Annotated in this window: 99 protein-coding genes, 1 tRNA gene and 1 pseudogene; 61 read left to right on the top strand and 40 right to left on the bottom strand. The window is 64.7% G+C overall.

Annotation, left to right across the window (positions count from 1 at the left end; translation table 11 throughout):
- Positions 1-61: 61 nt before the first annotated feature.
- The 3 genes from U5A58_RS18620 to U5A58_RS18610 all read right to left on the bottom strand — a co-directional run bounded on the left by U5A58_RS18620 (position 62) and on the right by U5A58_RS18610 (position 1,933).
- Positions 62-469 (bottom strand): TerB family tellurite resistance protein, encoded by a 408-nt coding sequence (locus U5A58_RS18620; protein WP_321909813.1) that lies wholly within the window; start codon positions 467-469, stop codon positions 62-64.
- A gap of 55 nt (positions 470-524) precedes the next feature.
- Positions 525-818: a zf-TFIIB domain-containing protein gene (locus U5A58_RS18615; protein WP_321962544.1), complete on the bottom strand. Its 294-nt coding sequence runs from the start codon at positions 816-818 to the stop codon at positions 525-527.
- A 128-nt stretch (positions 819-946) separates the two neighbouring features.
- On the bottom strand, positions 947-1,933 hold the full coding sequence (locus U5A58_RS18610; RefSeq protein ID WP_321962543.1) for a TerC family protein: 987 nt from the start codon (positions 1,931-1,933) through the stop codon (positions 947-949).
- Between the two features lie 200 nt (positions 1,934-2,133).
- On the opposite strand from U5A58_RS18610, the gene U5A58_RS18605 reads away from it, so the two are divergent.
- The gene (locus tag U5A58_RS18605; protein WP_321962542.1) at positions 2,134-2,493 is read left to right on the top strand and encodes a hypothetical protein; all 360 of its coding nucleotides are present in this window, start codon (positions 2,134-2,136) and stop codon (positions 2,491-2,493) included.
- 12 nt (positions 2,494-2,505) lie between these two features.
- On the opposite strand, the gene U5A58_RS18600 is transcribed toward U5A58_RS18605, so the two are convergent.
- The gene (locus tag U5A58_RS18600; RefSeq protein WP_415774248.1) at positions 2,506-3,336 is read right to left on the bottom strand and encodes a MipA/OmpV family protein; all 831 of its coding nucleotides are present in this window, start codon (positions 3,334-3,336) and stop codon (positions 2,506-2,508) included.
- A 719-nt stretch (positions 3,337-4,055) separates the two neighbouring features.
- Between U5A58_RS18600 and leuC the strand changes: the two genes are divergently transcribed.
- From leuC to U5A58_RS18515, 17 genes are all read left to right on the top strand, one after another.
- Positions 4,056-5,465, top strand: coding sequence for a 3-isopropylmalate dehydratase large subunit (gene leuC / locus U5A58_RS18595; RefSeq protein WP_321962540.1), 1,410 nt, complete (start codon positions 4,056-4,058; stop codon positions 5,463-5,465).
- Between the two features lie 12 nt (positions 5,466-5,477).
- Complete coding sequence (gene leuD, locus U5A58_RS18590) at positions 5,478-6,128, top strand: 3-isopropylmalate dehydratase small subunit (RefSeq protein WP_158760568.1); 651 nt, start codon at positions 5,478-5,480, stop codon at positions 6,126-6,128.
- A 57-nt stretch (positions 6,129-6,185) separates the two neighbouring features.
- Positions 6,186-7,253, top strand: a complete 1,068-nt coding sequence (gene leuB / locus U5A58_RS18585; RefSeq protein WP_069261384.1) for a 3-isopropylmalate dehydrogenase — start codon at positions 6,186-6,188, stop codon at positions 7,251-7,253.
- A gap of 324 nt (positions 7,254-7,577) precedes the next feature.
- Positions 7,578-8,699 (top strand): aspartate-semialdehyde dehydrogenase, encoded by a 1,122-nt coding sequence (asd, locus tag U5A58_RS18580; RefSeq protein WP_321962539.1) that lies wholly within the window; start codon positions 7,578-7,580, stop codon positions 8,697-8,699.
- Between the two features lie 166 nt (positions 8,700-8,865).
- The gene (locus U5A58_RS18575) at positions 8,866-11,130 is read left to right on the top strand and encodes a FimV/HubP family polar landmark protein (RefSeq protein WP_321962538.1); all 2,265 of its coding nucleotides are present in this window, start codon (positions 8,866-8,868) and stop codon (positions 11,128-11,130) included.
- Between the two features lie 16 nt (positions 11,131-11,146).
- Complete coding sequence (gene truA / locus U5A58_RS18570; protein ID WP_321962537.1) at positions 11,147-11,962, top strand: tRNA pseudouridine(38-40) synthase TruA; 816 nt, start codon at positions 11,147-11,149, stop codon at positions 11,960-11,962.
- Positions 11,963-12,008: 46 nt separating this feature from the next.
- Positions 12,009-12,689, top strand: a complete 681-nt coding sequence (locus U5A58_RS18565; RefSeq protein ID WP_321962536.1) for a phosphoribosylanthranilate isomerase — start codon at positions 12,009-12,011, stop codon at positions 12,687-12,689.
- Between the two features lie 77 nt (positions 12,690-12,766).
- A complete protein-coding gene (gene trpB, locus U5A58_RS18560; RefSeq protein ID WP_321962535.1) occupies positions 12,767-13,960 on the top strand; it encodes a tryptophan synthase subunit beta in 1,194 nt (397 codons plus the stop codon).
- Between the two features lie 21 nt (positions 13,961-13,981).
- Entirely contained in the window at positions 13,982-14,893 is a 912-nt protein-coding gene (locus U5A58_RS18555) for a site-specific DNA-methyltransferase (RefSeq protein WP_321909792.1), read from the top strand.
- A gap of 53 nt (positions 14,894-14,946) precedes the next feature.
- On the top strand, positions 14,947-15,756 hold the full coding sequence (gene trpA, locus U5A58_RS18550) for a tryptophan synthase subunit alpha (protein ID WP_321933861.1): 810 nt from the start codon (positions 14,947-14,949) through the stop codon (positions 15,754-15,756).
- 130 nt (positions 15,757-15,886) lie between these two features.
- Positions 15,887-16,759, top strand: a complete 873-nt coding sequence (accD, locus tag U5A58_RS18545; protein ID WP_321909788.1) for an acetyl-CoA carboxylase, carboxyltransferase subunit beta — start codon at positions 15,887-15,889, stop codon at positions 16,757-16,759.
- Between the two features lie 189 nt (positions 16,760-16,948).
- Complete coding sequence (folC, locus tag U5A58_RS18540) at positions 16,949-18,259, top strand: bifunctional tetrahydrofolate synthase/dihydrofolate synthase (protein WP_321962533.1); 1,311 nt, start codon at positions 16,949-16,951, stop codon at positions 18,257-18,259.
- A gap of 62 nt (positions 18,260-18,321) precedes the next feature.
- Positions 18,322-19,248, top strand: a complete 927-nt coding sequence (locus U5A58_RS18535; RefSeq protein WP_321933857.1) for an SPOR domain-containing protein — start codon at positions 18,322-18,324, stop codon at positions 19,246-19,248.
- A gap of 7 nt (positions 19,249-19,255) precedes the next feature.
- Positions 19,256-19,750 (top strand): CvpA family protein, encoded by a 495-nt coding sequence (locus U5A58_RS18530; protein ID WP_321962532.1) that lies wholly within the window; start codon positions 19,256-19,258, stop codon positions 19,748-19,750.
- A 123-nt stretch (positions 19,751-19,873) separates the two neighbouring features.
- Entirely contained in the window at positions 19,874-21,418 is a 1,545-nt protein-coding gene (gene purF / locus U5A58_RS18525) for an amidophosphoribosyltransferase (RefSeq protein WP_321962531.1), read from the top strand.
- A 139-nt stretch (positions 21,419-21,557) separates the two neighbouring features.
- Positions 21,558-22,754 (top strand): O-succinylhomoserine sulfhydrylase, encoded by a 1,197-nt coding sequence (locus U5A58_RS18520; protein WP_321962560.1) that lies wholly within the window; start codon positions 21,558-21,560, stop codon positions 22,752-22,754.
- An 80-nt stretch (positions 22,755-22,834) separates the two neighbouring features.
- Positions 22,835-23,710 (top strand): MOSC domain-containing protein, encoded by an 876-nt coding sequence (locus tag U5A58_RS18515; RefSeq protein ID WP_321962530.1) that lies wholly within the window; start codon positions 22,835-22,837, stop codon positions 23,708-23,710.
- Between the two features lie 15 nt (positions 23,711-23,725).
- Here U5A58_RS18515 and U5A58_RS18510 read toward each other — a convergent pair whose 3' ends face one another.
- Both U5A58_RS18510 and U5A58_RS18505 read right to left on the bottom strand, forming a co-directional pair.
- Positions 23,726-24,529, bottom strand: coding sequence for an AraC family transcriptional regulator (locus U5A58_RS18510; RefSeq protein ID WP_321962529.1), 804 nt, complete (start codon positions 24,527-24,529; stop codon positions 23,726-23,728).
- Between the two features lie 54 nt (positions 24,530-24,583).
- Positions 24,584-24,925: an FKBP-type peptidyl-prolyl cis-trans isomerase gene (locus U5A58_RS18505; protein ID WP_321909774.1), complete on the bottom strand. Its 342-nt coding sequence runs from the start codon at positions 24,923-24,925 to the stop codon at positions 24,584-24,586.
- 154 nt (positions 24,926-25,079) lie between these two features.
- Between U5A58_RS18505 and U5A58_RS18500 the strand changes: the two genes are divergently transcribed.
- On the top strand, positions 25,080-25,844 hold the full coding sequence (locus tag U5A58_RS18500) for a HAMP domain-containing sensor histidine kinase (RefSeq protein ID WP_321962528.1): 765 nt from the start codon (positions 25,080-25,082) through the stop codon (positions 25,842-25,844).
- An 85-nt stretch (positions 25,845-25,929) separates the two neighbouring features.
- On the top strand, positions 25,930-27,336 hold the full coding sequence (locus U5A58_RS18495; protein WP_321962527.1) for a hemolysin family protein: 1,407 nt from the start codon (positions 25,930-25,932) through the stop codon (positions 27,334-27,336).
- A 20-nt stretch (positions 27,337-27,356) separates the two neighbouring features.
- Here the strand turns inward: U5A58_RS18495 and treY are convergent, their stop codons facing one another.
- From treY to U5A58_RS18455, 8 genes are all read right to left on the bottom strand, one after another.
- Positions 27,357-30,245, bottom strand: coding sequence for a malto-oligosyltrehalose synthase (gene treY / locus U5A58_RS18490; RefSeq protein ID WP_321962526.1), 2,889 nt, complete (start codon positions 30,243-30,245; stop codon positions 27,357-27,359).
- On the bottom strand, positions 30,242-32,485 hold the full coding sequence (malQ, locus tag U5A58_RS18485) for a 4-alpha-glucanotransferase (protein WP_321962525.1): 2,244 nt from the start codon (positions 32,483-32,485) through the stop codon (positions 30,242-30,244). Before malQ ends, treY begins: the two co-directional genes overlap by 4 nt.
- On the bottom strand, positions 32,482-34,383 hold the full coding sequence (gene treZ / locus U5A58_RS18480) for a malto-oligosyltrehalose trehalohydrolase (protein ID WP_321962524.1): 1,902 nt from the start codon (positions 34,381-34,383) through the stop codon (positions 32,482-32,484). Before treZ ends, malQ begins: the two co-directional genes overlap by 4 nt.
- 49 nt (positions 34,384-34,432) lie before the next feature.
- Positions 34,433-36,652, bottom strand: a complete 2,220-nt coding sequence (gene glgX / locus U5A58_RS18475; RefSeq protein ID WP_321962523.1) for a glycogen debranching protein GlgX — start codon at positions 36,650-36,652, stop codon at positions 34,433-34,435.
- 65 nt (positions 36,653-36,717) lie between these two features.
- Positions 36,718-38,934: a 1,4-alpha-glucan branching protein GlgB gene (gene glgB / locus U5A58_RS18470; RefSeq protein WP_321962522.1), complete on the bottom strand. Its 2,217-nt coding sequence runs from the start codon at positions 38,932-38,934 to the stop codon at positions 36,718-36,720.
- Positions 38,927-42,397: a maltose alpha-D-glucosyltransferase gene (gene treS / locus U5A58_RS18465; RefSeq protein ID WP_415774247.1), complete on the bottom strand. Its 3,471-nt coding sequence runs from the start codon at positions 42,395-42,397 to the stop codon at positions 38,927-38,929. Before treS ends, glgB begins: the two co-directional genes overlap by 8 nt.
- Positions 42,394-45,897 carry a maltotransferase domain-containing protein gene (locus tag U5A58_RS18460; protein ID WP_321962521.1) on the bottom strand — a complete coding sequence of 1,168 codons (3,504 nt, stop codon included), beginning with the start codon at positions 45,895-45,897 and terminating at the stop codon, positions 42,394-42,396. The genes treS and U5A58_RS18460 overlap by 4 nt, the downstream gene beginning before the upstream one ends.
- A 340-nt stretch (positions 45,898-46,237) precedes the next feature.
- A complete protein-coding gene (locus U5A58_RS18455) occupies positions 46,238-46,894 on the bottom strand; it encodes a DUF1345 domain-containing protein (RefSeq protein ID WP_321909759.1) in 657 nt (218 codons plus the stop codon).
- A 279-nt stretch (positions 46,895-47,173) separates the two neighbouring features.
- Between U5A58_RS18455 and U5A58_RS18450 the strand changes: the two genes are divergently transcribed.
- The 3 genes from U5A58_RS18450 (at position 47,174) to U5A58_RS18440 (ending at position 49,955) form a co-directional block, all read left to right on the top strand.
- Entirely contained in the window at positions 47,174-47,407 is a 234-nt protein-coding gene (locus tag U5A58_RS18450; protein WP_415774246.1) for a sugar dehydrogenase complex small subunit, read from the top strand.
- Positions 47,408-47,619: 212 nt separating this feature from the next.
- Positions 47,620-49,023 (top strand): c-type cytochrome, encoded by a 1,404-nt coding sequence (locus tag U5A58_RS18445; protein ID WP_415774251.1) that lies wholly within the window; start codon positions 47,620-47,622, stop codon positions 49,021-49,023.
- A 191-nt stretch (positions 49,024-49,214) separates the two neighbouring features.
- Complete coding sequence (locus tag U5A58_RS18440) at positions 49,215-49,955, top strand: metallophosphoesterase (protein ID WP_321962519.1); 741 nt, start codon at positions 49,215-49,217, stop codon at positions 49,953-49,955.
- A gap of 14 nt (positions 49,956-49,969) precedes the next feature.
- Here U5A58_RS18440 and U5A58_RS18435 read toward each other — a convergent pair whose 3' ends face one another.
- Together U5A58_RS18435 and U5A58_RS18430 are read right to left on the bottom strand one after the other, a co-directional pair.
- The gene (locus tag U5A58_RS18435; RefSeq protein ID WP_321962518.1) at positions 49,970-50,671 is read right to left on the bottom strand and encodes an RES family NAD+ phosphorylase; all 702 of its coding nucleotides are present in this window, start codon (positions 50,669-50,671) and stop codon (positions 49,970-49,972) included.
- Entirely contained in the window at positions 50,668-51,096 is a 429-nt protein-coding gene (locus U5A58_RS18430) for an MbcA/ParS/Xre antitoxin family protein (protein WP_321962517.1), read from the bottom strand. The genes U5A58_RS18435 and U5A58_RS18430 overlap by 4 nt, the downstream gene beginning before the upstream one ends.
- Before the next feature lie 146 nt (positions 51,097-51,242).
- Here U5A58_RS18430 and U5A58_RS18425 point away from each other — a divergent pair, with 146 nt between their 5' ends.
- A complete protein-coding gene (locus U5A58_RS18425; RefSeq protein ID WP_321962516.1) occupies positions 51,243-51,680 on the top strand; it encodes a hypothetical protein in 438 nt (145 codons plus the stop codon).
- Between the two features lie 7 nt (positions 51,681-51,687).
- Here U5A58_RS18425 and U5A58_RS18420 read toward each other — a convergent pair whose 3' ends face one another.
- On the bottom strand, positions 51,688-52,539 hold the full coding sequence (locus tag U5A58_RS18420; RefSeq protein ID WP_321962515.1) for a LysR family transcriptional regulator: 852 nt from the start codon (positions 52,537-52,539) through the stop codon (positions 51,688-51,690).
- Between the two features lie 100 nt (positions 52,540-52,639).
- On the opposite strand from U5A58_RS18420, the gene U5A58_RS18415 reads away from it, so the two are divergent.
- Positions 52,640-53,023, top strand: coding sequence for a tautomerase family protein (locus U5A58_RS18415; RefSeq protein WP_321909743.1), 384 nt, complete (start codon positions 52,640-52,642; stop codon positions 53,021-53,023).
- 62 nt (positions 53,024-53,085) lie between these two features.
- Here U5A58_RS18415 and U5A58_RS18410 read toward each other — a convergent pair whose 3' ends face one another.
- Positions 53,086-53,637 carry a TetR/AcrR family transcriptional regulator gene (locus U5A58_RS18410; protein WP_321962514.1) on the bottom strand — a complete coding sequence of 184 codons (552 nt, stop codon included), beginning with the start codon at positions 53,635-53,637 and terminating at the stop codon, positions 53,086-53,088.
- Between the two features lie 166 nt (positions 53,638-53,803).
- On the opposite strand from U5A58_RS18410, the gene U5A58_RS18405 reads away from it, so the two are divergent.
- Complete coding sequence (locus tag U5A58_RS18405) at positions 53,804-54,442, top strand: DUF3313 domain-containing protein (RefSeq protein WP_321962558.1); 639 nt, start codon at positions 53,804-53,806, stop codon at positions 54,440-54,442.
- A 96-nt stretch (positions 54,443-54,538) separates the two neighbouring features.
- Positions 54,539-56,041, top strand: coding sequence for an intermembrane transport protein PqiB (locus tag U5A58_RS18400; RefSeq protein ID WP_321962513.1), 1,503 nt, complete (start codon positions 54,539-54,541; stop codon positions 56,039-56,041).
- A 36-nt stretch (positions 56,042-56,077) separates the two neighbouring features.
- On the opposite strand, the gene ppk2 is transcribed toward U5A58_RS18400, so the two are convergent.
- Both ppk2 and U5A58_RS18390 read right to left on the bottom strand, forming a co-directional pair.
- Positions 56,078-57,169 carry a polyphosphate kinase 2 gene (gene ppk2 / locus U5A58_RS18395; protein ID WP_415774245.1) on the bottom strand — a complete coding sequence of 364 codons (1,092 nt, stop codon included), beginning with the start codon at positions 57,167-57,169 and terminating at the stop codon, positions 56,078-56,080.
- A gap of 203 nt (positions 57,170-57,372) precedes the next feature.
- The gene (locus tag U5A58_RS18390) at positions 57,373-57,591 is read right to left on the bottom strand and encodes a YdcH family protein (RefSeq protein ID WP_158760529.1); all 219 of its coding nucleotides are present in this window, start codon (positions 57,589-57,591) and stop codon (positions 57,373-57,375) included.
- 236 nt (positions 57,592-57,827) lie between these two features.
- Here U5A58_RS18390 and U5A58_RS18385 point away from each other — a divergent pair, with 236 nt between their 5' ends.
- Positions 57,828-59,483, top strand: coding sequence for a CHAD domain-containing protein (locus tag U5A58_RS18385; protein ID WP_321962512.1), 1,656 nt, complete (start codon positions 57,828-57,830; stop codon positions 59,481-59,483).
- Positions 59,484-59,569: 86 nt separating this feature from the next.
- Positions 59,570-60,493 carry a TOBE domain-containing protein gene (locus U5A58_RS18380; protein ID WP_415774250.1) on the top strand — a complete coding sequence of 308 codons (924 nt, stop codon included), beginning with the start codon at positions 59,570-59,572 and terminating at the stop codon, positions 60,491-60,493.
- Between the two features lie 50 nt (positions 60,494-60,543).
- Here U5A58_RS18380 and U5A58_RS18375 read toward each other — a convergent pair whose 3' ends face one another.
- Positions 60,544-61,245, bottom strand: a complete 702-nt coding sequence (locus tag U5A58_RS18375; RefSeq protein ID WP_321962510.1) for a phosphatase PAP2 family protein — start codon at positions 61,243-61,245, stop codon at positions 60,544-60,546.
- 287 nt (positions 61,246-61,532) lie between these two features.
- Here U5A58_RS18375 and U5A58_RS18370 point away from each other — a divergent pair, with 287 nt between their 5' ends.
- Positions 61,533-62,714, top strand: coding sequence for a PHB depolymerase family esterase (locus U5A58_RS18370; RefSeq protein WP_321962509.1), 1,182 nt, complete (start codon positions 61,533-61,535; stop codon positions 62,712-62,714).
- 101 nt (positions 62,715-62,815) lie between these two features.
- A complete protein-coding gene (locus U5A58_RS18365; RefSeq protein ID WP_321909732.1) occupies positions 62,816-62,995 on the top strand; it encodes a DUF3563 family protein in 180 nt (59 codons plus the stop codon).
- A gap of 109 nt (positions 62,996-63,104) precedes the next feature.
- Here U5A58_RS18365 and U5A58_RS18360 read toward each other — a convergent pair whose 3' ends face one another.
- From U5A58_RS18360 to U5A58_RS18350, 3 genes are all read right to left on the bottom strand, one after another.
- A complete protein-coding gene (locus U5A58_RS18360) occupies positions 63,105-63,908 on the bottom strand; it encodes a BPSS1780 family membrane protein (protein ID WP_321909730.1) in 804 nt (267 codons plus the stop codon).
- Positions 63,899-64,906 (bottom strand): homoserine kinase, encoded by a 1,008-nt coding sequence (locus U5A58_RS18355; protein ID WP_321962508.1) that lies wholly within the window; start codon positions 64,904-64,906, stop codon positions 63,899-63,901. Before U5A58_RS18355 ends, U5A58_RS18360 begins: the two co-directional genes overlap by 10 nt.
- A gap of 173 nt (positions 64,907-65,079) precedes the next feature.
- Positions 65,080-65,487: a hypothetical protein gene (locus U5A58_RS18350; RefSeq protein WP_321962507.1), complete on the bottom strand. Its 408-nt coding sequence runs from the start codon at positions 65,485-65,487 to the stop codon at positions 65,080-65,082.
- A 215-nt stretch (positions 65,488-65,702) separates the two neighbouring features.
- On the opposite strand from U5A58_RS18350, the gene U5A58_RS18345 reads away from it, so the two are divergent.
- A complete protein-coding gene (locus tag U5A58_RS18345) occupies positions 65,703-67,226 on the top strand; it encodes an AMP nucleosidase (RefSeq protein ID WP_321909727.1) in 1,524 nt (507 codons plus the stop codon).
- 83 nt (positions 67,227-67,309) lie between these two features.
- Positions 67,310-68,524 carry an MFS transporter gene (locus tag U5A58_RS18340; protein ID WP_321962506.1) on the top strand — a complete coding sequence of 405 codons (1,215 nt, stop codon included), beginning with the start codon at positions 67,310-67,312 and terminating at the stop codon, positions 68,522-68,524.
- 30 nt (positions 68,525-68,554) lie between these two features.
- Here U5A58_RS18340 and U5A58_RS18335 read toward each other — a convergent pair whose 3' ends face one another.
- Complete coding sequence (locus U5A58_RS18335; RefSeq protein ID WP_321909723.1) at positions 68,555-69,082, bottom strand: chromate transporter; 528 nt, start codon at positions 69,080-69,082, stop codon at positions 68,555-68,557.
- The gene (locus U5A58_RS18330) at positions 69,079-69,690 is read right to left on the bottom strand and encodes a chromate transporter (RefSeq protein WP_321962505.1); all 612 of its coding nucleotides are present in this window, start codon (positions 69,688-69,690) and stop codon (positions 69,079-69,081) included. Before U5A58_RS18330 ends, U5A58_RS18335 begins: the two co-directional genes overlap by 4 nt.
- Positions 69,691-69,790: 100 nt before the next feature.
- On the opposite strand from U5A58_RS18330, the gene U5A58_RS18325 reads away from it, so the two are divergent.
- Positions 69,791-70,717, top strand: coding sequence for a transcriptional regulator GcvA (locus U5A58_RS18325; RefSeq protein WP_321962504.1), 927 nt, complete (start codon positions 69,791-69,793; stop codon positions 70,715-70,717).
- A gap of 89 nt (positions 70,718-70,806) precedes the next feature.
- Here U5A58_RS18325 and U5A58_RS18320 read toward each other — a convergent pair whose 3' ends face one another.
- Complete coding sequence (locus U5A58_RS18320) at positions 70,807-71,580, bottom strand: TIGR00730 family Rossman fold protein (protein WP_321909716.1); 774 nt, start codon at positions 71,578-71,580, stop codon at positions 70,807-70,809.
- Between the two features lies 1 nt (position 71,581).
- Between U5A58_RS18320 and polA the strand changes: the two genes are divergently transcribed.
- The 3 genes from polA (at position 71,582) to U5A58_RS18305 (ending at position 76,960) form a co-directional block, all read left to right on the top strand.
- Positions 71,582-74,383: a DNA polymerase I gene (polA, locus tag U5A58_RS18315; protein WP_321962556.1), complete on the top strand. Its 2,802-nt coding sequence runs from the start codon at positions 71,582-71,584 to the stop codon at positions 74,381-74,383.
- Positions 74,384-74,641: 258 nt separating this feature from the next.
- Positions 74,642-76,018, top strand: coding sequence for an NAD(P)/FAD-dependent oxidoreductase (locus U5A58_RS18310; RefSeq protein ID WP_321962503.1), 1,377 nt, complete (start codon positions 74,642-74,644; stop codon positions 76,016-76,018).
- A 69-nt stretch (positions 76,019-76,087) separates the two neighbouring features.
- Positions 76,088-76,960, top strand: coding sequence for a dienelactone hydrolase family protein (locus U5A58_RS18305; RefSeq protein ID WP_321909712.1), 873 nt, complete (start codon positions 76,088-76,090; stop codon positions 76,958-76,960).
- Between the two features lie 27 nt (positions 76,961-76,987).
- Here U5A58_RS18305 and U5A58_RS18300 read toward each other — a convergent pair whose 3' ends face one another.
- The gene (locus U5A58_RS18300) at positions 76,988-77,857 is read right to left on the bottom strand and encodes a sulfurtransferase (protein ID WP_321962502.1); all 870 of its coding nucleotides are present in this window, start codon (positions 77,855-77,857) and stop codon (positions 76,988-76,990) included.
- Between the two features lie 149 nt (positions 77,858-78,006).
- Positions 78,007-79,113 carry an aromatic ring-hydroxylating dioxygenase subunit alpha gene (locus U5A58_RS18295; RefSeq protein ID WP_321909707.1) on the bottom strand — a complete coding sequence of 369 codons (1,107 nt, stop codon included), beginning with the start codon at positions 79,111-79,113 and terminating at the stop codon, positions 78,007-78,009.
- A 307-nt stretch (positions 79,114-79,420) separates the two neighbouring features.
- Between U5A58_RS18295 and U5A58_RS18290 the strand changes: the two genes are divergently transcribed.
- The 5 genes from U5A58_RS18290 to U5A58_RS18270 all read left to right on the top strand — a co-directional run bounded on the left by U5A58_RS18290 (position 79,421) and on the right by U5A58_RS18270 (position 85,066).
- Positions 79,421-79,735 carry an exodeoxyribonuclease VII small subunit gene (locus U5A58_RS18290; protein ID WP_321962501.1) on the top strand — a complete coding sequence of 105 codons (315 nt, stop codon included), beginning with the start codon at positions 79,421-79,423 and terminating at the stop codon, positions 79,733-79,735.
- Entirely contained in the window at positions 79,732-80,613 is an 882-nt protein-coding gene (locus U5A58_RS18285; protein WP_321909704.1) for a farnesyl diphosphate synthase, read from the top strand. Before U5A58_RS18290 ends, U5A58_RS18285 begins: the two co-directional genes overlap by 4 nt.
- 86 nt (positions 80,614-80,699) lie before the next feature.
- A complete protein-coding gene (gene dxs / locus U5A58_RS18280; protein ID WP_321962500.1) occupies positions 80,700-82,607 on the top strand; it encodes a 1-deoxy-D-xylulose-5-phosphate synthase in 1,908 nt (635 codons plus the stop codon).
- Positions 82,608-82,768: 161 nt separating this feature from the next.
- The gene (folE2, locus tag U5A58_RS18275; protein WP_321962499.1) at positions 82,769-83,575 is read left to right on the top strand and encodes a GTP cyclohydrolase FolE2; all 807 of its coding nucleotides are present in this window, start codon (positions 82,769-82,771) and stop codon (positions 83,573-83,575) included.
- A gap of 375 nt (positions 83,576-83,950) precedes the next feature.
- On the top strand, positions 83,951-85,066 hold the full coding sequence (locus U5A58_RS18270) for a porin (RefSeq protein ID WP_321962498.1): 1,116 nt from the start codon (positions 83,951-83,953) through the stop codon (positions 85,064-85,066).
- Positions 85,067-85,107: 41 nt separating this feature from the next.
- Here the strand turns inward: U5A58_RS18270 and tsaD are convergent, their stop codons facing one another.
- A complete protein-coding gene (gene tsaD / locus U5A58_RS18265) occupies positions 85,108-86,133 on the bottom strand; it encodes a tRNA (adenosine(37)-N6)-threonylcarbamoyltransferase complex transferase subunit TsaD (protein ID WP_321909694.1) in 1,026 nt (341 codons plus the stop codon).
- A 169-nt stretch (positions 86,134-86,302) separates the two neighbouring features.
- Between tsaD and U5A58_RS18260 the strand changes: the two genes are divergently transcribed.
- The 5 genes from U5A58_RS18260 to dnaG all read left to right on the top strand — a co-directional run bounded on the left by U5A58_RS18260 (position 86,303) and on the right by dnaG (position 91,626).
- Positions 86,303-87,523, top strand: coding sequence for an NAD(P)/FAD-dependent oxidoreductase (locus tag U5A58_RS18260; protein WP_321962497.1), 1,221 nt, complete (start codon positions 86,303-86,305; stop codon positions 87,521-87,523).
- 111 nt (positions 87,524-87,634) lie between these two features.
- Entirely contained in the window at positions 87,635-88,612 is a 978-nt protein-coding gene (locus U5A58_RS18255) for a universal stress protein (protein ID WP_321962496.1), read from the top strand.
- A gap of 143 nt (positions 88,613-88,755) precedes the next feature.
- Positions 88,756-88,968 (top strand): 30S ribosomal protein S21, encoded by a 213-nt coding sequence (gene rpsU / locus U5A58_RS18250; protein ID WP_013434742.1) that lies wholly within the window; start codon positions 88,756-88,758, stop codon positions 88,966-88,968.
- A gap of 225 nt (positions 88,969-89,193) precedes the next feature.
- Entirely contained in the window at positions 89,194-89,640 is a 447-nt protein-coding gene (locus tag U5A58_RS18245; RefSeq protein ID WP_321909686.1) for a GatB/YqeY domain-containing protein, read from the top strand.
- A gap of 111 nt (positions 89,641-89,751) precedes the next feature.
- Positions 89,752-91,626, top strand: coding sequence for a DNA primase (gene dnaG, locus U5A58_RS18240; RefSeq protein WP_321909684.1), 1,875 nt, complete (start codon positions 89,752-89,754; stop codon positions 91,624-91,626).
- Positions 91,627-91,647: 21 nt separating this feature from the next.
- Here the strand turns inward: dnaG and U5A58_RS18235 are convergent, their stop codons facing one another.
- Entirely contained in the window at positions 91,648-91,887 is a 240-nt protein-coding gene (locus U5A58_RS18235) for a hypothetical protein (protein WP_321909865.1), read from the bottom strand.
- Between U5A58_RS18235 and rpoD the strand changes: the two genes are divergently transcribed.
- From rpoD to U5A58_RS18220, 3 genes are all read left to right on the top strand, one after another.
- Entirely contained in the window at positions 91,769-94,177 is a 2,409-nt protein-coding gene (gene rpoD, locus U5A58_RS18230) for an RNA polymerase sigma factor RpoD (protein ID WP_321909683.1), read from the top strand. The genes U5A58_RS18235 and rpoD overlap by 119 nt on opposite strands.
- A gap of 166 nt (positions 94,178-94,343) precedes the next feature.
- Positions 94,344-94,431, top strand: a tRNA-Ile gene (locus tag U5A58_RS18225).
- Positions 94,432-95,030: 599 nt separating this feature from the next.
- A complete protein-coding gene (locus U5A58_RS18220; RefSeq protein ID WP_415774244.1) occupies positions 95,031-95,321 on the top strand; it encodes a hypothetical protein in 291 nt (96 codons plus the stop codon).
- Between the two features lie 46 nt (positions 95,322-95,367).
- Here the strand turns inward: U5A58_RS18220 and U5A58_RS18215 are convergent, their stop codons facing one another.
- Complete coding sequence (locus U5A58_RS18215; RefSeq protein WP_321962495.1) at positions 95,368-95,982, bottom strand: helix-turn-helix domain-containing protein; 615 nt, start codon at positions 95,980-95,982, stop codon at positions 95,368-95,370.
- A 118-nt stretch (positions 95,983-96,100) separates the two neighbouring features.
- Between U5A58_RS18215 and U5A58_RS18210 the strand changes: the two genes are divergently transcribed.
- A complete protein-coding gene (locus U5A58_RS18210) occupies positions 96,101-96,565 on the top strand; it encodes a nuclear transport factor 2 family protein (RefSeq protein ID WP_321962494.1) in 465 nt (154 codons plus the stop codon).
- A 52-nt stretch (positions 96,566-96,617) separates the two neighbouring features.
- Here the strand turns inward: U5A58_RS18210 and U5A58_RS18205 are convergent, their stop codons facing one another.
- Positions 96,618-97,268 (bottom strand): ureidoglycolate lyase, encoded by a 651-nt coding sequence (locus U5A58_RS18205; protein WP_321962493.1) that lies wholly within the window; start codon positions 97,266-97,268, stop codon positions 96,618-96,620.
- A gap of 393 nt (positions 97,269-97,661) precedes the next feature.
- Here U5A58_RS18205 and U5A58_RS18200 point away from each other — a divergent pair, with 393 nt between their 5' ends.
- The 5 genes from U5A58_RS18200 to U5A58_RS18180 all read left to right on the top strand — a co-directional run bounded on the left by U5A58_RS18200 (position 97,662) and on the right by U5A58_RS18180 (position 103,110).
- Positions 97,662-98,819: a CoA transferase gene (locus U5A58_RS18200; RefSeq protein WP_321962492.1), complete on the top strand. Its 1,158-nt coding sequence runs from the start codon at positions 97,662-97,664 to the stop codon at positions 98,817-98,819.
- A gap of 119 nt (positions 98,820-98,938) precedes the next feature.
- Entirely contained in the window at positions 98,939-100,240 is a 1,302-nt protein-coding gene (locus U5A58_RS18195) for a citrate:proton symporter (RefSeq protein ID WP_321962491.1), read from the top strand.
- A gap of 35 nt (positions 100,241-100,275) precedes the next feature.
- On the top strand, positions 100,276-101,442 hold the full coding sequence (locus tag U5A58_RS18190) for an acyl-CoA dehydrogenase family protein (protein ID WP_321962490.1): 1,167 nt from the start codon (positions 100,276-100,278) through the stop codon (positions 101,440-101,442).
- Positions 101,443-101,489: 47 nt separating this feature from the next.
- On the top strand, positions 101,490-102,242 hold the full coding sequence (locus tag U5A58_RS18185; protein WP_321962489.1) for an IclR family transcriptional regulator: 753 nt from the start codon (positions 101,490-101,492) through the stop codon (positions 102,240-102,242).
- A gap of 127 nt (positions 102,243-102,369) precedes the next feature.
- Positions 102,370-103,110, top strand: a complete 741-nt coding sequence (locus U5A58_RS18180; RefSeq protein WP_321962488.1) for an SDR family oxidoreductase — start codon at positions 102,370-102,372, stop codon at positions 103,108-103,110.
- Positions 103,111-103,146: 36 nt separating this feature from the next.
- Here U5A58_RS18180 and U5A58_RS18175 read toward each other — a convergent pair whose 3' ends face one another.
- The gene (locus U5A58_RS18175; protein WP_321909670.1) at positions 103,147-103,716 is read right to left on the bottom strand and encodes a TetR/AcrR family transcriptional regulator; all 570 of its coding nucleotides are present in this window, start codon (positions 103,714-103,716) and stop codon (positions 103,147-103,149) included.
- 132 nt (positions 103,717-103,848) lie between these two features.
- Between U5A58_RS18175 and U5A58_RS18170 the strand changes: the two genes are divergently transcribed.
- Positions 103,849-104,439, top strand: coding sequence for a 2-hydroxychromene-2-carboxylate isomerase (locus U5A58_RS18170; RefSeq protein WP_321962487.1), 591 nt, complete (start codon positions 103,849-103,851; stop codon positions 104,437-104,439).
- Between the two features lie 50 nt (positions 104,440-104,489).
- Positions 104,490-106,121 carry an AMP-binding protein gene (locus U5A58_RS18165; RefSeq protein ID WP_321962486.1) on the top strand — a complete coding sequence of 544 codons (1,632 nt, stop codon included), beginning with the start codon at positions 104,490-104,492 and terminating at the stop codon, positions 106,119-106,121.
- Between the two features lie 68 nt (positions 106,122-106,189).
- On the opposite strand, the gene U5A58_RS18160 is transcribed toward U5A58_RS18165, so the two are convergent.
- Both U5A58_RS18160 and U5A58_RS18155 read right to left on the bottom strand, forming a co-directional pair.
- Entirely contained in the window at positions 106,190-107,488 is a 1,299-nt protein-coding gene (locus U5A58_RS18160) for a TAXI family TRAP transporter solute-binding subunit (protein WP_321962485.1), read from the bottom strand.
- Positions 107,489-107,618: 130 nt separating this feature from the next.
- Positions 107,619-108,542 carry a LysR family transcriptional regulator gene (locus tag U5A58_RS18155; RefSeq protein WP_321962484.1) on the bottom strand — a complete coding sequence of 308 codons (924 nt, stop codon included), beginning with the start codon at positions 108,540-108,542 and terminating at the stop codon, positions 107,619-107,621.
- Between the two features lie 130 nt (positions 108,543-108,672).
- On the opposite strand from U5A58_RS18155, the gene U5A58_RS18150 reads away from it, so the two are divergent.
- The 3 genes and pseudogenes from U5A58_RS18150 (at position 108,673) to U5A58_RS18140 (ending at position 111,479) form a co-directional block, all read left to right on the top strand.
- Positions 108,673-109,278, top strand: a complete 606-nt coding sequence (locus U5A58_RS18150) for an FMN-dependent NADH-azoreductase (RefSeq protein ID WP_321962483.1) — start codon at positions 108,673-108,675, stop codon at positions 109,276-109,278.
- Positions 109,279-109,352: 74 nt separating this feature from the next.
- Positions 109,353-110,483: pseudogene (locus tag U5A58_RS18145) on the top strand (MFS transporter); the annotation flags it as partial.
- A gap of 72 nt (positions 110,484-110,555) precedes the next feature.
- Positions 110,556-111,479 (top strand): LysR family transcriptional regulator, encoded by a 924-nt coding sequence (locus U5A58_RS18140; RefSeq protein ID WP_321962482.1) that lies wholly within the window; start codon positions 110,556-110,558, stop codon positions 111,477-111,479.
- A 45-nt stretch (positions 111,480-111,524) separates the two neighbouring features.
- Here U5A58_RS18140 and U5A58_RS18135 read toward each other — a convergent pair whose 3' ends face one another.
- The 4 genes from U5A58_RS18135 to U5A58_RS18120 all read right to left on the bottom strand — a co-directional run bounded on the left by U5A58_RS18135 (position 111,525) and on the right by U5A58_RS18120 (position 114,625).
- Positions 111,525-112,202 (bottom strand): NAD-dependent epimerase/dehydratase family protein, encoded by a 678-nt coding sequence (locus U5A58_RS18135; protein ID WP_321962481.1) that lies wholly within the window; start codon positions 112,200-112,202, stop codon positions 111,525-111,527.
- Positions 112,203-112,206: 4 nt separating this feature from the next.
- Positions 112,207-113,064 (bottom strand): SDR family NAD(P)-dependent oxidoreductase, encoded by an 858-nt coding sequence (locus U5A58_RS18130; RefSeq protein WP_321962480.1) that lies wholly within the window; start codon positions 113,062-113,064, stop codon positions 112,207-112,209.
- Between the two features lie 88 nt (positions 113,065-113,152).
- Complete coding sequence (locus U5A58_RS18125) at positions 113,153-113,998, bottom strand: SDR family NAD(P)-dependent oxidoreductase (protein ID WP_321962479.1); 846 nt, start codon at positions 113,996-113,998, stop codon at positions 113,153-113,155.
- A gap of 57 nt (positions 113,999-114,055) precedes the next feature.
- On the bottom strand, positions 114,056-114,625 hold the full coding sequence (locus U5A58_RS18120) for a TetR/AcrR family transcriptional regulator (RefSeq protein WP_321962478.1): 570 nt from the start codon (positions 114,623-114,625) through the stop codon (positions 114,056-114,058).
- Between the last annotated feature and the right edge of the window lie 18 nt (positions 114,626-114,643).

The raw sequence follows: 114,643 nt of genomic DNA, 5'->3' as shown, positions 1-114,643 counted from the left end.
GCGAGCGCGGGGCTCGCCGCATAGCGCAATGCATGGGGGAAGGCACGCATTGCGCGCGAACTTATGCCAGCAGGCGCTGCCAGGGTTCCTTCTGCCAGGCGCGGCTAAGCGAAGCGAGCAGCGCGACTTCGTTTTCGGCAACGTGCCGGTCCGAATACACCGCGACATGGCACAGATTCAGCACTTCGGCGCGCAGCGCGGGGTCGTCGAGTTCGCGCATGATTTGCTGCATCACGTCGGAGTCGAGTTTGCATGCGTCGCTCCAGTTCAGGTGCGAGGTGGTCTGCAAGTCCTCGCACAGGCCCTTGAGGATTTCGCCGAATTCGCCCGGCGCGAGGCCGAGCCGGTCGGCAAGGCGCGCGCGATGGACGGCTGCCAGCTCCTCGCTGCTCAGGTGGCCGTCGGCGAGCATCGCGACGGCGACGATGCGGCCAGCGGCTTGCGGACTGTTGCAGGTATAGGTACGCATGTTCAGGAATCCTCTTAAAACGTGATGGCGATGGAACGGTTGGCGCAGCCGTGGCTCAGTCGAAGATGTCCTGCAGCCACGACTTGCGGCGATGACCGTTGCCGCCGTAGCTGTCGTGCGCGCGGCGCGGGGCGTAGTCGCCATGTTGCGAGCCGTGCTTCGAACCATGCTGGCGCGATGCGTGTGCATCGTCTTCGATGCGATACTGCCGGTTGCCGCTGCGTTCGATCAGCCTGTCGAGTTCGCCGCGATCGAGCCAGACGCCGCGACACTGCGGGCAGTAGTCGAGTTCGACGCCCTGACGCTCTGTGAGCGAGAGGGTGACGTCAGGGCAGTTGGGGCATTTCATGATGCGCTCCGTGATGAGTGACAGGTCATCGAGGCCCGTGCCGTCTTGCTTGAAGGGCAGCGCGGCCTCGATGGAAACCATCCTCGCAGAGCAAAATGAGCGAAGAATGAGGAACGCGCAGTTTGTGTTCATGAAGCGCCGAGCGTGCCTTCCGGCTTGTGTGTCTTGACGAGCGACACCACGACGCCGCCCGCGAGCAGCGCAGCCGTCACGCCAAGGCTGAACAGGGCGGGAATCTTGCCGATGATGCCCACCAGAAAGATCTTCGCGCCGATGAATACCAGTACGAGCGCGAGCGCATGCTTGAGGTAATAGAAGCGGTGCGCCATCGCCGCGAGCGCGAAGTAGAGCGCGCGCAGACCCAGTACCGCGAAGATGTTGCTCGTATAGACGATGAACGGATCGGTCGTGATCGAAAAAATCGCGGGGATCGAATCGACAGCAAAGATCAGGTCGGCGAACTCGATCATCACGAGCGCGAGCAGTAGCGGCGTGGCGAGCAGCGTGAGCTTGCCGGTGCGCGGATGCGCCTGCCGCACGAGAAACGCGCGCCCCTCGAGCTGCGGCGTGACCGGCAGCTTGCGGCGCAGCCAGCGCAGCAGGGCGCTGTCGTCCACGCTGGCCTCTTCCTTCGGGCCCAGCAGCATCTTCACGCCCGTCACGGCAAGAAACAGGCCGAACACGTACAGCATCCATTCGAACTGCGTGACGAGCGCCGCGCCGAGTCCGACCATCAACGCGCGTAGCACCAGCACGCCGACAATGCCCCAGAACAGCACGCGATGCTGAAGCTGCCGCGGCACCGCGAGCGCACCGAAGATCGACGCGATGACGAACACGTTGTCGAGCGAGAGCGATTTTTCGATGAGGTAGCCGGTAATGTATTCGGTGGCCGGTTGCGCGCCGAGCTGCCACCAGACGAAGCCGCCGAACAGCACACCCACGACGATATAGCCGAGCGAGAGCCACAGGCTTTCGCGGATGCCGATTTCGTGGTCGTCACGGTGCAGCACGCCGAGATCGAGCGCGAGCAGCACGATCACCACTGCCAGGAAGGCGATCCAGAGCCACGCGGGCTGACCGAGGAAGGAGGCCGTGACGATCGGCGCAAGCATGGTTGTTCCTTTGAACGTAGGGAGGAATGTGACCTTCGTGCGCGGTTTTTGCGGGCACAGCCGGCCTCATGGGCCTTTGGCCCATTGGGTCAGCATAGTGGCGAAGAATGAGCAGGGAATGAGCGCCGTGGCTTGACACAGGTCACGCGTGAGTTGGTGCGACGCGGATACGATTCCGCCTTTTTTCCGGACCGACGACCATGATCGCCCGCTGCCTCTTCGTATTGCTTTGTCTTTTCACGCTGGCGAGCCGCGCTCCGGCACAGACGGTCGAAAAACCGGCTGCACCGGACTCGAACTCGCGGCAATATCTGAGCCCTCTGCAGCAGAACTTCGGCGTGGCAACCGCGCCTTCCAGGAGCGATCGGGCGAACGACCTGACGAGGCGCTGCAAGGAGGTGGCCGCCGAGTATGACCACGCGTTCAGGCCGGCAGGGACCGATCAGGCGAACGCCGTCGTGCCGAATTACGGGCACTACGGGGAACAGGAAAACACGATGCAGCGCTACAACCAGCGCCGCGACGCGGAGAAGGAGTTCGACGATCTTGGCTGCCGGTAGCGCCCCGCAGCGCTAGAACTGGTAATTGATCGAAACGTCGCAAACGCCCCCCGTCTTCGTCTGGATGATCGGACTGTGCGCGGCGCTGCCGAGCAGGCGCTTGATCGCGCCGTCGGCGCTCACGAACCAATGTTTGTTGACGAAGTAGACCATCGTGATGCCGAAGCCGGCCGACTTGAGGCCCGCGCTCGCGTCGTACTGACGGTAACCGGATGCCGCCGCCTGCTGTGGCGTCACGCCAAACCAGCTCTGCATGTAGCTGGAGTCGGCGAACGTGACCGAGGGGCCGGCGAACCAATAGAAGTTCTCGTTGCTGCCCGGCAGCGGCATATAGGCGCCGAGGTCCGCAGTCCAGCCATTCGAGCCGCCGAAGCTGCGCGTGAAGGCGGTGCGCAGCACGAGCGGGAAGTCCTTCGAGATCACATACTCGCCAGCGATCTTCAATTCCGGCGCCGGGTTGATGTTGCCCATCCCGTACAGCCGCGTCGGGTCGTCCTGGCCGCGCCGTCCGAGGTCGTAGGCCGCGGCGACGCTCACGCGCCAGTTCGGGCCCTGCAGTACGTTGGCGCCGAAGCCTTCGCCCGTCGAGCCGAACAGGATGTCCTTGTAGCGCAGGTCGATGCTCGGGCCGACCAGGGTGTGATAGCGGTCCGAGCCGTCGTAGCGCGGTTCGAAGGTCGCGCCCACGCCAAGCCGCGCTTCGAAGTCAGGACGGTTTGGCTCAAACATCTTTTCGAGCGGAATGCCTGCGGAGTACTGCCATTCGCCAAGCGGCGAGGGGGTTTGCGCCTCGGCGCGCGGGGCCAGCGCTGCGAGGGCGCATGCCATGGCGGCAAGTGACATACGCTGCGTGGCCCGCGAGCGGCGCGGCGCCGTTGGTTTTATTCTGCTTGTTCTGTGCTGCGCAATGCAGATTGCGAGTGGCATGAAGCCTCCGAGTTTGGCTGGCCGGCCGCGGCGTTGTTTATTGAGTACGATGAAATCACAAGGTGGAATTCCATGCGGCCGGGTTCGTCTCGCAAACCTCGTGCCTGATCGGGCAGTGTCCGTTCCGGCGACTCGTACGCTCTCCGGTGGAAATGGCCGTCGGATATGGATGAAGTACCATGAAAATCAGGATGACTAATTAAATTGCCATGGCGCTTGCGCACCGTTTTGGAGCGCGGCATTGGCCCCGATTAAACCCTGGCGCCAAATTGCCGTTAGACAGGTATGGACGTCGGTGACGCGGCTCCCCCTGTGTCGCGAATTCCGAAGCCCATGTTTCACCGTTCTCACAGCGGTAACCAACTTGCGCCGGTCGTGGTCGGGCCGGCGCATCTCTTTTTGCATCCCGAATCCCTGCAGCGAGCCCCCGACGTGCGCACGCTTTGGCGCGACACGGTTGCGCCACGACACCCGCGCTCGCCGGGTAACGTTGATACAGGTATCGCGACTACCACCCAACTCACTGTTTTTTATCGCTTTTTTTCAGGAAAGGCCCTGTAGTGGGCGGGTTTCGCGTGGCATAATCGATTCACACAACCGTATTGCCCCGCAGTCAAACAATTCCCCCGCACATCATGGCAAAGACGCTCTACGACAAATTGTGGGACACCCATGTGGTCCACACGGAAGACGATGGCACGACGATTCTCTACATCGACCGTCATCTGTTGCACGAAGTCACCAGCCCGCAGGCTTTCGAAGGCCTGAAGATGCATGAGCGCCCCGTGTGGCGCATCAGCGCGAACCTGGCGGTGTCCGACCACAACGTGCCCACCACCGACCGCAGCCACGGCATTGCCGACCCGGTCTCGAAACTGCAGGTGGACACGCTCGATTCGAACTGCGACGCCTTCGGCATCACGCAGTTCAAGATGGCCGACCAGCGCCAGGGCATCGTGCACATCGTGGGTCCGGAGCAGGGCGCGACGCTGCCCGGCATGACGATTGTCTGCGGCGACTCGCACACGTCCACGCACGGCGCGTTCGGCGCGCTTGCGCACGGCATCGGCACCTCGGAAGTCGAGCACGTGCTGGCCACGCAAACGCTGCTGCAAAAGAAGAGCAAGAACATGCTCGTGAAGGTCGAGGGCCAACTGCCGCGCGGCTGCACCGCGAAGGACATCGTGCTCGCCATCATCGGCAAGATCGGCACGGCGGGCGGCACGGGCTACGCCATGGAGTTCGGCGGCTCGATGATCCGCGGCCTCACGATGGAAGGCCGCATGACCGTGTGCAACATGGCGATCGAAGGCGGCGCGCGCGCGGGCATGGTCGCCGTGGACGACACCACGATCGAATACCTGAAGGGCCGTCCGTTCTCGCCGCAAGGCGCGGAATGGGACCAGGCCGTCGAATACTGGAAGAGCTTCCGCACCGACGAAGGCGCGCACTTCGACCGCGTGGTCGAACTGACTGCAGCCGACATCGTGCCGCAGGTCACGTGGGGCACGTCGCCGGAAATGGTCACGTCGGTCGACAGCCGCGTGCCGGACCCCGAGCGCGAGAAGGACCCGGTCAAGCGCGACGCGATGGAACGCGCGCTGCAATACATGGCGCTCGAACCGAACACGCCGATCGAGTCGATCAAGCCGGACAAGATCTTCATCGGTTCGTGCACGAACGCGCGTATCGAAGACCTGCGCTCCGCCGCTTATGTCGTGAAGAAACTCGGCCGCCGCGTGGCGCCGAACATCCGCCTCGCGATGGTCGTGCCGGGCTCGGGTCTCGTGAAGGCGCAAGCCGAGCGCGAAGGCCTCGACAAGGTGTTCACGGAAGCGGGCTTCGAATGGCGCGAGCCGGGTTGCTCGATGTGCCTCGCAATGAACGCCGACCGGCTGGAGCCGGGCGAGCGTTGCGCATCGACTTCGAACCGCAACTTCGAAGGCCGCCAGGGCGCGGGCGGTCGCACGCACCTCGTGAGCCCGGCCATGGCAGCCGCCGCGGCAATCGAAGGCCATTTCGTCGACATTCGCAAGCTCGGGTAAGGCAACACGATCATGGAAAAATTCATCGTACACACCGGCGTCGTGGCGCCGCTCGATCGCGAGAATGTCGATACCGACGCGATCATTCCGAAGCAGTTCCTCAAGTCGATCAAGCGCACCGGCTTCGGCCCGAATGCCTTCGACGAATGGCGTTATCTCGATCACGGCGAGCCAGGCCAGGACAACTCGAAGCGCCCGCTGAACCCGGACTTCGTGCTGAACCAGCCGCGTTATCAAGGCGCTTCGGTGCTGCTCACGCGCAAGAACTTCGGCTGCGGCAGCTCACGCGAGCACGCGCCGTGGGCGCTCGACCAGTACGGTTTCCGCGCGATCATCGCGCCGAGCTTCGCGGACATCTTCTATAACAACTGCTTCAAGAACGGCCTGCTGCCGATCGTGCTTTCCGAATCGGACGTCGATCACCTGTTCAACGAAACGTACGCGTTCAACGGCTTCCAGCTCACGGTCGATCTGGACAAGCAGGTCGTGCGCACGACCGACGGCTCGAAGGAATATCCGTTCGAAGTGGCCGCGTTCCGCCGCTACTGTCTCTTGAACGGCTTCGACGACATCGGCCTCACGCTGCGTCACGCCGACAAGATCCGCCAGTACGAAGCCGAGCGCCTCGCGCGCCAGCCGTGGCTGAACAACCGCGTGCTTTGATACGCGCAGAAAAACGCAGACAAGCGCACACCGAACAACTGAGCGAGGAATGACACGATGAAGATTGCAGTGCTGCCGGGCGACGGCATCGGCCCCGAGATCGTCAAGGAAGCCGTGAAGGTGCTCAACGCACTTGGCGAAAAGTTCGAGCTGGAAGAGGCGCCCGTTGGCGGCGCGGGCTACGAGGCAAGCGGCCACCCGCTGCCCGAGGCCACGCTCGCGCTGGCGAAGTCCGCCGACGCGATCCTGTTCGGCGCCGTGGGTGACTGGAAGTACGACAAGCTCGAGCGCGCGCTGCGTCCGGAGCAGGCCATTCTCGGCCTGCGCAAGCATCTGGAACTGTTCGCGAACTTCCGCCCGGCGATCTGCTATCCGCAGCTCACGGGGGCGTCGTCGCTGAAGCCGGAAATCGTTTCGGGCCTCGACATCCTGATCGTGCGTGAACTGAACGGCGACATCTACTTCGGTCAGCCGCGCGGCACGCGCGAAGCGCCGGATGGCAACTTCAAGGGCGCACGCGAAGGGTTCGACACGATGCGCTATGCGGAGCCCGAAGTGCGCCGTATCGCTCACGTGGCGTTCCAGGCCGCGCAAAAGCGCCAGAAGAAGCTGACGTCGGTCGACAAGGCCAACGTGCTGGAAACGTCGCAGTTCTGGAAGGACATCATGATCGATGTCTCGAAGGAATATCCGGACGTCGAGCTGTCGCACATGTACGTGGACAACGCGGCCATGCAGCTCGTGAAGGCGCCCAAGGCCTTCGACGTGGTCGTGACCGGTAACATGTTCGGCGACATTCTCTCGGACGAAGCCGCGATGCTCACGGGCTCGATCGGCATGCTGCCCTCGGCCTCGCTCGACAAGAACAACAAGGGTCTGTACGAGCCGTCGCACGGTTCGGCGCCGGATATCGCGGGCAAGGGCATTGCCAACCCGCTCGCCACGATCCTTTCGGCGGCCATGATGCTGCGTTATTCGCTGGGCCGCCCGGAGCAGGCGGACCGTATCGAGAGCGCGGTGAAGAAGGTGCTCGAACAAGGCTATCGCACCGCCGACATCGTCACGCCGGACTGCAAGCAGGTCGGCACGGTGGCAATGGGCGACGCGGTGATCGCAGCGCTGTAACGCCACACGAAGGGCACGCCGTTTCAGGCGTGCCCTTTTTTATTTCGCGCGCCTGAAGAATGGCGTTGCAAATAGCGGAAAGTATGGTTTTTTCCGCGCAAATTAACTGTTTCGTGTATATTACTTCGATGGCGAAGATCTCCCCGATCACGACTGTTACGAACATCCGCGGCACGGCCCGCGCGATTTCGCTCGCCATTAGCACGAAAACCACGATTACGAAAACGATCACCATTCGTTGATCGCTCGTCGTGCCCGCTCATCTTCCCCGCGCGGCCACGCCGGGCGAGCGAAGCGGGGAAGTGTCCATCTCAAGGGTTAGTCATGAACGTAGGTCTCGTAGGTTGGCGCGGCATGGTCGGCAGCGTGCTGATGCAGCGCATGCAGGAAGAACGTGATTTCGACCTGATCGAACCGGTGTTTTTCAGCACCAGCAACGCAGGCGGCGCGGCTCCGTCGTTCGCCAAAAACGAGACGAAGCTCAAGGACGCGAACAGCGTCGACGAGCTCAAGAAGTGCGACATCATCATCACCTGCCAGGGCGGCGATTACACCAACGAGGTGTATCCGAAGCTGCGCGCGGCAGGCTGGACCGGTTACTGGATCGACGCGGCCTCGGCGCTGCGCATGAAGGACGACGCGGTCATCATCCTCGACCCGGTCAACCTCGACGTCATCAAGGACGCGCTGGTCAAGGGTCAGAAGGACTTCATCGGCGGCAACTGCACGGTCAGCCTCATGCTGATGGCGCTGGGCGGCCTGTTCCGCGAGAACCTCGTCGACTGGATCACGGCCATGACGTATCAGGCCGCTTCGGGCGCGGGCGCGCAAAACATGCGCGAGCTGCTCTCACAGATGGGCGCGCTCAACGCTTCGGTTGCGAGCGACCTCGCTAACCCGTCGTCGGCGATCCTCGATATCGACCGCAAGGTGCTCGCCACGATGAACAGCGACGCCATGCCGACCGAGCACTTCGGCGTGCCGCTCGCGGGCTCGCTGATTCCCTGGATCGACAAGGACCTCGGCAACGGCATGTCGAAGGAAGAGTGGAAGGGCGGCGCGGAAACCAACAAGATTCTCGGCAAGCCCGCCATGGGCCAGCCGGGCTCGATTCCGGTGGACGGCCTGTGCGTGCGTATCGGCGCGATGCGCTGCCACTCGCAGGCGCTCACGATCAAGCTGAAGAAGGACGTGCCGCTCGACGAGATCGACGGCATCCTCGCCTCGGCCAACGACTGGGTCAAGGTCGTGCCGAACCAGCGCGAGGCTTCGATGCGCGATTTGTCGCCGGCCGTGGTCACGGGCACGCTTTCGGTGCCGGTGGGCCGCTTGCGCAAGCTGGCCATGGGCGGCGAGTATCTGTCGGCCTTCACGGTGGGCGATCAGCTGCTGTGGGGTGCGGCGGAACCGCTGCGCCGCATGTTGCGCATTCTGCTCGACAAGTGAATGAATTAAACTACGCGGCTAATGACGCGTAGACAGGGTGAAAAGCGCCGCGCCAGTCGCGGCGCTTTTTTTATTGCATGCTTTTTACCGCATGCATCGATGCAATCGCCCCGAAGCACACTCCTATTTGATCGACAGCCGCAAGAGCGGTATGCCAGGGCAACTGATGATCGTTCGATTTGATTCTGTTTCCGCCGCGCCTCGCGCGAAGCGCGCCCAAGGGCGGCGCGCGATCCGCGCCACTGTGGCGGCGGCGAGTTTCCTGTTCTGCGGCCTGGCCGCCGCGCAGGGCGGCGCGAGTGCGGCGCCGGGCGCTGCGAGCGCCGCCGCTGCCGCAGCTGCGGTGAGCGTTGCGGGGCAATACACCGTTCGTCCCGGCCAGTCGCTGCATGACGTGGCCGTCGACCTCACGCAGTCGCACGACAAGGCCACGCTCGCGCGCATGAGCCAGGCGCTGTTCGAGGCGAACCCCAATGCGTTCATCAAGCAGGATCCCAGCCGCATGCGCGTGGGCGCGACGCTGAACGTGCCGGCTACACCGGACGTTTCCAGCGCGGCGGCGGGCATGACGGCGGCCCTGGGTGGGGCGGCTGCGGCATCGGCTGCCGCCAGCGCGCCCGCTGCGGCGGCGAGCGCGCCTGCAGCGTCCGCTAGCACGCCCGCCGCGGCTTCAAATGCCGCCGCCGAGGCGGCAGCGGCTGCATCGTCGGCGGCGGCTGCCGCGGCGGCTGGCGCGAGTGCGGCCAGCACGGCCGTGGCAACGGCGGCACCTGCTTCGGCGGCAGTTGCGACGAGCGGCCCCGAAGCGGCCGCGCAAGGCGCCTCCGGAGCGGCGACGAGCGCGAGTGCCGCTGCGCCGGTGTCAGCGGCCAGCGACGCGCACGTGTGGAGTGGATCGGTCCAGCCGGCCCCGGCCAGCAGCGCGGCAGGCGCGTCGGCGCAAGGCGCGAAGGTCTCCAGCCTCCAGCAACTCCTCGCATTGAAGAACCGCGTGCTGATGGCGTTGCAGCAGCACGGCATCGGCAAGCCGGCGCAGACCGCGGGCGGCGCGTCCGCGGGTGTGCCTGCCGCGCAAGGCGGCGCACCTGTGCCGAACGGCGCAGCGAATGCCGGCGCGGCTGGCGGTCAACCGGAAGTCTCGCCGATCGCCATGGGTGGCGTGGCGGCGGTCGTCGTGGCGCTGCTGGCGTTGTTTGTGCGGCTGCTCATGCGCAAGCGCAAGAAACCCGTCGATCAGGCGCCCGACGTTTCGCCCGAAGCGCACGAGCCGACGCCGTCGACGTCCTCCGCAGCCGCTGTAGCCGGCGCACCTGTGGTCGAAGAGCCGCCAGTGTTGCGCGAGCCGATTGCGCACGCAGCGGAGGAACCGGATGCGGGCGCGAATGCACCTGCGCCCAAGGCGAACGAAGTTGTGATCACGCCGGTGCCTACGCCCGCCGTCTCGGTCGTGCCGCTGGAGCACGACGAAGCGCTGCCGCCTACGCTAACCGAGAAGCTGCATCCCGCCACGCCGCAAGAGCCGACTATCGAGCAGGACGCTCACGCAGCACAGGAGCAGCCGCACGGCGCCGAAGCGGGCGAATCGCAGACGCTGGCCGACGCAACCGAAGCCGCAAGCCTCGCCGCCGCGGCGGACCTGGGTGCGGATGCGTTGCCGCCCGAAAGCATCAGTGCGCCGCGCACAGCCGAAGACGCCGAGGCGCTGGCGCGCACGCTGGAAGAGCCGGCGCGCGCCCAGAAGCCCGCTACACCCGATATCGCGCTGGATTTCGGCGATGGCGCTCCGCAAGCCGCGCAAACGTTGCACGCGCCAGAGGCCGAGCCGCCCGCCATGCAAACGCCGCCTGTTGCCGGAGCCTTCGAGCGCCCGCCGACGCCGCATGCCGCACCTGAAATTCCGTCAGTACCCGCAGTTACCGCAGAAGACATGAGTTACGCCGAAGTTCCGATCGCTTTCCCGCACGATGCAATCGAAGCGCTGGGGGGCCTCGACCTGCCCCTGCCGCCGCGTATCGGAGAGCCGGTCATCCCCACGGCGCCGCTCTCGACCGAGCCGGCCGCCACGCCCGAGGCATCGGCGCGGCTCTCGTCGCCGTTCTTCGAGCCGCCGACGCGGATGGCGGGCGAGGCCATCGAGGCGGGGACGGCGGGCGCAGGCGCGCTCGCAGGCCTCGGCGCGCCGCGTTTTGGCGCGCTCACGCTCGACTTCGACCTGAACCTGCCGCCCGATTCGGCGGAGCCGCTGCCGGTCTTCACGCCCGAGCAGCTCGCGCGCATCGCACGCAACAAGCTCGATCTCGCGCACGAATACATCGCGCTTGGCGACGTGTCCGGCGCCCGCTCGCTCATCAACGAAGTGATCGAGTCGAACGACCCCGCCACGCGCAGCGACGCGCAGGCGCTGCTGTCGACACTCGCTCCGCTTTCGTGACGCTGCCGCAAGCCGTATGCGTATCGCGCTAGGAATCCAGTACGACGGCGCCGCGTTCTGCGGCTGGCAGTCGCAGCCGCACGGCAAGACGGTGCAGGACGCGCTCGAGCGCGCGCTGCGCGAGTTCGCCACCGTGCCGCTGTCCACCATCGTCGCGGGGCGCACCGACACGGGCGTGCACGGGCTCGGCCAGGTGGTGCATTTCGACACCGATCTCGACCGCACGCCTTTCTCGTGGGTGCGCGGCACCAACGCGTTCCTGCCCTCCACGGTGGCCGTGCAGTGGGCCAAGCCGATGCCCGACGCGTTCCACGCGCGCTTCGCGGCGTTCGAGCGCACGTACTACTACGTGCTCTACGTGAACCCCGTGCGCTCGCCGATGCTGGCGGCCCGCGCGGGCTGGATCCACACGCCGCTCGACGTCGATGCCATGCGCGAGGCAGCGGCGCATCTCATCGGCGAGCACGATTTTTCGTCGTTTCGCTCGTCCGAGTGCCAGGCGAAAACGCCGGTGAAGCATCTGTATCAGATCGATATCCGGCCGCAGGGCGACTTCATCCACTTCCGCTTTCGCGCCAATGCGTTCCTGCACCACATGGTCCGCAACCTGATGGGTTGCCTCGTGGCCGTGGGGCGAGGGCGCTATCCGGCCTCGTGGATGGCTGAAGTGCTGGCGGGTCGCGACCGCACCGTGGCCGCGCCGACCTTCATGCCCGACGGCCTCTATCTCGCCCAGGTAGGCTATCCTGACGAGTTCGCGGTCCCTGGGCCGCATACGGCCAGCGTGCCGTGGAGCGCGATCTGGAGCGACGCGCCCGAAGGCCGCACCTGAAGCGCCGCCTGCTTGAATCATCGAGACCGACACCGCACTTACGATCATGACGTCAGCCGAGCCATCCGCCCCCGCGCACCGCACCCGCATCAAGTTGTGCGGACTTTCGACGCCCGAGGCGCTTGCGCACGCCATCGACCTCGGCGCGGACGCCGTCGGCCTCGTGTTCTACCCGCCCAGCCCGCGCTCGGTGAGCGTGGCGCAGGCGGTCGAGCTTACGCACGACATTCCGCCGTTCGTCTCGGTCGTGGGTCTCTTCGTGAACGCCACGCCGCAGTGGATGAGCGAAGTGGCGAGCAATGTCTCGCTCACCATGCTTCAGTTCCACGGCGACGAAACACCCGAGCAGTGCGAGTCGCTGGCGTCCGTTGCCGGTTTGCCCTGGTTGCGCGCGCTGCGGGTGGCGGCCGATACTCAGCAAGCCGATTTGATAGAATCGGCTAATCGTTATTCATCAGCCAGCGGCCTCTTGTTCGACACCCATGTCGAAGGTTACGGCGGCGGCGGAAAGGTCTTCGATTGGTCACTTATTCCCGCAGGGCTCGCGCGTCGGGCCGTTTTGAGTGGTGGCTTGAACGCGCAAAACGTCGGTGATGCGATTCGCCAGGTGCGTCCGTTCGCTGTCGATGTCTCCAGTGGCATCGAGGTTCCGGGCGCAAAGGGCGTGAAGGATCACGCCCGCATGGCGGCGTTCGTGCGCGCGGTGCGCGAAGCGGACGCGGGATGAATCCGGGGCGGATGCCCCTTTGGCCGGCACGGTCCACGCAACGTGGGCCTTCCCAAGTCCGGCCGAGCGAGTGACTTATGTACAATTTGCCAGATGAACGCGGCCATTTCGGCCCCTATGGCGGCGTATTCGCTGCCGAAACCCTCATGCAGGCGATCGACGAGCTGCGCGACGCCTACGCGAAATTCAAGGACGATCCCGACTTCCGCGCCGAATATGAGCGCGAGTTGAAGCATTTTGTCGGCCGTCCGTCGCCGATTTATCACGCGCAGCGTTGGAGCGAGCTGCTGGGCGGCGCGCAGATCTATCTCAAGCGCGAAGACCTGAACCACACCGGCGCGCACAAGGTGAACAACGTGATCGGCCAGGCCCTGCTCGCCAAGCGTATGGGCAAGCCGCGCGTGATCGCCGAAACCGGCGCGGGTCAGCACGGCGTGGCCACCGCGACCATCGCGGCGCGCTTCGGCATGGAATGCGTGGTCTACATGGGCGCCGAAGACGTACGCCGCCAGGCCGCCAACGTCTACCGCATGAAACTGCTGGGCGCGACCGTGGTTCCGGTCGAGTCGGGCTCGCGCACGCTCAAGGACGCGCTCAACGAAGCCATGCGCGACTGGGTTACCAACGTCGAAAACACGTTCTACATCATCGGCACGGTGGCGGGCCCGCACCCGTACCCGATGATGGTGCGCGACTTCCAGCGCGTGATCGGCGACGAATGCCGCGTGCAGATGCCCGAAATGACGGGCCGCCAGCCCGACTCCGTGATCGCCTGCGTGGGCGGCGGTTCGAACGCGATGGGTATCTTTTACCCGTATATCGAGGACACTTCGGTGCAGTTGATCGGCGTCGAGCCTGCCGGCGACGGCATGGAAACGGGCCGTCACGCCGCCTCGCTCGCGGCGGGCACCGTGGGCGTGCTGCACGGCAATCGCACCTATCTGCTGCAGGACGAGAACGGCCAGATCATCGAGACGCATTCGGTTTCGGCGGGCCTCGACTATCCGGGCGTGGGTCCCGAGCACGCATGGCTCAAGGACAGCGGCCGCGCGCAATACGTCACGATCGACGACGAAGAAGCGCTCAAGGGCTTCCACGACTGCTGCCGCATCGAAGGCATCATTCCCGCGCTCGAATCGAGCCATGCGCTCGCGTACGCGGCGAAGCTCGCCCCGACGTTGCCGAAGGAGAAAATCCTGCTGGTGAACCTGTCGGGCCGCGGCGACAAGGACATGCACACGGTCGCCGAGCGATCGGGCATCCAGTTCTGAGCGCCCGGAGCGACGTAAGCGATGCGTGACGAGTTCGACGAGCCGGAAGTGCCGGCGCCCGTGGGCGAGGTGAATGCCGAGGTGAACGCAGAAGCGGCTGCTCTGGAAGCCGCCGAAGCGGTCGCCAACGCGGCCGTGCTGCCCACGGTGCCGGTCGTGCCGGAAACCATCCGGCTCCTGAACCGCGATTTTCTGACCGATGCAGCCAACTTGCCCGACGCCTCGATCGATCTGATCGTCGCCGACCCGCCCTACGGGCTCGGCAAGGACTACGGCAACGACTCCGACATGCGTTCGGGCGAGAACTTTCTCGCCTGGACGTATGAATGGCTCGACCTGGCGATTCCGAAGCTCAAGCCCACGGGCTCGCTCTACGTGTTCTGTACGTGGCAGTACGCGCCCGAGATCTTCGTCTATCTCAAGTCGAAACTCACGATGATCAACGAGATCGTCTGGGATCGTCGCGTGCCCAGCATGGGCGGCACGACGCGCCGTTTCACCTCGGTGCACGACAACATCGGTTTCTTCGCGGTTTCGAAGGACTACTACTTCGATCTCGATCCCGTCCGCATCCCGTATGATGCCGTCACGAAGAAGGCGCGTTCGCGCAAGTTGTTCGAAGGCAGCAAGTGGCTGGAGCTCGGCTACAACCCCAAGGACGTCTGGTCAGTTTCGCGGCTGCATCGCCAGCACGCGGAGCGCGTGGATCATCCCACCCAGAAGCCTTTGGAGATCGTCGAGCGCATGGTGCTCGCGAGCTGCCCGCCGGGCGGCCGCGTGCTGGACCCGTTCATGGGCAGCGGCACCACGGCAGTGGCTTGCGCGCGTCAGCAGCGCGAATTCGTCGGCTATGAAATTAACGAAAGTTACTGCGCGATCGCGCGCGAACGCGTCAGCGCGGCCGCCGCAAGCGCCGTTGCGGCCGGCGCCTGATGCGCCGCCGCCGGACTCACGCGCAGTAACGCCTAAAAGCTGAGGACCCTGAAATGTCCCGTATCAAGACCACGTTCGAGGCGCTCGCCGCCCAGGGCCGCAAAGGCCTGATCCCGTTCATGACGGCGGGCGACCCCGATCCCGCGCGCACGGTCGAGTTCATGCACGCGCTGGCCGCCGGCGGCGCCGATGTCATCGAACTCGGTGTGCCGTTCTCGGACCCGATGGCCGACGGCCCCGTGATCCAGCAGTCGTCCGAGCGCGCGCTCGAGAAGGGCGTGACGCTCAAGAGCGTGCTCGCCGACGTGAAGCGCTTTCGCGAAACCGACAACAAGACGCCCGTCGTGTTGATGGGCTACGCGAACCCCATCGAGCGCATGGGCGCCGACGCGTTCGCGCAGGCCGCAAAGGAAGCGGGCGTGGACGGCGTGCTCGTGGTGGACTATCCGCCCGAGGAGTCGGTCGAGTTCGCGGCGAAGATGAAGGCCGCCGACATCGATCCGATCTTCCTGCTCGCGCCGACTTCGACCGATGAGCGCATCGCCGAAGTGGGCGCCGCGGCGAGCGGCTATGTTTACTACGTCTCGCTCAAGGGCGTGACGGGGGCAGCCAATCTCGACGTTTCGAGCATCGCGGGTAAAATTCCGGCGATCAAGAAGCATGTCTCGCTGCCCGTGGGTGTGGGCTTCGGCATTCGCGATGCGCAAACGGCCGCTGCCGTCGCGCAGGTGTCGGACGCCGTGGTGATCGGCAGCCGCATTGTCCAGTTGCTCGAACAGGCCGCGCCGGAAACGGCCGCCGACGCGCTCACGCAATTCATCACGGGCATTCGAACGGCGTTGGACGAAGTCTCTGTCGGCTAGTTCCGAGACTGCTGTAAAATCCACTTTTCGCCATGCGCGGTCGGGGTCGGAACCCGGTCGGTTTTACCGATCGGTTGACGGGACCGATCCACCGCGCCCGCGCATCACGAAGGTCAAGGAAGGAACATCAATGAGCTGGCTCGACAAACTGCTGCCGCCCAAGATCAAGCAAACCGATCCGAAAAGCCGCAAGAGCATTCCGGAAGGGTTGTGGATCAAGTGCCCGTCGTGCGAAGCGGTCCTGTACCGCAACGACGTCGAGGCGAATCTCCACGTTTGCCCGAAGTGCGATCACCACATGCGCATTGGCGCGCGCGAGCGTCTGGACGGCCTGCTCGATCCGGAAGGCCGCTATGAAATCGGCCAGGAAATCGTTCCGGTCGACGCGCTCAAGTTCAAGGACAGCCGCAAGTACCCGGACCGCCTGAAAGAGGCGATGGACGATACCGGCGAAACCGACGCCATGGTGGTGATGGGCGGCGCGATCCGCACGCTGCCCGTGGTGGTGGCCTGCTTCGAGTTCTCGTTCATGGGCGGCTCGATGGGCTCGGTGGTCGGCGAGCGCTTCGCACGCGGCGCGCAAAACGCGCTCGAGCAGCAAGTGCCGTTCATCTGCTTCACGGCTTCGGGCGGCGCGCGCATGCAGGAAAGCCTGCTTTCGCTCATGCAGATGGCCAAGACCACGGCCATGCTGACCAAGCTGGCCGAAGCCAAGCTGCCGTTCATTTCCGTGCTGACCGACCCGACGATGGGCGGTGTTTCGGCGAGTTTCGCGTTCCTGGGCGACGTGGTGATCGCCGAGCCGAAGGCGCTGATCGGCTTTGCCGGCCCGCGCGTGATCGAGCAGACCGTGCGCGAAAAGCTGCCGGAAGGCTTCCAGCGCGCCGAGTTCCTGCTGCAGAAGGGCGCGATCGACATGATCCTGGATCGCCGCAAGCTGCGCGACGAAATCGCGCAAATGCTGGCGCTGCTGCAGCGCCAGCCCGCCGACGCGGTGGCCTGAGCCTCGCATTGAGCGATCTGCGGCGTTGTACGTGCCGCAGCCGCAACGCTTTATCCAACGCGCCGCGAGCGAAAGCAAGCGGCGCGTTGTCATTTCCGCGATAATGCCGTTCTTTCGAAGCGGATCATTCGTGTGAACCCTCCGCCTTAGGCGGCGTCTCACGCGCAGCACCAGGTCATTTTTATCTCGATGAGTACCTTTCCCACCCTCGACGCGTGGCTCACGCACCTTGAAACCGCGCATCCGGTCGGCATCGACATGGGGCTCGACCGCATCCGTCAGGTGAAGGACGCGCTGGACCTCAAGTTCGCATGCCCGATCTTCACGGTGGGCGGCACGAACGGGAAGGGCTCGACCTGCGCGATTCTCGAAACGATCCTGCTGAAGGCGGGCTACCACGTGGGCTGCCACACCTCGCCGCATCTGCTCGAATTCAACGAGCGCGCGCGCGTGGACGGCCAGCAGGCCAGCGACGCCGAACTGCTGCCGCACTTCGAAGCCGTGGAGGTCGCGCGCAATTCGCTCGCGAAGCCCGTGACGCTCACGTACTTCGAATTCACGACGCTCGCGATCATGCATCTGTTCGCTTCGCGCGGCCTCGACGCCGTGATCTTCGAGGTGGGTCTGGGCGGGCGTCTCGACGCCGTCAATGTGCTCGACACCGACTGCGCGATCATCACGAGCATCGACCTCGACCACACGGAATACCTCGGCGACACGCGCGAGAAGATCGCGTTCGAGAAGGCCGGCATCTTCCGCGCGGGCAAGCCCGCGATCTGCGCCGACCCGATGGCGCCGCAGTCGCTCATCGACCATGCTGAGGCGATCGGCGCCGAACTGTGGCTCTTCGGCCGCGATTTCCGCTACGAAGGGCAGCCGGGCAGCGAGCGCCAGCAATGGAGCTACGTGGGCCCGACGATGCGCCGCTCGGCGCTCGCCTATCCTGCGCTGCGTGGGGCGAACCAGTTGATCAACACGTCGGCCGCGCTCGCGGGCCTCGAGGCGCTGCGCGACCGGCTGCCGGTTTCCGCGCAGGACATTCGCCTCGGCCTCGCCAACGTCGAACTGCCGGGCCGCTTCCAGGTGCTGCCGGGCAAGCCTTCGATCATTCTCGATGTCGGCCACAACCCGCACGCGGCGGCGGTGCTGGGGCAGAACCTCGGCAGCATGGGCTATTTCCCGTACACCTACGCCGTGTTCGGCGCGATGCGCGACAAGGACATTGCGGGCGTGATCGAGCACCTGAAGGGCGAGATCGACCACTGGTGCGTGACCGATCTGCCGCTGCCGCGCGCGGCAACGGCCGAACAGCTCGAAGAAGTGCTGCGCGAAGCGGGCGTGACTGACGGCCCCGACAGCAGCGTGACGCGCTATGAAAGCCCCGCTGCCGCGTTTCAAGATGCGCTAAAACGCGCTACCGAAAATGATAGAATTCTTGTTTTCGGAAGTTTCCTGACGGTTGCCGGGGTGATGGCCTGGCGAAAGTCGCAGCAGCACTGACCGCCCGGCACCCGCACGCCGCCCACGTAAGACAGGCCAGGTAGGCCAACAGCAAGCCATACATGGGAATTTTCTCGTTCGGCAAGAAAGATGACGCTGACGCGCCCCGCCGGCGCGGCACCGAGTCCGGCTCCAGCCGGCGCAGCAATCAGAGCGCGCGCGTGGAGCGGCGCAGCCGCCGGCCGGACCGGTCTGGCGACGCCGAGGCAATGCTGCTCGACCCCACGCTCCCTGAAAAGCAACGCGCGCGCCGCCGTCTCGTCGGCGCGATCGCGCTGGTGCTCGCGGCCATCGTGATCCTGCCGATGGTGCTCGATTCGCACCCGAAGCCCGTCACCGACGACATCGCCATCGACATTCCGAGCCGCCCGGCCGACAAGGCCGCCGCGCGCCAACACGACGCCGAAGACACGCAAGCCGGCGTCGCCCCCGACAATCCCGCAGCCGCCGAAGCGACGCCTGGCGCGTCGGGTCTCGCGGCCGCTTCGGGCGCCGCGGCCACGCAAAACGCCCAGAACACGGATCAAACGCCGGCAACGCCAGCGAAAAAGCCCGCCCAGGCGGCAACCGCTCCGGCTCAGTCGACACAAACCGCGCAGGCGCAAAAGCCCGCTGCCAAGCCTGCGGCTTCGGCCAGCACGGCCGTCGCCGCAACCAGCAAACCGACGACGACCGCCGCCAACGACAGCGACGACACCAGCGAAGGCAACGGCGCGAAAGCCGGAACCAGCACGCCGGCGGCGCCCCCGGGCGCGCGTTTCGCGGTGCAGCTCGGGGCGTTCTCGAACAGCACGACGGCGAACAATTGGGTCACGAAGTTGAAAGCGGCGGGCGTACCCGCATATACCGAGCAACGTAAGGAAGCGGACGGCACGACGCGCACGCTGCTGCGCGCGGGTCCGTTCCCGGACCGCGCCTCGGCTACGGCGGCGATCGCCAAGGTGCGCGGCGCCGGCCTGATGGCGGGCTCGAACGCCAACGCGGAATAAGCCGTCGATGTTCACCGCATTCGACTACGCTGTAATGGCGGTGATCGGCCTGTCGGCGCTGCGCGGTGCGTGGCGCGGCTTGATCGGCGAGATTTTTGGATTGATTGGCTGGATCGCGGCGTTGCTCGTGGCCTGCCGCTACGTGGACCACGTGGTGCCCTGGATTCCGGCGAACTGGCCGGGCGGGGCGCTCACTCAATGGCTGATCGCCTTTGCGCTGATCGTCATTGCCGTGGTGCTCGTGGCCGGCGTGGGCAACGCATTGATCGGCCGTCTGGTGCAGGTGAGCGGATTGTCCGGCGTGGACCGTTCGCTCGGGACGATGTTCGGCCTCGTGCGAGGCGTCGTGCTGGTGTTGATCCTCGTCGTCCTTGGTGGGCTGACCGAGCTGCCCCAGCAGGACTTCTGGCGCCACGCGCTGCTGCGGCCTTATGCCGTGCAGGGCGTGCTCGAACTGAAACCGTTGTTGCCCGAGGCGCTCGCGGCCTACGTTCACGTCTGATCAGAAGCTGATCGGACGCGATGCGAGGCGAAGCTTCCCGGCAACACTGCCCATTTGCGGCGCCCGACCGGTGATGCAAGCCGGGCGGCCCGCTACCGATTTCGCTTTTTTGAAGGACCTGCCATGTGCGGCATCGTAGGCGTAGTTTCCCGCTCTCCCGTCAACCAGCTCCTCTATGACGCGCTGCTGCTCCTGCAGCACCGCGGTCAGGACGCGGCCGGCATTGCCACCGCGAACGGCAGCACGTTCCATATGCACAAGGCCAACGGCATGGTGCGCGACGTGTTCCGCACGCGCAACATGCGTAGCCTCCCAGGCACCAGCGGCATCGGCCAGGTGCGCTACCCGACGGCCGGCTCGGCGTCGAGCGAAGAAGAAGCCCAGCCGTTCTACGTGAACGCGCCGTTCGGCATCGTCCTCGCCCACAACGGCAATCTCACGAACTGGCAACAGTTGAAGGAAGAGATGTTCCGTGTGGACCGCCGCCACATCAACACCCATTCCGACACCGAAGTGCTGCTCAACGTGCTCGCGCACGAAGTGCAGCTCGCTACCACCGGCCTCGAACTCGATCCGGCGGCGCTCTTCAAGGCGGTTTCGGGCGTGCACCGCCGCCTGCGCGGCTCCTACGCGATCGTCTCGCTGATCGCCGGCTACGGCCTGCTCGCGTTCCGCGACCCGTTCGGCATTCGCCCGCTGTGCATCGGCAAGATGGAAACGCCGGAAGGCACCGAGTGGATGCTCGCATCGGAATCGGTGGCGCTCGAAGGCATCGGCTTCGAATTCGTGCGCGACGTTCGCCCGGGCGAAGCGGTGTTCATCGACTTCGACGGCAACTTCCACTCGCAGCAATGCGCCACGGCGCCGACGCTGAACCCCTGCATCTTCGAACTCGTGTACCTCGCGCGTCCGGACTCGGTGCTCGACGGCGTGCCCGTGTACAACGCACGCCTGCGCATGGGCGACTATCTCGCCGAGAAGATCAAGCGCGAGTTGCCCGACGTGAAGATCGACGTGGTCATGCCGATTCCCGATTCGTCGCGCCCGGCTGCCATGCAGGTCGCGAACAAGCTCGGCGTGGAATACCGCGAAGGCTTCTTCAAGAACCGCTACGTGGGCCGCACCTTCATCATGCCGGGCCAGGCCATGCGCAAGAAGTCGGTGCGCCAGAAGCTCAATGCCATGGGCATCGAGTTCAAGGGCAAGAACGTGCTGATCATCGACGACTCGATCGTGCGCGGCACCACCTCGCAGGAAATCGTGCAGATGGCGCGCGACGCCGGTGCGACCAAGGTGATCTTCGCTTCGGCGGCGCCGCCCGTGAAGTACCCGAACGTCTACGGCATCGACATGCCCACGCGCGGCGAACTCGTGGCGCATGGCCGCACCGATGACGAAGTGGCGCGCATCATCGGCGCGGATTACCTCGTGTATCAGGACGTGGATTCGCTCAAGCAGGCAGTGCGCGACATCAATCCGGAGTTGAAGGAGTTCGAGGCTTCGTGCTTCGACGGCGACTACATCACCGGCGACATCACGAGCGCTTACCTCGACAACATCGAGACGGCGCGCCTCGCGCCCCAGGCGCAGTCGGACCGCGACGCCGCAAGCGACGCGATGGACGGCGGCTCCCGCTCGCAGCTGCACCTGCAACTCTCGGTGGAGTGATCCCCCCGGCAACGCGAGCATGAGGCTCGCGTTTTCGCCGAATCCGAAAGCCCGCTTTCTGCCGATGCAAAAGCGGGCTTTTTTGCGCGCGTGCGTGCAGGATTGAAGCAGGATGGTTCAGGACAAGGAGAACACGAACATGGACGACACCTTCAACTTCGACACGCTGGCCGTTCGCTCGGGTACGCTGCGCAGCGAGTTCAACGAACATTCGGAAGCGCTTTATCTCACGTCGAGCTTCTGTTTCGGCAGCGCCGCAGAGGCCGCCGAGCGCTTCAAAAACTCCGAAACCGCCTATACGTACGCGCGTTTTTCGAATCCGACCGTCACCATGTTCCAGGAGCGCCTCGCCACGCTCGAAGGCGGCGAAGCGTGCATGGCCACGGCTTCGGGCATGGCCGCGATCATGTCGGTGGTAATGGCCGCGCTGCAGGCGGGCGACCATATCGTCAGCTCGCAGAGCATTTTCGGCTCGACGCTCGCCATGTTCTCGCAGATCTTCAGCCGGTTCGGCATCGCGACCACCTTCGTCGATCCGACCGATCTCGACGCGTGGAAGAACGCAGTGCGGCCGGAAACGAAGATGTTCTTCCTCGAAACGCCGTCGAATCCGCTTACCGAAGTGGCCGACATCGAGGCGGTCAGCAAGATCGCCAAGGCGGCGGGCGCGCTCTTCGTGGTCGACAACTGCTTCTGCAGTCCCGCGCTGCAGCAGCCGCTCAAGTTCGGCGCGGATGTGGTGATGCATTCGGCCACCAAGTTCCTCGACGGCCAGGGCCGCGTGCTGGGCGGCGCGCTGGTGGGGTCGAAGGCGTTCATCATGGAGAAAGTGTTCCCGTTCGTGCGCACGGCCGGCCCGACGCTTTCCGCGTTCAACGCGTGGGTGCTGCTCAAGGGCATGGAAACGCTGTCGCTGCGCGTAGAGAAGCAATCGGACAACGCGCTCCAGATCGCACGCTGGCTGGAGACGCATCCGGCCATTAAGCGCGTGTTCTATCCCGGTCTCGAATCACATCCGCAACATGCGCTCGCCATGCGGCAGCAGAAGCTGGGCGGCGCGATCGTCTCGTTCGAAGTGAAGGGCGATACGCCGGAGCAGCAGCGCGCAAACGCGTGGCATGTAATCGACGGCACGAAGATCTGCTCGATCACCGGCAATCTCGGCGATACGCGCACGACCATCACGCACCCGGCCACGACGACGCACGGCCGCATTACGCCTGAAGCGCGCGCGGCGGCGGGCATTACCGAAGGGTTGATTCGCCTCGCCGTTGGCCTCGAAAACGTTCAGGACGTGCGCAACGACCTTGCACGCGGGCTCGATGCGGCGCAGTAAGCGCTTCAAAGCAACGGTTGTATGATCGTGGGTCGAACGCCGTTCGGCCCATTTCCTTATTGTTTTTCCGCGAGTTCGCCATGCCCACAGTTCGTGCGTTGTTCGTCTACCCCGTGAAGTCGTGTGGCGCGATCGCGCTCGACGATGCGCAGCTCGGCCTGAAGGGCATCGAGTGGGACCGTCACTGGATGGTCGCCGACGCAAATGGCCGGCTCGTCACGCAGCGCCAGTACGCGGCGATGGCGCGCATCGTGCCCACGTTCGTCGAAGACGGCGTGCGCCTCACCATGGAAGGCATGAGCGAAGCGCTCCATCTGCCGTTTGCGCCGCGCGGCGGCGAGGCGCGCGTGCCGGCCTCGGTCTGGGACGACGACTTCGAGGCGCTCGACGAGGGCGATCACGCGGCGCAATGGTTCACGCGGGCGATTGGCGCGCCGGTGCGCCTGCTGCGCTTCGCGCATGACGTGACGCGTCTTGCGAGCCGGAAGTGGACGAACGGCGAAGACGCGCCCACGCAATTCGCCGACGGCTTTCCGATTCTCGTGACGAGCGAGGCGTCGCTCGCGGACCTCAACGCGCGCCTCGCGGCGAAGGGCGCACCGCCCGTGCCGATGGCGCGCTTTCGTCCGAACATCGTGGTCGGCGATGTCGGCGATGCGTTCGAGGAAGACTTCATCGACACGCTCGCCATCGAATCCGCATCGGGCGGCGAGGAAATCGTGCTGCGCTTCGTGAAGCCGTGCGCGCGCTGCCCGATCACGACGATCGATCAGGAGACGGGCGAGCGCGACGCGCAATGGCCCACGGAACCGCTCGACACGCTGCAGGTATTTCGCGCCGATCCGCGCGTGGACGGCGGCCTCACGTTCGGCCAGAACGCGATGGTGGTGACGGGCGCGGGCAAGCACGTGGCGGTGGGCGCACGCGCGCAGTGGGAATACCGCTTCGACGAATGAGCGGCGCTTGCGCGCTCAGTGCGACGGCAGCGCGCGCCACTGGCCGGGCGCGAGCCCGAAGCGGCGCGTGAACGCGTGCGTGAAGGCGCTCTGGTCGCCGAAACCCACTTCGAGCGCGATGTCGGTGAGCGAGGCGCGCGGGTCGGCGAGCAGGGTGAGCGCGGTATCGAGCCGCAGCCGCTGCAAGTAGCGATGCGGCGTTTCGCCGAACGCTTCGATAAAAAGCTGATGAAAGCGCCGCATGCCGAAGCCGCAGTGCGCGGCGAGATCGGCAATGCGCAGCGGCTGGGCGAGATGCGCACGCAGCCACCGGTCGATACGGGCAAAGTCCAACCCGGCCGCCGCGCTGAATTGCGCGCCAGCGGCCACGCCGGTTTGCGCGATGAATGCCGCGCACAAGCGCGCCGAGGCGTCCCAGTGAAAGCGCCGCGCGCGCAGGTCGGCGCTGTCGCGAGGCGGCGCGGCCATCGCGGCGCGCTGCGCGATCTGGCTCACGAGCTGCGTGAGCGCGGGGTCGAGGCGCACGGCGCGCGCCTTGTCGAACAGCCGTTCGGGCACCGCGAGCGTTGCCGCGGGCAGGTCGAGCACGAGCTGGCGGTTATCGCCAATGCCCACGTAATCGTGCCGCGCGCCCGCCGGAATGAGCCAGGCGGAACAACTGTCGATGCGCTCGCCCTGGCCGTTCACGGTCATCTCCATCTCGCCGTCGAGGCCGAGCACGATCTGATGAAAATCGTGCAGATCGGTTTCCTCGATCGCGCCGTAGCGGCGCAATTCGACGCCGGGCGCGGTGACGGGAGCGTGGTAATGCGGATTCATGATGACCGGTTGCGGTTGCAAAAAAGGCGAGCGCTGTAAAGCATCAAGCGGGCGTCAAACTTCGAGCAGCTCGACTTCGAACACGAGCGTGGCGTTCGGCGGAATCACGCCGCCCGCGCCGCGCACGCCGTAGCCCAGATGCGGCGGAATCGTCAGCTTGCGCACGCCGCCCACCTTCATGCCCTGCACGCCTTCGTCCCAGCCCTTGATGACCATGCCGCCGCCCAGCACGAAGGCGAACGGGTCGTTGCGGTCCTTGCTCGAATCGAACTTCTGGCCGTCCGTCAGCCAGCCGGTGTAGTGCACGCTGACGGTCTGGCCGGCCTTGGCTTCGGCGCCGGTGCCTTCGGTCAGGTCTTCGTACTTGAGGCCGGATTCGGTGGTCACGGTAGACATGGAAAAACTCCTGATTCGAATAGTTGAACCCGTTATTGTAGGCGCTTTGCAGGGCGGGGCGGGCGGCAGCCTGCCGGGCACGCCGGTTGCTCGCTAGCCGCTGCCTATAATGGGGGACCGCTCGCCCGGCTTGAGGCGCAATAAAGGGAATCAGATGGAGTCGACTTCGCAAAACCGTACCGAGCGCACGGCGCGCCTGTGCGCCGAGACCGCACTTTTCATGCGCGACCACGTGCTCTCGCGCGTCTCGCATGATCTGCGCAGCCCGCTCAATGCCATCCATAGCTGGGCTTACGTGCTCGAGCGCAAGATCGACAGCGCCGACGCCGCCGCGCAGCGCGCGCTGGGCGGTATTCGCACGGGCGTGGAGCAGCAGGTTCGGCTGCTGGAAACGCTCGTCGACACCACGCGCGCCGAAACGCGCAAGCTGCGCATCGAGCGCGCGCCGTTCGCCGTCGCGGCGCTGATCGGCGAAGCCGTGGATGATGCCCGCGCCGCGCTTGGCGACGCGCGCGGCGTGACGTTCGCGGTGCAGGACGCGACCGGCGCGGCGACGCTCGACGGCGACCGCGAACGCATTGCCCAGGCGCTGTGGCTGATGCTGGTGTTCGCGGCGGAAACGAGTGCACAAGGCACGGGCGTGACGTTCGCGGCCGGCGCGAGCGCAACCGGCGCCCACCTCGAAGTGAAATGGCGCGCTACCCGCCAGGCGCTCACCGACGACGCGCTTGCGCACGTGCTGGAACCGTTCGCGCGCGCCCAGGCGAGCGAGCAGCAGGAAGCGGGGCGCTGCGCCTGGGTGCTGGCGCTGTGCCAGCGCGTGGCCGAAGCGCACGGCGGACGCTTCGAGGCGCCGGCTCTCGTGGGCGAGGGCGAGGAGACGGCGCTGGTATTGAATGTGCCGCTGAACGCTGTGTGATCCGCAGGACGTATTGCGCGCGCCATCACCTTTCATCCACCTTGCACATTTATACTGAGCGCTTCGTCCTTCGGAGCCATTTGTCTTGATCCAGCTTCTCGCCCTCATTGGGGCGTTCCTGCTCGTTGCCCTCAACGGTTTCTTCGTCGCGGCCGAGTTCGGCCTCGTCAAGCTGCGCGCCACGCGCGTGCAGAGCCTCGCGCAGCAGCACGGCTTGCGCGGCCGGCTGCTCGCCAAGGTGCACGGCCAGCTCGATGCCTATCTTTCCGCGTGCCAGCTCGGCATCACGCTCGCTTCGCTCGGCCTTGGCTGGATCGGCGAGCCGGCGTTCGCGCAATTGCTGGCGCCGGTGTTCGAACTGCTAGGCGTGCAATCGGCGCAACTCGTACATGGCATTTCGCTGGTGTTCGCGTTCACGGTGATCTCGTTCCTGCACATCGTGGTGGGGGAGCTTGCGCCGAAGTCGCTCGCCATCCGCCAGGCCGAGAAGATTTCGCTATGGACGGCCATGCCGCTCTACGGCTTTTACTGGACGATGTACCCCGCGATCTGGCTGCTCAATTCGAGCGCGAACGCGGTGCTGCGTCTCGCGGGCCTTGCCTCGGAACACGGCCACGATACGCACTATTCGACTGACGAACTCAAGTTGATCCTGCGCAGCCGCCGCGCCGCCGCACAGGCCGAGGCGAACGAGTCAATGCACGAGCAGCGGGGTACAAACGGCAAAAACGGCGTAGTGCCGCTGCTTCCCGCGCCAGCCGCGAACGCCTATAACGCCGACGAATGGAACACGCTCGCCCATTCGCTCGACTTTTCGCGCCTCACCATTTCCGACCTCATGCGGCCCACGCACGAAATGGTGGGCTTGCGCCGCGACCTGCCGCTGCGCGAGAACATGCAGATCGTGGCGCGCCATCGCTTCAGCCGTTACCCGCTGTTCGAAGACGCGACGGGCGAACGCGTGGCAGGTCTCATCCACCTGAAGGACCTGTTGCTTGCGCGCGAGTCGGGCAACGCACTCAGCGATCTCGGCAAGTTCGTGCGCCCTGTGCAGTACGTGCGGCCCGATACGCCGGCGCTGGCGCTCTTTCGCCGCTTTCGCAAAGGTGCGCCGCATTTCGCGCTGGTGGGGCACAAGGGCGCGCGCCCGCTCGGCTTTCTCACGCTCGACAATCTGCTTGGCGCGCTCGTGGGCCAGATTCACGACGAGTTTCACCAGGCCGACACCGACTGGACCCGCATGGACGACGGCACGCTGATGGGTCGTGGCAGCCTGCCCGTGGTGTCGCTGGAGCAGGCGCTCGGCATCGATATCGACGAAGGGCGTGCGGAGTCGGTGGGCGGTCTGGTGATTCATGCGCTCAACGATCTGCCCACCGAAGGGCAGCGCGTTGAGTTCGACCGCTTCGATATCGTCGTGAAGAAGATGAAGGGGCCGCGCATCGTGCTCGTGCGCGTGTATCCGAAAGATCTCGACGACGAGGGCGGTTGAGCGTGCCTCGAGCGCGCATCTTAGCTGCGCGTGAGCGTCGAGAGCACGGCCACCGGCATGGCGCTCAGGATGTCGCGCACTGCAAGCGTGCCGCCTTCGGGCACCGAGTGCGTTGCGTCGCTGAGCCAGTCGTACAACGTGGCTTGCGTGCAACCCTTGGGCAGTTCAACTGTCGTATCGTCCCAGCGTGCGGGTGCGACGAGCGGCGTGTCGCCATCCAGCAACCCCGCCGCGTGGCGTGTGCCGATCACGATGGCCCAGGCGTTGCCGTGATGGCGCTCGAACGCAATCACGTGTGAAGCTTGTGCGCCGTTCACTGTGAGCGGCAGATACTCGCCTTCGCGCAAGAGTTCCGGCATTTTCGCTCGCAGCGCGAGCAGGCGGTGCACGGTGGCCAGCTTCACGTGTGCGTTGCGCCAGTCTTTCAGCTTCGCGGCGGGCGCTTGATTGTCGAGCGCGGCGGCGCGGGCCGCGTAGTCGACAGGCCGCCGGTTATCGGGATCGACGAGGCTGAAATCCCATAGTTCGGTGCCCTGATAAAGGTCGGGTACGCCCGGCGAGGTGAGCCGCAGCACCGTTTGCAGCAGCGTGTTGAGCGCGCCCGCGGGCGCCACGCGCGCGACGAAACCGGCAAGCGCCTGCAAGAAGCCGTCGCGCCGCTGCGGCGCGAGGATATCGAAGAGAAATGCCTGGCATTCCGATTCATAGGTCTCATCGGGGGAGAGCCAGTTCGTGCGCAGCTTCGCTTCGCGCAATGCTTTGAGCAGCCACTTCGATACACGCTCCGCCAGCGCATGCACGCCCGCTTTGTCGCCGGGGTCCAGTTCGGGCGGCCAGCAGCCCACCAGCGTTTGATAGAGCATCGCCTCGGCGGCGGGCCCAGGCGACCAGGCCGCGCCAGCCGCCGAGTCGTTACGGCGATGCGTCTGGTTCAGCGCCGACCAGGCGCGCAGCGTGTTGCTCCAGTCGAGCGCGATCTCGCTTAGCACGGCGAGCCGCGCGCGCACGTCCTCGCCGCGCTTGTGGTCGTGCGTGGCCGTGGCGAGCAGCCCATAAGGGCGGCGCTGGCGCAACCGGTTCGCCGCATGAAAGTCGTGTGGCGTGCGCGCGAAATCGTCGGGGTCGGCGCCCACTTCGTTGCGCGAGAGCAGGCGTCCGTAACGATAGAGCGCGGTGTCTTCCGTGGCCTTTGCCGCAAGCGGCGCGGTGAGCTGCGAGAACAGCGCAAGCGCCGTGCGTTGCGCAATGAGCGCATGGCTGAGCGGCGTATTCGCCTGGCTGTTGCCCGCATTCGCGTTTGCGCCGGCCGGCGCGGCGCGTGGCGGCTTGGCACTGCCGCCGCCGCTGTTGCTGCTACCGCTGCCGCTGCCGGCGTTGTTCGCTGCCGGCTCGGGGGCGCGGCCGCCTAGCCAGCCATCGACGAGGTCGAGCGCCGCCAGGCTCGCGCGCGGCAGTGCGCGTCGCGCGGCTTCGAGCGCAACGTCGAAATAGCGGTTGTCGAGCGTGCTGCGCAAGCCGTTCACCGGATAGATCCGGTAGATCGGGAAGTACATGGCCAGATGCGCGGCCACGCGGTGCACCGACGCATAGGTGGTGTCGCGTGTGCCCGGCAGTTCGCGCGCGATACGGTGCAGCGCGCGCGTCGCGTGGTCGAGTTCCGCGGGGAGATAGGCGGCCAGCATTTCGCGGCGGGCATCGAGCGCGTACGCCGCGAACGGCCGGTCGTCGCCGGAAATGGCGGCCCACGCTTCGGCGAGCGGCGCGGCGCCCGCGGGATCGTGCAGAAACGCACCCACGTCGTTCATGAAGTCGTAGCCTGTCGTGCCTTGCACGGGCCAGTCGTCGCGCAGCGTTTCGCCTTGCGCGAGAATCTTCTCGACCACGATGTACGGCGGCGTGGCACGCAGCGTGGCGAGCCGTTGCCGCAGGCGTTCGCAGTACTCGCGCGGGTCTGCGAGCCCGTCGATATGATCGATGCGCAAGCCGTCGATCACGCCGTCGGCGTAGAGGCGAAACATGAGCTTGTGCACGGCCTCGAACACGTCGTGGCGTTCCACACGCACGCCAGCGAGCGCAGTAACGTCGAAGAAGCGCCGCCAGTTGATCTCGTCGGTGGCGGTGCGCCACCAGGCGAGCCGGAAGTGCTGGCGTTCCAGCAAGCGGTGCAGCCGGTCGCGCGGCACCGGGTCGCCGCTTGAATAGGATTCCAGAGCGAATTCGATGGGGTCCGTGCCGGCCCGTTCGACGAACGCGCGCAGCGCATCGCGCCCGGCGGCGGCGCGCTCCTGATCGTCGGGCTGGGTCGTGATGCCCTGGAACGGCCCGGCGAGGGTGTTGAGATCGGCGCGGTTGGCGGACTGCAGGAGCGCTGCATAGTCGGTCGGGCAGACCGGGCACACGTGCGGCCCGTATTGCACGTAAAAGCGCGCGGCGACGGGGTCGAACTTCAGTTCGATACGGCCTGCCGCGAGTTCTTCGCCGTACTGTGCGCCGAGAAATGGCATCAGCACCTTGCCGCGCAGGGCGGGGTCGGGCGAGTGCCAGTCCACGTCGAAATGGCGCGCATACGCGCTGTGACGCCCCCATTCGAGAATGTCGAGCCACCAGGCGTTGTGAGCGCCGCCCACGCCCATATGATTCGGCACGAAGTCGGCGACGATGCCCATGCCACGCTCGTGCACTTTCGCGGCGAAGCGGCGCAACGCGCCTTCGCCGCCCAGCTCCGCGCTCACCGTGCCGTAATCGACGGTGTCGTAGCCGTGCATCGAGCCGGGCTGTGCGGTCGTGACCGGAGAAAGGTAGAGGTGGCTCACGCCGAGCGCAGCGAAGTAGTCGAGCTGCGCGAGCGCGTCGTCGAACGTGAAGCCGTGATGGAGCTGCAGGCGCAGCGTCGCGCGAGGGTATGTCATGGCGTCGGCTTCTTTTCGGGCGCGTATGGCGCGCCGCTGGCGGTTGGGTGGGCGTCATGCGTGCTTGCACCGGCGCTCGGGTCGGCCTGCGTACGCGCGACGGCCTCGCGTGCGTGTACGACGGCTTGAACGCGCGCAGCGACGGCCGGATCGGTGAACAGCGACTCGACGGGCAGCGGCAGGCGGCGGCGCCAGTTCGGATGCTCGTCGATCGAGCCGGGCAGATTCGGCTGATCGGCCAACGCGAGCAGGTCTTCGAGTGGACAGGTGACGAGCGGGCTCCTCGTTGCCGCGACATAGGCGAGTGCGGCATTCACGGGTGGGTCGTCGGCCGGCGGCGGATTGGCATCGTGCGGTGCGAGCCCGCTTTGCTGCAACGCATGCCAGAGCGCGACGCGATCTTCCGCGCGCTGCGCGTGGTCGAGCGCGACGGGGTCGAGCCCATCGGCGCGCGGGAGCGTCTGGCCGATGCGGTTGCGCCAGTCGATATCCGCGCCGCTCCACCAGCCCGCGACGGTCGCCAGATCGTGCGTCGTGGTCGTTGCAACGCCGTGCGGGTCCCAGCGCGCGGGCGCGAGAAAGCCCTTGCCGTCGCGCTCGAACCACAGCACGCGAATGCCATACAGGCCGTGGGCCGCGAGCCGCTCGCGCAGCCCAGGCGGCACGGTTCCGAGGTCTTCGCCGATCACGATCGCGCGATGACGCCACGACTCGAGCGCGATCAGTCGCACGAGGTCGTCGAACGGATAGCGCAGATACGCGCCGTGGCGCGCACTTTCGCCCTCGGGCACCAGCCAGAGCCGCCGCAGCCCGAGAATATGGTCGATGCGCACGCCGCCCGCATGGGCGAACGCCGCTCGCAGCATGTCGATGAACGCGCGAAAGCCGTTGTTGTGCATCGCGCGCGGCGAGAACGTGGTGAGGCCCCAGCTTTGCCCGGCCTGGTTGAAGATGTCGGGCGGCGCGCCGACCGACACGCGTTGCAGCATGTCCTGCGGCAGCGACCACGCGTGCGAGCCGCCGCCGTCGCAGCCTACGGCGAGATCGGCGACGAGGCCGATCGCCATGCCGGCCTCTCGCGCGCTGCGTTGTGCGCCCGAAAGCCCTTCTGCCGCGAGCCATTGCAGGAAGCAATGAAAGTCGACTTCGCGCCGATGTTCCTGCGCAAACGTCGCCACGTCGGCGCTGCGCGGATCGCGCAGCGGTTCGGGCCAGTCGCGCCAATGGCGCTCGCCGCCGGGGCCGTGCAGCATGGCTTCTTGCAGCGCCTCGAAACGCGCGTGGTCTTCGAGTGCTTCGCCGCCCTGCGCGCAGAATGCGGCGAACGCAGCGGCGCGCGGCGAGCCGCTTGCACGTTCGTCCGTGTCGAAGCGTTCGTACAGCGCGCGCAGCACCTTGAGCTTGAGCGGCAACGCACGCTGCCAGTCCACGAGAGGTGCGTCTTCGAGTTCGCGCCAGGCGTCGCCCGCATTCGCGGCCACGCTCGCGTCGTGTGCGGCCTTGGCGCAGAAGACCGCCGCCGGGTCGATATGCGCGACATTGACCCACAGGCGCGACGAAGGCGAATAGGGGCTGAAGTGGCCCGGCTCGGCGCTGAACATCGCATGGGTCGGGCTCACTGCCAGCGCATGCGCGCCGCGCCGCGCGCTTTCCGTAGCGAGCGTGGCGAGCGCGGTGTAGTCGCCGATGCCGCCATCGCCTTTGCGTCGGAGTCCATATAATTGTGCGGCGAGCCCCCATAACGGCGGCACCGCGCCGCTGTCGCCGTGACGCGCGCGCCAGGCGTCGGCAACCGTATGGCAGTGCGGCGGCGCGACCGCGATCGTCAGGCGATGGTCGTTGACCGTGAGCGTGTGGTAGCCCGGCTCCGCAAGCGGCGCGAGCAGCGCGCTCTCACCGCGCGGCGAGGTGAAGCGGCCTTCGATATGCTCGCCGCTTTCAAGGTCGACACGATAGTGGCTGCCCGCGCGCACGACCGAAGGCGGCAGTTCGATGGCGCTGTCGTATTCGGCGGTGATGAGCGGCGGCAGGCGCCGCGCCGACTGCTCGGCGTTCAGCGCGGAAGCGCTCTGGCGGATCTGCGTGGCATTGGCGCAAGGCAGGCCCGCGCATTCGAGCAGCGCGGCGAGCGTGCTGTCCGGCACGCGCTGCACGGCGCCGTGCGCGTCGGTCCATTCGACCTCGAAGCCCGCGCGGGCGGCGAGAGTCGCGAGCGTTTCGCTGCGGCGCGCCGTGCTCATGCGTCGGGCTCCTGGCGATGAACGACGCGCGCATCGTGCTCGCTCGAATATCCGGGTACGTCTCCGGTGAGCCATGCGATGCACGCGCTCTCGGGTAGCACGCCATTGTCGGCATAGTCGCGCGCACGTGGCGGCGTTTCGAAGATCACCATGCCCTCGGGCCGCGGACTGAGCGGCACGCCGTCGCGGCCCACGTTCAGCGCGATCGTGAGCGTTTCGCCGTCGTCGAGCCGCCAGCGCGCGATTAGCGCAGCGAGGCCGTTCGCGGCGTCGTCGGCGAGCACGGTGGCGCCGAGTGCTCGCGCGTGGCGCAGGCGCGGCATGAGCAAATGCGCCCGCACGCACAGCGCCGATTTGTAGAAGTGCATCCATTCGAGCCGTTCGCCATCGAGCGGCGCATCGGCGGGCGGCGACGAATTGACGAAGGTCTGCAGATCGTTCGGATCGGGAATGCGCGCGCGGCTCGCCTCGTCGTTGAACGCGCTGAATGCCTTGAATTCACGGCGGCGCCCTTCGCGCACGGCTTCGGCGAGTTGGCCGGTGAAGGCGGTGAAGAACTGGAACGGCTGCGTCGAGCCGTATTCCTCTTCCATGAAGAGCAGCGGAATTTGCGGCGAGAGCAGCAGCATGGCCGTGGCCGCGCGCAAGGCATCGTCGTCGGCCAGCGTGCGCAGGCGGTCGCCGAGCGCGCGGTTGCCGATCTGGTCGTGGTTCTGCAAAAACATCACGAATGCGGTAGGGGGCAGGTGCGCGCTCGGTTCGCCGCGCGGCTCGCCCGCATGCACGGGCGACGGCTCGCCCTGATACACGAAGCCTTCGCCGAGCACGCGCGCAAGTTTGCCGATGGGGGAATCCGTGAACGCGCGGTAGTAGCCTTCCGATTCGCCGGTCAGCAGCACGTGAAAGCAGTGATGCGCGTCGTCGTTCCATTGCGCGCTGAAGTGCGATTCGAGCAGATTCGCTTCGTTGTGCTCGTTTTCGAGTACGAGGTGCACATGCCGGTCTGGCTCCACGCGCGCCTTCACATGATCGGCCAGCTCGCGCAGCCAGTTGGTGTTGCCGATCGCATGCGCGGCGTCGATGCGCAGCCCGTCGAAACGATATTCCGTGAGCCAGTAGAGCGCGTTGTCGCAGTAGAAGTCGCGAACTTCGAAGCGGTCGAAGTCGAGTGCTTCGCCCCATGGCGTTTTCACGCCTTCGCGGAAAAACGGCTTGGCATAGTGGCCGAGCCAGTTTCCGTCCGGGCCGAAGTGGTTGTACACGACGTCGATGAACATCTGCAGCCCCAGCCCGTGCGCGGTGTCCACGAGCGCTTTCAGTTCATCAGGACTGCCATAGGCCGCGTGCGGCGCGTAGGGCAGCACGACGTCGTAGCCCCAGCCGCGCTCGCCCGGGTAGTCGTTGAGCGGCATGAGTTCGACCGCCGTCACGCCAAGCGCGGCCAATGCGGGCAAACGTTTCATCACACCTTGATAGCCGCCCAGCGCGCCCACGTGCAGCTCGTAGATCACCGTCTCTTCCCACGGGCGTCCTTGCCAGTGCGCATGCTGCCAGGCGTAGGCGCGCGGGTCGAGCACTTCGCTCGGGCCGTGCACACCTTGCGGCTGGAAGCGCGATGCGGGGTCGGGTACGCGTTGCTGGCCGTCGATGCAGTAGCGGTACAGCGTGCCCGGCCCGCACGGCGCCTGCGCTTCGAACCAGCCATTGCCGCTCGGCGTCATGTCGAGCGGCGGCGCGTCCTTCACGTTTTCAAAAACGATCTGCACCGATCGACACGAAGGCGCCCAGAAGCGAAAGCGCGTATGCGGCTGCGTGTGCGCCGCCCCGATCAGCTGTGCGCCGAACGGCAGGCAATGCATGTACTGGCGGGCGTGCGGATCGTGCGAAAGCGGGGACATGGTCGATTCCTGGTTTGCTTCCTCGTTGCTTGCCTGACTCATCCAGTTTTCATCCGGCCGCGGCTTCGTCCGGGCCCGCGGGGGAGCCCGGCGCCGACGCGCCCGGCGTCCGGCGCGGGTCCGGCGTCGGCGTGTCGTCGCGCGCGCCGTGCGGCCGGTGCGCTTCGGCACGCGCCGGACGGGCGCGCAGCACGGCGAGCGCTCGCGCGGCCAGCTCGTACGTCGTGTCGGGCAGCGCGTAGGGCGCCGCATCGGGACGGGCGGTATCGAGCAGCACCTCCCATGCCATGCGCGGCGCGGGCGCGGAGAACGTCACCGCACCCTGCGAAGCGTTCAGCATCATCAACAATACTTCCATTTGGCCGTGGAGTCCCGCTCCTGCGCGCCGCATCGTGAATGCGCTCGCTTCCGGGTCGTGCCAGGCCTCGGGCGAGAGCGGCTCGCCGCGTTCGTCGAACCAGTCGATGTCGTGCACGCCGGGCATCAGTTCGCGCTCGCCAAACAAGAAACGCGTTTCGCGCAGCAGCGGGTGTTCGCGGCGCAGCGCGATCACGCGCGCGGCGAAACGCGTCATGGCCTTGCCCTGGGGCGTGTCGGCGAGCGCCCAGTCGAACCACGAAATATCGTTGTCCTGGCAGTACGCATTGTTGTTGCCGCGCTGCGTGCGGCAGGCCTCGTCGCCCGCGAGCAGCATGGGCGTGCCGAGCGCGATCAGGAGCGTGGCCATCATCGAGCGGGCCACGCGCGCGCGCGTGGCGAGGATGGCCGGGTCGTCGGTGGGGCCTTCCACGCCCCAGTTCGCGCTCCAGTTTTCATTGTGGCCGTCGCGGTTCTCCTCGCCGTTGGCCTCGTTGTGCTTGCGCTCGTATGAAACGAGGTCGGCGAGCGTGAAGCCGTCGTGCGAGGTGACGAAATTGATCGATGCCCACGGCCGGCGTTTGCGTTTGTCGAACAGGTCCGCGCTGCCGGTCAGGCGTGCCGCGAGGTCCGCGCGCTGGCCCGGCGCGCCGCGCCAGTAGCGCCGCACGCTGTCGCGAAAACGGTCATTCCATTCGGAAAAGCCGGGCGGATGGTTGCCTAGCTGGTAGCCGCCAGGGCCCACGTCCCACGGCTCGGAGATCAGCTTGCATTGCGACAGTACGGGGTCCTGGCGCAGCACGTCGAAGAACCCGCCGTTCGGGTCGAAGCCCGCGTGTTCGCGCCCGAGCGTCACGCCAAGGTCGAAGCGAAAGCCGTCGATGCCGTATGACGTGGCCCAGTGGCGCAGCGAGTCGGCGACCATCTGCAGCACGCGCGGATGCGAAAGGTCGAGCGTGTTGCCGCAGCCCGTGTCGTTGATGAAGTGGCGCTCGTCGCCGGGCACGCAGCGGTAATAGCTGGCGTTGTCGAGGCCGCGCCACGAAACGGTGGGGCCCATTTCGCCGCCTTCGCACGTGTGGTTGTAGACCACGTCGAGAAAGACTTCGATGCCCGCCGCATGAAACTGCCGCACGGCAATGCGCATTTCGTCGGTGTCATAGCCCACCAGGTAGCTGGGCTCGGGCGCGAAGAACGCGGCCGAGTTGTAGCCCCAGTAGTTGCGCAGTCCACGATCGATCAGAAACCGCTCGGAGAGAAACGCGTGCACCGGCAAGATCTCGATGGCCGTCACGCCGAGCTTGTGCAGATGCTCGATGAAACGTGGCGCGGCAAGACCTGCAAACGTGCCGCGCATGTGCGTGCGCAAGTCATGACGCAGCATCGAGAGCCCGCGCAGATGCGCCTCATAAATCACGGTGTCGCCCCACGGCGTATTGGGGCGCCGGTCGCGCGACCAGTCGAAGTTGTCGTTCACCACGACGCATTTGGGCATGGCGGGCGCGGAATCGCGCCGGTCGATCGAGAGGTCCACGCGGTTCGAATGCGCGCGATAACCGTACAGCGTGTCCGACCAGCGGAACTGGCCGAGGAGTTGCTTCGCGTACGGGTCCAGCAGCAACTTGTGCGGATTGAAGCGGTGCCCCAGATGCGGTTGATACGCGCCATGTGCGCGCAGGCCATAGACCGTGCCCGGATGGGCTCCTGGCAGATAGCCGTGCCACACCTCGTCGGTGCATTCGGGCAGGGTGTAGCGAATGCGCTCCTTGCGGCCGGTGGGGTCGAAGAGGCACAGCTCGATGCGCCAGGCATGGGCCGAGAACACGGCGAAGTTGGTGCCGAGGCCGTCCCACGTCGCCCCGAGCGGCCAGGGGGAGCCGGGCAGCAGACGCTCAGGCGGACCGTTTGCCATGACGATGCTCCATGTGTTGTTCTTCGTGTTGCATCGGATTCCTGATCAAATCCCGCCGCGCAGTCTTATCGGCGCAGACGCAGGATCAGCGTGCCAAGCGGCGGCAGCACGAGCGCGGCCGACTGCGGCTTGCCGTGACTCGCCACGCCCTCGGTGGCAACGAGACCCCCGTTGCCCATGTTCGAGCCGCCGTACACTTCGGCGTCGGTGTTGAGCGCTTCTTCCCACTGGCCCGGTTGCGGCATGCCGATACGGTAGCCGTGGCGAGGCACCGGTGTGAAGTTGCAGACCACCACGATTTCGCGGCCCGAGCCGTCTACGCGGCGCCACGCGAGCACGCTGTTTTCGTTGTCGTCGGCAACCAGCCACTCGAAGCCGCCGGGTTCCGAGTCGAGCGTGTAGAGCGCGGGTTCGCCCGCGTACAGGCGGTTGAGGTCGCGCACGAGCGTTTGCACGCCGCGGTGCAGCGGGTCGTCGAGCAGGTTCCAGTGGGGCGTGCCGTCGTGATCGAATTCGGCCATCTGCCCGAACTCGCCGCCCATGAAGAGCAGCTTCTTGCCCGGGTGCGCCCACATGAAGCCGAAATACGCGCGCAGGTTTGCGAACTTCTGCCAGCGGTCGCCCGGCATCTTGCCGAGCAGCGACCCCTTGCCGTGCACCACCTCGTCGTGCGAAAGCGGCAGCACGAAGCGCTCGGACCACGCGTAGACCATCGCGAACGTCATCAGGTGATGGTGATAGCGGCGATAAACGGGGTCTTCCTGCATGTAGTGCAGCGTGTCGTGCATCCAGCCCATGTTCCACTTGAACTGGAAGCCGAGGCCGCCGTCCTCGGGGCGCGCCGTGACGCCTGGCCATGCTGTGGATTCCTCAGCAATGGTGATGACGCCCGGGCGCTGCGGAACGTATTGCGTTTCGTGATTGAGGCGCTTGAGAAACGCGATCGATTCGAGATTTTCGCGGCCGCCATAGAGGTTGGGCACCCATTCGCCTTGCGCGCGCGAATAGTCGCGGTAGAGCATCGAGGCGACCGCGTCCACGCGCAGCCCATCCACGTGATAACGCATGAGCCAGGCGAGACCCGACGCGATCAGGAACGCGCTCACCTCGCGGCGTCCCAGGTTGTAGATCATCGTGTTCCAGTCGGGGTGATAGCCCTCGCGCGGGTCGGCGTGCTCGTAGAGCGCCGTGCCGTCGAAATCGACGAGACCGTGCGCGTCATTCGGGAAGTGCGCGGGAACCCAGTCGAGAATCACGCCAAGCCCCGCTTCGTGCGCGCGATCGACGAACGCTGCAAAGTCCACCGGCGCGCCAAGCCGCGCGGTGGGCGCGAACTGCGAAAGCGGCTGATAGCCCCACGAGCCGCCAAACGGATGCTCCGCCACAGGCATCAATTCGATGTGCGTAAAGCCCATGCCCTGCGCGTAGGGGATCAGACGCTCGGCGAGCGCGCTCCAGTCGGGCGTGGGAGCATCGGCGCCTTGTGTGGGCAGCCACGACGGCGCATGCACCTCGTAGACCGACATGGCCGCGCGCGCGTTCTGGCGTTCGGCGCGTGTTTGCAGCCACTCCTGATCGCGCCACGCGTAATGGTCGATCGCTTCGACGGGCGCGACGATCGACGCCGTGCCCGGTGGGCATTCCGTCTGCTGTGCGCAGGGGTCGGCCTTGAGCGGGAGGACGCCGCCGCGCGCACCAAGGATCTCGTACTTGTAGCGAGCGCCGGGAGCCACACGGGGAATGAAAAGCTCCCACACGCCCGCTTCGTGGCGCAGCCGCATGGGGTGGCGCCGACCGTCCCACGCGTTGAAGTCGCCCACCACGGAAACGCGTTTTGCATTCGGCGCCCAGACGGCGAAGCGCACACCGGGAACGTCATCGCACGTCAGGGGCCGAGCGCCGAGACATTCGAGCACCGCGTAGGGGTCGCCGTCGGCGAGACGCACGAGCGCTTCGTGCGAGAGTTGCGGCGCAAAAGAATAGGTGTCCTCGATTTCCTGGCTTACGCCGTGCCAGTCGACCACGAGCCGGTACGGCACCGCCTCTGCGAGCGGCCCTGCATAGAGTCCTGCCGGATGCACGAGCGACAGTTCGCCGAGCGTATGGGCGCGGTCGCGCGCCACCACGCTCGCGCCCGAGGCGTTTGGAAGCCACGCGCGCACGTAGGGCGCGCCGTCCACCCAGTGCAGCCCGAGCACGGCGAAAGGATCGGCGTGGTAGGCGCCGGCGAGTGCGTCGGCGTCATGCGGATTCAGGCCGGCCTGGGGCGCGCGGTCAACCATGGCCACCTCCGCCGCCATGCGTTTGCGTGTGCGTGTGCTGCGTGGACTGCGTGGGCGTGAGCCCGAGCACGCGCGCTGCCAGCGCGGCGAGGCCGCGCACCGGCAGTGCGAGCCAGGTGGGGCGGTTCGCCGCCTCGTAGCGGATTTCGTAAGCCGCCTTCTCGATCAGGAACAAATCGAGCAGTGCCTGCTCCTGCGAAGCGCTCACGAGCGTGAGCGGTCCTTCGGCGACGGCCGCGCGGTATTGGCTCAAGAACGCTTCCGCAGCGTAGCCGCGGAAGCGTTCGAAGAGGGCGCGCTTGCGATCGACGACTTGCTGCGGCGCGTTTTCGAGCGTCGATTGCGCGGCCGCGCCCGCATACGAGAGCGAGCGCAGCAGGCCCGCCACGTCGCGCAGCGGCGAGGTCTTCGCGCGCCGGTATTCGAGCGCGCGCGCGGGCTCGCCTTCGAAGTCGATCAAATAGGCGTCGCCCTGCGAAAGCAGAACCTGGCCCAGGTGGAAATCGCCGTGGATGCGAATGCGCGCGGCCTTCGTGTCGTCCGGCACGAGTTCGTCGACCTTCGCGACGAGCGCCTTGCGGCGATCGATCAGGCTGCGCGCGAGTTCGCGGGCGTCTTCATCGAGCGTCTGTTCGTCCTCGCCCGTATGCCGCGCGACGATGTCGAGCGCTTCGTTGAGCATGGTCTTGGTGTCGGTAACCCACGCACGCACGTCGCCGGGCGTGGCGGCAACGGGTGAGAAGGCTTCGTCGTCGCTGGGCCTCGAGAGTAACGCGTGCAGTTCGCCGAGGCGCTTGCCAATGGCGCCGATCACCGTGCAGTAGCCTTGCACGGCTTCTTCCTCATGCGCCTGATCGACGCTCGTGTCGTCGTCCATGGCGAGCGCGAGTTCGTCGATCGTGCGGCGCAGATAGTCGAGCGCCCAGTCCCATGCATTGCCCTGGTTGTCGATGAAACCCTGCACGATGATGAGCGTGTGCGGCACCCCAGCAGGGTCGACGCGCACCACTTCGCCATAAAGCGGCGCCGTATTCGCGTAGCCGAGTTTCGTGAGGTAGCGGCTCATTTCCGCTTCGGGGTGCACGCCCGCCATCAGCCGGCGCACGATCTTGAGCACAAGGGTTTCGGCGATCACGAGCGAGCTGTTGCTCTGCTCAGCGGCAAGCCAGCGCACTTCCGGCGTGTCGCCCAGGTCGAGTTCGTCGAGGCGTTCTGTCGGCTCGAAGCGGATGGTGCTCTGCTGCACGGTGGGCACCGCGGCGCGCTCGCGCAGCTTGCGCAGCACGCCATAGGCGAACCACGGCAGCGAGAACGCGTCGGTCAGATAGCCCACGGTGCGGCCGCGCCGCACGCGCGAGAGCGCGAGCTGTATGTGCAGCGGCGTGGTGATCTCGGTGCCCCACGTGATGGCGATAGGGAGTACATAGCGTTCGCTCGTGCCATCTGCGAGTTCCGCTTCGATCTCCGTGAACGCGAAGCCCGCGCCGTAGATCGTCGTCAGTGCCGCGAGGCGCACGGCGCGCAGCGGCTTGTCCTTCGAGGCGAACCAGCGGCGCCGCGAGAGCCACGACGGCAGCACTTCGGATTCGAGCAGCCGCACGTTTTCAGGCGTCGCGCCCGCCTGGCCTTCACGCAGCACCACTGTCACGAACTCGGGCAATTGCTCGGAGGTCGGCTGGCTCCAGGAGGGCCGCTGATCGCCGGCGCTCAGGAGGAACCACAGGAAGCCGTAGGGCGGGAAGGTCAGCAGATAGGGGAGCTGACCAATGGCCGGGAACACGGAATCCGCCGTCATTTCCACGGGGGACATGCCTGCGAATTCGGAAAGATCGAGCTCCACCGCCTGCGGCGCGCGCGAGAGATTCGCCACGCACAGGATCGGCGCTTCACCGGGCATTTCGCGCAGGTACGCGAGAATCTTGCGGTTTGCGGGGCGCAGGAAGCGGATCGTGCCGCGGCCGAACGCCTGCCTGGCCCGGCGCGTGGCGAGCATGCGGCGCGTCCAGTTGAGCAGCGAATGCGGATCGCGGCTTTGCGCTTCGACGTTGATGGCGTCGTAGCCGTAGAGCGAGCCCATGAGCGGCGGCAGCACGAGCTGTTCGGGATCGGCGCGCGAAAAGCCGCCGTTGCGGTCCGACGACCACTGCATCGGCGTGCGTACGCCGTCGCGGTCGCCCAGGTGAATGTTGTCGCCCATGCCGAGTTCGTCGCCGTAATAGATCACCGGCGTGCCGGGCATGGAGAGCAGCAGCGAGTTGATGAGTTCGATGCGGCGGCGGTCGCGCTCCATGAGCGGCGCGAGGCGCCGGCGAATGCCGAGATTCAGACGCGCGCGCCGGTCGCTTGCGTAGGTGTTCCAGAGGTAATCGCGCTCGGAGTCCGTGACCATTTCGAGCGTGAGTTCGTCGTGATTGCGCAGGAAGATCGCCCACTGGCAGGTTGGCAGCAAGTCGGGCGTCTGCTTCATGATGTCGAGGATCGGGAATCGGTCCTCGCTCGCAATCGCCATATAGAGGCGCGGCATGAGCGGGAAGTGGAACGCCATGTGGCATTCGTCTTCGTTGCCGAAGTACTCCTGCACATCTTCCGGCCACTGGTTCGCTTCGGCCAGCAGCATGCGGTTCGGGTAGTGCTCGTCGATCGCCGCGCGGATGCGCTTCAGAATACCGTGCGTTTCGGGCAGGTTCTCGTTGTTCGTGCCTTCACGCTCCACGAGGTAAGGCACGGCGTCCAGACGCAGCCCGTCTATGCCCATGTCGAGCCAGAAACGCATGACCTGCAGCACTTCGCGCAGCACGGCCGGATTGTCGAAGTTCAGGTCGGGCTGGTGCGAATAGAAGCGGTGCCAGTAGTACGCGCCAGCCACGGGGTCGTGCGTCCAGTTCGACGCTTCCGTGTCGATGAAGATGATGCGCGTGCCCTGGTATTTCTGGTCGGTGTCGGACCACACGTAGTAGTTGCGATGATTCGAGCCGGGCTTCGCGCGGCGCGCGCGCTGGAACCACGGATGCTGGTCCGAGGTATGGTTGATGACCAGTTCGGTGATCACGCGGATGCCGCGCGCGTGCGCTTCCTGAATGAAGCGGCGCACGTCGGCGAGTTGCCCGTAGTCCGGGTGCACGTTGCGATAGTCGGCGATGTCGTAGCCGTCGTCGCGGCGCGGCGAGGGGTAGAACGGCAGCAGCCAGATGGCCGTCACGCCCAGGCCCGCAATGTAGTCGAGCTTCGCGAGCAGGCCGGGGAAATCGCCTACGCCGTCGTTGTTCGAATCGAAGAACGACTTCACGTGCACCTGGTAGATGATCGCATCCTTGTACCAGAGCGGGTCGTCGGAAAGCATCGACGGCTTGCCGCGCCGTTGCGCGGCGCGTTCCTCGTGGTGCGGGTCTTGTGCGGTCGAGTCTCGCGTGACGGTCTGCACGTTGGTTGCCACAGGCTCGTGCGTAGCGGGGTCGCGTTTCATGTCGCTCCTCCGGGCGGGAAGTCGGCGTCGAGTTCGGGATGGCCCTCGATGTGCTCATCGTATTCAGCAGCATGTTCGGGCAGCGGTTCTTCGCGCGGCAGGCCCTTCGCGGGCTCGATACGCCAGATCGCGAATGGGCGCGCATGCGGGTCGAGCCGCACGTGCTGCCAGCGCCCGTGCCACTCGAAGCGCTCGCCCGTCATTTCGTCGACGACGTTGAGCGCCGCGTGGTCGTCGAGGTGCCAGCGCTGGAACGTCGCCCACGAGAGTTCGAAGTCGGCGCCCTGCTCGCTGAAGGCGTCGAGATTGATGGCCACGACGATCACGTTGTCGCGCGCGGGCGTGGCCTTCTCGAAGCAGAGCAGCGAGTCGTTGCGCGCGTCGAGGAACGTGATGCCAAGATGCGTTTGCAGTGCAGGGTTGGCGCGCCGTATGCGATTGAGTTCGGCGATCTCCGCGACGATATTGCCGGGACGATGCCAGTCCCAGGCGCGCAACTGATATTTTTCGGAGTCCAGATATTCCTCCGAGTTGGGCAGCGCGCGTCCTTCGCACAGTTCGAAGCCGCAATACACGCCCCACAGTCCGGAAAGCGTCGCGGCCAGCGCCGCACGAATCAGAAAGCTCGAACGCGCCCCGGTCTGCAAATGGCGCGGATTGATGTCGGGCGTGTTGACGAAGAAGTTCGGCCGATAGAAGTCGCGCACGTCGGTTTGCGTGAGTTCCGTGAGGTACTCCGTGAAATCGCGCTTCGATTCGCGCCACGTGAAGTAGGTGTACGACTGCGAGAAGCCGAGCTTCGCGAGCCGGTACATGAGGCGCGGCCGCGTGAAGGCTTCGGAGAGGAAGATCACGTCGGGGTGACGCCCGCGCACGTCGGCGATCATCCATTCCCAGAACGGCAGCGGCTTCGTGTGCGGGTTGTCCACGCGGAAAATGCGTACGCCGGTGTCCACCCAGAACAGAATTGCGTCGCGCAGCGCGAGCCACAAATCGGGCTTCGCGTCGTGCGCGTAGAACTCGGGGTTCACGATGTCCTGATACTTCTTCGGCGGGTTTTCGGCGTAGCGCAGCGTGCCGTCGGGCCGCCATGCGAACCAGGTGGGATGCGCCTTCAACCACGGGTGATCCGGCGAGCATTGAATCGCGAAATCGAGTGCGATTTCGAGGCCTTGTTCGTGCGCCGCGGCGAGCATGCGGCAGAAGTCCTCGAGCGTGCCCAGTTGCGGATGCACGGCGGTATGGCCGCCTTCGGCCGCGCCGATCGCGTAGGGGCTGCCCACGTCGCCGGGCTGCGCGTTGAGCGAGTTGTTGCGCCCTTTGCGGTTGGCGAGGCCGATGGGGTGGATCGGCGGGAAGTACAGCACGTCGAAGCCCATTTCGCGAATGCGCGGCATCTTCGCGATCACGTCGTCGAAGGTGCCGTGGCGCGATTCGTCGTCACTCATCGAGCGCGGGAAGATTTCGTACCAGCTTGCGAAGCGCGCCGCGGTGCGCTCCGCCTCCACGCGCCCCACGATCGTGTCGCGCGAAAGGAACGGGCGGTGGTGCGCGGCGCGCACGGCGGCGGCCGTTGAAGGCGCGGCGATGATCGCGCAACGTGTTTCGGTGTCCGCAGCAATGAAGCGCTTGACGATGGCATCGAGTGTTTCGTTGATGCGCTTCTGGTCGGCGTCGCCCGTGCCCGATGTTTCGGCCGTGGCGAGCACGAGCGCGAACAGGCGGCTCGCTTCCTCCAGCTCCAGATCGACGGGCTGGTTCGCCACGCGTTTCTTGTGCAGATGTTCGGCGAGCGAGGCGTAGTCGTCGCGCCAGGCGATCACGACATACTCGTAGCGTCCCACGCGATCGAGCGGAATGTGGCCCGCCCACAGATCGGTGCCGGCCGGCGGCACGGGCGTCATGGCCGACTCGTGCCACGCGGTTTCGTCGGCGGCGCGCCAGAGCACGGCGGCGTCGATGCGGTCGTGGCCCTCGGCAAAGATCGCCGCGCGCACTTCGCAGCGCTCGCCCACGGTGCGCTTCGCGGCGAAGCGGCCGTGATCGACCGACGGCTGTGTGCTCTCGATCGCGATGCGGGGCGCGGCGATCGCCTCGAGCACGCTCTTGTGGCCGCTCGTTGCCGTCTTGCCGCGATCTTCGGGCGGTGCGAGCACCACGAGCGGGCTCGCGAGCGCGCGGAAGATCCAGCATGCGCCCGCGGGCAGCGCGAAACTGTCGGGGATCGCGCTCGCGTCGCGCGACGCTGGCAGGCGCGCGCCGCGCAGTGTTTCGGCATCGAGCGGCGCGAAGCGCGTGAACCCGCCGGGCACGCCGTCGAGCAGGCGTGAGAGTTCGACACGCACAGGCGCGGCAAGCGCGGGATTGATGAGCGCAAGAATGGCGTCGCCCGCGTCGCGCAGGTCCGCGCGGTCGCCGCGCAGGAGCGCCGCGACGCTGGCCCCCGGGCCATTGAGCGCGCGCAGCTCGCCGTTGGTTTGCAGTGTCCACGTTTCGCGTTGCAGCGCGTTGGCGTGCGCGACATCGGCACTCAGATCGAAGGGTGCGCGCGCTTTCGCGGCTTCCCACGCCTGCGCACTGTTGCCGATGTGCGCGGTCGCTTCGTCCACGCCGTATTCGAAGCCCATCGGCATGAGCCAGCCGGTGCCGAGCGCGGCCGACGCGCGCAACATGCGGCGATACGCGCGTTCGACGGCGCGCGCATCGGCGGCGCCTTCCTGGTCGTGCGCGTAGCGTGCGCCATAGGGCGCTTCTGGAAACGATATCGGCGAGCCCACGCGGCGCAACACGGCATGCTCCTCGACCATCCAGCTCGACGAAAAGTCCCACCAGCGCAGCGAGGAAAAGGCTGCGTCGAAGCCTGCACCTTCGAGGTGCGCGAGCGCCTCACGCGGCAGGCCGGGTGTCGCGGCTAGCCAGCGCGCTTGTGGAAAGCGTGCGCGTACGGCATCGAAAATCGCGCGCAGCACATGGGGCGGCGTGCGGTGCGGCGAGTCCACGCGAAAGCCGCCGATGCCCGCTTCGACGAGCGCGGTGGCGCGCGCGGTCCACCATGCGATGAGCGGTGCGCTCGCCCGCTCGAAATCGGCATAGGCGACGTTGGCTTCGCGATGGCCGTGGCGTGGGTCGAGGCGCGCGTCTTCAGGCTCGAAGGGGTGGAACCACTCAGGATGCGCGCCGTAGAGCGCCCCGTCGGCGGCGCTGCGGTCGAGCACGAGATCCGCGAGCAGCGTGACGCCGCGCGATTGCGCCGCGAGGGCGAGTTCGCGCATGGCATCGTCGACGCAAAGCGGGGAGCCGAAGGCCGCGTGCAGGCGCGTATGGTCGGCGACGATGCGGTCGTCGCCCGACGCGCCCGCGGCGAACAGCGCGCCGATCAGGACGTGATCGAAGCCCAGCGACGCCGCGCGGGCGATGTGGGCCGGCCACGCGTCGAGGGGTCCTGCAAGGACGGAATGGACGAAGTAGATCCGCGGCGCATAGGCGTGGGGAGGTTCCATCGGTCGTATTCCAGGTACGTCAGGCGAAGGGGATGCACGACGGGGTGAGCCGCAATGCGATCGCGCCGCCCGGGGGCTGCCGGAGCGTGCCGCGCTGCGCGTGTGGACAGGCACCTGTTCAGAGTAGTGCAAGAGCAGGCCGGAACCAAACCGCTTGCGCCGCGTGGCGACTTGCGGAGAAGGGCAGCAAGGCACATGCCCATGATGCATGAGGGCGCGCGCCGCTGCGCGCAGATGGACATTCGCAGGGTCCTGGGCGCAAGGACAGGCGAATCGACAGGAGAAACCGGCGTGGATTGCCGGTATCCGTTGCACCGGCGAAAAAAGGAAAAAAGACGGCTTAGCTACCGACCATGCTCGCGGCGATGTTCACGCAGAGCCCTAGCACAGAAACGTTGAAATAGAACGACAAAATCGATTGCGCAAGGACACCGCGCCGCGCGCTACGCCCGCGCAGGCCGATATCGGCGGTTTGCGAGGCGCACGCGATGGTGAATGAAAAGTACAGAAAGTCCCAGTAATTCGGCGTGAGTTTTTTGTCGGGAAACACGAGGGCGGGCTCGTTGGGATCGGAGCCGTAGTAAAGGCGCGCGTAGTGCAGCGTGAAGATCGTGGGAATGAGAAACCACGCTCCGATGAGCGTTGCGCCCGTGAGTAGCGAATGCAGCACTTTCGAGGCCGTGCCGAGTTCTTTTGTCGTGCCCAGTTCGATGACGATGGCGACGATGCTCGCGACCGTGGCCGTGCAGATCAGGAACAGCACGGTGCCCGCGTTCTGGTCTTCGCGGCGGGCATTCGCGCGCACGCTCTCTTCGTTTGCGAACACCATGTGCAGCCAGATCAGCACAAGGTAGGTCCACACCGTGGCGTCCCAGCCTAGCAACACGCGCGCCGAAGTGCGGATCGAGGCGGGTGCGAACGTGCCGAGCACGATGCCCACGGCGATGGCGATCATCATGTGCGGCCGGTTGCGCAGCACCTGCGGGATGAGCTTCATGGCGTGACGCGCGAAGGGAGCGGGGTGATGAACGATTGCGGCGATTCTACCGTGCGAGGCCTCGAGCGGTGGCGCGCTGTTATGCCCGGCATGCAAGCTTTCGGTTTGTCTTATCGGGCCATAACGGGCTATATTGCTTGCGCAACGCGGCAAGGTGCTTTCGAAATCAGCGCAACGACGGGTGCATATGCAGTGATCCGCGTTCAATGACGATAGCAAACGTTTTTGTCGTTATCAGGCATCAAACGTCGCCCCTTCGGGCGGCAAGGTCGTGGCGGGGTGCCCTCCGATACCGTGACCACTGCGCTCAAGACCGATCAGCCGGAACTCGCCTCGATGGTGGGCGACGTCATGCGCGCGTGGTATCTCGGTCTCGTGGGCGAGACGCCGAACGTGCAGGTGGTGGCCTTTGAAAAGGCGTTGATGTTCGACCCCGCCAACGACGTGCTCACGATTCCTTCGTATTGCCGCGACGTGTCGTTCTACTGGACGCACAAACCCGCTGGCGAATAGCGAAACAAGAAGCGAAACACCAAGCGCGCACATAACGGATCGCGCCAGGTCCCCACAACGAGAGCCAACGGTAGAGGTCGACAACGTATGCGCAGATCGCGCAGCTTTTCGGCGGCATGGACATCGCGTTCGACGACACCTTCGCGCCCAACCATCACATCATGGGCACGACGATCATGGACTGCGGCACGAGCTTTGAAGCGAGCCAGACGATGAAAATAGCGAAGTCCCCCGCCACGGCCACCGCCAATCACGAGCGAGAGAGGCGCGCGCGTGCCGCCATCGCGGCCGCGCTATTCTGTGCCTTTGCGCTTTATATCGCGTGGCACGCGTCGCACGAATCGCAAACGCGTCCCATCGACGAACTGCCGATGTCCACGGCGCGCGGCGACGATACCTCCATACCCACTGCGGACGTGGACAAGTCCGACCTCGTCAAGCGCGGCGCCTATCTCACGCGCGTAGGCGATTGCGCCGCGTGTCATACCGCCGACCCAGGCCGACCCTTTGCGGGCGGGCGGTCCATCGGCACGCCGTTTGGAAAAATCTATACGCCAAACATCACGCCGGACCCCGACACCGGCATCGGCCAATGGAGCGATACCGACTTCGTGCGCGCGCTGCACGAAGGCATCGGCAAGGCCGGCGAGCGGCTCTATCCCGCGTTCCCTTACGTCGAATTCACGCGCATGACCGAGCAGGACATGCTCGCGATCCGCGCGTATCTGAACACGCTCGCGCCGGTGCACTACAGGCCGCCCGCGAACAAGCTGCGCTTTCCGTTCAACCAGCGCTGGCTGATGATCGTGTGGAATCTCTTCAACTTCAACGAAGGCCGCTTCGTGCCGGACCCGAAGCGAAGCCCGGAATACAACCGCGGCGCCTACCTCGTCGAAGGCGTTGCGCATTGCGAGGCGTGCCACACGCCGCGCAATTTCATGCAGGGCCTCAAGACGACCGAGCGCTTCTCGGGCGCAACGCAGGCGGGCTGGCAGGCGTACAACATCACGCCCGACCGCACGAGCGGCATTGGCAACTGGAGCGACGACGCGCTGATCGCCTACCTTTCCACGGGCGTCGCCGGGGGCCACGCGAGCGCAGCGGGCCCGATGGCAGATGTCGTCCAGCATTCGACGCAATATCTGAAGCACGAAGACCTGCGCTCGATCGTGGCGTATCTGCGTGCGCTGCCGCCGGTTTCGGGCGGTGTGACGCGGCCGCGCGATGCGTGGGGCATGCCGGCCGCTGACGACATTACCAGCCTGCGCGGCACGGCCATCACCACCGTCAGCGGCCTGCAGCTATTCGTGGCGAACTGCGCGAGCTGCCACCGCTGGACCGGCGAGGGCGTGGGGGGAAACGCGCTGGGAGCGCTTCCATCGCTCGTTCACAACAGCGTGGTGGGCGTGCCGAGCCCGGACAACCTCGCGACGGTGATCCTGCACGGCGTGAGGCGCCAAACGAAGGACAGCGACGTGCGGATGCCGGCGTTCGCCGATGAATTGAACAACGAACAGGTGGCGGCGATTTCCAACTACGTGACGAAGCGGTTTGGCAACCCGCAGGCCACGCTCACGGCCGATCAGGTCGCGGCGCTGCGCGCTCAGCCCCAGTAATTACAGGGGGCGCCGGGACTTTGCGCCACGCGCACGGTGGCGGCAACACCAGCGACGGCCACAAGCGCGTATGCTGTAAGAGCAGGCACGCCGCTTGCGTGCAGTCTGCCTCGTGACGCGCCCCTCGCAATTGATGTCGAAACGATATTTGGCGCTCATATGGCCCACTCACACAGCGCTATGATGAAGTGATGACGCATACACCTGACGCTCTCGTGCAGCACCATGCCGCCAACCTTGCAGGTCGCGATTTCGTTGTAGGCGACTTGCATGGTTGCGTGGAGGCGTTGCGCTATCTTTTGCGCGAAGTGGAGTTCGACACTGCGCGGGACCGGCTGTTTTCGGTGGGTGATCTCGTTGACCGGGGCGAACGCGAGCAGTGCGAACAGGCACTCGCGTTGCTCGATAAACCGTGGTTCTACGCCGTGCTGGGCAATCACGAAGACGCGTTGTGCGCCGTGGCCGAAGGGCGTATGCCGCGCAATCGCTGGTATGGCATCGGCGGCGGCTGGGCGCAGAGCGTGCCTGACGCCGAACTCGTGAAGTATGCGCACCGGCTGCGTCAATTGCCGCTGGCACGCGTGGTGGGTGAAGGCGAAAAGCGCTTCAACATCATTCACGCAGAATTTTTCGGCGACGATGCTGCACTCGACAGCGGCCAGTTCAATTCCGAAGTGCGCGAGCGCATGCTGTGGGGACGCGATCTCGTGCTCGGCACTGGCGATCCGGCGCGCCATGCGCTCTCGCTCACGTTCTGCGGGCATACGCCGGTGCGTGAAGTGCGGCAGATCGGCTCGCAGGTGTTCATCGACACCGGCGCGTTCATTACCGAAGGACGCCTTACCATGGTCGAGGCGCTCACGTCGCGCATCTGGTCGATCTCGCAGGTCGAAGCGCTCGCGCACGGCGCGGCCGCGATCGTGCTGCCCTGAGGCTTGCCTTCGGGCTACACGATGCGGTTCAACTCGAACACCATGTCGATGGTGTGCCCATTCCAGTTGTATTCCAGATACGCCGCGTGATGGCACGCGCGCAACAGCGTCGTGCTGAGCGCGGCGAGACATTCGCCGTCCTCGTCGCGCACCGACGGATACGCAATGCCGGGCGCACGCGCCTCGCGGGCGGCGCGGCCTAGCGCCTGGCCGGCTGTGTAGTCGTCGGGCGACAGCACGCTCGGGTCGAGCGCGGGGTCGCCGCGCAAATCGATCACCTCGCCCTGCGCCATCACTGTGTAGAGCCGCATTTGCTGCCGGATGGGCGGCTCATTCGTGGCCGCAAGAAAAAGCCCCGAGTGATAGCGTGTTTCCGCTACGGCGGTGGCACGCGAGCGCGCGCAATAGAACACGCCGTAGGTGCCGTCGGAAAAACGGCTGCCCTGCGGATTCAGATGCGTGAAGGCCGCCATGATCGGGCCATAGCCCGGGCCGAAGCGGCGTTCCTCGCGTGGCACGAGATCGAGGTCGCCGGTTTCAGTGCGCAGGCGGTCGTTGGTGAGCGCTTCGAGCGCGTAGAGCGCCTCGAAGTCTTCCGCAGAGGCCACACGGTCGAACAGGTTCACGGCCGGAAAGCGAGTGGGAATCACCCTGAACGCGGGTGACCAGGTGAGCTGCGCGCTGCGCCAGCGGTCTTGCCAGTTCGATTGCGTCACGCCCAGCCGCCTCGCATTGCGTCGAGATACTGGCGCACCGCCACGAGGTCGCTGACATTGCCGGCCAGCATGCGGTCGAGCGCGCGCCGGCCGCCAAAGGGCGGCGCGCTGTTGGGGCGCTTGATCCAGGTGTCGGCGGAGGTGGGTTGGGGCAGGAGAATCTGCAGCGCCTTATAGATGCCGAGCAGCAGCGAAAGGCGTTCGAGTGTGTCGCGGCCGAGCCGGGCGGTTTGCGGGGACTGCTTCCACTTGAAGAACGTGGATCGGCCCGGCGAGCCGAGCAGAATAATCTGCTCTTCGGCGCTCAGGTCCCAGTCGCCCGCAATTCGGAAGAACGCCCTCAGCCCCGCCGCCGACATTTCGGTGAGCGATGGCTCGGCGCCGGGACGGCGCGACGGCGTGACGGAGGCAGTGGCAGGTGGCATGGTGGTCGAGTCCCGAAATGAACTTTTAGTTGATATTAGTCCATATGTAGATTATTGCAAGTTTTGACTCGGTATAATCCTCGCCGGACATCGAGACGGCATAAGGGGAGAGACGGGTGCGGGCAGGCGTATTGATAGTTGCGGCAATGACGTTTGCCGCGCCGGTGTGGGCATCGGGGCAGGCGAAAACGGCAGGGGCGCATGCGGGGCAGGGAACCACGGCTGCGCCGCATGGGGCGCATGGTGCTGGGGCTTCGCACACGACTGGACGCCCTGCGCATGCAGGCGGTTCCCTGCATGCGAGCGCCCCGCACCACGCCGTGAAGGCCGGCAAGCCATCGCACGATAAGGGTCACACCACGGCGCAGCGGCATACGCCCGGTGACGTCCATGCGGCGGCACGAACGCATCATCCGGCTTCTGGCGCGGCACCCGCGCCCAAAACGGTCACGCAAAAGCGGCCCGCGCCGAAGCCGGCCGCGGTGCGTCCCGCGCCGCGCCGCAAGCTCGTGGTGGATGTGCCGCCGCCGCACATCCAGCGCGCGATTCCCGCGCCGCACGCACTGCCGCCCATCCTGAGCTGAGAGTGGTTCAGCCCGTGCCGAGCCCCGAAGCGAACAATTGCAGCGTCGCGGCGGTCCTGGGCTCGCGCACCCGCGAGTGAAGCATCACTTGCGAAGCCGGCAACGCGGGCAAGCCGAGCCGCGCACCGACGTCGATGAGTTCGCGCGGCGCGACGCGGCGTGCCAGCGGCGACACCGCAAGACCCGCTGCCAGCGCGGCACCCACCGCCGCGACGCCGCCACCCACAAATACTTCCGTCCACGCCACGCCTGCGGCGTCGAGCGCGCGAACCGCCGCGGCCCGCACTGCGCACGGCGCGGCGAGCAGCGCGAGCGGCAGCGCCGTGCCGGGCTGCCACTGCCACTGCGGTGCCGCCAGCCAGACGAGTGGCTCCGCGAAGAGCCTGCGGGCATCGTCGCGCGGCGCCTCTTCTTCCTCTTGACGGACGATAACGGCATCGAGCCGCCGCTCGTCGTACTGCGCGAGCAACTGCGCGGAAAGCCCCAGATGCAGCTCGATCACGAGCCCGGGATCATGAATGCGAAGCTGGGCGAGCTGGCGCGCCAGGTTCGCGTCCGCGACATGCTCGCTCAGGCCGAGCGTGAGCCGCCGCTCGTCGCCAGAAAGCGCCCCGAGCGCGCGCTCATGCGCGCCGAGAAGGTCGCGCGCTGCGGCGAGGAATGTGAGACCGTCCGCCGAAAGCCGGACGACGCGCGGCGTGCGCTCGAGCAACTGCTTGCCCAGATGCGCTTCGAGTCGCTTGAGCTTGAGACTCACGGCCGATTGCGTGGTGTCGAGCGCGTCGGCGGCGCGCGTGAAGCTGCGCAGCTCGGCGACGAGCACGAAGGCGCGCACGGCGTCGAGATCCAGTGGTTTCATTTCAGATGAAAATGGATGAAATATCTATCTATGTCTGTTTGTGATGATAGATCGCGCCTAAGCTGATGTCACGTCAAACCCATCGAAGAAGGAGCTCGACATGCCATTCACTCGTATCGCTGTTCGTGCAGGCAAGCCCGCCACCTACCGCAAGGCGCTCACGCAGGGCATTCATCAGGCGCTCATGGAGGTTTTCAAGGCGCCGGAAGACGACATCTTCATGGTCGTCACTGAACACGATGCCGATAACTTCGTGTTCGGCCGGCATTACCTCGGGATCGAGCGCAGCGACGATCTGGTCATGATCCAGATCGCGGTGAGCAATACGCGCGGGCAGGATCAGAAGAAGGCGCTATTCGCGCAGATCGCCGAAAACCTCGCGCGCGATCCGGGGGTGAGGCGAGAGGACGTGTTCGTCAATCTCGTGGATGTCGCGCGGGAAAACTGGTCGTTTGGGAACGGGGTGGCGCAGTACGCGACCTGAGCGAGCGGTTTCGTGTTGCTGCGGTCAACGTGCCTCGCGATCGCTTTCGCGAGGCCGCCGCATTACCACTTCTTCTCGTCGAGCAGCCGGTCGAAAAGCCGTTCCCGCAACGCGTCGGGCACGGCAGAAAGCCCGAGCAGTGCACTGAACGCAATACCGCTAGCGGCAAAGTAGCGTAGCAGCGAGAGTTCGAGATCGCGTGCCTCGGCCTGCAGCTGTTCCATCTTGGCCGTGTCCTGGGCCTTCAGGTCTTCGAGCAGCGCCGGGCTTTCGACCAGGGCCGCGAGCACCGCGCGCGCCACGGAGTCTGGCTGGTTGATCGATTCCCTGAAAATCGCGATCTGCGCCGACAGCACCGGTTCTGCGAGGGACTCGCCGCCGGCGGCCAGGTGATCTTGTGCGATCTGCGCAAATTGCTCCCGCTGACGATCGAGCAGCGCGCGCAGCACGCCCAGTTTGTTGCGAAACTGGTGCAGCAGCCCACCCTTGCTGATGCCGCTTTCGCGCGCGAGCGCATCGAATGTCAGGCCGCCGACCCCGTCGCGGGTCAGGATTGCAAGTGCCGCGTCAATCGCCTTTCTGCGGGAAATCTCGGAACGTGTCTGGTTATCCATGGGCGTGATTGTACCCCTGCATGATTCTGTAAACAAACCGGATAGACGGTTTACATCTTTTTAGACCGATGCTACGCTTCGTCTCGTCTTGAACCCGGCCGGATGCCAGGCGGTATTCGGTCATTTCCAAAAGGATGCCTTCGTGCTCAACACCCGCCTTCTCCATATGTCATCGGCTTGCGTAGCATTCCTAACGTTATCCGCCTGTGTGGGCGTACAGCCGGTCGCCTATGGCAGCCTCGCTTCGTCTTCCCAACTCAAGGAGAACCGGGACAGCGACGCCGCCCAAACGCCGTTCCGGTATGCGGCGCCGGTGCTCTGGTCGCGCTACTCGCAGGTCATCGTCGATCCGGTCGTGGTATATCAAGGCGGCGACAATCAGTTCGGCGACTTGTCGGATTCGGACAAGGACGTGCTCGCCGCCTACATGCACAAGACGTTTGCCGATACGCTGTCCAGGCGCTTCGACCTCGCGACCGAGCCTTCGCCCGCTACGCTGCGCGTGAAGCTCACGTTGACCGGCGCGGAAAAAACGACTGCCGTGATCGGCCAGGCAATGCACTTCGACATCGCGGGCAATCTCTACAACGGTGTACAGGCGATCAGGGGCGGCAAGGGGGCGTTCAGCGGATCGGTGTCGTATGCCGTGGAGGTTTACGACAGTGCGTCGGGCCGTCTGCTGCGCGCCTATGTGACGAAGCAATACCCGAATGCGATGAATCTGGCCGCCGCATTCGGCACCCTGAGTGCGGCGAGGACCGGCATCGACAAGGGCGCCGATGCGCTCGTCGAGCAGCTGCGCTAACGGGCGCGCGGTCGTGAGGGCGTTGTGAATGTCCGTCGGCGGTGGCGCTCCGCTGTCTGGGTCGCCTGGCTTTTTGCGAACCTGGCTGGCGGCCTGATGCTGGCTCAAACGCTGGCTCAAGCGCTGGCGCAGCGCAGTACGCGCGTGACGGTGAGCTTTGCGTCCGGCGCCGGGCTCGCAGCCGGGAAAACGCCGGTGCGATATCGAGGCGTGGCAATTGGCCGGCTCGAACATTTGCGTGTGTCGGCAGACGGTCAGCGCGTCGATGCCGAACTGAGACTCGATGCCGCCGGGCAACGCGTCGCGACGTGCGGCACGAAATTCTGGGTCGTGCGTCCGCGCATTGACGTGAAGAACATCTCGGGGCTCATGACCGCCATATCGGGAACCTGGATCGACGTCGATATCGATGTGCATTCGCTTAGGGCGTGCGACACGTTCACCGGCTTCGACACGCCGCCGGCAATCACGAGCGACGACGATGGCACGCGTTTCGTGATTCGCGCCCCCACGCTTGGCTCGCTGAACGCCGGCTCACCCGTTTATTTTCACGGTGTGCAGGTCGGACAGGTGCTCGGCTATTCACTGGCGCGCAGGGGCGACGCCGTCCGCATCGGTGTTTTCGTCAGGAGACCTTTCGATCGTCTGGTGGCCTCCGATACGCGATGGTGGCAGGCGAGCGGTGTCGAACTCAAGGTCGATTCCAGCGGCATGCGCCTGGAGACCCCTGCGCCCGCGGCGTTGGTCGCGGGCGCAGTTGCATTCGATACGCCGCGTGGGAGCGTGCATGCCGTGTCCTCCACGAGCGTCGAGGAATTTCAACTCGCGGATAGCCGCGCAGACGCCATGCGTGCGAACGAAGGTCCGCCTGCAGTCGTGCGTATGCGTTTCGCGCAATCGGTACGGGGGTTGTCGGTGGGGGCGCCTGTCGAGTTCCGCGGTGTCGAGCTGGGTACGGTCACGGCGATCGATATCGACCTCAAACCCGAAAGCGGCCGTTTCGACATGCTGGTCACACTGAGCCTTTTTCCCTCCCGGCTCGGCCGCAGTTACCGCGCCGCGCTTGGCGACGGCGCAGGCGCGGCGGGTAAAGATCTGCTGCGGCAGCTCGTTGCTCAGGGCCTGCGCGCGCAGCTACGCACGGGCAGTCTCTTGACGGGGCAGAAGTACGTCGCACTCGATGTCTTTGCGCACGCCCCCGCGGCCCGCGTCGACACGGATCGCTCGCCAGTCGAGTTGCCGACGGTGCCCAACTCACTTGAAGAACTGCAAGACCAGTTGTCGAACATCGTGCGCCGGCTCGACCGCATGCCGCTGCAGGAGATCGGAGGCAATCTGGACGTCTCGCTGCAGCAGTCGAATGTCTTGTTTGCGCGGCTCGATACGCAGATCGTGCCGGCTGCGCGTTCGACGCTCGCATCCGCGCAACGGGCGTTTCGTTCGGCGAACGAGATGCTCGACCAGGCTTCACCGCAGCAGCGCGATGTTCATCAGGCATTGGCCGAGCTGCGGCGTACGCTGGCCAGCCTGAACGTCCTGTCCGATTATCTCGAACGCCACCCGGAGGCACTGATTTGGGGGAAGCGCTCGGACCGATGAAGCGGAAAGGCCGATTGTGGAGAGCGCAACACACCTCTACAGCGCCCGACTCACCAGCAACGGATCGACTACCCCAATCGCCTCCCCATCCCGGCTTGCATAAGGCAGCTTATGCAGCACGAACCGCATGGCATTCAGCCGTGCGCGCTTCTTGCAATCGGAGCGAACGACGGTCCACGGCGCATCGGCCGTGTCGGTTTGCGAGAACATCGCCTCCTTTGCCTGCGTATACGCTTCCCACTTGTCGAGAGAAGCGAGATCAACAGGGCTCAGCTTCCATTGCTTGAGCGGATGCACTTTGCGCTCCTTGAAGCGCCTGCGCTGCTCCGCGCGGCTCACCGAGAACCAGAACTTGATCAGGTGGATGCCGCTGCGAATCAGTTGCCGTTCGAACTCCGGCGCTTGTTGCATGAAATCTGCGTATTCCTCAGGCGTGCAGAAGCCCATGACATGCTCGACGCCCGCGCGGTTGTACCAGGACCGATCGAACAGCACGATCTCTCCCGCCGAAGGCAGATGCTGCACATAACGCTGGAAATACCACTGGCCGCGTTCGACTTCGGTGGGCTTTTCGAGCGCCACCACGCGCGCGCCGCGCGGGTTCAGATGCTCCATGAAGCGCTTGATCGTGCCGCCCTTGCCGGCGGCGTCGCGGCCCTCGAACAGGATCACCACGCGCTGACCGGTTTCGCGCACCCACGCCTGAAGCTTGAGCAATTCGACCTGCAGCCGATACTTCTGCCGCTCGTAGGCGCGGCGCGACATCAAATTACGATACGGATAGCCGCCTTCGCGCCAGCCAGCGGCAAGTTCCTCGTCGGGGTGGCGCGTGCGTGAGTTGCGCCAGTCGGCAGGGTTGGCTTCGAGAATCAGGCTGCGCAATTGGGCGGCTTCGTCGGGTGACATGCCTTGCATCAATGCCGCGATCGACTCGAGCAACCTGGCGGGCGGATTTTGCTCGGCGTGAGCGCGCGTGACGAGATCATGGACAGCGCCTGCGATGACTTCGCTCGCGGACTCGACGGCACTGTCGACGGTGCGCAACTCGGCGCTGTGGGGCGTGACGAGCGGCAGGCGCGCGGCGGGGCTGGTGTCGTCGGAGGCGGAGTAGGGAATGGATTTGGGCATGATGTAGGCGAACGCGGAGAGCGGAGTGCGTGCGAAGTGACTCGCATTCAAAGCGGGAGCATCGAAGCGAAAGGAATAACGCGTGAGCGGCACCAGGGCGCAGGGAAGCCGTCGCGGCTTGATTAGCAGGCGCGACAGCGCAAAGCCGGCGGTCGATGGCCAGCGCCGGCACACTGGCGGCCAGCGCTGGACGCCGCCTGGTTTCAGGCGTTCGCCGCTTTTCTCAGGATCAGGTAAAGCGAGTCCTTGAGTTGGAGCTTTTCCTTTTTCAACTGCTCGACTTCCATGCCATGCGAAGCCACGACGCCGGCCTCCATGTTCTTGATCTGTTGGTCGAGCTCGTTGTGACGATGAAAAATGCGGGCGAAATGGTCGTCTTGAATCTTGAGGCGCGAAATCAAATCTCGGTATTCTGGGAACACTCAACACTCCTTACAGATAGTCAAAATGGGAGAAATTGAAACGTAATTATTTTTCCACCGTCTCGTCGTGGCAGTCTTGACCATCATCAGAGACCCGCTGGAAGGGTCAGGGACGTTACCTGGGGCGTCGAGGCGCGCTCGCGTGTACCATCGATCGCGTCGTCGCTGTTCCTGGCTCTCTATCCCCTTGCACTGTTCTAAGCCTTCGCGCCCACCCACAGCATCCTGGAGCGTTCATGGATCGCGTTCTGGAAATCGTGCTGGATGTCGTGATCCCGGCAGCGCCGGATAGAAGAAGCTCAAACGCCGCCGCCACGGGCGCGGCGTCCAGGGCGCACGCCAGCCCGAAGCCTTCGGAGTGGAGCGTCGCTCTGTGCGCCGCCGTGCCGTCGCTCGTGCCGCTGTCCGATGCGCGCGAACGCGTGACGACGGTCGCCTTCGACCGCGCCGGCGTCCTTGCGGGGCTTGGCTGGCGCGTCGCTGTCGAATCGCGCGGCGAGACACAGCGCGTCGTCGTGTCGAAGCGGCGCGTGCATACGGCGGGTGTCACCGCGGTCGCACCGATCTTCGAGGCGGCGCTCGATGCGAACGGGATCGCGCATGCGCTTTTCGACGCCGCGCCCGAGCCTTTTCGCGAGGCGCTGGGCAGCGCGGACGATCTCTCTGCGGCGGCCACGCTCGTGGCTGCGCGCAGTTGCTGGCAGTGGCCGCGCGATGGCATCGAGGTGCTGCTCACGTTCGACGAAGATTTGCACGAGGCGGCGGCTCTGCCGCAAACCGCGCTGGCCCGTGGCACGCAAGGCGCGGATGCGTCGCCTGCGCCCGGCTTGCCCAGCCTGCACGAGTTACGCGTGAGTGCGCCCTTGCCCGATGGCGAGGACGAGCGGCCTGTCGTCGACGCGCTTTTTGCCTGCGCCGGCGACTTGATCGAGGCGTTACCCGCGTTCGTGCGCTTGACCGACGCGCTCGAGCGCGCCGCCTCGGGCAGCGTGACCGGCGACGCCGCTGCCATCAAAGCCGAAGCCGTGGATCTCGGCAGCGCGGCCACCGCTGAAGCCGCGCTCGTGGCGATCGGGCGCAACATCAGCGCGCAGTGGTTCGGCAATGACGCGGGCGTGCGCGACAGCACGAACGGCGAGTTCATCCATCAGATGCGCGTGTCGCAGCGGCGGTTGCGTACCGCCATGCGCATCTTCTCGCGCTGGTGCGACGAGGCCTGGGAAACGCGCATCGAGCCGGAGCTCAAATGGCTGGGCGGCCTGCTCGGCGATGCGCGCGACCGCGACGTCTTCGTCGAATCGACGCTGCCGGCGCTCGCCGCCGCCGACGTCGAGCCGGGGCGCTGGAACGCGATTCGCGAAGAGGCGAACGCGCAACGGCTCGCCGCGCGGGCGCGGCTGCGCGAGGGGCTGGCGTCGCCGCGCTACGCGCGGGTGGCGCTGGCGTGGCTCCGGTGGCTCGACACGCTCGCGCGGCGCGCGAGCGACGCCGGCGCCGGTGGGCGCTCGCTGCACCGCCACGCGAAGAAGCGCGTGCGGCGCTACTACGAGCGGCTCGCGAGCACGCAAAAGCTCACCGCCATCGACGAGGCGAGCCGCCATCGCGCACGCATCAACGCGAAGTATTTGCGTTACACGATCGAATTCTTCGCCACGCTCACGTCGCGCCGCACGCGCGTGGAGGTGGCGCGCTCGCTCGCGCGGCTGCAGACCGTGCTCGGCGACGGCAACGACGCGGCAGTGGCCCTGCGCTATCTCGAGCGCATGGATGCCGAGCCGTATCAGCTTGGGTTCGCTCGTGGCTGGTGCGAGGCCGTCAAGCGCTATACCGCAAAGGAAGGTGAGCGCCTGTTGCGCGAACTGGGCGAGCCGAAGGTGCCGCGCGGTGCCTGAGGCGCGTCTCTATAAACGCTGGCGGATTTTGGCGAGCCACGCCGAACCGTCGCTTGTTTGTCTTGTTTTTGCTCGTATTGCGCATGATGAATCCCACTGACTCGCACTCCCCATCCACCGGCGCCGGCCACGCAGATGCCGGTTCCACAGACACATCCCAATCCTCCGAGGCGCCGGAACTGGGTCTGGGCGGCTCGGTCTGGTTTCAGTCCGGCCAGCAGATGCTCGGCGGCGCGGCGCGCATCGCGCTGCTCGAAGCGATCCACGCGACTGGCTCGATCACAGGCGCGGCGAAAGCGGTCGGCATGAGCTACAAGGGCGCCTGGGACGCCGTCGACGTCATGAACAATCTCGCGGGCGAGGCGCTAGTGGTGCGCGCGACGGGCGGCAAGGGCGGCGGCGGAACGACGCTCACGCCGCGGGCGCTGCGGCTCGTCGAGACGTTTCGCGCCATCGAGCGCGAGCACCAGCGCTTTATCGAGCATGCGGCGCACGCGCTCGGGGCCGTTTCGAACGAAGGCGACGATGCACCGGCTGGCGGTTTCGCGCGCGATCTGGCCGTACTCGGGCGCTTCGCCATGCGCACGAGCGCGCGCAATCAGCTTTTTGGCACCGTTTCGGCAATCGTGAGGGGTGTAGTGAACGACGAGGTGTCGATTGCGCTGCCCGGTGGCGAGGCGCTCGTCGCGACGGTCACGCGAGAAAGCGCCGAGGCCTTGGGGCTTGCGGAAGGTGCGCCCGTGGTGGCGCTCGTGAAGGCGACTTCGGTCGTGCTGGTCGCGAGTGCGGCGGATGCGGCGCGGCTTTCGGCGCGCAACCGGCTGAGCGGGACGATCGAAGTCGTGCGGCGCGGCGCCGTGAACGCCGAAGTGACGCTTGCCATGCCGGGCGGCATCGTCATCGCTGCGATCGTGACCGACGCGAGCGTGGACGCGCTCGGACTCGCCGCAGGTCAAGCGGCGACAGCCGTGTTCAAGGCTTCGAGTGTGCTGCTGGGTGTGACCGGCTGAGCGTCTGGGCAGCGGCTAACCGGGGTGGTGCGGTCAGCGAGGCGGCGGGATCAGGCGCGGCGTTGCGGGGGCGGCGTGAGACCGTTGCGGGTTTGAGAGATGGGCGCGACGGGGGCCCGGTTGACGCGGTTGGCCTTCCATTTGGCGCGCACATAGGGCCGGTCGTGGCCCGAAACCGTCAGCGCGATGTTCGTGACCCAGCGGTGCGTGGGCACGTGCACGTTGTGCAATGCGACAGTGAGCGCCGCGAGGCTCAGCGCGACGACCGCCGCCGAAATTCGCTGAGCCTGCGCTCGCCACCAGTACCGCACGAACACCAGCGCGGTAAGCGCCCCGACCACACAGCCCGTGACAGCCTCGGAAGGCGAATGGGCGTCGAGCACCACGCGCGAGAGCGCTACCGCGAGCCCCACCGCGAGCCCAACGGTCACGCCTGCGGCGCGCACGAAGGATGGCGTGCCTTGCAGCACCAGGAAAAACGCAACGGGATAGACGGCGGCGGAAAGCATGGCGTGGCCGCTGATACCCGTGAAGTCCAGTTCTCTTACCCCTACGCCCCAGCCCAGAAACGCGATCTTGGTGAGCGTCACGAGGCCGATTGCCACGCCGAGCAGGAGCATCCAGCTCGCCGCCATGCGCCACGAGTAGCCGACCACGAGCCACAGCGCGATAGCCAACGCGAGCGGCAGGGTGAGGCCTGCGCCGCCGAGGTTGGTAATCGAGTACCAAAGGTGAATCGGTAAATCTGGCATGAGTCCGTACTGCCGGCTTTCTGAACAAGATCCAGGGATTGCAGGTGGCGAGTCGCTACCTGATAGCGACTCAACGCGCGAGCCGCCAGGCTGGCTGACACGCGCGCGAGACAAGTATCCAGTATAGCTGCGTCGCATAAACGCAGGCGTGCCCCGTCGAACGCACGCAAGGACGGAATCGAACTGATCCGATCTGCAGCCGCGTCCAAATGGTGTTATTGTGCGTTGCACAACGACGGATCGCGGCAAAACGCCACGATGTGTCAGACCCTTTTACGAGGCCATAGATGACGAAAAATCTGACGAAGCTATGGGCAGGTGGCATGCGACGTCTGCTCGCCATCCAGACCCGGGCTACCCGCGACGCCCTGAAGGGCGCGGGGATCGACATGCCCCAGCCGCAGGCAATCTGGCGCGCCGCTCAGGCCGCAGCCGATCAGGCGGCGAAGCAGGTTACGCCGGCGCAGGCGCGCAGCGGCGCGCCGGTGCGCGAGTCGCGCGTGGGCCCGCGAGCGGCCGCCTGGGCCGCAGGCGAATGGCAGCGCGCCGAGCACCTTGTACCGGCGAACGCCCTGCATGCCGGGCGCTCGCTGCCTTACGGGCTCTATCTGCCGCCGGGACACAAGACGAAGGGCATGCCGCTCGTCGTGATGTTGCATGGCTGCAAGCAGTCGATGGACTCTTTCGCGGAAGGCACGCGCATGAATCTGCTCGCCGACCGCCATGGGTTTGCGGTGGTCTATCCCGAGCAGTCCGAGCGCGCGCACCCGCACCAATGCTGGCATTGGTACGACTCGCGCGACGCGGCGGGCGGCGGTGAGGCAGCGGCCGTTGTTTCTCTGGTCGATACGCTCGTCGAGGAGCATGGATTCGACCGCTCGCGCGTCTATCTGGCGGGCTTGTCGGCGGGCGCAGGGCTCGCCATGCTGCTCGCGGTGCGCTCGCCCAGCCGCTTTGCAGCTATCGCACTGCATTCCGGCCCCGCTTTCGGTGAGGCACGCTCCGGCGTGAGCGCGCTCGACGTGATGCGGCGCGGCGTGCACCACGATCCGGTGGCGCTCGTCGACACTCAATTGGGCGCCCGCATTCACCCGGGCATGCCGGCGATCGTCGTGCAGGGCGACGCCGATGCGGTCGTCGCGCCCGTGAATGCGGAACAGCTCGCGGTGCAACTGCTGCGCTTGAACGGTCTTGCGGATTCGCGCGGCGTGCGTCAGGGCGTCGTGTCGCACGAGACGTTCAAGGACGGCTATCGCGAGCAGGACTACGAACTCGACGGCGCGAGCGTCGTGCGGCTGTGCCGCGTGGCGGACCTCGACCACGCCTGGAGCGGCGGCGACGACACCGTGCCGTTCCATTCGTCGACGGGACCGGACGCGAGCACGCTGATCTGGGACTTTTTCGAGGCTCATCGGCGCGAGGCGATCGACGAGGCCTATGACGACGAATTGACGCAGGACGCAGGTTAAACGCGTGTGCGGGCAACTTAGGGGTTTACCCTTAACAGGGTTTACCCTATAATGGCTTCATTCGATTCGCGGGCACGTGCCCGTCAAAGAAGGGCCAAATCATGTACCTGCTCAGCCGACTTTTCCTGTTCCTCTCCGAAACCGCCGAAGCTCGCCGCCAGCAGCGCGAGGAAGCGTATCTCGCGGAGTCCGTCGACATCTACGATCTCGAATTCCGCATGCGCAAGATGGATCGCGAGAAGACCACGCGTCACCCGTCGTGGATGAATCACTACGGCTAAGCAGGAATGCTGTGCCCCTCTATATAATGAAGGGGCAAGATGAGAACGGCGCCCAAGGCGCCGTTTTTGCGTTCAAGCGTGCGTGACGAGTACTGGATCGCCGCGCCGTTCAGCGGCCCGAATCCGGCATTTCGGCGGGTTGCTTTTCCTGCACACCGTAGCAGCCGCGATAGGTCGCGTAGAACGAGCAATAGAGCATCGTCGTCACGATGATGAGCGCGGGCATCAGGATCGCCACCGTGAAGTCGCCCGCGCCGAGCGCGCGCAGCAGCGTTGACAAGCCGATCGATACAACGGTCGAGACCGCGAACCACAGCGCGCCGTACACCATGAATGCGCCCTTGTTGCGCCAGCAGCTCACGATGCTGAAGAACATGGCCTTCACGGGCGGCACGTCGTGCCATGCCGTGAGCACGGGCGCGAACCAGAACAGCATCGACACCGGCACGTAGCAGAGCAGCGAGGCGAGCACCGCAAGCGGCACGTCGCTGTTGGCGAGCGCTTCGGCGTCGAGGTCGCCGCCGATCGTCATCAGGCGCAATAGCGCGCCGCCGTCCACGAACGCAGACGCGGCCAGCACCAGCAACATCGCCACCACGTAAATCGCCCCGAGCACCAGAAGCTGCTTCGCCACGTTGCTGCCGTACGAACGAAAGCCGTCGATCAGGATGGTCGGGAACACCGGCTTGCCCGCGATCGTGTCACGGCACGCCGCCATGAAGCCGACGGCCACGCCGGGCACGAACAGGAGCGGCAGCACGCCGCCGATCACGGGAATGGCGGAAATCAGCGTCATCGCCAGCAAATAGGCGAAAAACAGCGTGAGAAACGCGAGCGGATTGCGGCGGAACAGCCAGATACCCTGGCGGAACCAGACGTAGCCCGTCTTCGCGGGGACTTCAATTAGTTGCATGGGCGATGGGGCAAGGCGTGATGGGAGCCGGCCTCGCTGCCAGCGAGGCGCTCGCGAAGGATGCGCTCGAAGTGGCCGGGATCGTGCGGCTTGAGCAGTTCGGCCGAGCGGGGCAGGTGGAAATCATACAGGCGCGAGACCCAGAAGCGGTACGCACCTGCGCGCAGCATGTCCATCCAGTGCCGGGCTTCTTCGGGCGTGAATGGGCGCACGGTCTGGTAGGCGCGCAAAAGCGCGTCGGCGCGCGCCGTGTCGAGCTTGCCGGTGGCGAGGTCGACACACCAGTCGTTCACGGTCACAGCGACGTCGAACAGCCACTTGTCGCAGCCGGCGAAATAAAAGTCGAAAAAGCCGCCCAACCGAACTTCGTGCCCCGGCGCCGGATGCGAGTGCGCGAACATCGCATTGTCGCGGAACAGGTCGCAATGGCACGGACCGCCCGGCAGCGCCGCATAGTCGGCCGAGGCGAAGAACGCGCGCTGGTGGTCGAGTTCGCTCGTGAGGAGCGAGCGCTGGGCGTCGGTGAGGTACGGCAGCACCGTCGGCACCGTTTCTTCCCACCACGACAGGCTGCGCAGGTTCGGCTGGTCGCCGCGGTAGTCGCGGCCCGCCAGATGCATGCGCGCGAGCATTTGGCCCACTTCCGCGCAGTGCTCCACGCCGGGCGCGAGTTCAGGCTTGCCTTCGAGCTTCGAGACGATGGCCGCGGGCTTGCCGTGCAGCAGGCCGAAGAGCGCGCCGTCCTTGCGCGGCATGGGGTCGGGTACCGGCACGCGATGCGAGGCGAGGTGCCGCATCAGGTCGAGGTAGAACGGCAGTTGTTCGGCCGTCAGCTTTTCGAAGATCGTCAGGACGTAATCGCCGCGCGTCGTCGTCAGGAAGAAGTTGCTGTTTTCAATGCCGGACTGGATGCCGCGAAATTCGACGACATCGCCGAGATCGTAGTCGCGCAGCCATTGGGCAAGCTCTTGGTCGGTGACAGCGGTGAAGACGGCCATGCAAGAAGGTCGGTTGAGTGGTATTGGCGGGTCGGCGAACGCTGCGAAGTGCTGCCCGAGGGGTTTGCGAGCGTGTCCGGCTCAGGCGCGATGGCGTTGGCCCGGCTTATGGGGCGGCGCACATGGCGGTGGCGCGGAGATGCCTCATAAAGGCATGCCCGCGCTCAGATGGCTCAGTAATGCAGGTTGATCGACGGCAGGCGCGTGCTGGCCTGGCCGTTGTTGCGCACTTGCGGCGAGGTGTCGGGGTTCGCGCTCATCGTGTAGCGCGTGCCGAAGTTCGAATGCACGTTGATCTCGACGGGCTTGCCCTTGTCGCGGTATTCGGTGATTTCGGTGCCGTTGCGGCTCACTTCGTGATAGCTGGGCACGCGCGGCACGTCGTTGATGTTGACCTTCGAGGTGACGCGTGCAGCCGGCTGGTTGTTGATCGCGGCCAGGTCGGGCAGCCCCGCGCGTTCGTTCTCGGACTGCGCGGATTGTGCCTCGACGGCGGTCTTTGCGTCGTCGGCCGGCGCGGCCATGGCGACCCCGCTGAAAGCGAGCGTCACCGCGACGGCGGCAAGAAGGTGCGACTTCATGGTCATTCTCCGATGGGATGCCCCAATTCTAGCAAATCCGGGCGCTTCGCCCCATGTCGCGCAAGCGCTGCGGCCCGCGCCCGGCGGGCGGTGCGCGGCGCCCGCAGCCCGCGCGTGGCCGGTGTGGCAAAAGCCCTGGGCGCGGCGAGGTTCGTCGCCAGAAATTCCTGGCTTCCGTGGTAATGTGGACCCATCAAACGGAGAGGCGAACGAAGATGAAGAACGACTACCTGCGGCCCCTCATGACGCCGGCGCACGACTTCCCGGACGAATCTTTCGACGACGCCGCCGACGCCGTGGCGCGCCTCTCGAGCATCTACGAAGCGAATACGTCTTTCCTGCGCGACGCGTTTGCGCGCTATCGCCGCGGCGAGGCGTTCGACCGTCGCGTGCGCGCGTGCTACCCGTTCGTGCGCATCCGCACCAACGTCAACACACATATCGACTCGCGCCGCTCGTACGGTTTCGTGGCCGGCCCAGGCGTGTTCGAGACCACCGTCACGCGGCCCGACCTGTTCGGCAATTACTATCGCGAGCAGTTGCGCCTGCTCGCGAAGAACCATCACGTGGCTATCGAAGTGGGCGTGTCGGATCAGCCGATTCCCGTGCACTTCGCGTTCGCCGAAGGCATCCACCTCGAAGGCGATCTCGACCGCGAACGCCTCTTCGCCATGCGTGACGTGTTCGATGTGCCCGATCTCGCGCAGCTCGACGACCGCATTGTGAACGGCACCTACGAGCCGGAGCCGGGCGAGCCGCATCCGCTTGCGCTCTTCACCGCGCCGCGTGTGGACTTCTCGCTGCACCGGCTCAAGCACTACACGGCGACGTCGCCCACGCACGTTCAGAACTACGTGCTCTACACGAACTACCAGTTCTATATCGACGAGTTCGTGAAGCTCGGCCGCGCAATGATGGCGCATACCGACGACGCCGACCTGCGCAACTACCGCAGCGAATACACCTCGTTCGTCGAGCCCGGCGACGTGGTCACCTACAACGCGAACCTGGGCGAGCAGGACGACGAGGGCACGGCGCCGGCGCGCCTGCCGCAAATGCCGGCCTACCACCTCAAGCGCGCAGACGGCAGCGGCATCACGATGATCAACATCGGCGTGGGCCCGTCGAACGCGAAGACGATCACCGATCACATTGCCGTGCTGCGCCCGCATGCGTGGATCATGCTTGGCCACTGCGCGGGCCTGCGCAATACGCAGCGCCTGGGCGACTACGTGCTCGCGCACGGCTATGTGCGTGAGGATCACGTGCTCGACGCCGATTTGCCGCTGTGGGTGCCCATTCCGGCGCTCGCGGAAGTGCAGCTCGCGCTCGAGCGGGCGGTCGCGGACGTCACGAAGCTCGACGGCGTGGAACTCAAGCGCGTGATGCGCACGGGGACGGTGGCGAGCGTGGACAACCGCAACTGGGAGCTGCGCGATCATCGCGAGCCGGTGCTGCGTCTTTCGCAGAGCCGCGCGATCGCACTCGACATGGAAAGCGCGACCATCGCCGCGAACGGATTCCGCTTTCGCGTGCCGTACGGCACCTTGCTATGCGTTTCCGACAAGCCGTTGCACGGCGAGCTCAAGCTGCCGGGCATGGCCGATTCGTTCTATCGCGCGCAGGTCGATCAGCATTTGCAGATCGGTGTGAAGGCGATGGAGATTCTGCGCACGAACGGCTTGCACAAGCTGCATAGCCGGAAATTGCGCAGTTTCGCGGAGGTGGCGTTTCAGTAGGCGCGTCTTGAACGACGGCGGCTGGCCACAGGCTCGCCGCCGGTTTGTCTTGTCGTTCTCGCTTACCTGACAGGAACGCAGGCGTGCGCGGGCACCTTAGACTCCTCTACCTCTCACTGCTGCTCACGCGACTCGCGGATCAGATCCTGCTATTCACCGTGCCGCTTGTCGTATTCAAGCTGTCGGGGAGCGCTGCATGGTCGGGCATCGCATTCTTCTGCGAAGCGTTGCCGCGCTATGCGGCCTTTCCGGTCTGCGGTGCGCTTTGCGACCGTGTTTCGACGCTCAAGCTGATTCGCTGGAGTCAGCATTGGCGCTCGATCGTCTGCGTTGGCGGCGTGCTTGCTTTCGCGATACACGGCAGCCTCGTGTGGCTCATCGTCATTTCGGCGGGCGCGGGCGTGCTCACGACGCAAGGCTTCATGGCTCGCGAAGCCATGTTGCCGCGCATCTTTCAGGGCGACGCTTACCGTAAAAGTCTCTCGTACACGCAGATCGCGGATCAGTTGGGGACCGTCCTGGGACCGCTCGCTGCAGCGGGCTTACTGGGCGTTTCGGGCTGGGAGTACGTGGTGTTGGCCGCAGCCGCGATTTTCCTCGTGTCCGATATCGCGTTTTCACTTTGGGCTGCGGGGCAGCAGGTGCCGGTGTTCGATCAAGCGCAGCCTCGCCTGAACTGGCTCGTCCCGTATCGCATTGCGCTCGTGCACATCGTCGCGATACCCGGCTTGCTGGAAATGATCCTGCTTGCGGCTGGGGTGAATCTCGTCATTGGCGTGACGCTCGCGACATCGGCGGCCATGTTCACGGGGGTGTATGGTCAGACGGCTTCAGCCTATGCGTGGCTGCAGGTGGCCGGCTCGATCGCAACGGTCGTCGTGCTGATGTTCGTCGCTCATGTGAAGCTGCCCGCGCGCGTATCGGGCGCGGTCTCCTATCTGCTGATCGTGCTAGGCGGTCTGTTGACGGGGTGGAAATCGCTGCCTTTTGTCTATGTCGCAGGCTTTGTCGCGGTCATCGGCTTTGACAAGATGTTCAGCGTATTCATGCGCGGGGTGCGGCAACGGCTGATTCCCGCGGAGGACTTCGGCAAGACAGTGGGTCTGATCGCACTACTCAACAATCTGACCCAGCCGCTTGCCGGGCTGCTGGTTGGGCTCTGCGCGTCGCGCCTGGGAACGGAGGCCGTCATTCTCGCGCTGACCCTGTGCATGGCATTGATCGGAATCGCACTGGTCGCGCTGGTTGCAATCGGCGGCAGGCGTGCGGCGTGGATGGTGAATATCGAGGAAGCCTGAATCGCACCCTCCCCAACCCCCGCCGTCACTTCACTGCCCAAACCCCAACAACCCGATCAGACTCCCCGCGCCAAGCAGCCACAGCGGGTGAATCTTCGTGCGAAACGCGAGCACGGCGCACACGCCGGTAATTGCCCACGCGATCCACGAAGGATCTGAAGCCTTCGCAATCAGCACCGCGCTCGCGGCCACGAGGCCCGCCGTTACCGGCACGAGCCCCTTTTGCGCGATGCGCCGCCACGGGCGGTCCTTGAAGCGGTCCCAGGCATGCAGCGCGGCGATCGTGACGAGCGACGACGGTCCGAACTTCGCAATCGACGTAACCAGCATGCCCGCCCAGCCGGCCACGTGCCAGCCCACCAGCGTCACGACCATCATGTTCGGCCCCGGGGCGGCCTGGGCAAGCGCGAAGAGCGCGCTGAACTCGCTTGCGGGCATCCAGTGGTGCACCTCGACGACCTGACGCTGCATCTCGGGCAGGATCGTGTTGCCGCCGCCGAATGCGAGCAGCGAGAGCTGGCTGAAGATTGCAGCGAGCGCAACGAGTGTGGCGGTCATTGCGAGCCTCCTTCCTTGCGCGCCGCGCGGGCCGCGAGCGCGATGCCGACTGGCGTCAGCACGAGCATGGTGGGCAAAAGGGGCGTGCGCAGCACGGCAATGGCCACGAAGCCGAGCGCGGCGACGACGGCCGCGGCGGGATCGCGCCGCAGCGGCAGCACGATCTTCAGCGCCATCGAGACGAGCAGCCCGGCGGCCGCCGCGGCGAGCCCCACGAACAAGTGCCGCACGTGCGGGTCGTTTTGCGTGCGCTCGTAGAGCACGCCAAGCCCGATCACGACGAGCGACGGACCCGCGATCAGGCCGAGAATGCCCGCGAGCGCACCGCGCCAACCCTGAAATCGCATGCCGAGCGCAACCGACAGGTTGATGACGTTGCCGCCCGGCAAGAACTGGCAAAGGCCTAGCAGGTCGGTGAACTCGCTGGCGCTGAGCCAGCGGCGCTGCTCGACGATGGTGCGGCGCGCCAATGGCAGGGCGCCGCCAAACGATGTGAAGCCGAGACCGAGGAAGCCGTAGAACAGATCGCGCACCGTGGGCGTGTGCAGGCCGTCGTCCGTGCCGGTCGCGGCAGCGGTAGCGGCGGGCGATGAGATGGGTTGTTTCATGAATGGAAGGGACCTCTGAGGCAAGTTCGGAGATTAAGCCCAATCGCGCGCGCGGCAAAACGATTTCTATGGCGCGCTCTTGTGATCTACACTCACAAGGATGGCACGCTCCCTTCCTCCCTTTCCCGCGCTGCGCGCGTTCGAAGCCGCAGCGCGGCACAACAGCTTCTCCGCCGCGGCGGGCGAGCTCAATGTGACTCACGGTGCCATCAGCCGGCAGGTGGCCGCGCTCGAGGCGTGGGTCGGCGTGCAGGTGTTTCATCGTCACGGCAAGCGGGTCGCGCTGACCGAGGACGGGCGGCGCTACCTGGCCGCTGTGCAATCGGCATTCGACGACATCGCGCGCGCAACGAATCAATTGCGCGACACGGGCGTGGTGCACGTGCTGCGCGTGAATGCGCTGCCTACCTTCGCGATGAAATGGCTGTTGCCGCGGCTCTCGCAGTTTCAGCGTCTCGCGCCGAACGTCGAGTTGCGCCTGTCCACCTCGAACGCGCCAGTCGAGACGCTCGAAGGCTTCGACGTGGCCGTGCGGCGCGGTCCGGCCCACTGGCCCGACTGCGAGGCCGGTCATTTCCTTGATGAGATGGAACTGCCGGTATGCAGCCCGGCCCTGCTCAAACGCGCGCCGATTCACCAGGCGAGCGATCTTGCGCGCCATGTGCTGCTGCATTCGGACACGCGTCCCGATGCGTGGCGTACCTGGCTTGCGGCCGCGGGGGTGAAGGCCAAATGCCGGAAGAAGCAGTCGTTCGACCACTTCTACCTGGCCTTGCAGGCTGCCGTGGATGGTCTTGGCGTGGCGCTCGGCCCGCTGCCGCTGCTCGACGACGAACTCGCTTCAGGGCGTCTCGTCACCCCGCTGGCAGGGCCGCATCTCGACGCGCGCGGTTACTGGTGGGTGGCGCGCCGCGAGGTGGCGCAAGCGCCGCTCGTCTCGCAGTTTTGCCGCTGGCTGGAGGAACAGGCGAGCGCGCGGGCGCCGCTCGGTGCGTCCGGCGTGCCCGCAAGCGCGGAGAAAGCATGAGGAGTGTGAAGCGCTCAAGCGCGAGCGGTGCGCAGGCCTACGAAAACATTAACCGCAAGCCATCCACACGCTGCGCTTGAAGCGCTGCATCAGAGGTAGAACATCCGGTCTTCGTCGGAGTCGCGGTCACGGTCGCGGCGCGCCGGGTGTTCCTTGCCGGCATCTTCGGCGGTGTCCGCATCTTCGTAGAACTTGAGAACGGCTTCGAGCACCTGGTCCGGGTCGTCGATCACCTGCATCAAGTCCATGTCTTCGGGATTGATGAGGCCCATTGGCACCAGCGCCGAGCGGAACCAGTCGAGCAGGCCTTTCCAGAACGTGCTGCCCACCAGAATGATGGGCACGTGACGCGACTTTTTCGTCTGGATGAGCGTGAGCACCTCGGCCAGTTCGTCGAGCGTGCCGAAGCCGCCGGGCATGACGATCACGGCGTCCGAGTTCTTCACGAACGTGACCTTGCGCGTGAAGAAATGGCGAAAACGCAGCGAAATGTCCTGCCACTGGTTGCCCGACTGCTCGTGCGGCAACTCGATGTTCAGGCCCACCGAAGGCGACTTGCCCGCATGCGCGCCTTGGTTCGCGGCTTCCATGATGCCGGGGCCGCCACCGGAGATCACGGCGAAGCCCGCGTCCGAGACTTTTCGCGCGATCGTGCTGGCGAGCTGGTAGTACTCCGACTCCGGTTTCAGGCGGGCGGAGCCATAGATGCTGACCGCTGGCCGGATCTCGGACAGGTACTCGGTCGCCTCAATAAACTCTGCCATAATCGTGAACATCTGCCACGATGCGCGCGCCTTCTTGGCCGTCGCGCGCTCTTGATCTGCGAGTGAACGCAGACTCGGAATCACTTTTCTCTTGTCCATAATGCCTGAAGAACTACGCGTGGAAACGAAGCTACAAAATGAGCTGGAAGGGAAGACCCTGCTGCTGGTCGACGGTTCTAGCTATCTCTATCGGGCCTTCCATGCGATGCCGGACCTGCGCGGTCCCGACGGCGAACCGACGGGCGCGCTATACGGCATCATCAACATGCTGCGTCGCATGCGCAAGGACGTTACGGCAGAGTATAGCGCGTGCGTGTTCGATGCAAAGGGCAAGACGTTCCGCGACGACTGGTACCCCGAGTACAAGGCCAACCGGCCTTCCATGCCCGAGCCGCTCGCAGCACAAATCGAGCCCATTCACACGGCGGTGCGCGCGCTCGGCTGGCCGTTGCTGATGATCGAAGGCGTCGAGGCCGACGACGTGATCGGCACGCTCGCCCGCGAGGCGGAAAAGCGCGGCATGAAGGTCATCGTTTCCACGGGCGACAAGGACTTGGCGCAACTCGTCACGGACCACGTCACGCTCATCAACACGATGACGAACGAAACGCTCGATCGCGAAGGCGTGATCGCGAAGTTCGGCGTGCCGCCCGAGCGCATCATCGATTATCTCTCGCTCATTGGCGACACCGTCGACAACGTGCCGGGCGTGAACAAGTGCGGCCCGAAGACCGCGGTGAAGTGGCTCACGCAATACGATTCGCTCGATGGCGTGATCGCGCATGCGGACGAAATCAAGGGCGCCGTGGGCGGCTATCTGCGCGACGCGCTCGACTTCCTGCCGATGGCGCGCAAGCTCGTCACGGTGGAAACGGCTTGTGACCTCGCGCCGCATCTCGAGACGATCGAAGCGTCGCTCGCCACGCGCCCCGAAGCGCGCGAAGAACTGCGCGATATCTTCGCGCGCCACGGTTTCAAGACCTGGCTGCGCGAAGTGACCGAAGCGAGCCAGCAGAGCGAAACGGTGCCCGCCGCAACCCAAGGCGACGCCCCTGAGAAAGACGCGATCGTGCAGCCCGCGCTTTTCGTCGATGCGCCGCGCCATTACGACACGATCCAGACGTGGCCGCAGTTCGATACGTGGCTCAAGAGAATCGAGACCGCCGAACTCACGGCGTTCGACACCGAAACCACGGCGCTCGATCCGATGGTCGCGAAGCTCGTTGGCATGTCGTTCTCGACGGAGCCGGGCGTGGCCGCGTATTTGCCGCTCGCGCATCGCGGCCCGGACGCGCCCGATCAACTGCCACTCGACGAAGTGCTCGCGCGCCTGAAGCCGTGGCTCGAAAGCGGGAAGCACAAGAAAGTCGGCCAGCACATGAAGTATGACGAGCAGGTGCTCGCGAACTACGGTATCGAGCTGAACGGCGTGGAGCATGACACGCTGCTCGAATCGTATGTGCTCGAATCGCATCGCAGTCACGACATGGACAGCCTCGCGCTGCGCCATCTCGGCATCAAGACGATCAAGTACGAAGAGGTGGCAGGCAAGGGCGCGCAGCAGATCGGCTTCGATGATGTCTCGCTGGAAAAGGCCGCCGAATACGCTGCCGAAGACGCCGACGTCACGCTGCAACTGCACCGCGCGCTCTATCCGCAGATCGCGCCGGAGAAGGGCCTCGATTACGTGTATCGCAACATCGAATTGCCTACGTCGCGCGTGCTGCGCAAGATGGAGCGCAACGGTGTGCTCATCGACACCGAACGGCTCGAAAAGCAGAGCGCGGAAATCGCCGTGCGGCTCATCGCGCTCGAACAGGAAGCGTATGCGCTCGCGGGCGGCGAATTCAACCTCGGTTCGCCCAAGCAGATTGGCCAGATCTTCTTCGAGAAGCTGCAACTGCCGGTTGTGAAGAAAACGCCTAGCGGCGCGCCTTCCACCGACGAAGAAGTGCTGCAAAAGCTCGCCGAAGATTACCCGCTGCCCAAGATCCTGCTCGAGCATCGCGGTCTTGCCAAGCTCAAGTCGACGTACACCGACAAGCTGCCGCGCATGGTCAATGCGCAAACGGGCCGCGTGCACACGAACTACGCGCAGGCCGTGGCGGTCACGGGCCGTCTGGCGTCGAACGATCCGAATCTGCAGAACATCCCCGTGCGCACGGGCGAAGGGCGCCGCATTCGCGAAGCGTTCATCGCGCCGCCGGGTCACAAGATCGTTTCCGCCGACTACTCGCAGATCGAACTGCGCATCATGGCGCATATCTCGGGCGACGAGTCGCTGCTCGCGGCGTTCGCGCGCGGCGACGACATTCACCGCGCCACGGCGGCCGAGGTGTTCGGCGTCACGCCGCTCGAAGTGAGCTCGGACCAGCGGCGCATCGCGAAGGTCATCAATTTCGGCCTGATTTACGGCATGAGCGCGTTCGGGCTCGCATCGAATCTCGGCATTACGCGCGACGCGGCGAAGCTTTATATCGACCGCTATTTCGCGCGCTATCCGGGCGTGGCGCGCTACATGGACGAAACGCGCATGGATGCGAAGTCGCGCGGCTATGTGGAGACCGTGTTCGGCCGCCGTCTGTGGCTGCCCGAGATCAACGGCGGCAACGGCCCGCGCCGCCAGGCCGCCGAGCGTGCCGCCATCAACGCGCCCATGCAGGGCACGGCCGCCGACCTCATCAAGCTTTCCATGGTCGCGGTGCAGAAGTGGCTCGACGAACGCAAGATCGGCACGAAGATGATCATGCAGGTGCACGATGAACTGGTGCTCGAAGTCCCGGGCGACGAACTCGCCGAAGTGCGCAAGCGCTTGCCCGAACTGATGTGCTCGGTGGCGCAGCTCAAGGTTCCGCTCGTAGCCGAAGTGGGCGTGGGCGAGAACTGGGAAGAGGCGCACTGAAGCCGTGCTGAAGGCGCGTTGCAGTGCTTAGTGCAGCTCTACTAAGTACATACTGAATGCGCTGTACCGCAACAAAGACCTAACTGCACGCGCGCGATAAGGCAAGCCTCGCGTGCGTGATGTCGCGAATGCGCGCCGCAAGGGTTGCCGCCGCGCGCTCCGTCAGCCGACAATGATTTGATCGAAGGCCGGTGCCCCGCGCGTGATGTTGCCGATGCATCGGCCTTTCTATCGCCTTTCGACATGCACGGAGAGTCTATGCATCGCTTTATCGTTGTGGGAGGAGGCGCAGGCGGGCTGGAACTGGCAACACGGCTCGGCGATCGTTACGGCGAAGCGCGCGCGAAGCGGGGCAAGCCGCAAGCGGCATCGGTCACCCTGGTCGACCGCAATCCAACGCATATCTGGAAACCGCTCCTGCACGAAGTCGCGGCGGGCAGCATGGATCCGTTCACGCATCAGCTCGAATATCCGGCGCAGGCGCGCTGGCATGGCTTCGAGTTCCAGCAGGGCGAATTGACCGGGCTCGACCGCGCGGCGAAGCGCATTACGCTCGGGCGCGTGCTCGACGAAGACGGTGCGGAAATGCTGCCCGAGCGCGTGCTGGAGTACGACACGCTGGTGCTCGCCATCGGCAGCACGACGCACTTTTTCGGCGTGCCGGGCGCGGCCGAGAATTCCATCGCGCTCGACACCGTCGAGCAGGCCGAGCGCTTTCGCAAGCGCCTGATCGCCGCGTGCATGCGCGCCGAACATCTGGCGCCCGAAAGCGTCGCAGCGGAGGTGACGGCGGACGATCTCACACCGGCCATGAACGGAGGCGGCGAGCCGCGCGTGCAAGTGGCCATCATCGGCGCAGGCGCGACGGGCGTCGAGCTTTCCGCCGAGTTGCGCAACACCGCGCAGGTGCTTTCGGCCTATGGGCTGCACAAGCTCGATCCGCGGCACGACGTGGGCATCGTGCTGATCGAGGCGGGCACGCGCATCCTGCCTGCGTTGCCCGAGCGCGTTTCTTCGGCCACGGCGGAGCTGCTGAACAAGCTCGGTGTGAAGCTGCTGACTGGCGAGCGCGTGACCGAGGTCGCGCCGGGCGTCGTGCGCACGGCAAGCGGCAAGAATCTGCGCGCGGACCTCACGGTCTGGGCCGCGGGCATTACCGCGCCGGCTGTGCTCTCGCGGCTCGATGGTCTCACCGTCAACAAGCTCGGCCAACTCATCGTGCGCCGTACGCTGCAAACGGAACTCGACGACAACATTTTCGCGCTCGGCGATTGCGCGGCCTGTGATTGGCCGGGCCACGAACGCGGTGTGCCGCCGCGTGCGCAGGCCGCGCACCAGCAAGCCACGTTCCTGTTCAAGTCGCTTGGCAATCTGCTCGCTGGCAAGCCGCTGGAGGAGTTCACTTATCGCGACTTCGGCTCGCTGGTGTCGCTTGGCCACTTCAGCGCGGTCGGTAATCTGATGGGCGGGCTGATCGGCGGGAATATGTTGATCGAAGGATTGTTTGCCCGTTTCATGTACATGTCGCTGTACCGGCTGCACATCGCGGCGCTGCACGGCTACGCGCGCATGGTGCTCGACACCTTCGCGCACTGGCTGCGCCGCACGACATTGCCGCGTGTGAAGCTGCACTGAGCGGCGCTTGCGCGGGGCGCGCAGCGCTATTCTGCTTGTTTTCGCAGTTTGACCTCAAAGGAGCGCTGCATGCTGAAACCCGAAGTCGATAGCCTCGTCCCGCACGTGCCGTTCAACCGGCGTACTTTCATCAAGGCGGCGCTCGGCAGCGGATTCGCCGCTGCCGTGCTGCCCGTCTCCGCGCAAACCATCCACACCGACAGCGAAGGTCTAGAAGCCGGCGAGATCGGCTTTCAGTCGGGCGGCACGCTCATCCCGGCGTATCGTGCGCAGCCGCGCGGCAAGACGCATCTGCCTGTCATCATCGTGATCCACGAGATCTTCGGCGTGCACGAGCATATCGCCGATGTGTGCCGCCGCTTCGCGAAGCTCGGCTATCTGGCCATCGCGCCGGACTTCTTCGTGCGCCAGGGCGATGCCTCGGCGTACCCGACGATTCAGCAGATCAACGACAACATCGCGAGCAAGGTGCCCGACGCGCAGGTGATCGGCGACATCGACGCGGCCATTGCCTGGGCAGGCGAACATGGCGGCGACACGAAGCGCGTAGGCGTGAACGGCTTTTGCTGGGGCGGGCGCTATGCGTGGCTCTATGCCGAGCACGACCCGCACATCAAGGCGGCAGTGGTGTGGTATGGGCGCGTGGCGGGACCGCACACGGCGAACGCGCCGAGCAATCCGCTCGATCTCGCGAACACCTTGCAGGTGCCGGTGCTCGCCATGTACGGCTTGCAGGACCAGAGCATCCCGCAGGACACGCTCGAGCAGATGAAGGCCGCTATCGCGCAAGGTCCGCAGGGCGGGCGCGGCTCGCAAATCGTCGTGTACAACGACGCGGGCCACGCATTCTTCGCTGACTACCGCCCGAGCTATCGCAAGGCGGATGCCGAAGACGGCTGGAAGCGCGCGATTGCCTGGTTCGAGGAGCACGGCGAGAGCTGACGCCGTGCCGGGTTCCAGGCTCCCGGCTTAGGGGTTGGGGCCCGTGGCGACCGGCCGCGATGGGTCGGCGCTCCATTCGCTCCACGATCCGGGGTAGAGCGCCGCGCCGTGCAGGCCGGCGATCTCCATCGCGAGTGCGTTGTGGCAGGCGGTCACACCCGAGCCGCATTGCAGGACCACGTGTTCGGGCGTGATACCGGGCAGCACGGCGGTGAATTCCTCGCGCAGCGTATGCGCCGACTTGAAGCGGCCGTCTGCCGTCAGGTTGTCCTGATAAAACCGATTGCGCGCGCCAGGAATATGGCCGCCCACCGGGTCGATCGTTTCGTTCTCGCCGCGATAGCGGTCGGCGGCGCGCGCGTCGACGACCGTGAGTTCGTGCGTGGCGAGATTGCGTACGATGGCCTGCGCATCCATCGTCACCTGGAGCGGTGCACCGGCCTTGAAGGTGCCGCGAGCGGGCGTGGGCACGTCGCGCACGAGCGGGAAGCCGGCTGCTTCCCATGCCTTGAGGCCGCCGTCGAGCACGGCCACCGAGTCGTGGCCGAGCCAGCGCAAGAGCCACCACAGGCGCGCGGCGTAGGCGCCGCCTTGTGCGTCGTACGCGACGACCTGCTGGCCTTCGTTGAGCCCGTGCAGCGAGAGTGTGGCGACGAGCGCCGAACGGTCGGGCAGCGGGTGGCGGCCGTTCTTGCCGGTCTTCGGGCCCGAGAGGTCGCGGTCCAGATGCAGGTATTGCGCGCCGGGCAGATGGCCGAGCGCATAGCCATTTTCACCGGCGGCGGGATCGGCGAGATCGAAGCGGCAGTCGAAGACCAGCACGCTGCCCGGCGCGGCGGTCAGGCGTTCGTGCAGATTGGCGGCCGAGATCAGTGTGGTGTAGTGCGTGTGGGGCATGACGGCTCCTTGATTCGTGCAAGGCCGCCATCTCCAGCTATACAACGGCCCGATGCCGTCAGTCTAAACAAAAAGACGGGCCTAAGCCCGTCTTTCCGTCATGCGTTCCGCGTTGCCGATGATCGCCAGAGGCTTGCGCCTGCCGGGCATCAGATCGGTCCCAGCTCGCGGCGCAGGAACTCATGGAAGTGCTGCATGCCGTCTTCCATCGGGCTCTGGTACGGGCCGACTTCCGAAACGCCGCGCTCGAAGAGCGCACGGCGGCCGGCGTCCATGCGCTCGGCAATTTCGTCGTCTTCGACGGCCGTCTCCATATAGGCGGCGCGCTCGGCCTCGACGAACTCGCGCTCGAACAGCGTGATTTCCTCGGGGTAATAGAACTCGACGATGTTGGTCGTCTTCTGCGTGCCCTGGGGGATCAGCCACGAAACGACGAGCACGTGCGGATACCACTCGATCATGAGATTCGGGTAGTACACCATCCAGATCGCGCCGAACTCGGGCGGCACGCCATTGCGAAAGCGCAGGACCTCGTCGTGCCACTTGCGGTACGTCGGGCTGCCCGGCTTGCCGAGGTGATTGTGCACGCCGACCGTCTGCACGCTATACCAGTCGCCGAACTCCCACTGGAGGTCGTCGCACGACACGAAGTTGCCGAGGCCCGGGTGGAACGGCACGACGTGATAGTCTTCCAGATAGACCTCGATGAAGGTCTTCCAGTTGTAGTTGCACTCGTGGACCTCGACGTGATCGAACATATAGTCCGTAAAGTCGAGGTGTTTCGCCGGCCCAAGGCGTGCAAGATCGCGCGCGACGTCGCGGCCCGCGGATTCGAAGAGCAGCCCGTTCCACTTCTGCAGCGGCGAGCTGTTCAGATTCAGACACGGCTTGTCCGCGAAGTGCGGTGCGCCGAGCAGTTCGCCCTTGAGGTCATAGGTCCAGCGATGCAGCGGACATACAATGTTGTCTGCCGTGCCGCGACCGTTTAGCATGATGGCCTGGCGGTGCCGGCACACGTTCGAGAGCAGTTCGATCTCGTTGCTCTTGTTGCGAACGAGCACGCGGCCTTCTTTCTCGCCAGGCAGCGCAAAATAGTTTCCCGCCTCGGGCACCATGAGTTCGTGCCCAACGTAGCGAGGACCCTTCTGGAAAAGCGTGTCGATTTCGCGCTTGAGTAGCGCTTCGTCAAAATAAGCGGTGACTGGCAGCTGGCTGTGGATAGACTTCAGCTGCAATGCATTGCTCAGATTGGACATTCCCACTCCCGATGAAGACGTGAAAGCAGTGAACAACCCAACCATCGAAGATTCGATTTAGGGAGCCGGCGATTATACCCGGTTACCCCGTCATGGGGTAGCTAAGTGACTGATTTTTGCCAAAATTACACCGGAAAGACGGCAGAAAATCAGGAAATATGAGACAAATGCACGGGGAATCGGACCGTCTGGAGCCGATCTGTACTGTCCCCGAGTGTGTGGTCGAGAGGGTACACAAGCCGGGGAGCGGGTCGAAAGGGACCTTTTGCCGTAGAATGTCCGCCTTGTTTCATTCTGGCGACGACTCATGGCGAAATCCGCAACGAAAGACCGCGCTGGCGCGGGCGAAAGCGCAGCCGGGCTGGCCGAGGGCGAAACCCTGCCCGACAGCTACGAGGCGGCGCTTGCGGAGCTCGACGGGCTCGTTGCACGCATGGAAGGCGGCAGCCTGAGCCTGGAAGAATCGCTAGCGGCGTATCGTCGCGGCGCGGCGCTCGTGCGCTTCTGCCAGCAGCAGCTCGAAAAGGTTGAACAACAGGTGCGCGTGCTCGACGGCGAGACGCTGCGGCCCGTGCCCCTCAATACGACAGACTCCGCAGCGGGCGGAGACGACGATCTATGACATTTGACCAATGGACCCGGCAGGTACTCGACCGGGTCGAAAGCGCGCTCGATCACTATTTGCCGGCTGCCGACGTGCTGCCGGCGCCGCTGCATGACGCCATGCGTTATGCCGTGATGGGCGGCGGCAAGCGGGTGCGTCCGCTTCTGTGCCATGCGGCGGGCGAACTCACGAACGCCACGCCCGAAGCGCTCGACGCGGCGGCCTGCGCGCTCGAAATGATTCACGTCTACTCGCTCGTGCACGACGACATGCCGTGCATGGACGACGACGACATGCGTCGCGGCAAACCCACCGTACACGTCAAATATGACGAACCGACGGCGCTCCTCGTGGGCGATGCGCTGCAGTCGCAAGCCTTCGTCGCGCTGACGTCCGATGTGCTCAGCGCTGAGCGCCAGGCCTCGCTCGTGCGCGAGCTCGCGCTGGCTAGCGGCTCGATCGGCATGGCCGGCGGCCAGGCCATTGACCTCGCGAGCGTGGGCCATTCGCTCACCCGCGAGCAGCTCGAAACCATGCACCGCCTGAAGACCGGCGCGCTCCTGCGCGCCGCGGTCCGCATGGGGGCGCTTGCGGGCGAGACGCCTTCGGCGCAAAGCCTTGCCGCGCTCGACAAATACGCAGCGGCCGTGGGCCTCGCATTCCAGGTGGTGGACGACATTCTCGACGTCACCGCCGACTCCGCAACGCTCGGCAAGACCGCGGGCAAGGACGCGAAGGACGGCAAGCCGACCTACGTGTCGATTATCGGTCTTGATGCCTCGCGTGCACTCGCGCAGCAGTTGCGCGCCGACGCGCACGCGGCGCTCGAACCGTTCGGCGCGCGCGCACAGCGCCTCGCCGAACTCGCTGACCTGGTGGTGAACCGGGTGAGCTGATCGCGCCAACCCGCCCACGCGCATGAAATGGGATGTAATGCGCAGAACAAGTGCGGGAGCGCCAGTTTTCCTACAATGGAACGACGATGTACGACTTGCTGAAAACCATTGACGACCCGGCGGATTTGCGCCGCCTTGATCGCCGCCAGTTGCAACCGCTTGCCGACGAACTGCGTGCCTTCGTTCTCGAGAGCGTCTCGCAAACGGGCGGCCACTTGTCGTCCAACCTCGGTACGGTCGAACTGACGATCGCGCTGCACTACGTGTTCGACACGCCGCGCGACCGCATCGTCTGGGACGTGGGCCATCAGACCTATCCGCACAAGATCCTGACGGGCCGCCGCGACCAGATGTCGACGCTGCGCCAACTCGGCGGCATTTCGGGCTTCCCGAAACGCGACGAGTCGCCGTATGACACGTTCGGCACCGCGCACTCGAGCACGTCGATCTCGGCGGCGCTCGGCATGGCCGTGGCGAGCAAGCTCAAGGGCGACAACGCCATGGGCATCGCCGTGATCGGCGACGGCGCGATGACGGCCGGCATGGCGTTCGAGGCGCTGAACAACGGCGGCGTCGAAGACGACGTGCCGCTGCTCGTCATCCTCAACGACAACGACATGTCGATTTCGCCGCCGGTGGGCGCGCTCAATCGCCATCTCGCGCGCCTCATGTCGGGCCGCTTCTACGCCGCCGCACGCGCAGGCGTGGAGCGCGTGCTGCGCCATGCGCCGCCGGTGCTCGACCTCGCGCGCAAGCTCGAAGAGCACGCGAAGGGCATGATCGTGCCGGCCACGCTGTTCGAGGAATTCGGCTTCAACTACATCGGGCCGATCGACGGTCACGACCTCGATTCGCTGATCCCGACGCTGCAGAACATCAAGGAACTGCGCGGCCCGCAATTCCTGCACGTCGTGACGAAGAAAGGCCAGGGCTACAAGCTCGCCGAAGCCGACCCGGTCCTGTACCACGGTCCCGGCAAGTTCAACCCGGCTGAAGGCATCAAGCCGTCGGCAACGCCCGCGAAGAAGACCTACACGCAGGTGTTCGGCGAATGGCTGTGCGACGCTGCCGAGCTCGACCACCGCGTGATCGGCATCACGCCGGCCATGCGCGAAGGCTCGGGCATGGTGGAGTTCGAAAAGCGCTTCCCGGACCGTTACTACGACGTGGGCATTGCCGAGCAGCACGCGGTGACGTTCGCGGGCGGTATCGCAGCCGAGGGCCTGAAGCCCGTGGTCGCGATCTACTCGACCTTCCTGCAGCGCGCCTACGACCAGCTGATTCACGACGTGGCGCTGCAGAACCTGCCGGTCGTGTTCGCCATCGACCGCGCGGGTCTCGTCGGCGCCGATGGCGCGACGCACGCGGGCGCCTACGATCTCGCGTTCATGCGCTGCATTCCGAACATGATGATCATGGCGGCGTCCGACGAAAACGAATGCCGCCAGATGCTCTACACGGCGCTCCAGCAGGACTGCCCGACGGCCGTGCGCTACCCGCGCGGCGCGGGCACGGGTGTTGCGACCGTCAAGCAGATGGCCGCGCTGCCGGTGGGCAAGGGCGAAGTCCGCCGCGAGAGCAAGGCGCCGGCAGGCAGCCGCATTGCGATTCTCGCGTTCGGCACGATGGTTGCGCCGTCACTTGCCGCAGCGGAAGAGCTGGACGCCACCGTGGCGAACATGCGCTTCGTGAAGCCGCTCGACGCGGAACTCGTGAAACAGCTCGCCGAAACGCACGATTACATCGTGACCGTGGAGGAAGGCTGCATCATGGGCGGCGCCGGTTCGGCCTGCGTGGAAGCCCTCCTTGAAAGTGGGGTTATCAAGCCCGTACTACAATTGGGCCTCCCCGACCGCTTCATCGACCACGGCGATCCGGCAAAGCTGCTGGCGGGCTGTGGGCTCGACGCAGCAGGGATCGCGAAGTCCATTCGCGAACGCTTTCTCGACAAGGCGGCGAATGTGTCCGGCAAGTCGGTGATGCGCGTCGCGTAAGGTCGATCGAGGCTGCTCCAGGTTAATTGGCGCCTTGCGCCAGACCATTCACATTTGAACTGGCGGGCGGGTTTCGTACCCGGCTTTCCGCCAGCAAACGCCGGCTCATGCCGGCGTTTGCCATTTGCGCGCCGCACTCGGCGCGGCTTGAGGATAAGAACATGAATCAGATGAACCCGGCCTTCGTGATGCCGGACGTCCAAAGCTCCGTCGATACCCGTCAGATCGTGATCCAGCGCGTGGGCGTGAAGGCCGTGCGCCATCCGCTCACCGTGAAGACGGGCGCGGGTGACGTCCAGCCGAGCGTCGGCATGTGGAACCTCGACGTTCATCTGCCGGCCGACCAGAAAGGCACGCACATGTCGCGCTTCGTTGCCCTGCTCGAAGAGAACAAGGCGCCGCTCGAGCCCGCCACGTTCCGCGCGATGCTGGCAGCGATGCTCACGAAGCTCGAATCGCAGGCGGGCCGGATCGAAGTCACGTTCCCGTATTTCGTGAAGAAAGTTGCGCCGGTGTCGGGCGTGGAAAGCCTGCTGGACTACGAAGTGACGCTCACGGGCGACGTGCGCAACGGTCAAACGCGCCTCTTCCTCAAGGTGCTCGTGCCCGTGACGAGCCTGTGCCCGTGCTCGAAGAAGATCTCGCAATACGGTGCGCACAACCAGCGCTCGCACGTGACGATGAACGTCGAGTTCGAAGGCGATCTGCCGGTTGAACACCTCATTCGCATTGCCGAAGAAGAGGCGTCGTGCGAACTGTGGGGCCTGCTCAAGCGCCCGGACGAGAAGTTCGTGACCGAGCGCGCGTATGAAAACCCCAAGTTCGTCGAAGACCTCGTGCGCGACGTGGCCGTGCGCCTGAACGCCGATGCGCGCGTGATCGCCTATACGCTCGAAGCCGAAAATTTCGAGTCGATCCATAATCACAGCGCCTACGCCGTGATCGAGCACGACAAGCGCGTGGCGTAAAGCTGGCCGCCTGGTTGCGCCATCCACAAAAAAGCCGCCCTTGGGCGGCTTTTTGCTTCTACGGCGGCAAGCACGTTACTGCTGCACAAGCGACGTCAAATCCCGGCGCACTTCATTACGCTCAGGCAAGCATTGCTTTGTAATCCTGACATTCTTTTCCTAAATATTTCCTTGGGCCCTTTCTGAACTGTCGCGCTTTCGCCAGCGCAGCATATGCGGTTTCGCATAGACGAACGCGCGCTTGAGGTGCGGCAAGGTTACAGCCTGCCTTCATCGTTATAACTCCACTTCGACGCAACGTCATCACGCGCCGGCATACGCACCCGCGAGCGACGGCCAACGCATCAATGAGAAACAGTCAGTGGAGGAGACATCATGGGCTTTTGCATAAAAAGCATTTTCGGTGCAGCACTGATTCTGGCGGCGAGCGGTGTGAGTGCGCAAACGAGCGTCACCTTGTATGGCGTTGCCGATGCGTTCGTCCAGTTCCTCAACAATGGCGGCAAGCAATCGTGGTCGCAGCGCAGCGGAGGGGGTGTGCCGTCGCGCTTCGGCATAAAGGGCTCGGAGGATCTTGGCGGCGGCCTGAAAGCCGTATTTACGCTCGAAAATGGCTTCAACATCAACAATGGCACTGCCTTTGCCGATACGGGCGCCATGTTCTATCGACAGTCGTGGGTGGGGCTTGCACACGAGAAGTACGGCACGGTCTCCCTGGGGCGCCAGTATCAGCCGACTTTCTGGGTGCTCTACCCAGGCGACCCGTTCCTTGCCAATGAAGTGATATCGCTGCTAGCGGCAGCGGGCAATGTCGTCGACCGTAATACGGTCGGCTTGCAGTCGAGCGGCGGGCGCTCGAGCAATTCAGTCGTCTATCGGTCACCGAGTCTCAAAGGGCTCCAGCTGCTGGCCATGTACGCGTTCCAGTCCAGCGTGACGCAGCCTGCGCCGCAAACGAACGGCAATATCGTCGATGTTGCCGCCACCTGGTCGGGCTATGGTCTCTATGCGGGGATTGCGTACCAGTATCAGCATCCGGGCACGAAGACTCTGGCCAGTTTGCCGTCCGTCCTGAATACGGCAGGAACCGAGCATTTCAATACTGCGCTCGCTTATCAGATAGGGATCGTCAATCTTCAGTTCATCTACGGATATCATCGCCCGAAGCACGACGACGCGAGTGCGCTCGCGACGCAGCTTTCGGCCGTGCATTCGTATAGCTTGATACAAGCCGGCGCCACGGTTCAAGTCACGCCCACGGATTCAATCGAAATCGCGGCGCTGCAACGCGCCGTACGCGGCGTGCATGACAATATGTGGGCCGTGCAACTGGGTGTCGACCACAGTCTTTCGAAGCGGACGTCCATCTATGCGCGCGCGGGCTACATGAAGAACAACGGCTCGTCCACGATGAGCTGGTCTGGCGTGAGCGTGGCGGCCCCGGGTACCAAACAAACGCTGGCAGTCGTAGGCATGACACAGCGTTTCTGAGTTTCAGGTGTGGGCGGATCGATCCGCGATGCGCTCGGCGCTTACTGCGCAAGCGACGTCAAATCCCAGCGCGGCTTCACCGTGAACGCATAATCGCGCGTGGCTTGCTCGGGCCAGCGCTTCAGGCGCAGCGCGCCCGCGAGCGCGATCATCGCGCCGTTGTCGGTGCACAGAGACAAATCGGGGTAGTGCACCTCGAAGCCGCGCTTTTGCGCCGCCGCCGAAAGCGTCTCGCGCAACTGCTTGTTCGCACCCACACCGCCCGCCACCACGAGGCGCTTCATCTTCGTGCGCTTGAGCGCGGCGAGCGACTTCGCGGCCAGCACCTCGACGGCGGCATCGACGAAACCGCGCGCGATGTCGGCCTTGCCCTGCTCGCAGATATTCGTGCCGAGCTTCTTCACTTGTGTGAGCACGGCCGTCTTGAGTCCGCTGAAGCTGAAGTCGAGATCGCCAGAATGCAGCATCGGGCGGGGCAGCTCGACGGCGCCAGGTGTGCCGAACTCCGCAAGGCGCGAGACTTCAGGGCCGCCCGGATAGCCGAGGCCAAGCAGCTTGGCCGTTTTGTCGAAGGCTTCGCCCGCGGCGTCGTCGAGTGTTTCGCCAAGGGTTTCGTACACGCCTACGTCGGTCACGCGCATCAGTTGCGTGTGGCCGCCCGACACCAGCAGCGCGACAAACGGAAACGGCGGCGGCGCGTCGACCAGCAGCGGCGAAAGCAGGTGCCCTTCGAGATGGTGAATGCCCACGGTCGGACGATTCCAGGCCATGGCGAGCGCATTGGCGATGCTCGCGCCCACGAGCAGCGCGCCCGCGAGGCCGGGGCCTTGCGTGAAGGCGATGGCGTCGATGTCGCTTTTCGCAGCGCCGCTCTTCGCGAGGACTTCCTCGAGCAACGGCAGCGCGCGGCGGATATGGTCGCGCGAGGCAAGCTCCGGCACGACGCCGCCGTACTCGCGGTGCATGGCGATCTGCGAGTGCAGCGCGTGCGCGAGCAGGCCGCGCTCGCTGTCGTAGAGCGCGAGGCCGGTTTCGTCGCAGGAGCTTTCGATGCCGAGAACGAGCATGATGTGGGGCGCGGCGACGGCCTTGCGCGGCATGAACCGCTAAAAACCGTCGCTAAATCAAGAATTAAGAGAACATAAAAGTATAGCAGCGCGCGTGAAAGCCGGCTGGGGGCCGCAAGCGGAGCCCCCCGCGGACAAGCCCCGCCGCCGCACAGGTAGAATGCGCGCCATGGAATCTTTCGACATCGCCGTGATCGGCGCAGGGGCGGCCGGCATGATGTGCGCGGCGGTGGCTGGCCAGCAGGGCGCCCGCGTGGCGTTGATCGACCACGCGCCGCGCCTCGCGGAAAAAATCCGCATCTCGGGCGGCGGCCGCTGCAACTTCACGAACCTGCACGCGAGCCCGGCAAACTATCTCTCGAACAACCCGCATTTCTGCCGTTCGGCGCTCGCGCGCTACACGCCGCGTGACTTCCTCGCGCTGCTGCGCCAACATCGCGTGACCTGGCACGAAAAGCATAAGGGCCAGCTTTTCTGCGACCAGTCGAGCGAGGCGATCATCAACGTCCTGCGCGCCGAATGCGACGCCGGCCGCGTGACGTGGCGCCGCCCGCTGCCGGTGGAAGCGGTGAGCCATGCCGACGGCGCGGGCTTTACGCTCGGCACGCCGCAGGGCGAGATACGCGCGAAAGCGCTCGTGATCGCGACGGGCGGCCTGTCGATCCCGAAGATCGGCGCTACCGATTTCGCTTATCGCGTTGCAAAGCAGTTCGGCCACAAGCTGATCGATACGCGTCCGGCGCTCGTGCCGCTCACGTTCGCGCAGGACGAGTGGACGCCCTACGTGCCGCTCGCGGGCGTTTCGCTCGAAGTTCACGTGGCCACGGGCGAGCGCAAAACCGGCGGCGCCTTCGATGAAGACTTGCTCTTCACGCACCGAGGTCTTTCCGGTCCCGGCGTCTTGCAAATTTCGAGCTTCTGGCAGCCGGGCCAGCCGATCCGCGTGAACTTGCTGCCCGAGCACGATCCGGCGGCGGCCTTGATCGAGGCCAAGGGCGCGACGAAACGCCAGATCGGCAATCTGCTCGCCGAGTGGGTGCCGGCGCGGCTCGCGCATGTGTGGCTGGAGGCGCATCAGGTGAATGCCGACGCGCGTATCGCCGATCTGCCGGATAAAACGCTGCGCAAGATCGGCGAAGGGCTCGCCCAGTGGACGCTCACACCCACTGGCACCGAAGGCTACAAGAAGGCGGAAGTCACGCGCGGCGGCGTGGACACGCGCGAGCTTTCCTCGGCGACGATGATGAGCCAGCGCGTGCCTGGCCTCTACTTCGTGGGCGAAGCCGTGGACGTGACGGGTTGGCTTGGCGGCTACAACTTCCAGTGGGCGTGGGCCTCGGGCGTCGCGGCCGGGGAGGCCGCCGCCCAGTATTCGGCGAGCGCAAGCTGATTTTCTGACCGACACGCACTGCCGAATCTCTCGCGGTTGACCCGAGTCATGGTTGCCTGGGCGCCCGAGGTTCACGCTTGAATACCTGACCATGAGGAAAAGGTACGAAACGTGAATCGAGAGGAACAGCAGCACATTGAGGCACTGCGCGGGCCACTGCGGCGAATCATGATTGCGGTGGACGATTCGAAGGCATCGACGCAGGCGCTGCGTTTTGCGTCGCGAGTGGTGCCGCGCGACGCCCACGTGCGGATCGTGTGTGCGGCCGAACAGCCGCGCGCCTGGAATGCGGGCGGCGCTTACACCGCGGGCGACGCGTGGATGACGGACGCGCTCAGCGTCGCGCGCGACGAATATCTCCACGCGGCCGAGCGCACGCTCGAGCAGGCGATGACGGCGTTCAACGGGCAAGTGGCCCTGGTCGAAGGGCAGGTGGTCGGTCTTTCTGCCGAGGCAGGCGCCGTCGTGCCGGCGCTAGCCGATGCGGCGCGTGACTGGCAGGCCGAGATGCTGATCGTCGGCACGCGGCACCAGGGGCGCATGAAGCGCTGGATCGACGGCTCGGTTTCGGGCGCGCTCGCGGTTTGCGCGCCCTGTCCGCTGCTGGTCGTGCCCGTGGAGTACGACGAAACGCGCGCTCACGCGCCACTTGCCCGCATCGTCCTGGCGACGGACGGCAGTCCGGCCTCGGCGCAGGCGATCAACGCGGCGGTGCGGCTGGCCGAACCGCAAACCACGTTGCGCGCGGTTTATGTCGTGGACCGCAGCAGTGTGGCTGGCGACCCGGTGCCGGGATCGGTGCTCGAAGATGCGCTCACCGAGCTTGGCCGCAAGGCGCTAGCCGGCGCGCACGAGCAACTCGAAACGTCAGGCAGTGCCTATGAAACCGCGCTCGTGGCCACCGCTCGCCTGCGCGACGACATCGCCCACACTGTGTTGCGCGACGCGCAGGACTGGCAGGCCGATCTCGTCGCACTGGGCACGCAGGGCCGGCGGGGCGTCGCGCGCTGGCTGCTCGGCAGCGTGGCGCAGCGTGCCATCGAGATCACGCATGTGCCGCTGCTGCTCGTCGGGCCGGGCGCTGCCTGATGTCGCGCAGCCCCGCCAGGGAAGGCTCCGGGCGCGGTCGCCCCCCTCGCATGGGATTGGGGTTTCCCCCCAAGCAGGCACGCGATGCGCAAACCCGGAACTGCTATACTCAATCCTCTTTACCCCCGATCCGTTATTGGAAAATGACGACCATCCGCGTAAAAGAAAACGAACCCTTTGAAGTTGCCATGCGCCGCTTCAAGCGCACGATCGAGAAGAACGGTCTGTTGACCGAACTTCGCGCGCGCGAGTTCTACGAGAAGCCCACGGCTGAACGCAAGCGCAAGAAGGCGGCGGCGGTGAAGCGCCACTTCAAGCGTCTGCGCAGCCAGATGTTGCCGAAGAAGCTGTACTGATTCTGGCGTCGCCGTGGCGCGTGGCCGCGCAGTTCCAGCGTGGACTTCGCGTGAGCTTCGCGGCGACGTGGACAGCCGGCCCGCGGCCTTGGGTGACTTAGCGCAACGCGGCCGCCGCTGCCCTCTGGTGTGGTCGCAACCATGTCGAATTTGCGCCAACCCGCCTGGAAGCGTTTCCAGGCGGGTTTTTGCATTCCAGCAACCCCAACGTATTTCAGGTGAGTGATGAGTCTCAAAGACCAGATCAACGACGACATGAAAGCCGCGATGCGCGCGCGCGAAAGCGAACGCCTTGCCACAATTCGTCTGCTGCTCGCCGCTATCAAGCAACGTGAAGTCGACGACCGCGTGACGCTCGACGACGCCGGCATCACGGCGGTCATCGACAAGATGATCAAGCAGCGCAAGGACTCGATCAGCCAGTTCGAGGCCGCGGGCCGCACCGATCTCGTCGAGAAGGAAGCCGCCGAGCTGACCGTCCTGGCCGCCTACATGCCCGCGCAGCTCTCGGATGCCGAGATCGCCGCCGAAGTGCAGGCCGCCGTCGCCCAGGTGGGCGCAGCCGGGCCGCAGGACATGGGCAAGGTGATGGGCGTGCTCAAGCCGAAGCTCGCCGGGCGCGCCGACATGACGGCCGTTTCCGGGCTCGTCAAAGCCGCGCTCTCGAAGTAAGCGCAACCGGTTCGCACGCGGCGCCGGCCCGGCCCAGGGGCGACGCCGCGAGGCCCGTACGTGATGTATTCGGGCCGCGCGAGCCCTGGTTGCCCAAGCGCGTTCGCTTCGATGATTCCGCATTCGTTCCTGCAAGACCTGCTGAACCGCGTCGATATCGTCGACGTGGTGGGTCGCTACGTGCAGCTCAAGAAGGGCGGCGCGAACTTCATGGGCTTGTGTCCGTTCCACAACGAGAAAAGCCCTTCGTTCACAGTTAGTCCAACCAAACAGTTCTATCACTGCTTCGGCTGCGGGGCGCACGGTACCGCCATCGGCTTCCTCATGGAGCACGCGGGCCTGACGTTCCCCGAGGCCGTCGAACAACTCGCCCAGTCGGTCGGCCTGACCGTGCCGCAAGAGCCTTCGCCCCTGCGCGGCGGCGGGGCTGGTGCGGCCGGCGGCTATGCTCCGGCTGTCTCGAAGGCCGTGTCCACCGCGCTTTCCGATGTCATGCAGACCGCGTGCGACTACTACCGCAAGCAGCTGCGCAGCGCGACCAACGCCATTCAGTACCTCAAGAAGCGCGGCCTCACGGGCGAAATCGCCGCGCGTTTTGGCCTCGGCTACGCGCCGGATGGATGGCAGAACCTCGAATCTGCGTTTACCAACTATCGCGACGACGCGCTCGTGGAGTCGGGCCTCGTCATCGTCAGCGAGAAGCAGGACGCGCAAGGCCAGTCGCGCCGGTACGACCGCTTCCGCGACCGCGTGATGTTCCCGATCCGCAACGTGAAGGGGCAGGTCATAGGATTTGGCGGCCGCGTGCTGGATGGCGGCGAGCCCAAGTATTTGAATTCCCCGGAAACGCCGCTATTTAACAAGGGCAGCGAGCTGTACGGGTTGTTCGAGGCGCGCCTCGCGATCCGGGAACAGCGCTATGTTCTGGTGGTGGAGGGGTATATGGACGTCGTCGCGCTCGCGCAGCTGGGTTTCCAGAACGCCGTGGCGACGCTCGGCACCGCGTGCACGCCGATCCACGTGCAGAAGCTCATGCGTCAGACCGACACGGTGATCTTCAGCTTCGACGGCGACTCGGCGGGCCGCCGCGCCGCGCGGCGCGCGCTCGACGCGTGCCTGCCGCACGCGGCCGACAACCGCACGATCCGCTTCCTGTTCCTGCCGCAGGAGCACGACCCGGACAGCTACGTGCGCGAATTCGGCGCCGAGGCGTTCTCGGAGCAGGTCGAGCGGGCCATGCCGCTGTCCCAGTTCATGCTCAACGAGGTCCTGGCGGACAAGGAACTGGACCAGCCGGAAGGGCGCGCCCGGGCGCTGTTCGACGCGAAACCGCTGTTGCAGGCGCTGCCGGCGAATGCCCTGCGGGCGCAGATCATGCACATGTTCGCGGACCGCCTGGACGTGCCGTTCGAGGAAGTGGCCGCGCTGTGCGAAGTCGACGCGCGCATCGCCCAGGCGGCGCGCCAGGCGCCGGCACGCAAGGACCGGCACCTTGTGACCGGTATCGAGCGCAAGGCGCTGCGCAACCTCGTGATGCACCCGCGTATCGCGTCGCAGCTCGACGAAGAGGCCGAAAAGGCGCTGATTGGACTGACGCGCCACGGCGAGTTGTTCGAGGAAGTGACCACTCACGCGCGGGCACTGGGCGACGCGGCGGAATTTCAGCTGCTGTCGGACCTGCTGAGAAATGGGGCCAATGCTCCAACCTTCGAGGAGATTTTTCGCGAAATTCTGGACTATGATGAAAACGTTCGGGATTTGCTGATGAAAAATCCGGAAGATGGCGCTGCGCTAGAGGAGCGCCGCGAGCAGGAGCGGCTCGTGAGCGAAGAATTGACGGCGGCAATCCTGAAGATGCGGTACGACGCCTGTTGCGAGCGGCTGGACGCGCTTTCGCGGCAGTCGCGACATACGCCTGAGGAACTTGCCGAATTGATGTCACTGAATCAGACGCGGGCTGACATGAAGCGTCAGCTCGGTTTGTAAGGGAAGGACCGCACAGGGGGATTATTGCCCTGCGTGGTAAAATAACAGGTTTTCAGCGGTTTGTTTTTGTTTTTTCCGGGCGGACATAATGGGTTGGGGTAACCCATGAATGTTCAGTTTTCCAGCAAGGGGCGGAATGGCAATGGCAAAGACTACAGGCGGAAAAAAGGCAACCGGCAAGGGCTCGACGGAGCCGACCAGCAAGGTCACAGAGGCCGCAGTTGCCAGTTCTTCCGCCCGGTCGTCGGGCAGTGAGTCCACCAACCGTTCTGAACCGGCTACCCGGAAGAGGTCGATGACTGTTTCGGCTGCGCGAGCAGCGCCTGCACGTGCGGCGAAAGCCGTTACGCAGCCGGCAACGAAGCGGTCCGGTTCGAGAAGTGCAAGGGAAGTGCCTGCCGTCGAGGACGATGCGGCAGAGCGCGAGGCTCAAGCATCCACGGTTCACGAGGCTGTTGTCCAGCAGCCGCGAGTCGAGACACTAGCCGGTACGGCGAACTCCATGACGAAAAAGCTGAATGAAGTACCCGTCGATGACGACGCAAACCAGAGCGAAGACAGCACCCCCGCCGCGGGCAAGGTCGAAAAGACCACCCGTGCGCGCGACCGGCGAGCGAAGGAGAAGGCGCTGCTGAAAGACGCGTTCGCGTCGTCGCAGCCCGGCACCGTCGAGGAGCTCGAGGAGCGCCGCACGAAGCTGCGTGCGCTCATCAAGCTCGGCAAGGAGCGCGGCTTCCTCACCTATGCGGAAATCAACGATCACCTTCCGGACAACTTCACGGAAACCGAGGCGATCGAAGGCATCATCAGCACGTTCAACGACATGGGCGTGGCTGTCTATGAGCAGGCCCCCGACGCGGAAACGCTGCTGCTCAACGACAACGCGCCGAACGCTTCATCGGACGACGAAGTGGAAGAGGAAGCGGAAGTCGCGCTCTCCACCGTCGATTCCGAATTTGGCCGCACGACCGACCCGGTGCGTATGTACATGCGCGAAATGGGCACGGTCGAGCTCCTCACGCGCGAAGGCGAAATCGAAATCGCCAAGCGCATTGAAGACGGCCTCAAGCACATGGTCATGGCGATCTCCGCTTGCCCGACCACGATTGCCGACATCCTCGCCATGGCCGAGCGCGTGGCGAACGACGAGATTCGCGTGGACGAACTCGTCGACGGCCTGATCGATCCCAACGCCGAAGACACCGACGGCTTCAACGCCAAGGAAGCGGAAGAGATCGAGAACGAGGACGAAGAGGAAGAAGCCGAAGAGGAAGAAGAAGAGGAGGAGGAAGAGGACGACGGCGCGGCGCAGGCGACGGCCAACGCGGCGCAGCTCGAAGCCCTCAAGCGTGCCTCGCTCGAAAAATTCGCCCTCATCAGCGAATGGTTCGACAAGATGCGCCGCGCGTTCGAGAAGGAGGGCTACAAGTCGAAGTCCTACCTCAAGGCGCAGGAAACCATCCAGAACGAGCTGATGTCGATCCGCTTCACGGCGCGTACCGTCGAGCGTCTGTGCGACACGCTGCGCGCGCAGGTGGACGAAGTGCGCCAGGTCGAACGCCAGATTCTTCACACGGTCGTGGACAAGTGCGGCATGCCGCGCTCGGAGTTCATCGCACGATTCCCGGGCAACGAAACCGACCTCGAGTGGTCGGAGAAGATCGTCGGCGAGAGCCATGCGTATAGCGGCATTCTCTCGCGCAACATTCCGGCCATTCGCGAACAGCAGCAGCGCCTGCTCGATCTGCAGGCGCGCGTGGTGCTGCCGCTCAAGGACCTGAAGGAAACCAACCGCCAGATGGCGGCCGGCGAACTCAAGGCGCGCCAGGCGAAGCGCGAGATGACCGAGGCCAACCTGCGTCTCGTGATCTCGATCGCGAAGAAGTACACGAACCGCGGCCTGCAGTTCCTCGACCTGATCCAGGAAGGCAACATCGGCCTGATGAAGGCGGTGGACAAGTTCGAATATCGCCGCGGCTACAAGTTCTCGACTTACGCGACGTGGTGGATCCGTCAGGCCATCACGCGCTCGATTGCGGACCAGGCGCGCACGATCCGCATTCCGGTTCACATGATCGAGACGATCAACAAGATGAACCGTATTTCGCGGCAGATCCTGCAGGAGACCGGTCTTGAGCCGGATCCGGCAACGCTCGCCGAGAAGATGGAAATGCCGGAGGACAAGATCCGCAAGATCATGAAGATCGCGAAGGAGCCGATCTCCATGGAAACGCCGATCGGCGACGACGACGATTCGCATCTGGGCGACTTCATCGAGGACAACAACACGGTGGCGCCGGCCGATGCCGCGCTGCATGCCTCGATGCGCGATGTGGTGAAGGACGTGCTCGACTCGCTCACGCCGCGCGAAGCGAAGGTGCTGCGCATGCGCTTCGGTATCGAGATGAGCACTGATCACACGCTCGAAGAAGTGGGCAAGCAGTTCGACGTGACGCGCGAGCGGATTCGCCAGATCGAAGCGAAGGCGCTGCGCAAGCTGCGCCACCCGAGCCGCTCGGACAAGCTCAAGTCGTTCCTTGAAGGAAATTGAGCTTGATTAGCGTTTAATGCACGGAAGTCGCGTGCACGATGGCCAGGTCGGCCCGCTTTCGTGTAGTATGTCGGCCTGTCATCGAAAAGCCCGGCCTTTGGGTAGACCGGGCTTTTTTGTTGACGCATTGCCGTTCTTTTGTTCTCGCTACGCTTCGTAGCTTCGTGGGCCGGACGCCGTGTTGGTTGCAGGCAGCGGACTCATAATCCGCCTCCGAAAGGACGTCGTGGGTTCGAACCCCACCCGGCCCACCATTTCTCTTCTCTCGCGAGATCCTGGGCGTTCTGCCTTGCGTTCGATCAGAGATCGATAGGCATGCCTATCAATTTCGGTCGATTCTCGTCGCAGCACTCCCTCAGCAGCCGCAATCACTCGCTGCTCGACGCCATAGATTGCTGTGGCGATTCACCGAACAATCTCCGAAACATCGCGGTAAAAGCACCAAGCGTGCTGTATCCAGGATCGAGCGCAACTTGCGTGGCCACCCTGTCCAAGCCAGGTCATCGCCTCGGCTGCATGCATATGCTGGTGGAGATCGGCGCCACCTCGCTCGCGCGATGTGCGGTACGACGATTGCCGTCCCGGCTTACCGCTGGTCGAAGGCTTCGACAGAAGCGCAGGAAGAGGCTGGGGGATCGTCATGTCAGTCCGTACGAAACTCGATCGCTGGCGCAACGTCGGGCGTTTCGTTGTGCGACGGCTGCAGCTGGGTTGCGCGCAATGTTCGCGCGGCAGTGGGCCGACGCTAATGTGCGCGGAGTGGCAGGATAGGAGTTCCGGCGGTTCGGGAGCGCAGCGTGCGCTTTCGCGGATTGCCTCAGAATGGATCCCCTCTTTTCACGGGAGAGTGACGATGGCCAAGTCTCATTCCTTGATGGTCGCTGCGGTGACCGCCCTTTCCATCGCGCTTGCACCGGGAATAGCCGGTGCGCAAACGAGCGCGCCCGACGCTTCGAACCCCGCCAGCATGACGAAAGCGCAGCGCAAAGAAGCACGCAAGGAAGCTCGGGCACGAAAGAACGCGGAATTGAAGAAACTCGAACAGAACGGATACAACCCGGCCACAGCAAACGACGCGAATTACCCCAATGATATTCAGAATGCCGAAAGAAAGGCAGCGTCGCCTGGTGCCGCGAGTCACTAGCGAAATATCTGTATGGGCCTAAAGACGAAATCGTCAGCTTAATACGTCACGCCTTCGTACGAGGGCCCGCCGTTACCGCGTCCCACGTGTGCTTGACGATACGCTGCACGTCGGCCTTGAAGGCCTTTTCGTCTTCCGCGCTATCGATGAGCAGCGCCGACTCGCAGATCATGCGGCCGATCATCCGCGCCGCGAGCGGCACGTTCTTCGCCGCAGCGCTGCCGCGCGCTGCCTGCGCCTGCAGCGCCGCGCTCAACAGCCCGAACGTGCTCGCTTCCTCTATTTCGCGGCAGCGGTCCGAGCCCAGCACCGCGGTTGCCGTTTCGAGCACGAGGTGCCGGTAGGTCGGCTCCGAGCACACATCGAGGAACGCAGCGATGCCCGCGCTGACCCGCTGCGACGCCTGCGCAGCGGCGGAGGCGGCGCGTACGCGCGCCGCGGCATCGGCCTGCAGCGCGACGACGAGCGCATCGAGCAGGTCCGTCTTCCCGGAAAAATGGTGATAGAAAGCGCCGCGCGTCACGCGGGCCTTTTGCGCGATCGCCTCGAGACTGATCTGCTGATAACCCTGCGACGTGAACAGTTCGCGCGCGGCATCAAGCAGCGCTTCGCGTGTTGCGTCCGCATATTCGGCACGACGGGTCTTGAATGTTTCTGCCATGAGACCGGGAAGGTTGACTTTTCACAGACGCATCGTAGTATACATACACAATGTATGTGAAAATCATCGTGTATGTAGTCACGCTTATGGTGCAGATCAATCCTCACGAGGTTAGTCCATGACGGATTCCAGCCACACTGAAGCGAAGTACGTTCCCCCCACGGACCTGCAGTTGCGCGCGGCGCAAGACATCGTGCGCCGTTTCGCGCAACGCTGGCGGCGCCCAGTTGCGGAGGAACTGCGCGACCTGATGCATCCGGACACGCAGAACCTGATTCCGCCAATGACGGTCCCCGCCAATTGCGAAGGCGTGGTCGAGCATTTCCGGCAGGTCCTGCAACAGCTACCCGATCTCAAAGTCGAGGTGATCCGCTGGGCGCCGACCGGCGACGCGGTGCTGGTCGAATGGCGAGCGCATGCAAGCGTCGCAGGAGAGTCGCTCGAATGGCAGGGCGTTGATCGCTTCAACGTACGCGGTGACCGCATGTACCAGGCCCAGGTGTATTGGGACACGCGTGGGGTCGCGCAGCAGATTGCCGACGCCGTACGGCGCTCGCAGGAACGAGCTGCCGCGCAAGGATAGCGGCGGCCAGCAAGAGCGCTGATCGCACGGCGTTCAGAAGCGTCTACGGTCGCTAGCCACGCGTAATGGCCGCTTCGAGCAAACAACCAAATTCGGACGCGAATTCGACCGAGACGCGCGCATGGACAGCGCCTTGTTTGTCAAAGAATCGCTGCGACCCTTCCAGCGTGAACACGCCTTCATGCCAGATGTTGGGGTGAATATAGAGACCCTGCTGCCCGTCGAAACGGAAGCAGACGAACTTCTGTGGCGTGATATCGTCGCCGGGCAATGCCAGTGGGACGTAGAACGGGCGACGATCGAGCGGGAAAAACAGTTGGCCGCCGTCCGGATGATAGTTCGCATGCCAAATCAACATGCGTTCCGGTGTAGCCGCGCTGTCTTCACGTGCGTCGCCTGGCTCCGTTGCGTATGCGAGAACGTAGTTGCCGCTTACCGCTTCGTTTCGACCGTAGAGAATGTCACCGCGCCATTCGCTGACGAACGTGCCCTCGGTCGTACCCGCTTCGTCACCGGTTCCCGGGTCGATCGGCCTTGATCCCACAGCGGGCCATTGCACGATTTCCACGTGGCATGTGTCCGGATCGTCCACCAGCTTGCCATAGCCATGCAGCGTTGCCGGAGTCGCTTCGACCACGGGCATCGCCACGCGCCGCAGGCCCCGAGGAAGGGCGGGGTTGAGGTAGTCGATCGCTTTGCTCATACGAATCTCACTGGAAATCAAGGGCTGGGCCTAGGTTCAGAGCGGCATGGGCACGAAGCTTGGAGTGTGCCGGCGGCAGGGCGTTCGCGGAATTCAACGCCCTTTCAACGCTTGACGCTGCCGGGACGTGTCGCCTTGACAGGCGGACTTGGCCGTCCAACACCAGGGACATTCCTGGGGCGGCGGATGGGGATCCCGCTTGACCTCATGTATTCCCGTGTGTGAATATTAATTCACGGTAGTGAATTTGTGATGTCGCGCTCATGTCGAGCCGGTACGGGGCGACTTGACGGTTCTCCAACATCGGATATCTGGTGGCGGCGCACTTGCCGGCCGCCCCGCCCTGGTGATTTTTGCGTTTTCGGTTCTTGTCAATCAGTACTGCAGATCAAAATGGACAATCCCTCACCTCCAATCGCTGGATCGCTGCACGGTTTGCGCGTTGTAGATCTGTCCCGTGTTCTCGGCGGCCCTTATTGCACGCAGATTCTTGCTGACCACGGCGCGGAAGTCATCAAGGTCGAGCCGCCCGGCGGCGACGAAACACGCGGCTGGGGGCCTCCGTTCGACGGCGAGACAGCTTCGTACTTCCAGGGCGTCAATCGCAACAAGCTGGGCGTCGCGCTGGATCTCACGCAGGCGGCGGAGCGCGAGCGCCTGCTCGCGCTGCTCAAGACGGCTGACGTACTGGTGGAGAACTTCAAGGTCGGTACGCTCGAGCGATGGGGGCTCGGTTACGACACCGTACTGGCCGCGCGCTTTCCGCGGCTCGTGCATTGCCGCGTGTCCGGCTTCGGCGCAGACGGCCCGCTCGGCGCCTTGCCCGGCTATGACGCGGCGATCCAGGCGATGACCGGTCTCATGAGCGTCAACGGGGAGGCAGGTGGCGCGCCGCTGCGCATCGGCGTGCCGATCGTCGATCTCGTGACGGGACTCAATGCGGCCCTTGGCGTTCTGATGGCGCTGCGCGAGCGCGAGGTGAGCGGGAGAGGCCAGTTCGTCGAGTCGACGCTGTTCGATTGCGCGCTCTCGATCCTCCACCCGCACACGCCCAACTACTTCTACTCGGGCAAGGAACCGCAGCGCACCGGTAACGCGCATCCGAACATCACGCCGTACGACATGTTCCATACCGGCAACGGCGACATCTTTCTCGCGGTCGGCAACAACACACAGTTCGCATCACTTTGCAGGCTGATCGATGCGCAACACCTCGCCGACGATCCGCGCTTCACCGACAATCGCTCGCGCAGCCAGCACCGCAACGACTTGCGCGCGGAACTCGAGCAATGTTTCGTCCGCTGGGATGGTCCACAGCTTGCTGACATGCTTGTGCGCCACGGCGTGCCATGTGCACCGGTACTCGGAGTGGGTGCGGCGCTCGCGCATCCCCACGTCGACCATCGCGCGATGAAGGTCGAGATGGGGTCCTACCGCGGGATCGCGTCGCCAATCAAGCTCGCCCGCACGCCGGCCACCTACCGAAGCGCGCCACCGGCGCTCGACGAACATGCGGCACAGGTTTTCGGCGACCCATCGCGCGAGCAATAGCCGTCACATCGACAAGCTATCCAATCGCACCACGACAGCGGCATACGAAACGCCGCGCAGGAGACAGCAATGACACCTGGCAACCAGGCAGGAAGCAGGGCGCACACGGGGACTCGATCATGCTCGCGCTAATCGGCACGCTCGCGATCATCGCTCTCTTCACGCTGATCATCACGAAGCGTCTTTCGCCGCTCGTCGCGCTGATCGCCGTGCCCATCGTCGCCGCGCTAGCTGCGGGATTCGGCCTTTCCACGGCGAAGTTCATCGTCCACGGGGTGCAGAACATCGGCCCGGTTGCGGGAATGTTCGTATTTGCGATACTTTTCTTCGGTATCCTGACGGATGCGGGAATGCTGGACCCGATTATCAACGGTGTATTGCGCGTGGTGGGGTGTCATCCGCCGCGCATTGTCATGGGCTCGGCACTGCTTGCGCTGCTGATTCACCTCGATGGTTCGGGCGCGGTCACGTTCCTTGTTACGCTGCCCGCGATGATGCCGCTCTATACCCGACTCGGGCTCGACCGTCGCATTCTCGCGTGCGTCGCCTCGATGGCGGCGGGCGTCAACTTTCTCCCATGGGTCGGACCCATGCTGCGCGCTTCCGCGGCCCTGCATATTCCGGGCACCGTCATTTTCTATCCGATGATTTCCGTGCAGATTGTTGGCCTGGTTTTCGTGTTTGGCACGGCATACGTGCTCGGGAAGCGCGAGGAAAAACGCCTCGGTCTCACGCGCGAGCATGCCGCCAGCATTGCCGCCACTCCTCGCGTGCTTACGCCTGAGGAACTGGCGCTGCGCCGGCCTCAGCGCTTCTGGATCAATCTCGCGCTGACGCTCGTCGTGCTCGTGACGCTAGTGTCGGGCATCGTCGACCCCATGGTCATGTTCATGATCGGCACCGTGCTGGCGCTCGTCATCAACTACCCCGATGTGAACCAGCAGCGCGAACGGGTCGACGCCCATGCAAAGGCCGCCCTGATGATGGCGAGCGTGCTGCTAGCTGCGGGTGCTTTCACCGGCATCATGACCGGAACCGGCATGCTCAACGCCATGGCTGAAGTGGTTGTGCGCCATGTGCCGGCCGATCACGCGCGCCATATGCCATTCGCGCTGGGACTCGTTTCCATGCCGCTCAGTTTGCTTTTCGATCCCGATTCGTTTTACTTCGGTATCCTGCCTGTATTGGCGAAAAGCGGGGAACTGTTGGGCGTGCCACCCGTGCAGATGGCACAGGCGGCGCTGCTCGGGCAGATGACGACCGGCTTCCCCGTTAGCCCGCTCACGCCGGCAACGTTCCTGATTGTTGGCCTGACGGGTGTGGAACTCGCCGAGCATCAGAAGTTCACGATTCCCTTCCTGTTTGCCGCCACGGTGCTAATGGTGTTCACCGCGGTACTGGTCAGTGTGTTCCCGCTCTAATACCGCTTTTGTTTATGTCTTGAGAGGAAGTCCGTATGAATTTCAACCTCAATGAAGACCAGCAGTCGATCGTCGCTGCAATTGAAAAGATCTGCGAACGTTTCGACGACGGCTACTGGCTCGAACGCGACCGCGAAGGCGGCTTTCCGCACGACTTTCACCGGGCACTCGCCGATGCGGGCTGGCTCGGCATTGCGATGTCGCCGGACTACGGCGGTTCCGGGCTCGGCATGACCGAGGCGGCGCTGATGATGCGCACGATCAGTGCTTCCGGTGCGGGGCTCTCGGGCGCGTCGGCTGTGCATATGAACATCTTCGGACTCAATCCGGTGCAGGTGTTCGGCAGCGAGGCGCAGAAGCAGCGATTCCTGCCGCCGCTCATCGAGGGCCGCGACAAGGCTTGCTTCGCCGTGACCGAACCCGACGCCGGCCTCGACACGACGCACCTGAAAACGCAGGCCGTGCGCGACGGCGATCACTATGTGCTCACCGGCCGCAAGATCTGGATTTCGACGGCGCAGGTCGCGAACAAGATGCTTATCATCGCGCGCACGACGCCACTGGACCGGGTGGCGAAGCCTACCGATGGCCTGAGTCTCTTCTATACCGACCTGGACCGCACGCGAGTCGAAGTCCGCGAGATCGAGAAGATGGGTCGCAAGGCCGTCGATTCGAACATGCTCTTCATCGACGGCCTGCGCGTGCCGATGGAAGACCGCATTGGGGAGGAGGGCAAGGGCTTTCACTATTTGCTGCATGGCCTGAATCCGGAGCGCATCCTGATCGCCTCGGAAGCGGTGGGGCTCGGCCAGGCGGCGCTGCGCCACGCAACGCAGTACGCGAAAGACCGTGTCGTGTTCGGACGTCCCATTGGGCAGAACCAGGCCATCCAGCATCCGCTCGCGCAGGCGTGGATGGCGCTCGAAGCCGCGAACCTGATGGTGATGAAAGCGGCCACGCTGTACGACGCGGGCGAGCCGTGCGGCGCCGAAGCCAACGCCGGAAAATACCTGGCTGCCGAAGCGGCGTTTCAGGCGTGCCAGACGGCCATTGCTACGCTGGGCGGCATGGGTTATGCGAAGGAATACCACGTCGAACGCTATCTGAGGGAGTGTATGATTCCAAGGCTCGCGCCCGTCAGCCCGCAAATGATCATGTGCTTCATTGCGGAAAAGGTGCTCGGGCTGCCGAAGTCTTACTGACCACCGCAAGGGGCGCGCGCGCCGCCTTGCGACCCACTGCCCGACCCATGGACGTCAAACTCGTTGCCCGCACGCTCGACCTGTTCGAACTCTTCGCCGCCGAACAAAGACCATTGGCGCTCGCCGAAATGGCGCGGCTGCTGGAGGTGCCCGCATCGAGTTGCCTCGCGCTTGCCCGCACGCTTGTGAGCCGCGGCTATCTGTACGAGGTACGCAAGCGCGGCGGCTACTATCCCACGCGGCGTTTGCAACTGCTCGCCAACGCGATCAATGCCGTCGATCCTGTGGTCCAGATGTTGCACCCCCGCCTTGTCGAGTTGCGCGACGCAACAGGCGAAACCGTCGTGCTTGGCAAGATCCATGGCACGCAGGTCGTCTATCTCGACGTGGTCGAATCGGAGAAGGCAGTACGCTACGCATGCGCACCCGGCTCGCTGCGCCCGTTGCATGCGAACTCGATCGGCAAGGTGATTTGCGGCGAACTCGATGCGCCGGCGCGCGATGCGCTCTGCGCAAAGCTACAGTTCGAGCGGTTCACCGGCGCAACTGTCACCGATCTCGCCACGTTCATCGATCAGGTCAACGCCGCGCATGAGCGCGGCTGGTATGCGAACATCGGCGAGAGTGCGCCCGAACTTTCGGCGGTGGCCGTTGCCCTCGATTTCGGCGGCGACCTGTACGGACTCTCGATTGGCGGCCCGACCGAGCGGATTCGCGAGCAACTGAACGAGCACGTGGCAACCCTGACCACCGCAAAGCAGCAGATTCTCTTGACCTGGCAAAAGAGCGAGACTGACTGAGCTTCGCTTTTCTACGCACCATCCTCACCGAACGTTCACGCCGCTGAAGCCAAAACCCTGGTTGACAACACTCGATCGTTTAATTAACGTACGTTAACTAAACGATCGTTCGATAACAGGAGGCGGCATGCAGTCCGATAAAGTACAACCCAAAGTCGTGCTCGTGATTGGGGCAGGAGATGCCACCGGGGGAGCGATCGCGTCGCGATTCGCCCGCGAGGGCTACATCGCCTGTGTGAGCCGCCGCTCGGCAGACAAGCTGGAGCCGCTGGTTGCACGTATTCGCGAGGCCGGCGGTGAGGCCTACGGGTACGGCAGCGACGCGCGCAAGGAAGAGGATGTCGTTGCGTTGATTGAGCGCGTAGAAGCCGAGCACGGTCCCATCGAGGCCATGGTGTTCAATATTGGCGCAAACGTGCCTTGCAGCATTCTCGAAGAGACGGCGCGCAAGTACTTCAAGATTTGGGAGATGGCCTGTTTTAGCGCATTCCTGAACGGCCGCGAGGTGGCGAAGCGGATGGTTGCGCGAGGGCGCGGGACGATTCTCTTTACGGGCGCGACGGCAAGCGTCAGGGGCGCGGCAGATTTCGGCGCATTTGCGGGCGCCAAGCATGCGCTTCGGGCGCTAGCGCAAAGCATGGCCCGGGAACTGGGGCCGCGTAACGTTCACGTCGCCCACATTATTGTCGACGGCGCCATCGACACCGACTTTATTCGCACGAACTTCCCTGAGCGCTACGCCCTGAAGGAAAAGGACGGCATCCTGAATCCGGAACACATCGCCGAGAACTACTGGTACCTGCACCAGCAGCCCCGCGACGCCTGGACGTTCGAGCTGGATCTGCGTCCCTACATGGAGCGTTGGTAAACGCGGACTGCCGAAAGCGCTGCCGAAATGCGAAAGCTACTTCAGGGTATCGATGTCGAGCGCTTCGCCCAGCAGCCGCCGGCTGGACGCGAGGATGTCGCGCCTCGTGCGCTCGCTTTCCACGGTGCGCGCAAGCAGAAGGGCGCCGACACATTGCGCCATGACTGCCCAGGCGGTGTCCTTGTCGTCGAGGTGAGCACTCCAGCTTTTCTGGATGCGCTTGAGCGCCTTTTCGACTTCCGCGCGCGCGGTGGGGGTGCCTCTAGCGATTTCCGGGCCGATCGCGGGGAGCGCACAACCCGATTCGGGATGCAGAACGTGATACGTGCTCAGGTAGCTTCTCAGGCGTTTGCCTAGATCCGCTTCGGGTGCGCTGTCGTCTACCGCTAGCAGATCGGCGCTGTTGGACGCCTCCTCGCCGACGAGGGCGTCGAAGAGCGCCTGCTTGGAAGGAAAATGATTGTAGAACGCGGCGCCTGTCAGCCCGATCGACGCCATCAGCGCGTCGATACCCGTGGAAGCAAAACCGCCTTCCTTTGCAATGGCGCGGCTGCTTTCGATAAGTTTGCGGCGCGTTTCCTCTTTGTGCGAGCTTGAATAGCGCATGGTCAAGGTCTAGTCAGGATATCGAATCAGAATAGCATAACCTTCGTTCAGTTAACGTTCATTTATCAAAGACCTTTACGAGTCATCCGATACGAATGGCATCAGGGACCGTAAAGGGTGTCAGGGGGAGAGATGGTGAAAACGGTAGAGTTTTACTTTGACTTCGGAAGCCCGGCGAGCTATCTCGCCTGGACGCAACTGCCGGCCATTGCCGCTCAAAGCGGCGCTGAGCTTGTGTATAAGCCAGTCCTGCTGGGCGGTATTCACAAGGCGACGAACAATGCGTCGCCGGCGGCCATACCTGCAAAAGGCGCATGGATGCAGGTCGATCTCTCGCGCTTTGCCCGGCGCTATGGCGTCCAGTACACCCATAATCCGCATTTTCCGATCAACACGCTGATGCTCATGCGCGCCGCAACCGGTGCGCAGATGCATGACGAGCCACTGTTCCAGCGCTATGTCAGCACGGTGTTTCGTGCGATGTGGGAACACCCCCGCAACATGGCTGACCTCCCCACCGTGCACGCCGTTCTCGAGGGCGCCGATCTCGATAGCGCACTCCTGTTCCAGTTCGCAGAGGATCCCGCAGTGAAGGAGCGGTTGAAGCGGGAAACCGAGGCGGCCGTTGCACGAGGTCTCTTTGGCGCGCCGACGATGTTCGTGGGCGATGAGATGTTCTTCGGGCAAGACCGGCTCGATTTCGTCAAGGAAGCATTGCGCTAGCCAGGCACACTGAATCGGCGCAGATCACGGAACATGAGAAGGAGGCGAGCGTGCAACGGAAATGGCTTGAGCAGTATCCAAACGGTGTGCCTGCCGATATCGAACTTGAGGACTACGGATCGATAGCGGATTTCCTGAACAGAACGGCCGCGGCATATCCGGCCCGAACCGCACTATGTTGCGCAGACGTCGAACTCGATTTCGCCACGATGGCCGAATTGAGCGAGGCGTTCGCGGCCTACCTGCAGGTCATCGAACATCTACCGCGTGGCAGCCGCGTCGCGCTCATGATGCCCAATGTTCCGCAATATTCCCTGGCGCTATTCGGAGTGCTCAGCGCAGGCATGGTTGTGGTCAACCTGAATCCGCACTACACCGAGCGGGAAGTTCGTTTTCACCTGGAAGACAGCGGAGCGACGATCCTCATCGCGTGGGAGGGGGCGGAAGCGGTGGCCCGTGCGGCAGCAAGCGAGTTGAATTGCCGATTGATTCTGGCGACGCCAGATGAGCTTGCCAAGCTCCCGTCCCTGCGAAGCGCTCTGCCGCGAGCGCACGGAAATGCAGAGGCGGCGCAAACGACCTTCATCGCAGCGCTCGAAGCTGGACGTCATCGTTCGAGACCGCAGTCGCCGGTGTCACCCGATGCCATTGCATTTCTTCAGTACACAGGCGGGACAACGGGAAATCCGAAAGCCGCCGTCTTGACTCACCGGAACGTCATTGCGAATGTTCTGCAGTTGTCGGCGTGGCTGCGGCCCGCATTGGATGGCGCCGGAGTTTGTGTCGTGACCGTGCTGCCGATGTATCACATCATGGCGTTGACCGGTAACTGTCTGCTCTCGGCTGCGCGCGGCTGGAAGAACGTTCTCATTCCCGACCCGCGCGATCTTTCTACCCTTGTCGAGCAGTGGCGCAAGCATCGCTTTTCGTTTTTCGTAGGTGTCAACACGCTGTTCAACGCGTTGATGGATTTCGAGCCTTTTGGAAAACTCGATTTCGAAGGCCTCGCGTATACGTGTGGCGCGGGCGCAGCCGTCCAGCCGGCGGTTGCGGAAAAATGGCGCAAGTTGACCGGGTGTGCGCTCTCCGGCGGATACGGGCTGACTGAGGCGTCGCCCACCGTCTGCATGACGCCGGTTGGCGTGACCGGTCGCGAGCAAACAGTCGGGGTGCCTGTGTCGTCTACCGAAGTGAGATTGCTCGACGACGAGGGGCATGAAGTGACGGCTGGGATGCCCGGCGAAATCGTCGTGAAGGGCCCGCAGGTGATGGGTGGATACTGGAACCGCGCGGAAGAAACCCAATTGTCCTTTACGCCAGAGGGTTTCGTTCGCACCGGCGACATCGCGGTAATGGACGCGCAAGGCTATGTCACCATCGTAGACCGGAAGAAGGACTTGGTTCTCGTGTCCGGCTTCAATGTCTATCCTAACGAGATCGAGAAAGTGGTCGCCAGTCATCCCGACGTTAGCGAGTGCGCGTGTATCGGCGTGCAAGATGCGAAGACGGGTGAAGCGTTGAAGGTGTTCGTAGTCGCCCGGAACTCGCGATTGACTGCCGACGCGCTGCAAGCCTGGTGTCGCGAGAATCTAACGAGCTACAAGGTGCCGCGCCAGTTCGAGTTCAGGCAAGCACTCCCCAAGTCGACGGTGGGGAAGATTTTACGAAGGGCGCTGCGTTAGCCGTTGCGCGGGCTGAAAACGGCACGGGCGCCCGGCCGATGTGGCGCTCAGACGAACGACAGAGATCGCTATGCTTTCGCTCGCTGCGCAGCATCGGCGATTCTGTCCCGCACGACACCAATTGCCTGCTTGAGCGCGTAGACGTCCTGAAAATAGCGATACGGAATCCGTATCTGGCTCGCATTTGCATCGATGTTTTCGATCTCGTCGCGCCATTGTGCGATTTGTGAATGGGTCGGCTCGCGGCTGTTCCACACCTCGTCTTCCAGTGCCTTGATCTCGCGATACCAGACGATGAAGCGCTTTTTCATCCGCGCTTCGATTAGGCGTGGTAATGCCTGAATCAAACCAATGAGAAGCGCGGCGAACGGCACGAGGATCAACAGCCGCCGCTCAATCAGACTCGCAAGCCAGAACGGCAGATAGCGGTACAGGAACGGCTGTCCGGACTTGAAGTAGCGCGCGCTTTCGTCTGAGATTGGAAATTCTTCCGTTTTCAGATTAGGAAACGTGCCGAGCGGGGTGAAATAATCCTCGCCGCCGTGAACGGCGTGGGCCGCGTCGAGCAGCAGATAGACGAGAGCCGGATGCATCGTGTCTTTCGATACGAGCAGTGCGGTTGCCGCGAGCAGTGTCACGTCGCTGCGCGGCAGATCGTCGGCGACACTCGCCGACGCGCGCGGCAAGACGATCTTCGAAAGCGATGGGAACTTCTGTGCCAGTGCATCGGCCTGCGCGAAACTCATCAACTTCAGGTTGCTGTTCAGCAATGTCTTCTGCATGTCGGCGTCGGGTCTGCCGATGAAAAACGCCGCGTCGATCTGGCCGCTTTCGAGCCCCTGATAAGCGGCAAGCGCGTCCATTTGCAGCAGTGTGGAGTTCTGGCTCGTGATGCCGCTATAGCCGAGCAATCCCTGCGCAACGTTGAGCAGGCCACTGCCGGGCACGCCCATCGAAATCTTCTTTCCGCGCAGTTGTGACAGCCGGTCGACCGTGGCGTCGCCGCGATAGAACACCCAGATCGGTTCGTACGAGACGGCCGCGATCGTCTGCAGATTGTCGGTTTCCTTCGGGCTGGTGGTGCCCGACTGAATGAAGCCGACTTCGTAGGCGCTATTCGGGTCCCTCAACCGCTCGTAATTCTCCACCGAGCCCGAGGAACTGCGGATAACGAGCTTGATACCCGCGCGCTTCAGGATGGGCGCATAGCGATCCGCAAATCCACGATAGATGCCGCCGTCCGCGCCGCTCGTCATGACGATGGTGCGCTGAAACGCCGGTTGGACGATGATCGCCAGGAGCCAGCCAAACGCTGCTAGCAGAACGACAACGCTGATGATAAAGAGGCGTCGCCGCGCCCGGGTCATGGGCGCTTTCTGACTGCGGTGCAGTGTTGGATTGTGTCTCGGCATCGTTCTCGACCCCTTCGGGTTTTATCGCTAACAGGATCGCGGCGCACCCCGACCCGCAATGGCAAACAGACTTACGATACCAATGTTATCGGCTCGCACGGCTGGGTGAGGGCAGTGACATCGCATCGCCGAGTTTCTCCACAAGATATTCGGCGAAGACTGCTACCGCGGGCGGCAGGGGCGGGCGGCTCGTGTACACGAGTTGCAGGCCGAGTTCGCTGCTCGATCGCCGCCAGGTCGGCAGCACGCGCACCAGTTTCCCCTCTGCAATGATCGAGTCGACGATCAACTGCGGCAGTTGCGCAATACCAAGACCGGCGACACATGCCTGCGTCAGCACTCGCATGTCGTTGACCGCGAACCGGCTTTTGATCGACACGTCCTGAGTGCCGCGCGGACCCTCCAGGCGCCAGCTGTTACGACCCTGGCGATTCGATATCGTCAGGCAGTCGTGTTCGGCGAGTTCACGCAGCGTACGCGGCGCAGGGCGCCGTGCGAGATAGGCCGGACTTGCCGCGAGGATCATTTCACCGGGCGCCAGCCTGCGCACCCTGAAGCCGGTTCCCGTCTCGATGCCCATGCGCAAGGCCAGGTCGATACGCTCGGCGACCAGGTCGGACGGCGTATCGTCCAGCAGGAACTCGATGCTGATGTTCGGATAGCGCGCGTAGAACTCGGCCAGCCATTCAATGCGGAAGATTTCGAACAGGCCGGCCATAGCCGTGACGCGAACCGAGCCGGAGGGCGTTTGCTCATTTCCATGGAACCGCCCAATTTCGAGAATCTGATCGATCGCCGGCGCATAGCGTTCGAACAGCGTTTGACCTTCCGTGCTGAGTGTGAGCTTGCGCGTCGAACGATGCAGCAAACGAGTACTTAGTTGTCCTTCGAGCTGGTCGATGCGCCGGCTCAGCGTATTGGCCGGCATGCGCAGACGCCGCGCCGCCTCGGAAAAGCTGCCCGCGCGAACCACTTCCACGAACAACGCGAGGTCATTCAGGTCGAGCATGCCATTGCTCCATAAATGGACGAATGCAATCCGATTCTGCCGACTAGTGTAGAGCTTTTTTCGATCCCATACTTGGGATTCGTGTTGATTGCCCGCGTGGGCGGCACCCCAACGTCTCAAGGAAAATTTCATGAAGCTGCTACACGTAGATTCCAGCATCCTCGGTCAAGGTTCGGTCAGCCGCGAGCTGTCGGCGAATGTCGTCGCGACGTTGCACACTATTCATCCTGACTTGACTGTCACGCGCCTCGACCTGGCCGCCACGCCGATCGGCCATCTTACGGCGGCCCACCTCGCGGCCGCGCAAGGCGCGCTGGTCGATGACGCGGTGAAGTTCGACGTCGCCATGGGCCAGGCCGCGCTCGAGGCGTTCCTCGCCGCCGATATCGTGGTGATCGGCGCACCCATGTACAACCTTGGCGTGCCTTCGCAGCTGAAGGCCTGGATCGACCGGATCTCCGTTGCCGGGCAGACGTTCCGCTATGGAGACCAGGGACCGGTCGGACTGTGCGGCGGCAAGAAACTCGTCATCGCCTCGTCGCGCGGCGGCATTTACAGCGAAGGATCGCCCGCAGCTGCGTTCGATCATCAGGAAAGCTATTTAAAGGTAGCTTTCGGATTTCTCGGTATCACGGATATCACGTTCATTCGCGCGGAGGGTGTGGCGATGGGCGACGTGGCGCGCAACGGGGCGATGGATTCGGCGAGGAAGGAAACCGCTGCTCTTGCGGTGTGAACTGATGCCGGCGGCCGTTAGTTGATTGCATTTAACCGGAGCGTATGATGACCGTCATTTCCAGGGGCCGTGACATGACGCATGGAATCGACGAACGCAAACGCTGGCTTGCCCTCATGGTGCTGTGCCTCGGCGTGCTGATGATCGTGCTGGACACGACTATCGTGAACGTTGCACTGCCGTCCATCCGCGCGGATCTGAAGTTCACCGAGACCTCCCTCGTGTGGGTCGTCAATGCCTATATGCTGACCTTCGGCGGCTTTCTGCTGCTGGGCGGGCGGCTTGGCGACCTGTTCGGCCATCGGCGCCTGTTCCTGCTCGGTATCACGGTCTTCACGCTGGCTTCGGCGGCCTGTGGGCTCGCGAATTCGCAAGCGCTGCTGATCGCGGCGCGCGCGGTTCAAGGCTTGGGCGGCGCAGTGGTCTCGGCCGTGTCGCTCTCACTCATCATGAGTTTGTTCACCTCGCCGGCGGACCGCGCAAAGGCGATGGGCATTTACGGGTTCGTGGGCGGAGGCGGCGGCAGCATCGGCGTGTTGCTGGGCGGCGTCTTGACGAGCGCGCTGAACTGGCACTGGATATTCCTCGTCAACTTGCCGATTGGCGTGGGGGTGTATGCCGGCTGCGTGGCGCTGCTGCCGGCAGGCAAGCCTCTCGCGGATCGCGCCCGGCTGGATGTGGCGGGCGCGATCGCCGTGACGGCATCGCTCATGCTGGCGGTGTACGCCGTCGTGCATGGCAACGAAGCTGGCTGGACGTCCGCGCAAACCCTCGTCCAGCTGGGTATTGCCATCGCGCTCCTGCTCGCATTTCTCCTCATCGAATCGCGTGTGTCGCATCCTCTCATGCCGCTACATATGTTCGCGCTGCGCAACGTGGCCACGGCGAATGTGGTAGGCGTGCTGTGGGCGGCGGCGCTGTTCGCGTGGTTCTTCATCTCGGCGCTCTACATGCAGCGCTTGCTGGACTACAACGCCATGCAGGTAGGACTGGCCTTCCTTCCGGCCAACATCATCATGGCGGCGTTCTCACTGGGTCTTTCGGCAAGACTGGTCATGCGCTTCGGCATTCGCGCGCCGCTCACGCTCGGCTTGCTGCTGGCGGCGGCCGGCCTCGCGCTGTTCGCGCGTGCGCCGGTTGGGGGCAGCTATGCGCTGGACGTGTTGCCGGGCATGGTGCTGATGGGCCTCGGGGCAGGACGGGCCGCCCGTGCAGCATCGACGGGGCGGCCTTTGTCCGCTTCTGCCCCGGTAAGTTTTCGAGTTTAGGAAACCAAAATGTTGGATGGCGTATCGCTGGACCAGCTCCGGGCATTCATCACGGCGGTCGACGAAGGCAGCTTCTCCGGGGCGGCGAGGAAGCTTCGCCGCGCGCAATCGATGGTCAGCGAGCTGGTGTCGAATCTGGAAGGACAGATCGGCGTAGCGCTGTTCGACCGGCGAGGGCGCTACCCGGTTCTGACCGCGCAAGGGCGTGTGCTGCTGGCCGACGCGCGCAATGTTGTTTCCGGCGTGGATGGAATGAAGGCGCGTGCCAAGGGCATGGCAGCGGGGCTCGAACCTGAATTGTCCGTCGTGGTGGATGTCTTTTTCCCGTTTCAGGTTGTCGTGGAGGCCGCGAAGGCGTTTCGCGAGCACTTTCCGGGTGTACCCTTGCGACTCTACGCGGAAGCGCTCGGCGGTGCTTATCAACCCGTCATGGACGGACGTGCTGCGGTTGGCATCGTGGGTTCCTTGCCTTTTGTGCCGCGAGGACTGACGTCGGAGCGGCTCGCTGGCGTCGCATTTACGATGGTTGCGGCCAGTACGCATCCACTAGCCGCGATTCGTGGGCCGATTCCCAAGGATGAACTCGCGCGCCATACGCAGTTGGTGCTAACCGACCGGACCGATTTGTCGGCAGGCCACGAATTCGGCGTGATGTCTGGGGCGACCTGGCGCGTTGCCGATCTGTTTGCCAAGCATGCGCTTTTGGTGCACGGGCTAGGTTGGGGCGGCATGCCGGTGCATGCCATCCAGCACGACATTGCGGCAGGACGGCTCGTTGAACTTCGCGTCGAAGACGTGCCTGCCGGTGGGCTCGTTCTTCCGATGCTGGCCGTGTACCCCGTTGCGGCACCGCCTGGTCCGGCTGGAAGATGGCTGATCGAGCAACTGCGCGACTGTTCCGCGAGCGCGTCGCACGAATCGCTGGAGGCATAAGCCATCGAGCGACGCACGCAGGGACCGCGCATGCGCGCAACTGGATCACGCTCGCGAACTGGCGAGTCGATGAATATCGGCAGGCTTCAGGATAGCTTGCGGTACACCGCGGCGCACCGCGTTTAGCATCGCATCGCCAATGATTCGGGTAGTCAATACGCTACTTGGCGAGATTCGCCGAACCAGTGCGAGTAGCGGCTTGAGGGCGACGTACATCCACCGATACGCGGCCGTGCGCGACTGTATGCCGTCCTCGGGAAAGATCGCCGCCGGCCGGAAGATAGCCACCTGCCGAAACGACAGGCGCTGCAGCCCGTTTTCGGTTTGTCCGCGCACGCGGGCCCACATGCTGTTGCCTCGTTCACTACTGTCCGCGCCTGCGCCGGACACATAGACCATCGTCATCGCGGGGCTCACGCGAAGCAGTTCCTGAGCGATGTGAAGCGTGAGATCGTAGGTGATCGCCCGATAGGCCGCTTCGGACATGCCGAAGGACGATACGCCTGCGCAGAAAAAGCACGCGTCGATACTGGAAAACGCTTCGTCAGTGGCTTGAAAGTCTCCAAGATCCGGCACGGTGAAGACCTTGAGTCGCGGATCATCGTAACCCTCCAGCGCGCGCCGGCCGATCACGATGATTTCGGTGACGTCCGCCGCCGCCAGGCACGCACGTAACACGCCCTGGCCGACCATGCCGGTCGCGCCGATCAGTACGACGCGCATGATGTCACTCCGACGGCCACGCGGGCATTGCGGAATCGAAGTCGGCCGCGAGCGTCACGGCTTTCCAGGCTTGCATGGATTCGCGGCGGGCCTGCTCCTCGGCTTCCACGATCTGCCAGGCATCCGAGCCGAGCACGAGCCGCGCGGGCACCGCTTCATGCGAGGCGAGCATCACGATCAGCTTCGCAATGCGCTCGGGGTCGCCCACTTCGTGACCCACGTACGCGTCGATCAGCGCCTTGAATCCGGCCATGGAAGCCTCGTAGTCCTGAGGAAGAGTGTGCAGCGTCGTACGCGCCTCGTTGCCCCATTCGGTGCGCATGCCGCCGGGTTCCAGCGTGCAGATGCGAATGCCGAACGGCGCGACCTCCTTGCCCACGACGTCGCTGAATCCGCCAACGGCCCATTTGGCCGCCTGGTAAGCGGAGAGCCCGGGACTGCTGATGCGCCCGCCTGCCGACGAGACCTGAAAGATATGGCCGCCGCCCTGGGCGCGCATCACGGGGATGGCCGCGCGCGTGAGGTTCACCACGCCGAAGAAGTTGGTTTCGATCTGCGCGCGGAAATCATCGGCAGGCATGTATTCGAACGGCTGAATGTGTCCATAACCGGCATTGTTGACCAGAACGTTAAGGCATCCGAATCGTCGTGCCGCCTCGGACACCGCCTGCTGTGCCTGTTCTTCGTTCGTGACGTCCAGTTCGAACGTCGCGAGGCGCTCGCCATAGCGCGCCTGCAAATCGGCGAGACGCGACGTGTCGCGCGCGCTCGCCAGCACCTTGCCGCCGTCCTGCAACGCGGCTTCGAGAATGGCGCGGCCCAGACCGCGGGACGCGCCAGTAATCAACCAGACTTTTGACATGATCGTTTCAACCTTCGTCGAGCGAGCGGCATCGACAATTTGGGAATGAATGGGCGGGTGAATGCCTGCGATACGCGACTCGCAAAGCTCACTGCGGATTGAATCCTGCCTTGCCTTCGAACATCACCGAGTTGGCAAGGTCCTTTTGAGCCTGCAGCGCGGCGAGACTGCGCGTATAGCCGGCTTCGAGCACCGCGTAGGCGTCGCCGCCGAGAACAGTACGCAGCGGCGGCTGCGGCAACTGACTTACCTCGTAGATGGCGCCGGCCATTTTCACGGGATCGCCCGAGGCATACTCATCGCCGACTTCCTTGATCTGCTGGCGCAGCTTGCCGACGACACCGTCCTTGTAATCCGCAAGCGCCTCGGTCCAGCGAATATTCGCGACGAACCCCGTCTTGATGGAGCCCGGTTCGATGATGAGGGTCTTGATGCCAAACTCGGCCACTTCCTGGCTCACCGCTTCGGCAAAGCCTTCGAGACCGTATTTCGCGGCGTGATACATCGAGCCGCTCGGAAAGGCCGCACGTCCCCCGACGCTGGTGACATGGATGAACGTACCGTGCTTTCTCGCGCGCATCGCGGGAAGAAAGGCGCGCGTGACGTGGATGGGCGCAAGCAGATTCAGCGCGATCTGCTGCTCGATGTCGGCTTCGCTCAACTCCTCCATCGCGCCGATGACCGCGCCGCCCGCATTGTTGACGACGACATCGGCATCCGGGTGGCGTGCCGCCACAGCCTGTACCTGCTCGGGCCGGGTCACGTCGACCGACTCCACTTCGAGCTGACCGGGCCAGGACTGCTTGAGCGCGTCCAATGCTGCCACGCGCCGCACGGCTGCAACCACGCGATGCCCTTCGGCCAGCACCTTTTCGGCGAGGGCAAGTCCGAGACCGCCGGATGCGCCGGTAATGAACCACTTTTGACTGGACATGTTGATTTCTCCTTTTTCGCATTGAGTGCGTACGCACTCAATTATTAAAGAAAATTTTTACGGCGTGATGGCTCGCCAGGCGGCATGGAAACCCAGCTGGCGGTGACGCTCGGCATCGTCGGGTTGGCGCTCGACAAATTCGATCGTCGTATCGGCAATGCGCTCGATGATGGAGTAGAGAAACGCGATCGGTGCGTCCAGCAGTACGCCGCGCTGCACCGCTTCCTCCATCATTTGCGAAACGGCCATGAACGGCTCCATGCCTTGTGTCCGCGTCTGATCCCACAACTGACCTGAAGCCGAAAGCCTGGCGATAGCGAGCCGCCCGGCCGTGTTCGCCACGCCCCAGCGCACATAGTGCTGGAAGACATGTTCCAGCCGATGCCGGAAGTCCCCCTCGGAAGGATAGCCAGGCATGATGGTTTCAGCCAGTTCGTGCTTGAGGTGCAGATACAGTTCCTGGAACAGCACGTCCTTGTTCTCGAAATACGTGAACAGCGTTCCTTCGGCAACACCCGCGCGCCGGGCGATACTCGCCGTGCTGGCCAGCACGCCCTGTTCGGCCACGGCTTGTGTTGCCGCAACCAGCAGGGCATTGCGCTTTTCAGGGCTCAAAGGACGTGCCATCGTATTTCGGTTCAATGT

Origin of the sequence: Paraburkholderia sp. J7 (genome assembly GCF_905220155.1) — a bacterium.
In the GTDB taxonomy this organism is placed as follows: domain Bacteria; phylum Pseudomonadota; class Gammaproteobacteria; order Burkholderiales; family Burkholderiaceae; genus Paraburkholderia.
The sequence above is the reverse complement of the archived record's forward strand: the minus strand, read 5'-3'. Positions and strand labels throughout refer to the sequence as shown.

Bases quoted from the DNA above. Each gene is read 5' to 3' on its own strand.
- U5A58_RS18620 (WP_321909813.1), bottom strand. From the start codon at position 469: ATGCGTACCTATACCTGCAACAGTCCGCAAGCCGCTGGCCGCATCGTC.
- U5A58_RS18615 (WP_321962544.1), bottom strand. From the start codon at position 818: ATGAAATGCCCCAACTGCCCTGACGTCACCCTCTCGCTCACAGAGCGT.
- U5A58_RS18610 (WP_321962543.1), bottom strand. From the start codon at position 1,933: ATGCTTGCGCCGATCGTCACGGCCTCCTTCCTCGGTCAGCCCGCGTGG.
- U5A58_RS18605 (WP_321962542.1), top strand. From the start codon at position 2,134: ATGATCGCCCGCTGCCTCTTCGTATTGCTTTGTCTTTTCACGCTGGCG.
- U5A58_RS18600 (WP_415774248.1), bottom strand. From the start codon at position 3,336: ATGTCACTTGCCGCCATGGCATGCGCCCTCGCAGCGCTGGCCCCGCGC.
- leuC (WP_321962540.1), top strand. From the start codon at position 4,056: ATGGCAAAGACGCTCTACGACAAATTGTGGGACACCCATGTGGTCCAC.
- leuD (WP_158760568.1), top strand. From the start codon at position 5,478: ATGGAAAAATTCATCGTACACACCGGCGTCGTGGCGCCGCTCGATCGC.
- leuB (WP_069261384.1), top strand. From the start codon at position 6,186: ATGAAGATTGCAGTGCTGCCGGGCGACGGCATCGGCCCCGAGATCGTC.
- asd (WP_321962539.1), top strand. From the start codon at position 7,578: ATGAACGTAGGTCTCGTAGGTTGGCGCGGCATGGTCGGCAGCGTGCTG.
- U5A58_RS18575 (WP_321962538.1), top strand. From the start codon at position 8,866: ATGATCGTTCGATTTGATTCTGTTTCCGCCGCGCCTCGCGCGAAGCGC.
- truA (WP_321962537.1), top strand. From the start codon at position 11,147: ATGCGTATCGCGCTAGGAATCCAGTACGACGGCGCCGCGTTCTGCGGC.
- U5A58_RS18565 (WP_321962536.1), top strand. From the start codon at position 12,009: ATGACGTCAGCCGAGCCATCCGCCCCCGCGCACCGCACCCGCATCAAG.
- trpB (WP_321962535.1), top strand. From the start codon at position 12,767: ATGTACAATTTGCCAGATGAACGCGGCCATTTCGGCCCCTATGGCGGC.
- U5A58_RS18555 (WP_321909792.1), top strand. From the start codon at position 13,982: ATGCGTGACGAGTTCGACGAGCCGGAAGTGCCGGCGCCCGTGGGCGAG.
- trpA (WP_321933861.1), top strand. From the start codon at position 14,947: ATGTCCCGTATCAAGACCACGTTCGAGGCGCTCGCCGCCCAGGGCCGC.
- accD (WP_321909788.1), top strand. From the start codon at position 15,887: ATGAGCTGGCTCGACAAACTGCTGCCGCCCAAGATCAAGCAAACCGAT.
- folC (WP_321962533.1), top strand. From the start codon at position 16,949: ATGAGTACCTTTCCCACCCTCGACGCGTGGCTCACGCACCTTGAAACC.
- U5A58_RS18535 (WP_321933857.1), top strand. From the start codon at position 18,322: ATGGGAATTTTCTCGTTCGGCAAGAAAGATGACGCTGACGCGCCCCGC.
- U5A58_RS18530 (WP_321962532.1), top strand. From the start codon at position 19,256: ATGTTCACCGCATTCGACTACGCTGTAATGGCGGTGATCGGCCTGTCG.
- purF (WP_321962531.1), top strand. From the start codon at position 19,874: ATGTGCGGCATCGTAGGCGTAGTTTCCCGCTCTCCCGTCAACCAGCTC.
- U5A58_RS18520 (WP_321962560.1), top strand. From the start codon at position 21,558: ATGGACGACACCTTCAACTTCGACACGCTGGCCGTTCGCTCGGGTACG.
- U5A58_RS18515 (WP_321962530.1), top strand. From the start codon at position 22,835: ATGCCCACAGTTCGTGCGTTGTTCGTCTACCCCGTGAAGTCGTGTGGC.
- U5A58_RS18510 (WP_321962529.1), bottom strand. From the start codon at position 24,529: ATGAATCCGCATTACCACGCTCCCGTCACCGCGCCCGGCGTCGAATTG.
- U5A58_RS18505 (WP_321909774.1), bottom strand. From the start codon at position 24,925: ATGTCTACCGTGACCACCGAATCCGGCCTCAAGTACGAAGACCTGACC.
- U5A58_RS18500 (WP_321962528.1), top strand. From the start codon at position 25,080: ATGGAGTCGACTTCGCAAAACCGTACCGAGCGCACGGCGCGCCTGTGC.
- treY (WP_321962526.1), bottom strand. From the start codon at position 30,245: ATGACATACCCTCGCGCGACGCTGCGCCTGCAGCTCCATCACGGCTTC.
- malQ (WP_321962525.1), bottom strand. From the start codon at position 32,485: ATGAGCACGGCGCGCCGCAGCGAAACGCTCGCGACTCTCGCCGCCCGC.
- treZ (WP_321962524.1), bottom strand. From the start codon at position 34,383: ATGTCCCCGCTTTCGCACGATCCGCACGCCCGCCAGTACATGCATTGC.
- glgX (WP_321962523.1), bottom strand. From the start codon at position 36,652: ATGGCAAACGGTCCGCCTGAGCGTCTGCTGCCCGGCTCCCCCTGGCCG.
- glgB (WP_321962522.1), bottom strand. From the start codon at position 38,934: ATGGTTGACCGCGCGCCCCAGGCCGGCCTGAATCCGCATGACGCCGAC.
- treS (WP_415774247.1), bottom strand. From the start codon at position 42,397: ATGAAACGCGACCCCGCTACGCACGAGCCTGTGGCAACCAACGTGCAG.
- U5A58_RS18460 (WP_321962521.1), bottom strand. From the start codon at position 45,897: ATGGAACCTCCCCACGCCTATGCGCCGCGGATCTACTTCGTCCATTCC.
- U5A58_RS18455 (WP_321909759.1), bottom strand. From the start codon at position 46,894: ATGAAGCTCATCCCGCAGGTGCTGCGCAACCGGCCGCACATGATGATC.
- U5A58_RS18445 (WP_415774251.1), top strand. From the start codon at position 47,620: ATGAAAATAGCGAAGTCCCCCGCCACGGCCACCGCCAATCACGAGCGA.
- U5A58_RS18440 (WP_321962519.1), top strand. From the start codon at position 49,215: ATGACGCATACACCTGACGCTCTCGTGCAGCACCATGCCGCCAACCTT.
- U5A58_RS18430 (WP_321962517.1), bottom strand. From the start codon at position 51,096: ATGCCACCTGCCACTGCCTCCGTCACGCCGTCGCGCCGTCCCGGCGCC.
- U5A58_RS18425 (WP_321962516.1), top strand. From the start codon at position 51,243: ATGACGTTTGCCGCGCCGGTGTGGGCATCGGGGCAGGCGAAAACGGCA.
- U5A58_RS18420 (WP_321962515.1), bottom strand. From the start codon at position 52,539: ATGAAACCACTGGATCTCGACGCCGTGCGCGCCTTCGTGCTCGTCGCC.
- U5A58_RS18415 (WP_321909743.1), top strand. From the start codon at position 52,640: ATGCCATTCACTCGTATCGCTGTTCGTGCAGGCAAGCCCGCCACCTAC.
- U5A58_RS18410 (WP_321962514.1), bottom strand. From the start codon at position 53,637: ATGGATAACCAGACACGTTCCGAGATTTCCCGCAGAAAGGCGATTGAC.
- U5A58_RS18405 (WP_321962558.1), top strand. From the start codon at position 53,804: ATGTCATCGGCTTGCGTAGCATTCCTAACGTTATCCGCCTGTGTGGGC.
- U5A58_RS18400 (WP_321962513.1), top strand. From the start codon at position 54,539: ATGCTGGCTCAAACGCTGGCTCAAGCGCTGGCGCAGCGCAGTACGCGC.
- ppk2 (WP_415774245.1), bottom strand. From the start codon at position 57,169: ATGCCCAAATCCATTCCCTACTCCGCCTCCGACGACACCAGCCCCGCC.
- U5A58_RS18385 (WP_321962512.1), top strand. From the start codon at position 57,828: ATGGATCGCGTTCTGGAAATCGTGCTGGATGTCGTGATCCCGGCAGCG.
- U5A58_RS18380 (WP_415774250.1), top strand. From the start codon at position 59,570: ATGAATCCCACTGACTCGCACTCCCCATCCACCGGCGCCGGCCACGCA.
- U5A58_RS18375 (WP_321962510.1), bottom strand. From the start codon at position 61,245: ATGCCAGATTTACCGATTCACCTTTGGTACTCGATTACCAACCTCGGC.
- U5A58_RS18370 (WP_321962509.1), top strand. From the start codon at position 61,533: ATGACGAAAAATCTGACGAAGCTATGGGCAGGTGGCATGCGACGTCTG.
- U5A58_RS18365 (WP_321909732.1), top strand. From the start codon at position 62,816: ATGTACCTGCTCAGCCGACTTTTCCTGTTCCTCTCCGAAACCGCCGAA.
- U5A58_RS18360 (WP_321909730.1), bottom strand. From the start codon at position 63,908: ATGCAACTAATTGAAGTCCCCGCGAAGACGGGCTACGTCTGGTTCCGC.
- U5A58_RS18355 (WP_321962508.1), bottom strand. From the start codon at position 64,906: ATGGCCGTCTTCACCGCTGTCACCGACCAAGAGCTTGCCCAATGGCTG.
- U5A58_RS18350 (WP_321962507.1), bottom strand. From the start codon at position 65,487: ATGAAGTCGCACCTTCTTGCCGCCGTCGCGGTGACGCTCGCTTTCAGC.
- U5A58_RS18345 (WP_321909727.1), top strand. From the start codon at position 65,703: ATGAAGAACGACTACCTGCGGCCCCTCATGACGCCGGCGCACGACTTC.
- U5A58_RS18335 (WP_321909723.1), bottom strand. From the start codon at position 69,082: ATGACCGCCACACTCGTTGCGCTCGCTGCAATCTTCAGCCAGCTCTCG.
- U5A58_RS18330 (WP_321962505.1), bottom strand. From the start codon at position 69,690: ATGAAACAACCCATCTCATCGCCCGCCGCTACCGCTGCCGCGACCGGC.
- U5A58_RS18325 (WP_321962504.1), top strand. From the start codon at position 69,791: ATGGCACGCTCCCTTCCTCCCTTTCCCGCGCTGCGCGCGTTCGAAGCC.
- U5A58_RS18320 (WP_321909716.1), bottom strand. From the start codon at position 71,580: ATGGACAAGAGAAAAGTGATTCCGAGTCTGCGTTCACTCGCAGATCAA.
- polA (WP_321962556.1), top strand. From the start codon at position 71,582: ATGCCTGAAGAACTACGCGTGGAAACGAAGCTACAAAATGAGCTGGAA.
- U5A58_RS18310 (WP_321962503.1), top strand. From the start codon at position 74,642: ATGCATCGCTTTATCGTTGTGGGAGGAGGCGCAGGCGGGCTGGAACTG.
- U5A58_RS18305 (WP_321909712.1), top strand. From the start codon at position 76,088: ATGCTGAAACCCGAAGTCGATAGCCTCGTCCCGCACGTGCCGTTCAAC.
- U5A58_RS18300 (WP_321962502.1), bottom strand. From the start codon at position 77,857: ATGCCCCACACGCACTACACCACACTGATCTCGGCCGCCAATCTGCAC.
- U5A58_RS18295 (WP_321909707.1), bottom strand. From the start codon at position 79,113: ATGTCCAATCTGAGCAATGCATTGCAGCTGAAGTCTATCCACAGCCAG.
- U5A58_RS18290 (WP_321962501.1), top strand. From the start codon at position 79,421: ATGGCGAAATCCGCAACGAAAGACCGCGCTGGCGCGGGCGAAAGCGCA.
- U5A58_RS18285 (WP_321909704.1), top strand. From the start codon at position 79,732: ATGACATTTGACCAATGGACCCGGCAGGTACTCGACCGGGTCGAAAGC.
- dxs (WP_321962500.1), top strand. From the start codon at position 80,700: ATGTACGACTTGCTGAAAACCATTGACGACCCGGCGGATTTGCGCCGC.
- folE2 (WP_321962499.1), top strand. From the start codon at position 82,769: ATGAATCAGATGAACCCGGCCTTCGTGATGCCGGACGTCCAAAGCTCC.
- U5A58_RS18270 (WP_321962498.1), top strand. From the start codon at position 83,951: ATGGGCTTTTGCATAAAAAGCATTTTCGGTGCAGCACTGATTCTGGCG.
- tsaD (WP_321909694.1), bottom strand. From the start codon at position 86,133: ATGCTCGTTCTCGGCATCGAAAGCTCCTGCGACGAAACCGGCCTCGCG.
- U5A58_RS18260 (WP_321962497.1), top strand. From the start codon at position 86,303: ATGGAATCTTTCGACATCGCCGTGATCGGCGCAGGGGCGGCCGGCATG.
- rpsU (WP_013434742.1), top strand. From the start codon at position 88,756: ATGACGACCATCCGCGTAAAAGAAAACGAACCCTTTGAAGTTGCCATG.
- U5A58_RS18245 (WP_321909686.1), top strand. From the start codon at position 89,194: ATGAGTCTCAAAGACCAGATCAACGACGACATGAAAGCCGCGATGCGC.
- dnaG (WP_321909684.1), top strand. From the start codon at position 89,752: ATGATTCCGCATTCGTTCCTGCAAGACCTGCTGAACCGCGTCGATATC.
- rpoD (WP_321909683.1), top strand. From the start codon at position 91,769: ATGGCAAAGACTACAGGCGGAAAAAAGGCAACCGGCAAGGGCTCGACG.
- U5A58_RS18220 (WP_415774244.1), top strand. From the start codon at position 95,031: ATGGCCAAGTCTCATTCCTTGATGGTCGCTGCGGTGACCGCCCTTTCC.
- U5A58_RS18215 (WP_321962495.1), bottom strand. From the start codon at position 95,982: ATGGCAGAAACATTCAAGACCCGTCGTGCCGAATATGCGGACGCAACA.
- U5A58_RS18210 (WP_321962494.1), top strand. From the start codon at position 96,101: ATGACGGATTCCAGCCACACTGAAGCGAAGTACGTTCCCCCCACGGAC.
- U5A58_RS18205 (WP_321962493.1), bottom strand. From the start codon at position 97,268: ATGAGCAAAGCGATCGACTACCTCAACCCCGCCCTTCCTCGGGGCCTG.
- U5A58_RS18200 (WP_321962492.1), top strand. From the start codon at position 97,662: ATGGACAATCCCTCACCTCCAATCGCTGGATCGCTGCACGGTTTGCGC.
- U5A58_RS18195 (WP_321962491.1), top strand. From the start codon at position 98,939: ATGCTCGCGCTAATCGGCACGCTCGCGATCATCGCTCTCTTCACGCTG.
- U5A58_RS18190 (WP_321962490.1), top strand. From the start codon at position 100,276: ATGAATTTCAACCTCAATGAAGACCAGCAGTCGATCGTCGCTGCAATT.
- U5A58_RS18185 (WP_321962489.1), top strand. From the start codon at position 101,490: ATGGACGTCAAACTCGTTGCCCGCACGCTCGACCTGTTCGAACTCTTC.
- U5A58_RS18180 (WP_321962488.1), top strand. From the start codon at position 102,370: ATGCAGTCCGATAAAGTACAACCCAAAGTCGTGCTCGTGATTGGGGCA.
- U5A58_RS18175 (WP_321909670.1), bottom strand. From the start codon at position 103,716: ATGCGCTATTCAAGCTCGCACAAAGAGGAAACGCGCCGCAAACTTATC.
- U5A58_RS18170 (WP_321962487.1), top strand. From the start codon at position 103,849: ATGGTGAAAACGGTAGAGTTTTACTTTGACTTCGGAAGCCCGGCGAGC.
- U5A58_RS18160 (WP_321962485.1), bottom strand. From the start codon at position 107,488: ATGACCCGGGCGCGGCGACGCCTCTTTATCATCAGCGTTGTCGTTCTG.
- U5A58_RS18155 (WP_321962484.1), bottom strand. From the start codon at position 108,542: ATGCTCGACCTGAATGACCTCGCGTTGTTCGTGGAAGTGGTTCGCGCG.
- U5A58_RS18150 (WP_321962483.1), top strand. From the start codon at position 108,673: ATGAAGCTGCTACACGTAGATTCCAGCATCCTCGGTCAAGGTTCGGTC.
- U5A58_RS18140 (WP_321962482.1), top strand. From the start codon at position 110,556: ATGTTGGATGGCGTATCGCTGGACCAGCTCCGGGCATTCATCACGGCG.
- U5A58_RS18135 (WP_321962481.1), bottom strand. From the start codon at position 112,202: ATGCGCGTCGTACTGATCGGCGCGACCGGCATGGTCGGCCAGGGCGTG.
- U5A58_RS18130 (WP_321962480.1), bottom strand. From the start codon at position 113,064: ATGTCAAAAGTCTGGTTGATTACTGGCGCGTCCCGCGGTCTGGGCCGC.
- U5A58_RS18125 (WP_321962479.1), bottom strand. From the start codon at position 113,998: ATGTCCAGTCAAAAGTGGTTCATTACCGGCGCATCCGGCGGTCTCGGA.
- U5A58_RS18120 (WP_321962478.1), bottom strand. From the start codon at position 114,625: ATGGCACGTCCTTTGAGCCCTGAAAAGCGCAATGCCCTGCTGGTTGCG.